This window comes from Nitrospirillum guaranorum (assembly GCF_034653275.1).
In the GTDB taxonomy this organism is placed as follows: Bacteria; Pseudomonadota; Alphaproteobacteria; order Azospirillales; family Azospirillaceae; genus Nitrospirillum.
On record NZ_JAYEES010000002.1, the window covers coordinates 576,222 to 690,557 of the forward strand.

General features: G+C 66.4%; 96 protein-coding genes, 4 pseudogenes and 2 riboswitches (1 of these 102 cut by a window edge). Of the genes and pseudogenes, 37 read left to right on the forward strand and 63 right to left on the reverse strand.

The genetic code is table 11. The features are described from left to right. Window positions 1-101: 101 nt before the first annotated feature. The 3 genes from UAJ10_RS08155 to UAJ10_RS08165 form a co-directional block, all read right to left on the reverse strand. Window positions 102-1,565: a catalase gene (locus UAJ10_RS08155; RefSeq protein WP_322914890.1), complete on the reverse strand. Its 1,464-nt coding sequence runs from the start codon at window positions 1,563-1,565 to the stop codon at window positions 102-104. Window positions 1,566-1,790: 225 nt separating this feature from the next. Beyond that, window positions 1,791-2,534 (reverse strand): 3-oxoacyl-ACP reductase family protein, encoded by a 744-nt coding sequence (locus UAJ10_RS08160; RefSeq protein WP_322914891.1) that lies wholly within the window; start codon window positions 2,532-2,534, stop codon window positions 1,791-1,793. A 93-nt stretch (window positions 2,535-2,627) separates the two neighbouring features. After that, the gene (locus UAJ10_RS08165) at window positions 2,628-3,206 is read right to left on the reverse strand and encodes a TetR/AcrR family transcriptional regulator (RefSeq protein ID WP_322914892.1); all 579 of its coding nucleotides are present in this window, start codon (window positions 3,204-3,206) and stop codon (window positions 2,628-2,630) included. Between the two features lie 324 nt (window positions 3,207-3,530). Here UAJ10_RS08165 and UAJ10_RS08170 point away from each other — a divergent pair, with 324 nt between their 5' ends. Next, on the forward strand, window positions 3,531-4,523 hold the full coding sequence (locus UAJ10_RS08170; protein WP_322914893.1) for a LysR family transcriptional regulator: 993 nt from the start codon (window positions 3,531-3,533) through the stop codon (window positions 4,521-4,523). An 81-nt stretch (window positions 4,524-4,604) separates the two neighbouring features. Here UAJ10_RS08170 and folB read toward each other — a convergent pair whose 3' ends face one another. Beyond that, window positions 4,605-4,970 (reverse strand): dihydroneopterin aldolase, encoded by a 366-nt coding sequence (gene folB, locus UAJ10_RS08175; RefSeq protein WP_322914894.1) that lies wholly within the window; start codon window positions 4,968-4,970, stop codon window positions 4,605-4,607. A gap of 233 nt (window positions 4,971-5,203) precedes the next feature. On the opposite strand from folB, the gene UAJ10_RS08180 reads away from it, so the two are divergent. After that, entirely contained in the window at window positions 5,204-6,310 is a 1,107-nt protein-coding gene (locus UAJ10_RS08180) for a threonine aldolase family protein (RefSeq protein WP_322914895.1), read from the forward strand. Here the strand turns inward: UAJ10_RS08180 and UAJ10_RS08185 are convergent. Next, window positions 6,307-6,915, reverse strand: a complete 609-nt coding sequence (locus UAJ10_RS08185; RefSeq protein WP_322914896.1) for a histidine phosphatase family protein — start codon at window positions 6,913-6,915, stop codon at window positions 6,307-6,309. The two genes, UAJ10_RS08180 and UAJ10_RS08185, sit on opposite strands and share 4 nt — an antisense overlap. 60 nt (window positions 6,916-6,975) lie before the next feature. Next, window positions 6,976-7,057: riboswitch (cobalamin riboswitch) on the forward strand. Between the two features lie 54 nt (window positions 7,058-7,111). On the opposite strand from UAJ10_RS08185, the gene UAJ10_RS08190 reads away from it, so the two are divergent. The 3 genes from UAJ10_RS08190 (at window position 7,112) to UAJ10_RS08200 (ending at window position 9,119) form a co-directional block, all read left to right on the forward strand. Continuing rightward, window positions 7,112-7,330 carry a CbtB domain-containing protein gene (locus UAJ10_RS08190; protein ID WP_322914897.1) on the forward strand — a complete coding sequence of 73 codons (219 nt, stop codon included), beginning with the start codon at window positions 7,112-7,114 and terminating at the stop codon, window positions 7,328-7,330. A 21-nt stretch (window positions 7,331-7,351) separates the two neighbouring features. Then, the gene (locus UAJ10_RS08195) at window positions 7,352-8,170 is read left to right on the forward strand and encodes a CbtA family protein (protein ID WP_322914898.1); all 819 of its coding nucleotides are present in this window, start codon (window positions 7,352-7,354) and stop codon (window positions 8,168-8,170) included. A 94-nt stretch (window positions 8,171-8,264) separates the two neighbouring features. Continuing rightward, the gene (locus tag UAJ10_RS08200) at window positions 8,265-9,119 is read left to right on the forward strand and encodes an EamA family transporter (RefSeq protein ID WP_322914899.1); all 855 of its coding nucleotides are present in this window, start codon (window positions 8,265-8,267) and stop codon (window positions 9,117-9,119) included. Between the two features lie 22 nt (window positions 9,120-9,141). Here the strand turns inward: UAJ10_RS08200 and UAJ10_RS08205 are convergent, their stop codons facing one another. Together UAJ10_RS08205 and UAJ10_RS08210 are read right to left on the reverse strand one after the other, a co-directional pair. After that, a complete protein-coding gene (locus tag UAJ10_RS08205) occupies window positions 9,142-11,520 on the reverse strand; it encodes a YbcC family protein (protein ID WP_322914900.1) in 2,379 nt (792 codons plus the stop codon). Window positions 11,521-11,556: 36 nt separating this feature from the next. Continuing rightward, entirely contained in the window at window positions 11,557-13,086 is a 1,530-nt protein-coding gene (locus UAJ10_RS08210; RefSeq protein WP_322914901.1) for a proton-conducting transporter transmembrane domain-containing protein, read from the reverse strand. Between the two features lie 119 nt (window positions 13,087-13,205). On the opposite strand from UAJ10_RS08210, the gene UAJ10_RS08215 reads away from it, so the two are divergent. Next, window positions 13,206-14,090: a LysR family transcriptional regulator gene (locus UAJ10_RS08215; RefSeq protein WP_322914902.1), complete on the forward strand. Its 885-nt coding sequence runs from the start codon at window positions 13,206-13,208 to the stop codon at window positions 14,088-14,090. Between the two features lie 281 nt (window positions 14,091-14,371). On the opposite strand, the gene UAJ10_RS08220 is transcribed toward UAJ10_RS08215, so the two are convergent. The 3 genes from UAJ10_RS08220 to cobA all read right to left on the reverse strand — a co-directional run bounded on the left by UAJ10_RS08220 (window position 14,372) and on the right by cobA (window position 18,204). Then, the gene (locus UAJ10_RS08220; protein ID WP_322914903.1) at window positions 14,372-15,856 is read right to left on the reverse strand and encodes a mannose-1-phosphate guanylyltransferase/mannose-6-phosphate isomerase; all 1,485 of its coding nucleotides are present in this window, start codon (window positions 15,854-15,856) and stop codon (window positions 14,372-14,374) included. Window positions 15,857-16,088: 232 nt separating this feature from the next. Continuing rightward, complete coding sequence (locus tag UAJ10_RS08225; protein ID WP_322914904.1) at window positions 16,089-17,423, reverse strand: cobyrinate a,c-diamide synthase; 1,335 nt, start codon at window positions 17,421-17,423, stop codon at window positions 16,089-16,091. Beyond that, window positions 17,416-18,204 (reverse strand): uroporphyrinogen-III C-methyltransferase, encoded by a 789-nt coding sequence (gene cobA / locus UAJ10_RS08230; protein ID WP_322914905.1) that lies wholly within the window; start codon window positions 18,202-18,204, stop codon window positions 17,416-17,418. Before cobA ends, UAJ10_RS08225 begins: the two co-directional genes overlap by 8 nt. Between cobA and UAJ10_RS08235 the strand changes: the two genes are divergently transcribed. Further along, window positions 18,203-19,345: a cobalt-precorrin-5B (C(1))-methyltransferase gene (locus UAJ10_RS08235; RefSeq protein WP_416235349.1), complete on the forward strand. Its 1,143-nt coding sequence runs from the start codon at window positions 18,203-18,205 to the stop codon at window positions 19,343-19,345. The genes cobA and UAJ10_RS08235 overlap by 2 nt on opposite strands. Here the strand turns inward: UAJ10_RS08235 and cobM are convergent. From cobM to cbiE, 3 genes are read right to left on the reverse strand one after another with little or no spacing between them, the layout of a single operon-like run. Then, on the reverse strand, window positions 19,324-20,085 hold the full coding sequence (gene cobM, locus UAJ10_RS08240; RefSeq protein ID WP_322914906.1) for a precorrin-4 C(11)-methyltransferase: 762 nt from the start codon (window positions 20,083-20,085) through the stop codon (window positions 19,324-19,326). The genes UAJ10_RS08235 and cobM overlap by 22 nt on opposite strands. Next, window positions 20,082-20,507 carry a cobalamin biosynthesis protein gene (locus UAJ10_RS08245; RefSeq protein ID WP_322914907.1) on the reverse strand — a complete coding sequence of 142 codons (426 nt, stop codon included), beginning with the start codon at window positions 20,505-20,507 and terminating at the stop codon, window positions 20,082-20,084. The genes cobM and UAJ10_RS08245 overlap by 4 nt, the downstream gene beginning before the upstream one ends. Beyond that, window positions 20,504-21,727, reverse strand: a complete 1,224-nt coding sequence (gene cbiE / locus UAJ10_RS08250; RefSeq protein ID WP_322914908.1) for a precorrin-6y C5,15-methyltransferase (decarboxylating) subunit CbiE — start codon at window positions 21,725-21,727, stop codon at window positions 20,504-20,506. The genes UAJ10_RS08245 and cbiE overlap by 4 nt, the downstream gene beginning before the upstream one ends. A 29-nt stretch (window positions 21,728-21,756) precedes the next feature. On the opposite strand from cbiE, the pseudogene UAJ10_RS08255 reads away from it, so the two are divergent. Next, window positions 21,757-22,496: pseudogene (locus UAJ10_RS08255) on the forward strand (cobalt-precorrin-6A reductase). On the opposite strand, the gene cobJ reads toward UAJ10_RS08255, so the two are convergent. The 9 genes from cobJ to UAJ10_RS08300 all read right to left on the reverse strand — a co-directional run bounded on the left by cobJ (window position 22,475) and on the right by UAJ10_RS08300 (window position 35,053). Beyond that, complete coding sequence (cobJ, locus tag UAJ10_RS08260) at window positions 22,475-23,269, reverse strand: precorrin-3B C(17)-methyltransferase (protein ID WP_322914909.1); 795 nt, start codon at window positions 23,267-23,269, stop codon at window positions 22,475-22,477. The pseudogene UAJ10_RS08255 and the gene cobJ overlap by 22 nt on opposite strands. Continuing rightward, a complete protein-coding gene (locus UAJ10_RS08265; RefSeq protein ID WP_322914910.1) occupies window positions 23,266-24,060 on the reverse strand; it encodes a precorrin-2 C(20)-methyltransferase in 795 nt (264 codons plus the stop codon). Before UAJ10_RS08265 ends, cobJ begins: the two co-directional genes overlap by 4 nt. Before the next feature lie 5 nt (window positions 24,061-24,065). After that, window positions 24,066-24,731, reverse strand: a complete 666-nt coding sequence (locus tag UAJ10_RS08270; protein ID WP_322914911.1) for a precorrin-8X methylmutase — start codon at window positions 24,729-24,731, stop codon at window positions 24,066-24,068. A gap of 14 nt (window positions 24,732-24,745) precedes the next feature. Beyond that, window positions 24,746-26,098, reverse strand: a complete 1,353-nt coding sequence (cobG, locus tag UAJ10_RS08275; protein WP_322914912.1) for a precorrin-3B synthase — start codon at window positions 26,096-26,098, stop codon at window positions 24,746-24,748. Continuing rightward, a complete protein-coding gene (locus UAJ10_RS08280) occupies window positions 26,095-27,429 on the reverse strand; it encodes a cobaltochelatase subunit CobN (protein WP_322914913.1) in 1,335 nt (444 codons plus the stop codon). Before UAJ10_RS08280 ends, cobG begins: the two co-directional genes overlap by 4 nt. Before the next feature lie 122 nt (window positions 27,430-27,551). Next, window positions 27,552-29,783, reverse strand: coding sequence for a cobaltochelatase subunit CobN (locus UAJ10_RS08285; RefSeq protein WP_322914914.1), 2,232 nt, complete (start codon window positions 29,781-29,783; stop codon window positions 27,552-27,554). Between the two features lie 157 nt (window positions 29,784-29,940). Further along, window positions 29,941-30,990 carry a cobalamin biosynthesis protein CobW gene (gene cobW, locus UAJ10_RS08290; protein WP_322914915.1) on the reverse strand — a complete coding sequence of 350 codons (1,050 nt, stop codon included), beginning with the start codon at window positions 30,988-30,990 and terminating at the stop codon, window positions 29,941-29,943. A 291-nt stretch (window positions 30,991-31,281) separates the two neighbouring features. Beyond that, window positions 31,282-31,513: riboswitch (cobalamin riboswitch) on the reverse strand. A 111-nt stretch (window positions 31,514-31,624) separates the two neighbouring features. Next, entirely contained in the window at window positions 31,625-33,214 is a 1,590-nt protein-coding gene (locus UAJ10_RS08295; RefSeq protein WP_322914916.1) for a glycosyl hydrolase family 28-related protein, read from the reverse strand. A gap of 99 nt (window positions 33,215-33,313) precedes the next feature. Further along, complete coding sequence (locus UAJ10_RS08300) at window positions 33,314-35,053, reverse strand: hypothetical protein (RefSeq protein WP_322914917.1); 1,740 nt, start codon at window positions 35,051-35,053, stop codon at window positions 33,314-33,316. Window positions 35,054-35,410: 357 nt separating this feature from the next. Between UAJ10_RS08300 and UAJ10_RS08305 the strand changes: the two genes are divergently transcribed. The 3 genes from UAJ10_RS08305 (at window position 35,411) to tnpB (UAJ10_RS08315) (ending at window position 37,927) form a co-directional block, all read left to right on the forward strand. Continuing rightward, entirely contained in the window at window positions 35,411-36,976 is a 1,566-nt protein-coding gene (locus UAJ10_RS08305) for a tetratricopeptide repeat protein (RefSeq protein ID WP_322914918.1), read from the forward strand. A gap of 397 nt (window positions 36,977-37,373) precedes the next feature. Next, complete coding sequence (gene tnpA / locus UAJ10_RS08310) at window positions 37,374-37,763, forward strand: IS66-like element accessory protein TnpA (protein ID WP_322914919.1); 390 nt, start codon at window positions 37,374-37,376, stop codon at window positions 37,761-37,763. Window positions 37,764-37,768: 5 nt separating this feature from the next. Further along, entirely contained in the window at window positions 37,769-37,927 is a 159-nt protein-coding gene (gene tnpB / locus UAJ10_RS08315) for an IS66 family insertion sequence element accessory protein TnpB (RefSeq protein ID WP_416235352.1), read from the forward strand. A 13-nt stretch (window positions 37,928-37,940) separates the two neighbouring features. Here tnpB (UAJ10_RS08315) and UAJ10_RS08320 read toward each other — a convergent pair whose 3' ends face one another. Further along, entirely contained in the window at window positions 37,941-40,034 is a 2,094-nt protein-coding gene (locus tag UAJ10_RS08320; protein ID WP_322914920.1) for a recombinase family protein, read from the reverse strand. Next, a complete protein-coding gene (locus UAJ10_RS08325; RefSeq protein WP_322914921.1) occupies window positions 40,012-40,200 on the reverse strand; it encodes a hypothetical protein in 189 nt (62 codons plus the stop codon). Before UAJ10_RS08325 ends, UAJ10_RS08320 begins: the two co-directional genes overlap by 23 nt. Window positions 40,201-40,500: 300 nt before the next feature. Here UAJ10_RS08325 and tnpB (UAJ10_RS08330) point away from each other — a divergent pair, with 300 nt between their 5' ends. From tnpB (UAJ10_RS08330) to UAJ10_RS08345, 4 genes and pseudogenes are all read left to right on the forward strand, one after another. Then, window positions 40,501-40,725, forward strand: a complete 225-nt coding sequence (gene tnpB / locus UAJ10_RS08330) for an IS66 family insertion sequence element accessory protein TnpB (protein WP_322914922.1) — start codon at window positions 40,501-40,503, stop codon at window positions 40,723-40,725. A gap of 56 nt (window positions 40,726-40,781) precedes the next feature. Beyond that, window positions 40,782-42,432 (forward strand): annotated as a pseudogene (gene tnpC / locus UAJ10_RS08335) (IS66 family transposase). Between the two features lie 104 nt (window positions 42,433-42,536). Further along, on the forward strand, window positions 42,537-42,620 hold the full coding sequence (locus tag UAJ10_RS08340; RefSeq protein ID WP_322915018.1) for an SEC-C metal-binding domain-containing protein: 84 nt from the start codon (window positions 42,537-42,539) through the stop codon (window positions 42,618-42,620). Between the two features lie 43 nt (window positions 42,621-42,663). Continuing rightward, window positions 42,664-43,338, forward strand: a pseudogene (locus UAJ10_RS08345) (transposase family protein); the annotation flags it as partial. Window positions 43,339-43,416: 78 nt separating this feature from the next. On the opposite strand, the gene UAJ10_RS08350 reads toward UAJ10_RS08345, so the two are convergent. The 13 genes and pseudogenes from UAJ10_RS08350 to UAJ10_RS08410 form a co-directional block, all read right to left on the reverse strand. After that, window positions 43,417-44,247: a WcbI family polysaccharide biosynthesis putative acetyltransferase gene (locus tag UAJ10_RS08350; protein ID WP_322914924.1), complete on the reverse strand. Its 831-nt coding sequence runs from the start codon at window positions 44,245-44,247 to the stop codon at window positions 43,417-43,419. Beyond that, entirely contained in the window at window positions 44,247-44,489 is a 243-nt protein-coding gene (locus UAJ10_RS08355; protein ID WP_322914925.1) for an acyl carrier protein, read from the reverse strand. Before UAJ10_RS08355 ends, UAJ10_RS08350 begins: the two co-directional genes overlap by 1 nt. Next, entirely contained in the window at window positions 44,486-46,153 is a 1,668-nt protein-coding gene (locus UAJ10_RS08360; protein ID WP_322914926.1) for an AMP-binding protein, read from the reverse strand. Before UAJ10_RS08360 ends, UAJ10_RS08355 begins: the two co-directional genes overlap by 4 nt. A 25-nt stretch (window positions 46,154-46,178) precedes the next feature. Further along, window positions 46,179-47,591, reverse strand: a complete 1,413-nt coding sequence (locus UAJ10_RS08365; RefSeq protein WP_322914927.1) for a sulfotransferase family protein — start codon at window positions 47,589-47,591, stop codon at window positions 46,179-46,181. A gap of 146 nt (window positions 47,592-47,737) precedes the next feature. Beyond that, a complete protein-coding gene (locus UAJ10_RS08370) occupies window positions 47,738-52,504 on the reverse strand; it encodes a glycosyltransferase (protein ID WP_322914928.1) in 4,767 nt (1,588 codons plus the stop codon). A 48-nt stretch (window positions 52,505-52,552) separates the two neighbouring features. Beyond that, entirely contained in the window at window positions 52,553-53,530 is a 978-nt protein-coding gene (locus UAJ10_RS08375; RefSeq protein WP_322914929.1) for an NAD-dependent epimerase/dehydratase family protein, read from the reverse strand. A gap of 579 nt (window positions 53,531-54,109) precedes the next feature. Beyond that, window positions 54,110-54,421 (reverse strand): annotated as a pseudogene (locus UAJ10_RS08380) (transposase); the annotation flags it as partial. Between the two features lie 46 nt (window positions 54,422-54,467). Next, on the reverse strand, window positions 54,468-55,520 hold the full coding sequence (locus tag UAJ10_RS08385; protein ID WP_322914931.1) for an IS481 family transposase: 1,053 nt from the start codon (window positions 55,518-55,520) through the stop codon (window positions 54,468-54,470). Between the two features lie 105 nt (window positions 55,521-55,625). After that, entirely contained in the window at window positions 55,626-56,195 is a 570-nt protein-coding gene (locus tag UAJ10_RS08390; RefSeq protein ID WP_322915019.1) for an IS3 family transposase, read from the reverse strand. Further along, window positions 56,144-56,494: a transposase gene (locus UAJ10_RS08395; RefSeq protein WP_322914932.1), complete on the reverse strand. Its 351-nt coding sequence runs from the start codon at window positions 56,492-56,494 to the stop codon at window positions 56,144-56,146. The genes UAJ10_RS08390 and UAJ10_RS08395 overlap by 52 nt, the downstream gene beginning before the upstream one ends. A 165-nt stretch (window positions 56,495-56,659) precedes the next feature. After that, window positions 56,660-57,811 carry a glycosyltransferase family 61 protein gene (locus UAJ10_RS08400; protein WP_322914933.1) on the reverse strand — a complete coding sequence of 384 codons (1,152 nt, stop codon included), beginning with the start codon at window positions 57,809-57,811 and terminating at the stop codon, window positions 56,660-56,662. 189 nt (window positions 57,812-58,000) lie between these two features. Next, window positions 58,001-59,311, reverse strand: a complete 1,311-nt coding sequence (locus UAJ10_RS08405) for an MFS transporter (protein WP_322914934.1) — start codon at window positions 59,309-59,311, stop codon at window positions 58,001-58,003. 143 nt (window positions 59,312-59,454) lie between these two features. Beyond that, the gene (locus UAJ10_RS08410) at window positions 59,455-59,925 is read right to left on the reverse strand and encodes a hypothetical protein (RefSeq protein ID WP_322914935.1); all 471 of its coding nucleotides are present in this window, start codon (window positions 59,923-59,925) and stop codon (window positions 59,455-59,457) included. 338 nt (window positions 59,926-60,263) lie between these two features. Between UAJ10_RS08410 and UAJ10_RS08415 the strand changes: the two genes are divergently transcribed. After that, the gene (locus tag UAJ10_RS08415) at window positions 60,264-61,235 is read left to right on the forward strand and encodes a 2-hydroxyacid dehydrogenase (protein WP_322914936.1); all 972 of its coding nucleotides are present in this window, start codon (window positions 60,264-60,266) and stop codon (window positions 61,233-61,235) included. 3 nt (window positions 61,236-61,238) lie between these two features. On the opposite strand, the gene UAJ10_RS08420 is transcribed toward UAJ10_RS08415, so the two are convergent. The 6 genes from UAJ10_RS08420 to UAJ10_RS08445 all read right to left on the reverse strand — a co-directional run bounded on the left by UAJ10_RS08420 (window position 61,239) and on the right by UAJ10_RS08445 (window position 68,928). Further along, entirely contained in the window at window positions 61,239-62,216 is a 978-nt protein-coding gene (locus UAJ10_RS08420; protein ID WP_322914937.1) for a magnesium transporter CorA family protein, read from the reverse strand. Window positions 62,217-62,252: 36 nt separating this feature from the next. After that, entirely contained in the window at window positions 62,253-63,257 is a 1,005-nt protein-coding gene (locus UAJ10_RS08425) for a hypothetical protein (RefSeq protein ID WP_322914938.1), read from the reverse strand. A 277-nt stretch (window positions 63,258-63,534) separates the two neighbouring features. Next, window positions 63,535-65,532 carry a response regulator gene (locus UAJ10_RS08430; RefSeq protein ID WP_322914939.1) on the reverse strand — a complete coding sequence of 666 codons (1,998 nt, stop codon included), beginning with the start codon at window positions 65,530-65,532 and terminating at the stop codon, window positions 63,535-63,537. Then, a complete protein-coding gene (locus tag UAJ10_RS08435) occupies window positions 65,532-65,975 on the reverse strand; it encodes a response regulator (RefSeq protein WP_145752952.1) in 444 nt (147 codons plus the stop codon). The genes UAJ10_RS08430 and UAJ10_RS08435 overlap by 1 nt, the downstream gene beginning before the upstream one ends. Continuing rightward, window positions 65,962-68,193: an ATP-binding protein gene (locus UAJ10_RS08440; protein WP_322914940.1), complete on the reverse strand. Its 2,232-nt coding sequence runs from the start codon at window positions 68,191-68,193 to the stop codon at window positions 65,962-65,964. The genes UAJ10_RS08435 and UAJ10_RS08440 overlap by 14 nt, the downstream gene beginning before the upstream one ends. Before the next feature lie 129 nt (window positions 68,194-68,322). Continuing rightward, window positions 68,323-68,928 (reverse strand): biliverdin-producing heme oxygenase, encoded by a 606-nt coding sequence (locus UAJ10_RS08445; protein ID WP_322914941.1) that lies wholly within the window; start codon window positions 68,926-68,928, stop codon window positions 68,323-68,325. Window positions 68,929-69,113: 185 nt separating this feature from the next. Here UAJ10_RS08445 and UAJ10_RS08450 point away from each other — a divergent pair, with 185 nt between their 5' ends. From UAJ10_RS08450 to UAJ10_RS08475, 6 genes are all read left to right on the forward strand, one after another. Continuing rightward, on the forward strand, window positions 69,114-69,263 hold the full coding sequence (locus UAJ10_RS08450) for a hypothetical protein (protein WP_322914942.1): 150 nt from the start codon (window positions 69,114-69,116) through the stop codon (window positions 69,261-69,263). 18 nt (window positions 69,264-69,281) lie between these two features. Further along, window positions 69,282-70,172 (forward strand): DUF72 domain-containing protein, encoded by an 891-nt coding sequence (locus UAJ10_RS08455; protein WP_322914943.1) that lies wholly within the window; start codon window positions 69,282-69,284, stop codon window positions 70,170-70,172. 12 nt (window positions 70,173-70,184) lie between these two features. Next, the gene (gene ligD / locus UAJ10_RS08460) at window positions 70,185-72,191 is read left to right on the forward strand and encodes a DNA ligase D (protein ID WP_322914944.1); all 2,007 of its coding nucleotides are present in this window, start codon (window positions 70,185-70,187) and stop codon (window positions 72,189-72,191) included. Continuing rightward, window positions 72,188-72,478, forward strand: coding sequence for a PQ-loop domain-containing transporter (locus UAJ10_RS08465; RefSeq protein ID WP_322914945.1), 291 nt, complete (start codon window positions 72,188-72,190; stop codon window positions 72,476-72,478). Before ligD ends, UAJ10_RS08465 begins: the two co-directional genes overlap by 4 nt. Beyond that, window positions 72,475-73,524, forward strand: coding sequence for a DNA topoisomerase IB (locus UAJ10_RS08470; protein ID WP_322914946.1), 1,050 nt, complete (start codon window positions 72,475-72,477; stop codon window positions 73,522-73,524). The genes UAJ10_RS08465 and UAJ10_RS08470 overlap by 4 nt, the downstream gene beginning before the upstream one ends. Before the next feature lie 80 nt (window positions 73,525-73,604). After that, a complete protein-coding gene (locus tag UAJ10_RS08475; protein ID WP_322914947.1) occupies window positions 73,605-75,806 on the forward strand; it encodes a catalase in 2,202 nt (733 codons plus the stop codon). A 67-nt stretch (window positions 75,807-75,873) separates the two neighbouring features. Here the strand turns inward: UAJ10_RS08475 and UAJ10_RS08480 are convergent, their stop codons facing one another. Together UAJ10_RS08480 and UAJ10_RS08485 are read right to left on the reverse strand one after the other, a co-directional pair. Then, on the reverse strand, window positions 75,874-76,068 hold the full coding sequence (locus tag UAJ10_RS08480; RefSeq protein WP_088875491.1) for a NepR family anti-sigma factor: 195 nt from the start codon (window positions 76,066-76,068) through the stop codon (window positions 75,874-75,876). A gap of 161 nt (window positions 76,069-76,229) precedes the next feature. Next, a complete protein-coding gene (locus UAJ10_RS08485) occupies window positions 76,230-76,769 on the reverse strand; it encodes a sigma factor-like helix-turn-helix DNA-binding protein (protein ID WP_322914948.1) in 540 nt (179 codons plus the stop codon). A 403-nt stretch (window positions 76,770-77,172) separates the two neighbouring features. Between UAJ10_RS08485 and UAJ10_RS08490 the strand changes: the two genes are divergently transcribed. The 6 genes from UAJ10_RS08490 to UAJ10_RS08515 all read left to right on the forward strand — a co-directional run bounded on the left by UAJ10_RS08490 (window position 77,173) and on the right by UAJ10_RS08515 (window position 82,991). Continuing rightward, complete coding sequence (locus UAJ10_RS08490) at window positions 77,173-77,736, forward strand: sigma-70 family RNA polymerase sigma factor (protein ID WP_322914949.1); 564 nt, start codon at window positions 77,173-77,175, stop codon at window positions 77,734-77,736. 293 nt (window positions 77,737-78,029) lie between these two features. Continuing rightward, entirely contained in the window at window positions 78,030-78,458 is a 429-nt protein-coding gene (locus UAJ10_RS08495; protein ID WP_416235350.1) for a (2Fe-2S)-binding protein, read from the forward strand. Window positions 78,459-78,462: 4 nt separating this feature from the next. Continuing rightward, complete coding sequence (locus UAJ10_RS08500) at window positions 78,463-79,491, forward strand: FAD binding domain-containing protein (RefSeq protein WP_322914950.1); 1,029 nt, start codon at window positions 78,463-78,465, stop codon at window positions 79,489-79,491. A gap of 55 nt (window positions 79,492-79,546) precedes the next feature. Further along, complete coding sequence (locus UAJ10_RS08505) at window positions 79,547-81,811, forward strand: xanthine dehydrogenase family protein molybdopterin-binding subunit (protein WP_322914951.1); 2,265 nt, start codon at window positions 79,547-79,549, stop codon at window positions 81,809-81,811. Between the two features lie 78 nt (window positions 81,812-81,889). Then, window positions 81,890-82,393, forward strand: coding sequence for a YciE/YciF ferroxidase family protein (locus UAJ10_RS08510; protein ID WP_322914952.1), 504 nt, complete (start codon window positions 81,890-81,892; stop codon window positions 82,391-82,393). A gap of 187 nt (window positions 82,394-82,580) precedes the next feature. Beyond that, window positions 82,581-82,991 carry a PRC-barrel domain-containing protein gene (locus UAJ10_RS08515; RefSeq protein ID WP_322914953.1) on the forward strand — a complete coding sequence of 137 codons (411 nt, stop codon included), beginning with the start codon at window positions 82,581-82,583 and terminating at the stop codon, window positions 82,989-82,991. A gap of 65 nt (window positions 82,992-83,056) precedes the next feature. On the opposite strand, the gene UAJ10_RS08520 is transcribed toward UAJ10_RS08515, so the two are convergent. After that, window positions 83,057-83,296, reverse strand: coding sequence for a hypothetical protein (locus tag UAJ10_RS08520; RefSeq protein ID WP_322914954.1), 240 nt, complete (start codon window positions 83,294-83,296; stop codon window positions 83,057-83,059). Between the two features lie 176 nt (window positions 83,297-83,472). Between UAJ10_RS08520 and UAJ10_RS08525 the strand changes: the two genes are divergently transcribed. The 3 genes from UAJ10_RS08525 to UAJ10_RS08535 are packed head-to-tail and all read left to right on the forward strand — an operon-like array spanning window position 83,473 to window position 87,477. Continuing rightward, window positions 83,473-84,297, forward strand: coding sequence for a gluconate 2-dehydrogenase subunit 3 family protein (locus UAJ10_RS08525; RefSeq protein ID WP_322914955.1), 825 nt, complete (start codon window positions 83,473-83,475; stop codon window positions 84,295-84,297). Then, on the forward strand, window positions 84,290-86,056 hold the full coding sequence (locus UAJ10_RS08530) for a GMC family oxidoreductase (RefSeq protein ID WP_322914956.1): 1,767 nt from the start codon (window positions 84,290-84,292) through the stop codon (window positions 86,054-86,056). Before UAJ10_RS08525 ends, UAJ10_RS08530 begins: the two co-directional genes overlap by 8 nt. A 23-nt stretch (window positions 86,057-86,079) precedes the next feature. Next, window positions 86,080-87,477, forward strand: coding sequence for a c-type cytochrome (locus UAJ10_RS08535; RefSeq protein WP_322914957.1), 1,398 nt, complete (start codon window positions 86,080-86,082; stop codon window positions 87,475-87,477). Between the two features lies 1 nt (window position 87,478). Here the strand turns inward: UAJ10_RS08535 and ubiV are convergent, their stop codons facing one another. From ubiV to ubiT, 3 genes are read right to left on the reverse strand one after another with little or no spacing between them, the layout of a single operon-like run. Next, window positions 87,479-88,426 (reverse strand): ubiquinone anaerobic biosynthesis protein UbiV, encoded by a 948-nt coding sequence (ubiV, locus tag UAJ10_RS08540; protein ID WP_322914958.1) that lies wholly within the window; start codon window positions 88,424-88,426, stop codon window positions 87,479-87,481. Between the two features lie 15 nt (window positions 88,427-88,441). After that, window positions 88,442-89,479 (reverse strand): ubiquinone anaerobic biosynthesis protein UbiU, encoded by a 1,038-nt coding sequence (gene ubiU, locus UAJ10_RS08545; RefSeq protein WP_322914959.1) that lies wholly within the window; start codon window positions 89,477-89,479, stop codon window positions 88,442-88,444. Beyond that, window positions 89,476-89,961, reverse strand: coding sequence for a ubiquinone anaerobic biosynthesis accessory factor UbiT (ubiT, locus tag UAJ10_RS08550; protein WP_416235351.1), 486 nt, complete (start codon window positions 89,959-89,961; stop codon window positions 89,476-89,478). The genes ubiU and ubiT overlap by 4 nt, the downstream gene beginning before the upstream one ends. Window positions 89,962-90,243: 282 nt before the next feature. On the opposite strand from ubiT, the gene UAJ10_RS08555 reads away from it, so the two are divergent. Next, window positions 90,244-91,278, forward strand: a complete 1,035-nt coding sequence (locus tag UAJ10_RS08555) for an MBL fold metallo-hydrolase (RefSeq protein WP_322914960.1) — start codon at window positions 90,244-90,246, stop codon at window positions 91,276-91,278. A 72-nt stretch (window positions 91,279-91,350) separates the two neighbouring features. Here UAJ10_RS08555 and UAJ10_RS08560 read toward each other — a convergent pair whose 3' ends face one another. Together UAJ10_RS08560 and UAJ10_RS08565 are read right to left on the reverse strand one after the other, a co-directional pair. Then, window positions 91,351-93,330 (reverse strand): serine hydrolase domain-containing protein, encoded by a 1,980-nt coding sequence (locus UAJ10_RS08560; RefSeq protein WP_322914961.1) that lies wholly within the window; start codon window positions 93,328-93,330, stop codon window positions 91,351-91,353. 17 nt (window positions 93,331-93,347) lie between these two features. Beyond that, window positions 93,348-95,558 (reverse strand): TonB-dependent receptor, encoded by a 2,211-nt coding sequence (locus UAJ10_RS08565; protein ID WP_322914962.1) that lies wholly within the window; start codon window positions 95,556-95,558, stop codon window positions 93,348-93,350. Window positions 95,559-95,772: 214 nt separating this feature from the next. Here UAJ10_RS08565 and UAJ10_RS08570 point away from each other — a divergent pair, with 214 nt between their 5' ends. The 4 genes from UAJ10_RS08570 to UAJ10_RS08585 all read left to right on the forward strand — a co-directional run bounded on the left by UAJ10_RS08570 (window position 95,773) and on the right by UAJ10_RS08585 (window position 101,051). After that, window positions 95,773-96,432 carry a helix-turn-helix domain-containing protein gene (locus UAJ10_RS08570; protein ID WP_322914963.1) on the forward strand — a complete coding sequence of 220 codons (660 nt, stop codon included), beginning with the start codon at window positions 95,773-95,775 and terminating at the stop codon, window positions 96,430-96,432. Between the two features lie 54 nt (window positions 96,433-96,486). After that, the gene (locus UAJ10_RS08575) at window positions 96,487-97,896 is read left to right on the forward strand and encodes an MFS transporter (RefSeq protein WP_322914964.1); all 1,410 of its coding nucleotides are present in this window, start codon (window positions 96,487-96,489) and stop codon (window positions 97,894-97,896) included. Then, window positions 97,850-98,842: a dipeptide epimerase gene (locus tag UAJ10_RS08580; protein ID WP_322914965.1), complete on the forward strand. Its 993-nt coding sequence runs from the start codon at window positions 97,850-97,852 to the stop codon at window positions 98,840-98,842. Before UAJ10_RS08575 ends, UAJ10_RS08580 begins: the two co-directional genes overlap by 47 nt. 139 nt (window positions 98,843-98,981) lie before the next feature. Beyond that, entirely contained in the window at window positions 98,982-101,051 is a 2,070-nt protein-coding gene (locus UAJ10_RS08585; RefSeq protein ID WP_322914966.1) for a hypothetical protein, read from the forward strand. Here the strand turns inward: UAJ10_RS08585 and UAJ10_RS08590 are convergent. Then, complete coding sequence (locus UAJ10_RS08590; protein ID WP_322914967.1) at window positions 101,048-101,467, reverse strand: group II truncated hemoglobin; 420 nt, start codon at window positions 101,465-101,467, stop codon at window positions 101,048-101,050. The two genes, UAJ10_RS08585 and UAJ10_RS08590, sit on opposite strands and share 4 nt — an antisense overlap. A 342-nt stretch (window positions 101,468-101,809) precedes the next feature. On the opposite strand from UAJ10_RS08590, the gene UAJ10_RS08595 reads away from it, so the two are divergent. Further along, the gene (locus UAJ10_RS08595) at window positions 101,810-104,047 is read left to right on the forward strand and encodes a glycoside hydrolase family 3 C-terminal domain-containing protein (RefSeq protein WP_322914968.1); all 2,238 of its coding nucleotides are present in this window, start codon (window positions 101,810-101,812) and stop codon (window positions 104,045-104,047) included. Between the two features lie 86 nt (window positions 104,048-104,133). On the opposite strand, the gene UAJ10_RS08600 is transcribed toward UAJ10_RS08595, so the two are convergent. The 11 genes from UAJ10_RS08600 to UAJ10_RS08650 all read right to left on the reverse strand — a co-directional run. Next, on the reverse strand, window positions 104,134-104,511 hold the full coding sequence (locus UAJ10_RS08600; RefSeq protein ID WP_322914969.1) for a hypothetical protein: 378 nt from the start codon (window positions 104,509-104,511) through the stop codon (window positions 104,134-104,136). A 119-nt stretch (window positions 104,512-104,630) separates the two neighbouring features. Then, window positions 104,631-104,951 carry a hypothetical protein gene (locus UAJ10_RS08605; RefSeq protein ID WP_322914970.1) on the reverse strand — a complete coding sequence of 107 codons (321 nt, stop codon included), beginning with the start codon at window positions 104,949-104,951 and terminating at the stop codon, window positions 104,631-104,633. 10 nt (window positions 104,952-104,961) lie between these two features. Next, complete coding sequence (locus UAJ10_RS08610; RefSeq protein WP_322914971.1) at window positions 104,962-105,216, reverse strand: Imm74 family immunity protein; 255 nt, start codon at window positions 105,214-105,216, stop codon at window positions 104,962-104,964. Window positions 105,217-105,252: 36 nt separating this feature from the next. Further along, window positions 105,253-105,612 (reverse strand): hypothetical protein, encoded by a 360-nt coding sequence (locus tag UAJ10_RS08615; protein ID WP_322914972.1) that lies wholly within the window; start codon window positions 105,610-105,612, stop codon window positions 105,253-105,255. A gap of 14 nt (window positions 105,613-105,626) precedes the next feature. Further along, window positions 105,627-105,890, reverse strand: a complete 264-nt coding sequence (locus UAJ10_RS08620; RefSeq protein ID WP_322914973.1) for a hypothetical protein — start codon at window positions 105,888-105,890, stop codon at window positions 105,627-105,629. Window positions 105,891-106,029: 139 nt separating this feature from the next. Next, the gene (locus tag UAJ10_RS08625) at window positions 106,030-106,440 is read right to left on the reverse strand and encodes a hypothetical protein (RefSeq protein WP_322914974.1); all 411 of its coding nucleotides are present in this window, start codon (window positions 106,438-106,440) and stop codon (window positions 106,030-106,032) included. 564 nt (window positions 106,441-107,004) lie between these two features. Then, window positions 107,005-107,217: a hypothetical protein gene (locus UAJ10_RS08630; protein WP_322914975.1), complete on the reverse strand. Its 213-nt coding sequence runs from the start codon at window positions 107,215-107,217 to the stop codon at window positions 107,005-107,007. Window positions 107,218-107,228: 11 nt separating this feature from the next. Further along, on the reverse strand, window positions 107,229-111,692 hold the full coding sequence (locus UAJ10_RS08635) for an RHS repeat-associated core domain-containing protein (RefSeq protein WP_322914976.1): 4,464 nt from the start codon (window positions 111,690-111,692) through the stop codon (window positions 107,229-107,231). 2 nt (window positions 111,693-111,694) lie between these two features. Further along, window positions 111,695-112,144: a DcrB-related protein gene (locus tag UAJ10_RS08640; RefSeq protein ID WP_322914977.1), complete on the reverse strand. Its 450-nt coding sequence runs from the start codon at window positions 112,142-112,144 to the stop codon at window positions 111,695-111,697. A 12-nt stretch (window positions 112,145-112,156) separates the two neighbouring features. Beyond that, window positions 112,157-113,014 carry a hypothetical protein gene (locus UAJ10_RS08645; RefSeq protein ID WP_322914978.1) on the reverse strand — a complete coding sequence of 286 codons (858 nt, stop codon included), beginning with the start codon at window positions 113,012-113,014 and terminating at the stop codon, window positions 112,157-112,159. A 55-nt stretch (window positions 113,015-113,069) separates the two neighbouring features. Next, window positions 113,070-114,336 carry the 3' portion of a type VI secretion system Vgr family protein gene (locus UAJ10_RS08650; protein ID WP_322914979.1) on the reverse strand. The gene runs 452 nt beyond the window's last position, so only the last 1,267 of its 1,719 coding nucleotides appear in the window; its start codon lies beyond the right edge, outside the window; its stop codon occupies window positions 113,070-113,072.

Here is a 114,336-nt window from a genome sequence, read left to right on the forward strand (position 1 = left end):
AAGGGGCGGCCCCGTTGTGAACGGAGCCGCCCCTTGCATTCAGGCCGGGCGTCGTATGGCGACTTGGGGATGGCGGCCCGCAGCCGGACCCTGGCAGCGGCTTAGCCGGCGCCCTGCACCGCCAGCGCCAGCAGGGCCTGGGCCACGCCCTCGCCATAGGCCGGGTCCGCCTTGGTGCAGTTGGCGATGTGCCGCTCCTGAATGGCCGCCTCCGCCCCACTCAGGGACCGGGCGGTGTTCTCGAACAGCAGCTTCTGCTGCGCCGGGTTCATCTTGCGGAACAGGATGCCCGGCTGCTCCCAATGGTCGTCGTCCACGCGATGGTCCCAATGGGTGGCCGTCCCCTCCAGCGGCAGGGGCGGCTCCGCGAAGTCGGGATGGTCCGTCCATTCGCCATAGCTGTTGGGGTAGTAGTGCAGCGTGCCGCCCTGGTTGCCGTCGGTACGCATGGCACCATCGCGGTGATAGCTGTGGAACGGGCACTTGGGCGCGTTCACCGGGATGTGGTTGAAGTTCACGCCCAGGCGATAGCGCTGCGCGTCCCCGTAGGAGAACAGCCGGGCCTGCAGCATCTTGTCGGGGGAGAAGCCGATGCCGGGCACGATGTTGGCCGGGGAGAAGGCCGCCTGCTCCACCTCGGCGAAGACGTTGTCCGGGTTGCGGTTCAGTTCCATCACCCCGACCTCGATCAGGGGGAAGTCCGCCTTGGGCCAGGTCTTGGTCAGGTCGAAGGGGTTGTGCTTGTGCGCGTTGGCCTGGGCTTCGGTCATGACCTGGATGGACAGGGTCCAGCGCGGGAAATCGCCGGCCTCGATGGCGCCGAACAGGTCGCGCTGGTGGCTTTCGCGGTCCTTGCCGATGACGGCCTCGGACTCCGCGTCCGTCAGGTTCTCGATGCCCTGCTGGCAGGTGAAGTGGAACTTCACCCAATGCCGCTCATTGGCCGCGTTGATCAGGCTGAAGGTGTGGCTGCCGAAGCCGTGCATATGGCGATAGCTGCGCGGAATGCCGCGCTCGCTCATGACGATGGTGACCTGGTGCAGCGCCTCGGGCAGCAGGGTCCAGAAGTCCCAGTTGTTGTTGGCGCTGCGCATGCCGGTCCGCGGGTCCCGCTTCACGGCGTGGTTCAGGTCGGGGAAGCGCAGCGGGTCGCGGAAGAAGAACACGGGCGTGTTGTTGCCCACGATGTCCCAGTTGCCTTCCTCGGTATAGAACTTCACGGCGAAGCCGCGGATGTCGCGCTCCGCGTCCGCGGCGCCGCGCTCGCCAGCCACGGTGGAGAAGCGGACGAACAGGGGCGTCTGCTTGCCCACCTCGGAAAAGATCTTGGCCTTGGTGTAACGGCTGACGTCCTGCGTGACGGTGAAGGTGCCGTGGGCGCCGCTGCCCTTGGCATGCATGCGCCGCTCGGGGATCACCTCGCGATCGAAGTGGGCCAGCTTTTCGATCAGCCAGATGTCCTGCAGCAGGGCGGGGCCGCGCGGTCCGGCGGTCTGGATGTTCACATTGTCCACCACCGGCGCGCCGGTGGCATGCGTCATGGGGGGCTTCGTCGTGTCGGACATGGGATGCGGGCTCCATGAAGGCGTGGGAAAGGCCCCGGGTTTGGCCCGGTGCGTTGACGCCGGATTTGGCAGCGAAGGGCGGGATGGTTTCATTCACAACCCGCCCCGCCCTTGTTGCGCCCGGTGCATCACCGGACGCCGGCCCATGGCTGCGGGGGCCAGCATCCGCCGGCCTGGCTCGTCCTCGGTTTCCCCCAGGGCGGCATGAACCTCACGCCGCTGGCATCACGCGGTGTACCCGCCGTCGATGGTCAGGCAGGCGCCGGTGATGAAGCCCGCCTCCGGCCCCGCCAGATAGGCCACCAGGCTGGCGATCTCGCTGTCCTGGCCCAGGCGGCCGATGGGCATCAGCGTCATCAGGCGGGTCAGCACGGCCGGGTCGGTGGGCACCATGTCGGTGGCGGTGGGGCCCGGCTGGATGGCGTTCACGGTAATGCCCCGGGGGGCCAGGTCGATGGCCATGCCCCGGGTCATGGACGCCACCGCCCCCTTGGTCATGCTGTAGACCGAGGCGCCGGGAAAGGCGGTGCGATCAGCCGCCACGCTGCCGGTGGTGATGACCCGTCCGCCCTTGCCCATGTGGGGCAGGGCCGCCTGCACCGCCGCGAAGGCCGCGCGGACGTTGACCGCCACCATGCGGTCGAAGGTTTCCAGCGGGTAGTCGTCCACCGGGCCATGGGTCAGCAGGCCGGCGTTGTTGATCAGGATGTCCAGCCGGCCATGCAGCTGCGCCACCTCATCCACCGCCTGGCGCAGGGCGATCACGTCGGCGCTGTCGGCGCGGATGGCCAGGGCGCGGCCGCCCGCCGCCTTGATCTCATCCACCAGGGCCGTGGCCGGCGCCTCGGACGAGGCGTAGGTGAAGGCCACGGTGGCGCCGTCATGGGCCAGGCGGCGGACGATGGCGGCGCCGATGCCGCGCGAGCCGCCGGTGACCAGGGCGATCTTTCCGCCGAAGGGAAGGGTCATGATGTCCATCTCCAATTCGTTACAGATGTAACAGTCTAAAATCAGGGTGAATGCGCTTCTTGGGGCCTCATGGCGCTCAAGGAGTATAAGGGGTCACTTCAGGCTCTTCAGCGCCAGGCGGGCCACCCCCCGCAGCGTGTCGGCGCCGGCGCCGGCCCGGGCCGACACCTTCAGCCCGGCCAGGGTGGCGCCCAGAAAGGCGGCGGCCGTGGGCACGTCCACGTCCGTCGCCATTTCGCCCGCCGCCTGGGCGGCGATCAGCTGGGTTTCCAGGGCGTGGGCCAGGGTATGGGCGGAGGCGTCGCCGATGGCCGCGACCTCCGCGTCCGCCCGGCCGAACTCGCACACGGCGCTGACGCCCAGGCAGCTGGGGTGACCGGATGCCACCGCCTTGGCGATGAAGGCCATGAAGGCGTACTCCACCCCCGTCAGCGGTGTGGGCGCCGCCGTCAGGGCGCGGACGATACCGGCCACGTTCTCCTCGTTGTAGCGGCGCAGGGCCGCGAGATAGAGCTGCCGCTTGTCGCCGAAGGTATCGTACAGGCTCTGCCGGCTGATCTTCATGGCGCGCAGCAGCGCCTCGGTCGAGGTGCCCTCGAAGCCGTGCTGGGAGAAAAGGGCGATGGCGGCGGCCAGCGCCACCTCGCCGTCGAATTCCTTGGGTCTTGCCATGACCCTCAGATAGCGATTCCGGACTGATCTGTCCAGAATTAATCGACAAAAAGCCGCACGATTCTTCTAAGCCCCTGGATGTGAAGCGATATTGGCCGCCGCAAAAAGTGCCGCCCTGCAACATTTAACAAGGCTTAACGCCAAATTGGTGCAGGTCCGGACAATAGTGGTGCGGTTGGCGCACATACACTGCAAGGCGAATGGGGGCTGAGCCGCCGCCTGGTTGGGGTCCGTCGTGGACCTCTGGCATCCCCCTTGTGATCACCAGACCTGGGCCCCGCGGTTTGCCGACTGCCGGCCCGGAACAGAGATGAGGGACGCGAGATGTCAGACGTTGCGATGAAGTACTTCTACGCCACCGCCATCCACGGGTCGATGCGGGCGGCCAGCCAGAAGATGAACGTGGCGGTGTCCTCCGTCAGTCGCCAGATCGCCCAGCTGGAGGCGGCCATGGGCATGCCCTTGCTGGAGACGGGCCGGCGGTCGGTCAAGCTGACCACCGCCGGGCAAATGGTGTTCGACTATTACCAGGCGCAGATGGCCGACCGTGAGGCCTTCACCGCCCGGCTGGAGGCGTTGCGCGGCATGCGCATGGGCACGGTGGAACTGGCGGTGGGCGAGGGCTGTACCGTCCAGGCCGTCCAGGGCGTGCTGGAGACCTTCCAGAGTCGCTATCCCGGCGTCGAACTGGCGCTGCACACCGTCTCCACCGCCGAACTGGTGCGCATGGTGGTGGATGACGAGGTGCACATCGCCATCGGCGCCCAGGTTCCCAGCGATCCCAAGGTGCGGATCCGCACCTCCGCCCGCCAGCCGCTGATGGTGGTCAGCCGTCCCGACCATGCCGTGGCCAAGCGCGGGGCGGTGACCCTGCAGGACCTGTCCGCCCACGATCTCTGCCTGTCGCCGCGCGACACCCGCATCCGGCAGCTGCTGTCGGCGGCGGAAATGCGCCACCAGGTCTGGCTGCGCGCCACCATCACCACCAATTCCGTCCACACCATGCGGGAAATGGCGCTCAGCGGCCGCGCCGCCACCATCCTGCCGCGTGCCGCCGTGCTGGCCGATCTTGAGGACGGCTGCCTGGTGGCGACCCCGCTCTGCGATGTCGAGGCCGACACCACCACCGTCGATTTGGTGACCCGCCTGGGGCGCCAGCTGCCCCATGCCGCCACGCTGGCCCTGTCGCTGCTGGAACAGCAGGTGCACCGCTGGGGCCAGTGCGGCGGCTATCAGACGGGCGCCCCCGTCACCGCGCCGATGGCGGCCGTCCACGGTCGGGCCGAGCGCCGCGTGGGGTTGGAGGCCGTCGCCTGAGCCTGTCACGCCGCCGGTGTCACGGAAGGGGCGGGGCCGTTGGGTCCCGCCTCATCCGCATCCGAGGGACGCTTGGGTGAGTTATCCTCGTCCCCGGCTGATGCGCACCGACACGCCGTCGATGATGGCGGGAACGGGGGCGGAGGGTTTGTCCACCTGCACCGTGATGGTGTCGATGCGGGGGAATTCATCCAGCAAGGTGCCGGCCACCGCCTCCGCCACCGCCTCGATGGTCATGAAGCGCCGGGCGGTGGCCACCCGTGTGGTGGCCGCCGTCAGCTTGGCGTAACACACGCTCAAATCCCAATCGTCGGCCTTGCCCGCCACCGACAGGTCCAGCGTGCAGTCTAGCGAGATAAAAAACCGCTGGCCCAGCTTGGCCTCCTCCGCCGTCAGACCGTGATGGGCGTAGATGGCGATGCGATGGACCAGGATGTGGTCGGTCATGGGGTGGCTTCCTCTCAAGGCCGGGGTCGACGCCGCTGGGCCCGGCACAGGCTGCCCTTTCCCCGGGGCGCTGTCACGCCGTTCCGTTACGTCTTGCCCCGCCGGCGCTGTGGCATAAATGTGGGCATGTGATTTGGCCGTTGCGCCGGGGAAGGCGCCGTCGCAGGGTGGCCTTCTCCATCCTTATGGCCATCCCCCCAGCGGGTTCTCCCGTGAAACCGGATCGTATGCCCATGCCTGCCGCCCCAGCCGGGACTCTCGCCGCCCACCGCCAGCGTTTGCGCCTGGATTGCCCCGTTGTCTTCCCCGGCTTCCGTACCCTGACCCCGGCGGAGGAGTTCCGGGCCGTGGCCGACTGGTGCGACGCGAACGGCGTCACCCATGACCAATACGGCCAGGGTGATCTGCTGACCGCGTTCGAGGGCACGGTGGCGGGCTTGCTGGGCAAGGAGGCGGCGGCCTTCATGCCCAGCGGCGTCATGGCCCAGTTGATCGCCATGCGGCTGTGGACGGAGGTCAGCGGCGTGCCCCGCTTCGGCATGCCCCACACCTCCCACCTGGCCTTGCATGAGGAGGAGGCCTACCAGGCCCTGTTCAATTTCCACGGCGTGCCGGTGGGGGATCGCCGCCGGCCCATCCTGGCCCGCGACCTGGCGGCCGTGTCCCAGCCGCTGGCCTGCCTGCTGGTGGAGCTGCCCCTGCGTGAGATCGGCGGGCAGCTGCCGGATTGGGATGAGTTGCAGGCCCTGAAGGAGTTGGCGCGATCGCGCCAGCTGCCGCTGCACATGGACGGCGCCCGTCTGTGGGAAAGTCGCGCCTATTACGGCCGCAGCTATGCCGAGATCGCCGCCGGCTTCGCCTCCGTCTACGTCTCGGTTTACAAGGGCATCGGCGGCATCGCCGGCGCGGTGCTGGCGGGCGACGTCGATTTCGTTGCCAACGCCCGGCTGTGGCAGCGGCGCCTGGGGGGCACATTGGTGCGGCAGAGCCCCATGGTGGCCACCGCCGCCATGCGGTTCGAGACGCGGCTGGCCCAGATGGACGCCTGCTACCGCCGCGCGCTGGACCTGGCGGCGGGTCTGGCCGGCATTCCCGGCATCCGTCTGAATCCCGCCGTGCCGCAGACCAACATGCTGCACATCTTCTTCGACCGCCCGGCGGAGGTGGTGGCGGAGACGCGGGATGCCATCGCCAGCGGCGACGGCCGCTGGGTGGCGGGGGAAATCCGCCCCACCGACGTGCCGGGCTGGAGCGTGACGGAGCTGTATGTCGGCGATACCCTGCTGGGCCTCGACAACGCCCAGGTGCTGTCCTACTTCGCCCGGCTGGCCGGCGCCTAACGGTATTCCCGCACATCAACCCCCATCGCGCGCACGGCCCAGCGCCGGTGCCAGCGCAGGTCGGTCAGCGACAGCGGCGTGATGTCCAGCCGCCAGAAGGCGGCCGGCGGCGCGTCCAGCACCAGGCCCACCGCCATGCGGATGACGGCCGGGTGGGTCACGGCCAAGGTATGTCCTTCCCGTGCCGCGTGCCCCAGCCACGCTACTACCCGGTCCCGCAGTTGCGCCAGCGACTCGCCCCCGTGGGGCTTGGCCTCCGGGTCGCTCAGCCAGGCGCCGACAGCGTCCGCCTCATGGGCCGATAGCTCGGCCAGGCTGCGGCCTTGCCAGGCGCCCACGTCCAGGTCGGATAGCGCCGTGTCCTCGTGCGCCTCCACGTCCAGGGCGTCGGCCAGTGTTGCGGCGGTCTGCCGGGTGCGGGTCTCCGGCGCCATCCATAGGCGGTCGACCTTGCGCAAGGCGCGCACCTCCGCCAGCAGGGCGGCCTGGGCCAGGCCCGCGTCTTCCGCCCCCTCATCCGGTCTGGGAAAGACGGCGTCGCGCTGCGCCCGGGTGGGGGCGTGGGCCAGCAGTGTCAGGCGGCCAATCACATCGGGGGCGGTCATCGAGATAGTCCTTGAACGCGGTGCCGCCCCTCCCTACCATCTCAGGATCGCCCGCGCACGGGGGAAGCCGGTGCAAATCCGGCACGGTCGCGCCACTGTAACCGCGAGTCCCAGCCTTTTGGGGCGTGCGGAAGCCAGACCCTCCGTCGCACAGATTGACCGCATACGGGACGCGTAATCCCAGGGAGCGTTTTTCATGGCCCACGCCGCCACCCATTCCGGCACCCCCGCCGTCGCCCTGCCCGTGATCTCCGCCGCCGAACTGCTGCCCTGGGCCGTGTTCGGTGGCCTGCTGCTGGTGCTGATGGTCTATTTCGTGGGGGCGGAGCAGGGCGCCACCTCCCTGATCCAGGGCCGTGAGGTGCATGAGTTCGTGCACGACGCCCGCCACCTGCTGGGCTTCCCCTGCCACTGAGGCGGGCGGACCCTCGCCATCATGGTTGGAATTTATCTCGCCCGCGGGATGCTCATCGGCATCCTGGCGGGTTTGCTCGCCTTCGGCGTGGCCACGCTGATCGGCGAGCCACCGGTCGAACGCGCCATCGCCTTTGAGGCGGCCCATGGTCATGAGCACCATGACCAGGCCGTCTCCCCTGACGCGGCCGCAAGCGGGCACGGCCATCATCACCATGGCGCGGAGGCGGCGGGTGATGAGGAAGAAGAGCTGTTCAGCCGCGGCACCCAAGGCGGCTGGGGCCTGCTGACCGGGTTGCTGGTCTACGGCGCCTCCGTGGGCGGGCTGTTCGCCCTGATCTACGCCTACGCCCAGGGCCGCATGGGCGCCCTGGGGCCGCGCGGCCTGGCTGCCGTGCTGGCCCTGCTGGGCTTCCTGGCCGTGGTGCTGGTGCCGGCCTTCAAGTATCCCGCCAATCCGCCGGCGGTGGGCGATCCCGACACCATCCAGCAGCGCACCGCCCTGTTCTTCGTCCTGCTGATCCTGTCCGTCGCCGCCATGGTGGCGGCCGTGGTCACCGCCCGCCGGCTGGCCGCCCGCTGGGGAGGCTGGAACGCCGCCCTCGCCGGCGGCGCCCTGTTCCTGGCGGTCATGGCCGTGGCGGGGTACGCGCTGCCCGAGGTGAACGAGGTGCCTGACGCCTTCCCCGCCCAGCTGCTGTGGCGCTTCCGCATCGCCTCCTGGGGCATCCACGCCACCCTCTGGGCCGCCTTGGGCCTGGGCTATGGCTGGTTGTGCGAACGGGCGCTGTCCCGCGACCTTCAGGCTCAGCGCCGGGGTGACCGGCCAGCGCTGTTCTGATGTCACGCCGGGCAGCCATTCATGACCGGTCGGTGACAGCGGTCCGCCGCCGACCGTAGAAAGGAACGGTCCCTGCGCAGGATCGCTCCGCCCCATGTCCATCGCCGTCTTCGCCATCGTCCTGTTCGCGGCCCTGCTGCACGCCACCTGGAACGCCTTGGTCAAGGGCGCCGGGGACAAGCTGATGGCCGCCGTCCTGGTGGCGGGGGGCGCGGCGCTCATCGCCATCGTGACGCTGCCCTTCCTGCCCCTGCCGGCGGTGGAAAGCTGGCCCTACCTGGCGACGTCCAGCATCCTGCAAATCCTTTACCTGACCCTGGTCGCGCGGGCCTATCACGTGGCGGATATGAGCCAGACCTATCCCCTGATGCGGGGGACGGCGCCCCTGCTGGTGGCGCTGGCCAGTGGGCTGTGGCTGCATGAGGCGCTGTCCCTTCCTGCCCTGCTGGGGGTGGGTGTGATCTGCGCCGGCATCCTCAGCATGGCCTGGATGGGCCGGCGCGGCGGGTCGAATCCTACGGGCGGGGGCGCCGGCGGCACCCGGTTGGCTCTGCTGACCGCCGTGGTCATCGCTGGTTACACCCTGGTCGACGGCCACGGCGTGCGCTTGTCGGGTGCGCCAGCGTCCTATGTGCTGTGGGGTGTCTTGCTCAACGGCCTGCCGCTGGTGGCTTGGGCGTTGCTGGCCCGGCGCCGGACATTCCTGCAGCACGTCATCCGCCAATGGCCGCGTGGCTTGGCGGGCGGCGCCGGCACCCTGATCTCGTACGGCTTGGCGCTCTGGGCCATGACCGTGGCGCCGGTGGCCGTCATCGCCGCCCTGCGTGAAAGCTCCATCCTGTTCGGTACCGCCATCGCCGGCCTGGTGCTGAAGGAACGGGTGGGCCCCCGCCGCTTGGCCGCCGCCTGCCTCATCGCCGTGGGCGCCATGGTGCTGCGCTTGGCCTGAGGCAGGCGTCCGAGGGGGCGCGTCAGGCCGCCCGGGCCAGCCCGGCCTCGTCCCAGCCGGTGTCGCGATGCCAGCGCGCGGCGATGCGCCCGTGTTCCAGGGCGAACAGGGTCAGCCAGCCGTTGTCGAACAGCGCCCGGACCTGGTCGTGGCGGGCCAGCACCTCGGCGATGGCGTGCCGCGGCGCCTCCACCAGCACCGACAGGCGCAGGGGCGCGTGGGCCAGCCTTTCCCCGTCATGGACCGCCTGCCAGGGTAGGCCGGTGCGCAGCATGCCGCCGTTGCCCTCCACCACGCCGATGCCGGCGGTGACATTGTGGATCAGCTTGTCCCCGCCACCGAACAGCGCGGGCGCCACAGCCGACCCGTAATATTGCAGGCTGATCCAGCTGGCCACCACCACCGGCGCCGTCAGGATCAATTCCAGGGTGGCGAAGTCGCGATCCGACCGCCAGTCGTAGGAATGCAGAAACGCCCGGCCCTTAAGGTCGCCCGAGGCGGTGACGGCGCGCGGGGCTGCGACGAACGCGGCACACCCGGCCAGCCCCCATTCCGGCCGAATTTCCGCCCAGTTGTAGGCCCGGGCCGGCAGCGACGCCGCGCTGGCGCCGGGAAGGCGTGTCGCCCGTTCCAGGCGCACCTGGCGCCCCGCCCGTTCCAGCCAGTCGCGCGCCCGGCGGATGTCGGCCTCATGGTCGCGGCCGGCGCCATCGGTATAAAGGGTGACGCGGTCGGTCACCGTGTCATGCAGGCCGGCCAGGAACAAGGTGTCGGCCGGCAGCTCGACACCATGGGCCGGCAAGCCCGCCCGCGTCTCCGGATCGTTCAGCAGGCCGGCCAGCAGGCGGGCGGAAACATCGCCCTGATGGCCGCCGCAGGCGCCGCAGTGATAGGCGCTGTGGTGCGGGTTGTTGTGCAGCGTCGCCCCATGGCCGATCAGCAGCACTAGGCGCGCATGTCCCTGGGTCAACGACATGGCTTTCAGCACCTGTGCCGCGGTCGCCGCCTTCACATCCGCCGGCAGGGCGGGCGTGAAGGCCGGCGCCGGGTCGGTTCCCCGTGCCCGACCCAGCCCCAGAGCGTCGCGCAGCAGCTTCACGGCGTACAGGGGGCCCGCCGACTCCACGAAGGCGAAGGAGGATACCGCCGCCTGGCGGAACCGCCCAAGGGCGCGGGCGGAGCGGGCGGCGATGCGCCGCTGCCGGTCCTGGACGGGCGCCAGGGGGACGCCCGAGCGCAGGAGGGGCGGTAACAGGACGGGCAGCCGCGCCTCCCTCAGGTCGGACGCCGCCGGCTGGTGGTCCACGGGCAGGCCGAAGAAGCCGGCGAACCCCAGCGTGCCGATGCCGGTGTCCAGGCTTTCCAGGGCCCGGCGGAACGGTTCGGAGCGCACGTCGATGCAGAACGCGGCCTGCATCACGGGCCGATCCTGGGGTGCCGCTGCGCCGGCTCCCCGCAGCACGGTGTCCAGCCCCCGCTGATAGGCCATTTCCGCCGCCTGCTGCAGGATGGTGTCGGCCACCAGGTCGGCGTCCGGCGCCACCGGCCGCGCGTGGGCGGCCAGAACCTCAGCCCACGCCGGGGCCACCGCGGGCACGTGGGCCAGCAGGGCCTCCTCCCACACCAGGCGGATCGCCAGCAGGTCGGCCAGCGTGCCGTCGCTCTCGCCCGCCAATTCGGCCCGCCATTGCAGCCAGCGCGCATGCTGGGCCCAGCCCCCAAGGTCGATCAGCAGCCGGTGGAAGGTTGTCACTGCCGCCTCGGCCGTCAGGTTCAGCGCGGCGGCGGCGCGCAGCAGGGCGCGGCCGGGGGTGTCGGGGCAGTTGGCGACATGGCGGCAGAAACCCGTCAGGCCGGCCAGTTCGGGCGTCAGGTCATGGGTCGCCCATTCCCGCCAGGCGGTGAAGGCCGACGATCCCGGGGCCGGCGTCCACAGGGCCTGACCCCGGTCAAAATGACCCGCCGCACACAGTCCCACGCAGCGATTGATGATCGCCGGCCAGTCGGTGCCGGTGGCGCGCGCCGCCAGATCCGCGATGGTGGGCAGCGCCTGCGGGGCGGGCTGGCCCTGGCGCGCCAGCGCCGTCAGGGCGGCCACGTCGGCCGGCTTGGCCGCATGGGGGCAGGCGGCCAGTGCCGCCGCCAGGTCACCGGCGGTGATCTCCCCCGCGGCGATCATGGCGGCATAGTCCTGGCGGTCGCGGGTCAGGCGGACCCCGGCGACGCGGGCCAGCCGGGCGGCGGCCTGCGCCAAATCTTCGCCCGTCTGGCCCAGGAAGGGGTTGACGGCCACGGTGGCGTCCAGGGGGAAGGCCGGCGGGATGGCGCGCATCGCCGCCTCGGCCGCCGCGAACAGGGCCTTGGCCGGTGCCGGCGCGATGTCGAGCTGATCATGGAACACGGGGGTGGTCTCCCAGAAGGATGGTTTGGGCGATCATCAGGACCGGACGGTGCGGAAGCCGCCGATCAGCCGATCGAAGGCGGCGTTGAGGTAGAACCCGTTGGCGATGTGGACCCGCAGGCCCGCCGCCGCCGGATGGTGCGCCCAGTGGGGGAACAGCGCCTGCGCCACCGCCACGGCGCAGAAGGAGGTGACGGTCAGCCCGATCAGCGCCCATTCCAGCGCGCCCGCCACCGGCGGGGCGGGCAGGGTGCCGCCGGCCGCGTGCACCGCCAGGGCCTGCAGCCCGAAGTAGGAGAGGGTGACCGCGGTGGAGGCGACCAGCGTGCGCTGGGTCAAGGCCCGGGGTGCGGCATCCGCCAGCCCTTGCGCCACCAGATAGGCGACGCCGGACACCAGGATCAGGCCCAGGGCCAGCGCCTGCGGCGACTTGGGCCCGGCCAGCAGGGTGAAGCCAACGGCGGCCAGGCCGTAGAGGGCCAGCGCCAGCAGGAAGGCGCGGATCACCGCGCCTAAGCCGGGGGTCGCCACGGGACCGGGGCGCCGGGTGGCCTGCACCGCGCCGATGGCCCCACCGGAGGACAGGAAGGCATGCGCCTTGTAGAGCGAGTGCGCCAGGATGTGCAGCATCGCCACCGGCCACAGGCCCAGCCCGCATTGCAGCAGCATGAAGCCCATCTGCGCGACCGTGGACCAGGCCAGCGCCGTCTTGACGGCACTTTGCGTCAGCATGACCAGGGCGCCGAACAGGGCCATGAAGCCACCCAGCATCACCAGCGCCGCCATGGCCCCTGGACTGGCCTGGACCAGCCACGCCAGGCGGATCAGCAGCAGACCGCCGCTGTTGATGATGCCGGCATGCAACAGGGCCGACACGGGCGTCGGCGCCTCCATCACCTCGGTCAGCCAGCCGTGCAGGGGGAAGGCCGCCGTCTTCAGAAGGGCGGCCAGGACCAGCAGGCCGGCGGCCCCTTGCGCCGCCGGGGAAAGCGGCGCCGTCCGGGCGGCCGCCTCGATCGTCGCGATGTCCATGGTGCCATAGGCCAGCCACAGCAAGCCGGTGGCCAGGATCAGCGCGGCGTCGCCGGCCCCCCAGACCAGGGTGAACTTCGCGGCCGCGCGCCGCGCCGGCGCCCGATCCGGGAAGAACAGCAGCAACTGGCGCAGCACCAGGCCGATGGCCGCCAGCGCCGGCACCAGCAGCGCCAGGCTGCCGGCCTGCACCTGCAGCAGCACCAGGCCCAGGGCCGTCAGCATCAGGGCATGGAACCGCCCTTCGCGCGCGGCGCCGTCCAGGTAGGTGCGGCTGTAGCGGGTCACCACCCAACCGATGAAGGCGACTGCCGGCGCCACCAGGGCGTTGACGACATCCAGGCGCAGCAGCGGCCCGTCATTCCCCGCCCCCTGGAACGCGAACCGTGTCGCGCCGGCCAGGCACAGCGCCAAGGCGGCCAACGCCGCGCCCTCGGCGATCGCGGGGATGGGCTTGGGGCGCCGGCCGGGGCGCAGCAGGGCGATGACTGCCGCAGCCAGCAGCACGGCCGGGGCAAGGCTCGACAACGGCATCGAACTCTCCAGGAAACGCGGCCCAGGATTGGACAGCAGCCAGGAGATAGCGCTTACGCGAGTTGCAGAAAATTACATCTTTTATGGATATTCATTCTATTTAATGGAATTATCCAGGCATGGCCTCGCTCAACCTGCATCACCTGCGCCTCTTTCGGGCCGTCGCCAGCGAGGGCACCGTGACCGGCGCCGCGCGGCAGCTGAACCTTTCCCCCTCCGCCCTGTCGACCCAACTGCGCACGCTGGAAGACAGCCTGGGCCACGACCTGTTCGAGCGCCGGGGACGCGGCCTGATCCTGACGGAGGCGGGGCGCATCGCGCTGGACCACGCGGGGGCGATCTTCCGTTTGGCGGAGGATCTGTCCGCCACCCTGCGCAACGCCGGGGGCGGACAGCGCGCGCTGCGCGTCGGGGCGCTCGCCACCCTGTCGCGCAATTTCCAGATCGGCTTCCTGCGGCCGCTGCTGGGCCGGCCGGATGTGGAGATCGTGCTGCGCTCCGGCTCGCAAGGAGAACTGCTGCGCGGCCTGGACAGCCTGGCCCTGGACGTGGTCCTGACGAACCTGGCCCCGCCGCGCGACGCCGCCAGCCCCTACCTGATCCATCGCCTGGATGAGCAGGCGGTCAGCCTCATCGGCACGCCGGCCCGGCTGCGCGCCACCCCAGGGAATGACCTTTCTCTGGCCATGCTGCTGACCCGCCACCCCCTGATCCTACCCACGCTGGAGACTGCGCTGCGGGCGACGTTCGATGCGCTGGTGGCGCAGCTGGGCATCTCGGTGCGCATCGCGGCCGAGGTGGACGACATGGCCATGATCCGCCTCATGGTGCGTGAGGATGCCGGCTTGGCCGTCATCCCCCCCATCGTGGTGCGGGATGAGCTGGGCAGCGGCCACCTGGTGGAGGCCGGGCGTCTGCCCACCGTGGTCGAAAGTTTCCTGGCCGTGACGCTGGAGCGCCGCTTCCCCAACCCGCTGCTGGCGGAGTTGTTGACCAGGGGCTGAGGAAAGTCCGGCGGTTCCTTGGCCGTCAGCCCCTAGCGACCAGGTGCAGGAAGGACCCCGCCGCGCGGCCCCGCCGGCTGCCCAGGGTCGGTGTCGTCGATCATAAGCCGCTGTGCTGGCACTTGTGGGCACTGCTCTGCAGCAGGGCTACCACCGCAGCCCTGCGCTAATGAAGCTCATTCTGTTCGGCACCGCTGAGCTGCCTGATACTGAAGGAAAAGAGGGGCTCGCCGCCTGCCCCATCGCCGCCGGGGTGATGGTGTTGAAACTGGCCAGATGGGTTACAATCGGCCGTAGCTATCGTCCAGGCGCACAATGTCGTCTTCGCCCAGATAGGCGCCAGACTGGACTTCTATCAGTTCCAACGGCAGCTTGCCCGGGTTTTCCAGCCGATGGACGCTGCCGCAGGGCAGATAGACAAACTCGTTCTCCCGTACCAGAAGCTCTTCACCGTCCCTGGTCACCAAGGCGGTACCGCTGACTACCACCCAATGCTCCGCCCGGTGGTGGTGCTTTTGCAGCGACAGTTTGCCCCCGGGCTTTACCGATAAGCGCTTCACCTCATATCGGTGACCCGATAGCAGGCCTTGGCTGGACCCCCAGGGGCGATGGACTTTGCGGTGCTCTAAGTATTCGGTACGCTTTTCGCGTTTCAGCGCGTCAACCACATGCTTCACGTCTTGCGCGCGGTCGCGGTGCACCAGAAGGACAGCGTCGTCAGTGGTGACCAGGATGACATCGTCCACCCCCACGACAGCCGCCACGCGGCCGTCGTCACAGCGTACATAGGTGTTCTTCGCATCGACATGCATGACGGTGCCGACGGTCGCGTTGCCGTTCTCATCCTTAGCGCTGATGTCCCAAATCGCCGACCAAGTGCCGACATCCGTCCAACCAATATCGGCGGCCACCATGGCCGCCTTGTCCGTCTTTTCCATAATGGCGTAATCAATGGACAGGTTAGGGGCCTTTGCGAAGGCGCCCGAGTCCAAGCGGAGGAAATCCGAGTCTCGTTTGGCCAGGTCCAGAGCCTCGCGCACTGCGGTCAGGGTCTCCGGGCTATGCCGACGCAGTTCCTTGACCAGGAGCCGCGCGGACATCATGAACATGCCGCTATTCCAGTAATAATCGCTATTGGCGATAAACGATTCCGCCCGTGCCAGATCCGGCTTTTCCGTGAAGGCGGCGACGGCGAAACCGTCGCTTGTGCCCTCAATGGGCGCACCCCGCTGGATATAGCCGTAGCCCGTTTCAGGGTATTGCGGCTTGATCCCGAAAGTCACGAGATGCCCCTGAGCGGCCAGGCGATGGGCGCTGGTCACCGCCGCCTGAAAGGCCGGCTGGTCAAGTATGGCATGGTCGGCGGGTAGCAGCAGCAGGATGGCATCCGGATTGGCGTCGCAGGCGACCAGGGCGGCTACGGCGGCGGCCGGCGTGGTGTTGCGACCTACGGGCTCCAGAATGATGGCCGCTGGTTGGATGGCGATGTCCCTGAACTGTTCCGCGATAATAAAACGATGGTCTTCGTTGCAGATGATCAGGGGCATGGCGAATCGCGACGTTTCAGACACACGCCGCGCAGTGTCTTGGATCAGCGACTTGTTGCCGTGGATCGCTTGCAATTGCTTGGGATAGCGCTCGCGCGACAAGGGCCACAGTCGCGAACCGACGCCCCCGGACAAAAGGACGGGTTGGATAAGACCCAATGGCGCAACAACATCGCCCTCTGAGCCAACGCCACTGTCACCAATTGTCACGTTGTCCATAATGAAATGCCTTTGAAGGATATATATCTCAATTTAGGACAATATAGCTGCAAGGTCGCTGTAAGGGGAATAGCTTACGAAGCCGCCGAATGAGAATTAATGTTAACGTGTTCATTCGTATAAGGCGGGCTGTGCCCTGAGAATCGAAATAAGCTCTATTAAAGTCCGAATCGCGTGGGCCGGGAATTGATGATTCCAGGCCTAGGGCAGGGTTTTCCAACGAAGGGCGCTGCTATCCCTCACGCGCGATCAGGTGCAGGAAGGACCCCGCCACGCGGCCCCGCCGGCTGCCCAGGGGGCCCAGGTCGGTGCCGTCGGCGGCCTCGGCGGTCAGCAGGGGCGCGTCGGCGCCGGGGGTCAGGACGCTGGCGTAGTGGAATTCATGGCCGCGGAAAAGGCTGCCGGCCGGGCCCAGGGCCATGTCGGCCAGGGCGGTGACCCGGCGATAGCCCAGGTGCAGCTTGCGCTTGGCGAAGCTGGTCTGGACGGACAGCAGGCCCAGCATCTCATGCGCCTGGCCCTCGGCATCCACCAGCACGTCGCCCAGGGTCATGTAGCCGCCACACTCCCCGAAGATGGCCGCCCCCTGGGTGGCCAGGCGCCGCATTCCGGTCTTGAAGGTGCCCGCCGCCGCCAAGCGGCCGGCATGCAGTTCGGGATAGCCGCCGGGCAACACCACCGCGTCGGCGCCAGCGTCGGGCGCCTGGTCGGCCAAGGGGGAGAAGGGCATCACCTCCGCCCCCGCCGCCCGCCAGCCGGCCAGCACATGCGGATAGACGAAGCTGAAGGCCGCGTCGCTGGCCAGGGCGATGCGCTGCCCCGGCGGCGGCAGGGCGACCGGCGTGCCGCCGGTGAGCGCTGGCGCGTAGGGCACGGCCAGCGCCGCCAGCCGATCCAGATCGACATGGCTTTCCACCCAGGTGCCTAGGGTCGCCAGCCGCTCGGCCAGCGCCTCGGTTTCCGATGCCTGCACCAGGCCCAGGTGGCGTTCCGGCAGGGCGTGGCCGGGGGTGCGGGGCAGGGCGCCCAGCACCGGAATGCCCAGGGCGTCGATGGCGCCCTCGATCAGGCCGCGGTGGCGGGGGCTGGCGATGTTGTTCAGCACCACGCCGGCCACGCGCACATCGTCGCGATAGGTGGCGAAGCCCTTCACCACGGCCGCCACCGATTGCGACGCCCCGCGCCCGTCCACCACCAGCACCACGGGCCAGCCGGCGCGGGCCGCGAGGTCGGCCGTGGCGCCGTTGCCCCAGGCGCCGACGCGGGCCACGCCGTCGAACAAGCCCATCAGGGCTTCGCAGATCAGCAATTGGCCGCCCGCCGATGCCTGGGCCGCCAGCCCGTCGACCAAAGCCGGTGCCATGGCCCAGCTGTCCAGATTCAGGCTCGGGTGGCCGCAGGCGGCGGCATGGAAGGCGGGATCGATGTAATCCGGCCCCGACTTGGCCGCGCGCACGTCCACGCCCCGGGCGCGGAAGGCCGCCAGCAAGCCCAGGGTCAGGGTGGTCTTGCCTGAGCCCGAGGCCGGCGAGGCGATGATGAGGCCCGGGGCGATGCACTCAGCCATGGGACGTCACCCCGAGCCAGTCCAAGGTGCCGCGCAATTCGGCGATGGCGCCGATGACGATGATGGCGGGGGGCGCCAGGCCGCTGTCCGCCAGGTCCTGGGCGCAATTGGCCAGCGTACTGGTCATCACCTTCTGGCGTGGGGTGGTGGCGTCGCAGATGACGGCCACGGCGGTGTCGGCCGCCAAGCCGCCTTCCATCAGGGCGGTGGCGATGCCACCCAGGCCACGCCATGCCATGTACAGGATCAGCGGCGCCCTGGTGGCGGCCAGGGCCGCCCAGTCCGGCCCGTCACCCGCCGACTGGCCGGTCACCAGGATGACGGCCTGGTTGGCGGTGCGGTGGGTGGCGGGAATGCCGGCATAGGCGGGGCCCGCCAGCCCGGCGGTGATGCCCGGCACCACGCGGAAGGGCAGGCCGGCGGCCACCAGGGCCAGCGCCTCCTCACCCCCCCGGCCGAAGACGAAGGGGTCGCCCGCCTTCAGCCGCAGCACGCGCAGGCCTTGCCGTCCCAGCTCCACCAGGCGCAGGCTGATGTCCTCCTGCGCTGGTGAGGGGCGGCCGCCGCGCTTGCCCGCGAATTCCCGCACGGCGGCGGGGTTGGCCATGTCCAGGATGCGCTCGTCCACCAGCGCGTCGTAGACGATATGATCCGCCTGGCGTAGAGCATGCAAGGCCAGCAGCGTCAGCAGGCCGGGATCGCCCGGCCCCGCCCCCACCAGCCAGACGCTGCCGGGCTGGAAATCGGGAAGGGCCAAGGTCGGTAGGGTCAGGTCAGTCATGGACGGGAACGGCGATATCGATGCGGAAGGGACGGAGGGGCGCAATCTGCGGCCCGGCTGGACCACCGGCGCCTGCGCCACGGCGGCGGCGGCGGCGGCGGCGACCGCCTTGTTCGGCGGTGATTTTCCGGACCCGGTGACGATCACCCTGCCCGGCGGACAGCAGCCGGCCTTCGCCCTGGCCATCACCAATCGCGGCGAGGGCTGGGCCCAAGCCGGTGTGATCAAGGACGCGGGCGACGATCCGGACGTGACCCATGGCGCCCTGGTGCGGGCTCGCGTCATGGCGGGGCCGGCCGGCAGCGGCGTCACTTTCCGCGCCGGGCCCGGCGTGGGCACCGTGACCCTGCCCGGTCTGCCGCTGCCGGTGGGTGAGCCCGCCATCAACCCCGTGCCCCGCGCCATGATCCGCGAGGCGGTCACCGCCGTGGCCCAGGCCGCCGGCCGGCCGCCGGACCTGGTGGTGGAGGTTGGCATCGACAATGGCGAAGTGCTGGCCCGGCGCACCATGAACGCGCGCCTGGGCATCATTGGCGGCCTGTCGGTGTTGGGCACCACCGGCATCGTCGTGCCTTATTCCTGCGGCGCCTGGATCGCCAGCATCCATCGGGGCGTGGACGTGGCCCGGGCGGCCTGCCTGCCCCATGTCGCCGCCTGCACCGGCCGCACGTCGGAGGCGGCGGTGACACGCCGCTACGGCCTGCCGGAACAGGCGTTGCTGGACATGGGCGACTTCGCCGGCGGCACGCTGAAATACCTGCGGCGTCATCCAGTGCAACACCTGACCATCGCCGGCGGCTTCGCCAAGCTGGGCAAGCTGGCCCAGGGCCTGATGGATCTGCATTCCAAGCGCCACGCCGTGGATCTGGACTGGCTGGCCGGCGTGCTGGCCGACCTGGGGGCCGCGCCCGACCTGGTGGCGCAGGCGCGTGGCGCCAACACGGCGCTGCAGGTCCTGCAGCTGGCGGATGCCGCCGGGTTGCCCGTGGCGGACCGGGTGGCGGAGATGGCGCGCGCCGTGGCGCTGCGGGTGCTGGAAGGTGCGCCCATCACCGTCGACGTGATCGTCATCGACCGCCAGGGCGGCATCATTGGGCAGGCTGGTGCCGTGGGCCAGGCTCACTCCCCCCTCCCGCGATAGCGGCGCTGGTAGCCGGCATCGTAAAGCGCGCTGGCGCGAAAGTCCTCCGTCCCCAGCGTCTTGCCCACCAGGATCAGGGCCGTGCGCTCGATGGGGTTGGCGGTCACCTGGGCGCCGATGTCCGCCAGGGTGCCGCGCAACACGCGCTCCTCGGGCCAGGAGGCGCGATAGACCACCGCCGCCGGGCAGTCCGCGCCGTACAGCGGCGTCAGGCGCGCCACCACGTCGTCGATGGCATGGATGGACAGATGGATGGCCAGCGTGGCTCCGGATTGGCCCAGCACCTCCAGCGTCTCATTGGCCGGCATGGCCGACGCCCGGCCGCTGGTGCGGGTGATGACCAGGGTCTGGCTGACCTCGGGCAGGGTCAGCTCGCGGCCCAAGGCGGCGGCGGCGGCGGCGAAGGCCGGCACGCCCGGTGTGATGGTGTAGGGGATGCCCAGGTCCTTCAGCGCCCGCAGCTGCTCGCCCAGGGCGCTGTAGACCGACAGGTCGCCGGAATGCAGGCGGGCGACGTCCTGGCCGGCCGCGTGCGCCGCCCGGAACTCGGCCACGATTTCCGCCAGCGACAGCGGGGCAGTATCAACGATACGGGCATCCGCCGGGGCATGGGCCAACACGGCGGCCGGAACCAGCGACCCGGCATAAAGGCAGACGGGGCAGCGGGCGATCAGGTCGCGGCCGCGCAGGGTCAGCAGGTCGGGCGCGCCGGGGCCGGCGCCGATGAAATGCACGGTCATGGGATGATGCCTTCGGAACAGGCCACGGCGCATGTGCTGGCCGGCCCCTGGATGCGGGGCAGGACCAGGCGGGCGTTCGGGTTGCCGGGGGCGCCGCAGGCGACCAGGGCCGCCGCCTCCGCCACCGGGGGCAGGCCGTGGCCGGGTGCCGCGCTGGGGGTGAGGATGGTCACGGTCTGCAAGTCGATGGGGTCCAGGCCCGCCAAGGGCACCTTCAGCCGGTCCGCCGCCTGGACCAGCGCCGGCTCCGTCCCCCTGCCGGCCAGGGTGCAGAGTACCAGGCCACCCGGCGGCATGGTCCAGTCCAGGTGCTTGAACGCCTGTGCCAGCAGATCCTGGATCTCGGCGGGGCTCACTTCCCGGCGGCAGCCGATGCCGATGGCCCAGGGCGCTGGAAGGCGGGGAACAGGAGGGACGGTCATGCCGGCTTTTCCACACGCCACAGGGTGACGGGCATTAGGGGCCGCCAGCCGCGGAAATTCCCCAGGGGTGCCGCCCGCTCCACCGACAGCCGGGTCAGCGACCCGCCCAGCGCGGCATGCCAGTGGGAAAGTGCTGCCTCCGTCTCCAGCGTTACCGCCGTGGCCACCAGCCGCCCGCCGGGGCGCAGGGCCTGCCAGCACGCCTCCACCACGCCGGTGCCGGTCAGGCCGCCACCGATGAAGACGGCATCCGGTTGCGGCAGGTCGGCCAGGGCGTCGGGTGCCGCCCCCTCGCGGAACGCCAGGTTGGGCACGCCGCAGGCCAGGGCGTTGGCGCGGATGGCGGCCATGCGGTCGGCCCTGTCCTCCACCGCCACGGCATGGTTGGCGGGGTCGGCCAGCAGCCATTCGATGGCGATGGATCCGGACCCGGCGCCCACGTCCCACAGCATCTCCCCCCGGCCCGGCGCCAGGTGCGACAGGACCACGGCGCGGACCTCGCGCTTGGTGATCTTGCCGTCGTGCTGGAACCAGTCATCGGGCAGCCCGGGGCTGCGCGGCAGAACCCGGGCGCCAGGGGTGATGGCGCAGGTCAGCGCGATGGTGTTCAGGTCCTGGATGTCGCCCTCATTCCAGCCGTCCGCCGTCGCGGCGTGCACGCACTGCCGCGGACCGCCCATGGCCTCCAGCACCGTCAGGGTGCTGGGGCCGAAGCCGCGCTCGCGCAGCAGGGCCGCCAGCTTGGCCGGCGTGGCGCCATCCCAGCTCAACAGCAGCAGCCTAGATCCGGGAAACAGGTGGGGGATGACGGCCTCCAGCGGGCGGCCGTGCAGCGACAGGCAGGCCACGTCCTGCAGCGCCCAGCCCAGGCGGGACGCCGCCAGGGTGAAGGCGCCCGCTGCCGGCAACACGCGGGTTTCCGCCGCCGGCACCAGGCGGGCCAGGGTGGCGCCGATGCCGAACCACTGGGGATCACCACTGGCCAGCACGGTCACCGCCTGGCCGCGCCGGGCCAGCAGTGCGGGAAAGGCGTCGCTGAGCGGGCTAGGCCAAGCCAGGCGCTCCTGTCCAGCCGTCTCCGGCACCAGGGCCAGATGGCGCATGCCTCCTACCACCAGCACGGCTTCGGTCACGGCGGCGCGGGCGGTTGGCGACAGGCCGTCCCAACCATCCTCACCAATGCCGACGATGGTCAGCCAGGGGGTGCCGGTGCTAGTCATGGCCGGCACACCGGAACGGGGATGGGGCGATGCGGGTACTGGTGCTGGGCGGCACGACGGAGGCGCGACAGCTGGCGGGTCTGCTGGCGGGTGACGATCGTTTCCAGGCCACGCTGTCGCTGGCTGGCCGCACGCGCGACCCGGCGCCGCAGCCCCTGCCCACGCGCATCGGTGGCTTTGGCGGGGCCGCGGGCTTGGCGGATTATCTGCGGGCGGAGGGCGTTCGGGCCGTCATCGACGCCACCCATCCCTTCGCCGACCAGATTAGCGCCAATGCCGAGGCGGCCTGCACCACCGCCCGTGTCCCCCTGGCGGTGCTGACCCGCCGCCCCTGGACGGCCGGCGCGGGCGACGACTGGCGCGTGGTGCCCACCATGACCGCCGCCGCCCAGGCGCTCACCGCCCTGTCCGACACCATCTTCCTTACCGTGGGCCGGCAGGAGCTGGAGCCCTTCCTGGCCCTGGATCGCCGATTCCTGGTGCGCGCCGTGGACCCGCCGGACGCCTTGCCGGCCGGCGCCGTCCTGGTGTTGGACCGGGGCCCCTACACGGCCGGGGGGAAATGGCCCTGATGCGCACCCATGCCGTCGGCACGCTGGTGACCAAGAACAGCGGCGGCGATGCCACGGCGGCCAAGTTGCAGGCGGCACGATCCCTGGGGCTGCCCGTGGTCATGGTCGACCGGCCACCGGCGGGGACTGCACCCCGCTTCTACGCCGCGTCCGACGCTATGGCCTGGCTGGCCGCTCACGGCACCTCCGCCGTATAGCTGCGCGGCGTGTAAACCCAGACGTCGCCCAAGCCATCGCCCCCTTTGCCGCCGCCCTTGCGCGGCAGTAGCCGGGTTTGGCTGGACCCGATCAGCACCAGGGTGCGCATGTCGGCCGTGGCCGGGTCGCAGTCGGCCAGGGTGGTGATGGTCACGTCCTCGTCATGCCGTCCCACGGCCCGGGCCAGCACCACCGGCGTCGCCGCATCCTTCATGGTGCGCAGGGTGTCCAGCGCGGCACCCAGCTGCCAAGGCCGTGCCTTGGAGATGGGGTTGTAGAGGGCGATGACGAAATCGGCCTCCGCCGCCAGGCGCAGGCGCTTCAGCACCACCTCCCACGGTTTCAGGTTGTCCGACAGGGACAAGACGCAGAAGTCGTGCCCCAGCGGCGCGCCCACCCGCGCGGCCGCCGCCAGCATGGCGGAGACGCCGGGGCACACCCGCACCGGCACCTCGGCCCAGGCGGGGTCGTCGCTGGACTCCAGCGCCTCGAACAGGGCGGACGCCATGGCGAAGACGCCGGGGTCGCCCCCCGACACCAGGGCCACCTTGCGGCCCGACACTGCCAGGTCGAGCGCCAGGCGCGCCCGTGACAGCTCCACCCGGTTGTCGGAGCCGTGGCGGCGGTGGAAGCTGTGGGGGATACGGTCGAGATAGGGGCCGTAGCCCACCAGGTCGGTGGATTGGGCCAGCACGTCCGCCACCTCCGGCGTCAGCCAGCGGTCGGGGCCGGGGCCCAAACCCACGACCGTCAGCGAACCGAGGGCGCTCATTCAGCTACCTCGGACTTGGTCGCCTGGCGTGCCGTCAGCACGTCGCCGCGCTTGCCCTGGCCGGGGATGAGGATCATGGCGAAGTAGGGGGCGACGTCCGGGGCCTCGGCCAGGGGATGCACCCGCTGCGTTTCGGTCGTGCCGCGCTCCACATACCAGGCACGGCTGGTCAGGCCCAGGCTTTCGATCACCCGGCGCACCTTGGGCAGGTTGCCGCCCAGTTTCATCACCGCCGCCGCGTCGGCGCGGCCCAGGGCGGCGGCCAGATCCGCCTCGCCCAGAGTGCCGGGGATGACCGACAGCACGTCGTCGCGGATGGTCAGGGGAATGGGGAGTTGCGCGGCGCAGCCCAGCAGCGAGGGCACGCCCGGCACCACCTCCACGCGGAAGCGGTGCGCCAGCCGCAGGTGCAGGTGCATGTAGGACCCGTAGAAGAAGGGGTCGCCCTCGTTCAGCACCGCCACCGACTTGCCGGCGGCCAGGAGGGCGGCCAGCCGCGCCGCCTGCTCATCGAAGAAGCCCTCGATGGCGGCGGCGTAGGCGGGGCTGTCCGGCGGCAGCTCGGTGGTGACGGGGTAGACCATGGGCACCTCTTCATGGGTGCCGTCCAGGTGGCTTGCGGCGATGCGCCGGGCCTGGCCTGGCCCGCCGCGCTTGGCGAAATAGGCTACCACGGGGCAGGACCGCAGCAGGCGGACCGCCTTCAGGGTCATCAGCTCGGGGTCACCAGGGCCGGTGCCGATGCCGTATAACGTGCCAGGGGGCAGGGTGCCGGGGGTAATGGTGTTCATGCCGCTCACTCCCGGTCCGACGCCAGGGCGTTGACCGCCGCCGCCGCCATGGCGCTGCCGCCCCGCCGGCCGGCCACGGCCAGATAGGGCAGGCCCCAGGGGTTGGCCGCCAGCGCGTCCTTGCTCTCCGCCGCCCCCACGAAGCCGACGGGGAAGCCCAGGATGGCGGCGGGACGCGGGGCGCCTGCCGCGATCATCTCCAGCAGGTGGAACAGGGCGGTGGGGGCGTTGCCGATGGCCACCACCGCCCCCGCCAGATGGGGCCGCCAAAGTTCCAGCGCCGCGGCGGAGCGGGTGGTGCCCAGCTCACCCGCCAAGGCGGGCACGGTGGGGTCGGTCAGGGTGCAGATGACGGCGTTATCGGCGGGCAGGCGGGCGCGGGTGACGCCGTGCGCCACCATCTGGGCGTCGCACAGGATGGGCGCGCCGGCGCGCAGGGCGGCGCGGGCGGCCGCCCCGACGTCGGTGGAGAACAGCAGATGCTCCGCGGTTTCCACCAGGCCCGCCGCATGGATGATGCGCACGGCCACGGCGCGCAGGTCCTCCGGCAGATGGTCCAGCCTGGCCTCTTCCCGGATGATGGCGAACGACCGTGCATAGATGGCGGCGCCATCGCGAATGTAATCGTACTGCGGGGGCGCGCCTCGGCTATGGGACTTGGGACTGGACACGGGGGCGGCTTCCTCTACGCGACGACAGTGGCCTCGACCAGGGCGGCCAGTTCGGCCGGCCCGCCCAGGCGGGTGATGAAGGCGGCCGGATCCTCATCCACCCGCATCCGGTGGGTATAGACAGCTTCCAGCGCCGCCACCAGCGATGTCGCGCGGGCCGGCGTCACGCCGCGCCATTGCGTCGCCCCGCCGGCGGCGGCCAACAGGCCGACATCATAGGCCTGATCTTCCCGCGCCGTCAGCGTGACCAGCGCCGGCGCGGGATGGGCGCAGCCCTTGGCGCAGGCGGAGACGTGGATATGCCCGCGCGCCAGCAGCCGGGGCGCCACCTGGGCCAGGGCCAACGCATCCCTCCGCGCGTCCGTCAGCCCCGAATCACAGGCGCCCCGCCCGCTGCAGGCGGACAAGGCCAGGCGGGGATCCTCCGGCGCCAGGATGAAGCCCAGCGGCTGGAAGACATCCACCGGGTCGTCACCGCCGTTCCCTTCCAGCAGCAGGGCGCGCCAGGGCGTCAGGCGCAAGGCCGGTGTCTTGTTGGCGATGAGCGCCAGCCATTCGACGCCCAGGCCGCCAAAGGGAAAGGCCAGGCCCGTCCAACGGGCGTGCGCGCCCAGTACCTGGTCTAGGTGCAGGCCGGGCAAACCGATGTCGATGGGCACTGGGGCCGGGGAAATGTGCGCAGCCAGGCCAGCCGCGCCCTCCGCCGCCACCAGCGAGGCCAGACGCCGGTGGCGGCCGGCGGAGTGGCTGAGGAAGGCGCGGGCCAGGGTGACTGCCGTGTCCACCACCGCGTCGGCGGCGCAGGCGCCCAAGGGCGTGGCGCCAGCCTGGTCACCGCCCACCGCCACCCGGAACAGTTCGGTGCCAGGCAGGGCGTCGAAGCGGATGTCGCCGACGGCGTCGGCCAGGGGCGCTTGGCCGCCGCCGTTCAGGACGAAGCTGAACTTGGCTGGCAGGGAGGCCCACAAGTCGGGGCTGTCCGCCAAGGCGGCGTCCAGTGCCAGTGCCAAGGGGCGCACGGGCGCGCAGGCCGGATCCAGCCCGCAGGTGGGGCTGCACAGCACGTTGCGGATTCGCTCCGCCGCCGGGTCGCCGTTGACCAGGCCCAGGTCGCGCAGGGCGTCGGTCAGGGCCGGCAAGCTCGCCTCGGTCACGCCGCGGATCTGCAGATTGGCGCGCTGACTCAAATCCACCAGGCCGTTGCCGTGGCGTTCGGCCAGACCACAGATTGATGCGGCGGTCGGTCCTGGCAGCCTGCCGCCAGGAATGCGCAGGCGCACCAGCAGGCCGTCGGCCACGGCCATGGGCACCAGGGCACCGGGGCAGGCGCCGCGCACGCGTGGCGGGTTGATGGCGGCGGCGGTCATGTCAGCTCCTCCCGCAGGCGGGCCAGGTCCTCGGGCGTGGAGTTGCGCCGGGGGTGCCAAAGGCCGCGCCGCAAGGCCTCATCGAACCGGTCCAGCATCTGGCGGGCGGCGTCGGGGTTGCTATTCGACATGAAGGCCCAGGTTTCGCCATCCGCCACATAGGCATCATAGAGGCTGTCCACCTGATGGGATCGCACGGCGCCCGTCAGCGCAGCCAGGGCCACGGCGCCATCCACCGCGCGGGCCAGATTGGCGGCCCCGCTGTGGCCATGGCGGCGCTGACCGTCTATCCAGCGGGGGTTGGCGGCGCGGCCGCGCACCACGCGCGTGGCCTCCTCCGCCAGGGTGCGGGGCACGATGCGCTCCGGTTCGGCGCTGTCGACATGATAAAGGATGGGGTCGCCGCCCAGCAGGCCAGCGGCGGCGGCGAACCCGCCCTCGAACTGGGTCATGCCGTCATTGTCCAGCACATCGGTCTCACGCTGGTCCTGGATGTGCACCAGGGCATCGGCCAGGCCCACGCGCCGGCGGAACAGGGCGGGCAAGGCCACGCCATCCAGGTCCAGGCCGTAGGCGTGGCAGCCGGTGTCGAGATAGGCGGCGCCCAATTGGTCGCGGGCCTGCCAGTCGCCGGTGGCCAACGGTTGCGCCAGGCCGGTGCCGTAGCCGCCGGGGGCGGCGCCGTAGACGCGGGCCGTGGCGTGGCGCTCGGCCGCGTCCGCCGCCAGGCCGCCGGCCATCAGCGCGTTCCGGTCGGCGCGCACGGCGGCGGCCAGGGGGTTCACGGCGTCCGGCTCCTCCAGCCCGGCGACCTTGCGCGCCGCCTGGTCGAACAGCGCCAGTTGCGCCGGGAACATGTCACGGAACAGGCCGGAGATGCGCAGGGTCACATCCACGCGCGGCCGGCCCAGCACCGTGGCCGGCAGTATCTCCACGCCCGTGACCCGGCCGCTGCCGGCTTCCCACAGGGGGCGCACGCCCATCAGGGCCAGGGCCTGGGCCAGTTCCTCGCCGCCGGTGCGCAGGGTGGGGCTGCCCCAGCAGTCGACCACCAACTGCCGGGGCCAGTCGCCCTGGTCCTGCAGATGACGGGTCAGCACGGCATCCGCCCCCTTCCAGCCCAGGGCCCAGGCGCTGGGCGTGGGCACGGCGCGGGGGTCGATGGCGTAGAGGTTGCGGCCGGTGGGCAGCACATCGGCCCGGCCGCGCGCAGGCGACCCGCCGGGGCCGGGTGGGACGAAGCGACCGTCCAGGCCGGCCAGCAGGGCCTTCATTTCCGCCGGACCGCTGGCGGCCAACAGGGGAGCCACCTCGACCCGCAGGGCAGCCAAGACGTCAGCAGCCCTTGACCATTCCGGATACGGAATGAGAGTGCCGGCCACCAAGTCCCGTACTAGGCCGTCCAGTGCCGCTCGAACCCGACCGACGCTGGGGGCTGCCCCGGTCCGCGCGGCTAACACAGCCGGCATGGGATGGGGCCAGGGGGGGCGGCGTCGCCGGTGAACAGGTCCTCCAGCGTGCCGCCCAGGCCCAGGTCGCGGGCCAGCGCCTCGGTCAGTGCCGGCCGGTCACGACGGGGGAAGCGGGCCATGGCGGCCAGGAAGGCGGCCTGGGCGCCGTCGTCCAGCGTCGCCCCGAAGACATGCAGGCCGTCGCGAATCTGCATCTCCTTGATGTCGCACAGGTGGGCATCCAGCCGGGCCAGGGCCTCGTCGGGCAGGTCGCCCGTGACCAGATCGGCGGGCAGGTTCAGGTCACGGGTGACGCCGGCCTCCCACGCCAGGTCGCGGATGCGGGCCCGCAGGGTGGGAAGGCGGCGCGGGTCCAGGCTTTGCGCCTGGGCATATTCATCCAGTGCCTGCTCCAGGGCTGCCAGATCGCCATGCAAGCCCGCCGGCACCGGCGGCGGCGGCAGGTGGCCCACCAGCACCGCGCCCAGGCGGCGGCGGGCCTGTACGCCCTCACCGGGATTGCTGACGATATAGGGGTAGAGGACGGGCAGGGGGCCGGCCAGTCGCTCAGGCCAGCAGTCGGCGGACAGCGCCACGGCCTTGCCGGGCAACCATTCCAGGGTGCCGTGGGCGCCCACCTGCACCAGGGCATGGATGTCCACCACATGGCGCAGCCACAGGTGAAAGGCGGCGTAGCCGTGGCTGGGGGGGGTATCGGGGTCATGGTGGGCGGCGCTGTCGAGGACGCCCTGGCCCCGGCTGGGCTGCACCGCCACCAGCAGGTTGCCGCAGGGTTGGACGCGAAAGCGCAGCGCGCCACCGCGCGCCAGCGGATCGGCCTCGGGCGGTCCCCACTGGTCGGTGATGGCGGCCAGCGCCGCCGGGTCCATAAGCCGGGCGTAATCGCCCAGGCTCAGGCCCGGCGCGTCGCCGTCAAGGGGCCGGCGCAAGGCGCTCATCAGGGCGGCGCCATCGGTCGGCATGCCGGCCACGCCATAGCCGGCGCCGGCCAGGGCCGCCAGCATGGCCAGGGTGCTGGCGGGCGTGTCCAGGCCCAGCGCCAGACCGGTGCCGCCGCGGGCGGGATAGTCGGACAGCACCAGGGCCACGCGTCGCTCCGCCGGCGGGGTGGCGGCCAGCCGGGCCCAGGCGGCCGCCTTGTCGGCCAGCGCGTCCACCCGGTCCGCACGGGGGCGGCTCAAGGTCGGGGCGTATTCCAGGGCGGGGTCCCAGTCGGCCGCCGCCTTGAAGGCAATGGCGGGGCCTTGCAGCCGACCGTCCATTTCCGGCAGCACCACGGTCATGGCGAGGTCCGCCGGGCCTAAGCCGGCGCGGGCCTTTTCCCACAGCGCCTCCGTGCCCGTGGACAACACGGCCTGCAGCACCGGCACGCCGGGGGCGTCCAGCGGCGATGAGTCCTCCGGACCCTGGCGCGCGGAAAATCCGGTGGCGTTCAGGACCACGGCTGGCCGCAGGGCCGCCAGTTCGGCCGCCAGCCATTGGGCGGCCGGGCCTTCCTTCAGGCTGGCCACATAATAGAGGCGGGGCGCCAGGCCGCGCCGGGCCAGGGCGTCGGCCAGGGCGTGCAGGGGCGCCAGGTTGCCGGCCTGCAGGTGCGATCGGTAGAAGACCAGCGCCGCAGGCGGGCCTTCGACAGGGATGGGCGCGCGCCACGTCTCGTGCCGCCCGTATCGGGGCAAGGGTGTGGGCTCGCCCGCCAAGAGGGTGGCGGGTGGCTGCCGGCCCAGCAGATGGGCGGTCTCGGCCAGGAACCGGGCGGTGTTCTCGGGCCCGCCTTCAACGAAGCAGCGCCACAGCCGGCGGGCGGCGGTCTGGTCCACGGTGCCGGCGGCGTCCAGGCCGGGATCGGCCTTGGCCTCGCCGGGCAGGACGGCCAAAGGGATACCTCGGGCCTTGCAGGTCTGTGCCACCTGCTCCAGCCCATAACGCCAATAGCCGGTCCCGCCGTTCAGGCGCAGCACGACCAGGCGGGCCCGCGAAATCACCGCCTCGACATACAGGTCGACGGACAGGGGATGGCCCAGGCGCATCAGGTTGGCCAGGCGCAAGGTCGGCCGCCAGGGAACATCACCCAGGGCGTGGTAGGCGGCGGCCACCGAGGACAGGTCGCTGTCGGAAAAGGACAACAGCACGCAGTCCGCCGGCGTTTGCCCCAAATCCTCGGCTTGGGGGGACGCCAGCAGATCCTCGGCCTGGGTGGGCAGCAGGTGCATGGGAGGGGCGGAACCCGTGTGACGACACTGAAAGACGAAAGCGAGCGTTATGCCGCTCTAGCCCCTATACGCCGTCAATTCAACAGGTGGATTGGTCAACAGGCAGGGGGATGGGGGATAGGGCCGCTTTGCGTCCACGCCCCGCACCCGCTGCCAGTCAGGCGGCCAGCGCCGCCTCGATGGCCGTCCTGTCCATGCCGGTCTCGCCGATCACCACCAGGCGGCTGCGTCGCGCCTCGTCCGGCGCCCACAGCCGGTCATAGCTGGTCTGGATACGGTTCCCCACGCCCTGGACCAGCAGGCGCATGGGCTTGCCCGGCACATCGATGAAGCCCTTCAGGCGCAGGATGCCGAAGCGCTGGGCCGCCTCGACCAGCCGGCGGACCAGGGCCTCGGGATCGGCTTGGGACGGCAGTTCGGCCACGAAGCTGGTGAAGTCGTCGTGGTCGTGCTCTTCCTCGTTGTCGTGATGGCTGACGCGGGCGTCCAGGTCGGCTTCCGCCGCGGCCGACAGGCCCAGCAGCACGTCGGGGTCGACATCGCCATGGGCCACGCGCACCAGTGGCGGGGCGGCGGGTCGCAGGGCCTTCACCGTCTCGGCCACAGCGGCCAGCCCGGCCTCGTCCACCAGGTCGGTCTTGCTGACCAGGATCAGGTCGGCGCACAGCACCTGGTCCTCGAACACCTCCTGCACGGGGGTCTCATGCTCCACCGTGGCGTCGCCGGCCTCCATGGCCGCCTTTTGCCGCGCCAGGGCCTCGGCATCCGGGGCGAAGCGGCCCTCCGCCACGGCGTCGGCCGCCACCACCGCTACCACGCCGTCCACCGTCACGCGGGACCGCACGGCCGGCCAGGTGAAGGCGCGCACCAGCGGCTTGGGCAGGGCCAGGCCGCTGGTCTCGATGATAATGTGGTCCGGCGGGTCGGCGCGGTTCAGCAGCGTTTCCAGCGCCGGCACGAAATCATCCGCCACCGTGCAGCACAGGCAGCCGTTGGCCAGTTCGATCACCCGGTCCTCCGGGCAGGTCTCGTCGCCGCAGCCCTTGAGCACGGCGCCATCGACGCCGACATCGCCGAACTCATTGATGATCAGCGCCAGGCGCCGGCCGCCGGGGTTCTGCAGCAGGCCACGAATCAGCGTGGTCTTGCCGGCGCCGAGGAAGCCGGTGATGACGGTGGCGGGGATTTTGGCGGTGGGGGTCGGCATGTGCGGGGCTCTCAAGCGAAAGGCGGATAACGGGACGCACTTCGGTCGGCAGTGGGGCGGGTGGGACGCGACGCGTGATGCGGCCAATAATCCCGATTTGAGCGGAACGCGATCAGGTAAAGCCACTTGATCGTTTAAATCCACTCTACCATGAACAGGTTATGAGCAAGCCGCAGTGACGAAAGATCATATCTTGCTCTAGCGGACAGCGAATGGAAGGTGCGCGAACGAAACCTCGGTGGGAGGAGGACCATGGCGATATTCCCTTTCTCCGTCATCCCGGCAGATTGGACGTGGGCCTTCGCGATAGCAAGTCTCCTGGCTTGCGGATTATAACGCCGACCCTGCCTTCTCGGTCGAGACCCAAGGTCCACACCAGTGGCATTAACCGTAGGTCCAACTGGGGACCGGCTGTGGGTCAACATTGACCGCATACAGTTGCGCGGGCAGCTCCGGCATCGAACCAGACTTCCTATTATCCCCCCGACCAGGGCGAAAGGATACTATCACTCCGGCGAAACTGCGCCGGGTCGGAGGCGGCGATCGATGGCTTTGTGGGCGAGCCTCGACTTTCCTCGAAAGTCCAGCTGGTGCTGGTGCGTGGGGGTATCTGAATTGTCGCCGATCATCAGCTTCACTCCAGCACTCGGACGTTGTAACGTGTTGTGACCGGCGTCGCAGACGAGATGGCGCACACTTTCACCGTCACCGCTCCCGGCGCCGATACGAAAGCCCGGATCTGGAATCCGTCCCCGGCATCCGTCCCGGCGGGACTGGCGATTGCCGCCATGGAAGGTTGGGCGCTCGCGACGACGGCGATCCCGGCGGCGCATGTTCCCGCCTCCAGCCGCCTACCTCCGATGGGGGGCGTCGTCCCGGCCAGGGCTAACCTGTCGGCGCCCAGGGTAGTGCTACGGCCTGAATAGACGGCGGAAAGGGCGATATATTGGCCGCTTCCGTGGCTATCGATATCCCCTTTGGTGGCGCCCGCGTGCTTGACGTCTTGGACGCTAATCTGGTCGGCGCGGTCAGCCAGAACCACGTCGTAATCCACGGGATTGCGCCCATCGCTTCGAACAAAGCTGCTGCCGTCCAGATTGACGTCGGTTACCGTGCCCGACAGCATGACATGGTCGCCGCCGTGGTTCTCGCGGTTGTTGGCGCTGAAGATGGACTGACCTAACTTGAAGCCCGAGCCGGCCGACAGATTTAAGCCGTGACGGCCGTTCAGAAAAAAGGCGGATCCGATGGCGATGACGTTGGTCAGACGAGGGTCGTCATTGTAGAAGCCATCTAGGTCGGACAGCTCGCAGAGCACGCCGTTGAAGCTCCACGCTCCACGATTGCCGGTGTCGCCAGGGGCTCGAGTGGAGTGGATACAATATTGAGCCTCATCGAAGCCGCCGTTGGAGAATGTTAATCCGACTGCGACATCGCCAGGATATTGAGATTTCACTTCTAACGCCGGACCTTTAGTGAAGCCCACATGATAGTTGGCCATGTTGAAGCCGTCGGTGTCCTGGATCAGGATGCCGTAAGTGTAGGTTCCCCGCTGCTGTGCACGGGAATTGGTGTTCACAACGAAGTTTTCTGATGGATTGTCCCCATCGGGACCGGACCGGTGCACCCACCAAAGCCGTGACCCCTCGCTCTTGTTGTTGCCGCCTGGATTGACATCATTGAAATACAGACTAAGGGAGGATTCAATTTCAATGCCAATATATTGACCGGCGACGGAAATGTGGTCAATATTGCCCCCTACAACATTTAGATAATGAATACCTGCGCCTGATTTCGGATCGTCTGTACGATAAATTTGAAAATCCCGAAAATTAACAGAATACAGGCGTGGGCTTTTTTCATTATTTTTCACAAAGAATACGTCGCCACTTGATGTCGGAAATAAAGTCGTCACGCCTTTTCCCGATCCTTCAATTGATAAATCATCGCAGCTTATGTTGATTGTGTGGGATATGCTATATGACCCAGGCGGAATATGTATGGTTCTTGGCGAAACCGCTTTGCTTTTGGCGCAGGCAGCGGAAATAGCTGCTTCAATTGGGGTGGCGCTATCCTGCTTGCCAGCAGGATCCGCCCCAAATTCGAGAACATTCAGGGTCTGTGGCAGGACAGCCTTTTCCTGTGCCGAGGTGGGATGCGCGCAAAAAAGGCAAGGGACTGAAAACAGGAACCAAATAAATGCCTCGGCCGGAGCGCTTCGCATATTTCCACCCACATCGGATGTCGATTACGGGGAACGCCGGCGCTTTGCAATTCCGGTAGTGAGGATATGCAAAGCGTCGACAAATTATTATCGCATGGATTACAATCGTCTGAGCTTGCCCATGTTAAAAACATAAGCACCGAGCGAGCGGTAATCCGCCGTTCCCGGTTGATCCAGGCCCGGAATGAAGGTGCTTCTGGGGACGATCTTCACGGTAAAGAATCCGCCCCGAGCCTCAGCCTGGAATTTAACCTCTAGGCGATCTTCAGTCATGGAGAATGTCGGGACGGTACGGCGATCATTTATATAAAAGGTTGGCGCATGATCCGGCGGCATCTTATTTATAAGCAAAGTCAATTCCCAGATTCCGGATTCAGCCCAGATGGTAAGGACGCCCTGCTCCCGGCACCACCTGCCGCCAAACGCGACTTCAAACTGGTAGAAGCCGTCGTCGAACCGTGCTGGAATCACTTCTCCCAAGTCGCCCGAAAGTGCACCGTCGGAAAGCATGCCGGGGAAGGAGCGGTAGCCGGCTGTCTCTGCTCGCTTGATCCGGTCTTTCAGTTCTTCGACGAAGTTTCGGATTTTTTGCGGAACCAGCGCGATGAAGCGTGCCTGATTGCGTTGCGCTATTGGGATAATCGCGTTGATATATGCGTTTGCATCCAAGTCTATCTTAGCTACTGTTTCTTCAATAGAATTCATTGCCGCAGCAAACCGATGCTGAGGACTACGTATAGTGTCATACCTCTCATCAATGACGGAATCGTAGGTCTCATAGCCGCTCATGCGCAGTGCTGCTAAGCTGTAAGGGCCAGATAGCACGATAAACGGGACGCCTAGCAATATCGCCTTGTAGGTCTTTTCCGTTAGCAGGAAATCATAATCAGAAGTACCAAAATCTGTTTCCGTTATGATCGCAAAATGGCTGTCTCGAAAATAATTCTTGATATCGTTTCCGGTGCTCAGCACTTTTTCATTAAATATGCCCCGATCAGAATACGCTGCCTGAAAATTAACATCCAATACGTAAGGTTCATTATTCAATATATGGCCGAGGGACTGGTCTATATCAGTCCTATTATGGAGCTGCATGGCAAGTGTAAGTGCCGCATTAATTTCATTTTGACGAATGTGGGCGTTGTCAATTTCCGCTGCGTCTTTTCCGCCAAATGAAAAGTGCCCTCTTTCGAGCAATCCGCGCGCTTGCAGGTAGCTGGCTAAAAGGACCCGATGGCGTCGGACGCGGCGATTTAAGCTGATGTACATCCGGCTGCGCTGGAGGGACGCCAGGGGAAAATCACCGATTTCGGTCATTTCCTTTTGGTGCATTATATGAGTATAAAACTCAAAGAACCAAGCGCCAACGGCAGTATACCCATAAACTTGCGCCTTATCAGACATAATGGTAGTGGCGGAGTTGTTCCCTAGAAATACAATCCGGTCGACGGGAAAATCTACAAGCTGCGCAAATTTCGGAATGTAGGATAGATACTGAATGTGTGTACATTCCCAGGAGAGATTTATCAGGACATACGCCCGAGGGTCACGGAGCATTTTATGCAGAAGGCCATATACTCGACGAAAGAATTCCTGATTTTTATATAATTCCGCCGCAGATACGGTATCAAAATTAACATACGCCCCTATTGGCAGCAAAATTATTTCAGATGTAGCTTCTTCTAGATTGTCAACATGAATGAATTCGAATAAATCGGAGTAATTCTCATTCTCTACTACATATTCGACGAAGGGAGATTTATAGAAGCCGCCGCCAACAATGCTATTTATATGTCCGCCGCCGGTTTTTTTTTCATAGGCAATTCCGATTGTGCTCATGTTAATTCCAGTCTGTTGCAACTACGTAAGAAACGTGCTTCTGCACCATATACCAAGATGTGGCGGCACGCCAGTTGATGGGCCTCCCCCGTTGCCGGAAGGCCGGTCATATGGTTACTTGAAGCGCCTGGGGTTTAATCTCCCGGGGGAGGGGCGGCGGCATGGTTGATTGGCGAGATAATAAAATGAGTGCGGTCGTGGCATTAAGGCTATATCCTTCGTCCAAACCGCATTTGGTGCCGCATGCCGAAGACTATAATTGCTGACCGCCGTGATCTTCTTGGGGGGCGCCTAATCCCTCTGGTAAATGCCATTCGGTTAGCCAATAAAACGGGCGCATCATATGGCTCCACATGGTTGACAGCCAATGATGCGTTTCAGAGATTGGTCGCGGATGCGGATGATCTCTTCTCTTCCGAGTTCTTGGCCCGCAGTGTGGTCGGGCTTGATGACAAACGCCTTGAGACTGGAAGTCGGCACGTCACCGTGCTTAATTGCGCGGAGCAGGCCGAGTACGGTATTCATGATCTATTTTGCATACCGGACTGGGAACAGGAAACCATAATTCTTGACCGGCGCTTCGCCCTTTATGTCGTGGATCAATCTGAGATATTTTCCAATGTTCGAGAAGAGTTTTCAGAAATATTTTGGTCCTTACCATTTTCGGAAAAGATGAACCAGGCATTGCGCCAATTGAATCAGGCGTTAGATGATGAAAATTCGGCATCAATACATATTAGGCGCCTTCATTTGACCTCAAATACGAGCATGCAGTTAAATAGATTTGATAGCTACCTGGAAATGGACACCTACTGCGACGTCGCTGCGCACCTCTTGGATAATGTGGCATCCAAGCTGCTGATTGCAGCCGACAATGACACGAGTGTCGACTACGTGCGGAGGCGTTTCCCGGGGCGGGCCATATCCGTACGCGACGTCATGGATATTTCCGAATTAACCGGCATCCAACGCGCCTTGCTTGACATGGTGTTTCTGTCGCACGGCAAGTCAGTCTGTGGGCCACTATCCGCGTACGGCATTATAGCATCTTATATTGGCAATATTTCATATCGCAACGTGGCTTGGTATGCCGCGCGGAATAAGTTAGATACGACTGATCGTAGCGGGGCGATAGGGCTATTGCGTGCGTCCTTTGAAGGGCGCGTCGGGGATTTCGCGTCGACCCGTGAGATTGGCCCAAACGACTTCGGGCTAGCTTACCGGATGGTCATGGGCACCGTTCATTCTGCTCCTACCGTAGCCTTGGACAAAGCCAGCATCGGCTTGGCTCAGCTGATCGCCGGCGCCCATCATCCAGTTGTGCGCACCGATTGGGGGCTGGCCACCCATGCGCTGGAAATGGCCGCACGGTCGAATGATCGCCCGGACGTTGTGGACGCGCTTGAGCAATTTAGGCAGATGGTCAATGGGCACCAAGCCGATGTCCTGCCTCGCAGCAACGACAAGATATTGACGCGTGTCCGCTCGGCCCAACTTGCGGCGCGGGCCGACCATGCAAATACCCCGGCTGATTATCAGATCGCCATTTCGGCCGCCCGCGATGCTGCGGCCAACCCGAGGGGAATCTTTCTGCGGTGGGCAAGAAGTCTGGCAAATGCGGGGGCTTTGGCCGAAGCGATTGATATTTGCCGCCAAGCCGTGGCGGAAGATCCCCATTTCGCCGAAAGCTGGGCCGAGCAAGCGGAAATCATGGCGCAGGCCCACCAGGAGGAGGCAAGAGATGTGGCGCTTCGAGCATGCGAGCTTGATAGGGAAGATGCGCGATACTGGTATATTCTCGGTACGATCACTGAAGATTGCGGCCTCTTGTCGGAGGCGCGAAATGCCTATCAGGAAGCGGTGCGCGCTGAACCAGAGAATTTTAACTATCGGAACTGCCTGATTCACGTTTCCAATACTTAAATTATGATAATCGTATTCTTCATGGTAAATCCGTATCCTGTGAAGAATGGCCCTACTTGGTTCAGTTGGATCTGATCAAGGTCATATTCCTTACGCAGCGACGACGGCGACCGCCTGTCAATTCCGCAGCTTGAAACTATCCACCCCAAGGGGCGCACTCCAACTTCTGGGGAAAATCACTTCGCCATTTACACAAACCTCCTTCCAGCTTCGGCGAACAACATCACCAATGGAAGGCGGCCCCCGGCGGAGGGGTACCCTCGTCCTGCACAAGATCGCCAAGATCAGGGCCGCACGCCCACCGTAAGCGTCCGGCCTTGACCGTGTTGCGCCGCTGACGAAGCTGCGGAAGCTTTGCCGTCGGGATTCCTTCTGTAGGGGTCCAGAAGGAGGGAACGTGGCAGAGGCGACAGTGCTGGCGCGGCGGCGGCGCTGGACGGCAGAAGAGAAGGTGGCGTTGCTGGCCGAGGTTGACGCGGCAGGCGGCAAGGTGCCGGTTGTAGCGGAGCGGTACGGCGTTCCCCGCAGCCTGATCTATAACTGGCGGGCGGCACAGAAGGCAGCGGCATCGTTTCGGTCCGAAGCGCCGTTGGAGTTCCTGACCTTGGGGACCGTCCCGGAGAGCGAGGGCCCGCCGCCGGGATCGGAGGCGGTGGTTCCTGGGGAACGGGATCGTGCTGGCCTGATCGAGGTCGAGCTTCCCAGCGGTGTGCGGCTGCGGGTGGATGCGCTCGTCAACGAGAAGGCGTTGTCGCGGGTGGTGCGGGTCCTGAAGGTTGCGTTTTGATCAGCGTGGCGCCCGGCACCAAGGTGTACCTGGCCTGCCGGCCGGTTGACCTGCGGAACGGCTTCGATGGGCTGGCGGCCAAGGTGCAGCAGGTGCTGAAGGCCGACCCGTTCAGCGGTCATCTGTTCCTGTTCCGGGGCAAGCGTGGCGGTCACGTGACATAGTGCATCCTTCTGCTCAAAAGCCTGGTAGCTTAATCGACTTATCTTCCTGGAATCGCTTATAGAACTTTGGCCTTCGGGCTGCGATTTCCCGCGCGCCTGCCTTAACGGCGTCGGTTTCAAGCGCGGCTGTTGGGATCTGCCACGGCGCCGAGAACATGAGCTGGGTTGCGGGCAGGATGCCCTCTCGGATCAGCTTATGAACCGAACCGACACAGATTCCGAGGCGGGCTGCGGCCTGTTCGGCGCTGATCGTCTCTTCGCCTCGTGCCTTCGGATCGAAGGGTGCGATCCCAAGCCGTTCGCGCATCTCCCGAACTCGTACCGCCGTCCATGCTTTTCCATCGGGCGGCTTGCAGTGCATCCGGTTCATCGTCACCGCAACTTCCCGATCCGACCATTGCCCGCCGAGCCGGCGCATGGCCTCCAAGGCATTGGGCTGGCGGTCGGCGGTATGGCGCCCGGTTTTGACGCGCGACACGCGCAGCTCGGTGTGACGGCCGCCTTGCCAATGAATGATGACCATGGCCTCGTTGCTCGTCTCATCGAGGTCGAGGATGACCTCGCGGATGAGGATGTGTGTGATCCGCTGCTTGGTCCGCATGTCCGTACCGGGAGCGTTCCAGGTCGCGGGCAAGTCACGAGCCAAAGATATGAGCGCCGTACGATCGACCTTTGGACGAAGCGCCGAGGTGACGTCATGCTTGGCAATGCGCTCTTCGAGATGGGCGACACGCTCGAGCGCCGTATTCCAGCGCGTCTCGAGTTCACGCGCGACCAATCGCTTGGCGGGATCGACCAGCTCATACCGTCGGGCGGCCATGGTGGCCTCGTAGCGCGCCTCTTCAAGTTCCCGGCAGACGGCCTGCCGGATTTCCGCATCCGCCTTCTCGGATTGATCGGCAGCCTGGATGGCCGCCTCGACCGCATGCACGGAGACCGCCGCGACGATCTCCGCAGCAACAGCACGATCGATGCGGACGCCGCCGATGCCGATGCACAGCCAGCCGCCGACGTGACTGTCGTCACCCCGGCAGTGATAGCGATGGGCGTGGCCGGATTGCGAACCATAGAACACGCGCATCGTGCGGCCGCATCGCCCGCAGCGCACCAGGCCGGTCAGCAGCGCCCGGCCACCACGGGCCGATTTGCGATCGGTCCGGCGCTGCATGTGGGCATTCTCGTGGATCAACTTCTGGTTCGCCTCGTACTGCTCCCAGTTGATGTATCCGGGATGATGGTCCCGGAGCAGGACGTTCCAGCTCGCCATCGGCTTCGAATGGCCGGTGGTCTTGCGAGCACGACCATCGACGACGCGAGTGCGCTGGGTCGTGCGACCGAACACGTAGGCTCCGGCATAGGCCGGATGCGTCAGGACCTGCCTTACCGTATGGTATGCGGCGGGTCGCCAATCGAGCTTGCAGGCGCTACGATTGTTGCGCCGGGCAACCGGCAGCTGCAGCGCCTGATCCTGCGCCCATAACAGCACCTGCCGCGCGCTACCAAGTTCCTGGAACTTGGCGAACAGCAGCTCGATGACGCCCCTGACACGCTCATCGGGATCCATCTCGATCTGGCCGATCTCGTTCCAGCAATAGCCCGGCGGCAAGCTGCACTGCAGTTCACCTCGCAACGCTTTGGCGTCGCGCGCTGCAATCCCACGCTGGCGCAGGAGGCTCAGCTCGTATTCCGACATGGTCCCCTTCAGGCCCAGCAAGAGGCGGTCATTGACCAAGCGAGGATCGTAGGTTCCATCGGGATCGATCACCAGTGTCCCGGCGAGTGCGCAAAGATCGATCAGATGATGCCAGTCACGCCCGTTCCGGGCCAGGCGTGACGCCTCGATACAGAAGACGGCGCCGACCGAACCGGCACAGATCTGCGCGACCAGCTTCTGGAAGCCCGGACGCTCGACCAGCCCCGAGCCGGAGCGGCCCAGGTCGTCGTCGATCAGTGCGACCGTGGCAAAGCCGAGAGACCGTGCAGACTCGGCGAGAGCATATTGCCGCCTTTGGCTCTCCGTATTCTCCATAACCTGGACCAATGTGGACTGTCGGACATAGACGACGGCGCCGCGGCCGAGGTGATTAGGCGTGATCTTCGGCTGCATCATCACTCTCCCGATTGACCTGTAGGGCGTTGTTTTGCTTGCCGAGTGCTTCGAGAAGCAGATCGGCCAATGCCTGAAGAAGCCCCTCCGGTGGGATCGGCGGCAGAGGCGTCCTTCCGCCGTGACCGAGATCGAGGACGAGTTGATTGCTGGTGTGGCGTCTCATCTGACCCCTCCTTGTTCGTCGAGGGAGTCGATGATCCGCCCGGCGCCAGCTTCGCCGAATGACTGTCGAGCACAGCTCGCAACTCGTTCAGGTAAGCAAGGCCGACTTCAGGCGAGCCCGGCGACATAGCCGCGCAAGTAGCGGCATCGGCCATCCAGGCGGGCAACTCGCGCGAGAGGCCCGGTTCAACCTCGATATACAGGATCTGCCGACCCCGCTTGCCGCAACGTCCGTAGACGCACAGGTGCGCGCCATGGAGCGGATGCCACGGATATTCGACGACGATAAATTGCAATCGGTATGCTGAATGACGTGGGGTGTGGCGACTACCTGAAGGCGCTGTACTGGGATGGCTCGGGCCTGTGCCTGTTTGCAAAGCGTTTGGAGAAGGGCCGCTTCGTCTGGCCGCCGATCGTGGACGGCGGGCTGACGTTGAGCCCGGCGCAACTGGCCCTGCTGGTCGAGGGCATCGACTGGCGCCGCACCGTGGCGCCGGAGGCAACGGGGGCACCCAGCCTGTTGTGAGCCTCTGATTCTGTTTGGATTCTGGCCGATTTCCTAGGGTTTTGATAAGATGGGCCATGTCGCTCGACACCGCCGATCTTCCGTCCGATCCGGACGCACTGCGCGCCTTCGCCCTGGCCTGCCAGGCGGAGTTGCGGGCGGCCAAGGCCACCGTCCGGCTGACGCGGCTGGAGATTGAGAAGCTGAAGATGCACTTGGCGCGGCTGCGGCGGATGCAGTTCGGCCAGTCCTCGGAACGGTTGGCTCGGCAGATCGAGCAGTTCGAGCTGCAACTGGAAGACCTGGAGGGCGATGACGCCCAGGCCGAGGCCGTCGCGGCGTTGCCCGATGACGCTTCCGCCCCTGCGGTTCAAGAGCGGACGGTGCCGAAGCGACGGCCCTTGCCCGATCATTTGCCCCGCCAGGAGGTCGTGCATGAGCCGGATGCCCGCACGGCGGTGGGCTGCACCTGCCCCGCTTGCGGCGCCGGAATGTCCCGGCTGGGCGAAGACGTGACCGAGGTGTTGGACTATGTGCCGGGCCGCTTCCAGGTGCTGCGCCATGTCCGGCCCAAGTACGCCTGCCAGCGGTGCGACCACATCAGCCAGGCGGCGGCGGCGAACCTGCCCATTCCCCGCGGACGACCCAGCCCGGCCCTGCTGGCCCACGTGCTGGTGGCCAAGTACGGTGACCACCTGCCGCTCTACCGGCAGAGCGCCATCTATGCCCGTGACGGCGTGGACCTGGACCGCTCCACCCTGGCCGACTGGGTGGGCCAGGCGGCCTGGTTGCTGGCGCCCATCATCGACGGTATCCGCGCCCATGTCTTCGCCGCCGACAAGATCCACGGCGACGATACGCCCGTTCCGGTGCTGGCGCCGGGCAACGGCAAGACCAGGACCGGGCGGCTCTGGGTCTATGTCCGGGACGATCGGCCCTTCCGGGGCACGGCCCCACCGGCCGCCGCCTACTTCTACAGCCCCGACCGCAAGGGCGAGCGGCCGCGCGACCATCTGAAGGGCTACACCGGCTTCCTGCAGGCCGACGGCTATGCCGGGTTCGAGGAGTTGTACGAACCCGGCCGGACCAAGCCCGGCCCGATCATCGAGGTCGCCTGCTGGGCCCATAGCCGCCGCAAGATCTTCGACGTGTGGCAGGCCACAGCCTCGCCGGTGGCCAAGGAGGCGCTGGAACGCATCGCCGCCGTCTATGCCATCGAGGCCGAGGCCAGGGGGCACCCCGCCGACGAGCGGCTTGCCCTGCGTGCCCGCGCCAAGCCGCTGCTGGAGGCGTTCTTCACCTGGGCACAGGACGCCACCACCCGCCTGTCCGGCAAGTCGGCCCTGGCCGAGGCCTTCCGCTACATCCTCAAGCGCCGTGCCGCCCTGACCCGCTTCCTCGACGATGGCCGTCTGGAAGCCGACAACAATCGCGCCGAGAACAGCCTGCGCGCCATCGTGACGCCTTGTTCATTATACCCCTCTTTGTTAAGCCTCTGGGAACATTGGAAGTTGGTTTTCAGATTCACCGCGACACGGACGACTTGTTCGCCTGATCGCGGTGATCACCCGCTCGTCCTGGAGATCGGAGGCACGGATTTGGTACGGGGCACCGGGCACGACCTGCTCGGCCGGCAAGATACCATCCTTGATCAGCCGGCGGCTCGACGAACTGCTGCCCTGGCGCTGGACACCCACGGCCTCGGCGGCGCCCGCCGCGGCGGCCTGATCGCCGCCAACCTGCGGCCTACACCGCATGCTTACATTGCCTCAGCGCTGCCATCATAACGGCCCAGGCCGGACGCTTACCACCCATCCGCAAAGCCAGCGTCCATCCGTCAGGCCAAGGTCGGACGCAACGACCCGTGCCCCTGCGGGTCAGGCAAGAAATACAAGCGCTGCTGCGGCGCAAACTGAGCCGTCAACCGCCAAACCAATGGGGGACGCCCACCGCTTACACATCAACCGCAAGATCGCCGCCAAGGGAGGCGCCGAGGCCCCAGACCTCCTGGCCCGCTACGGCCCCTTACGTGACCTGGCCATCAAGGTCAGCATGCAGACCCAGCGCCAGCGCGGGCAGAAAGTCTACTCCCTCCACGCCCCCGAGGTCGAATGCATCGGCAAGGGCAAGGCCCGCGCCCCCTACGAGTTCGGCTGCAAGGTCAGCGTCGCCGTCCCCATCACCAAGCCCAAGGGCGGCCTCTTCGTCCTCCACGCCCAGGCCCTGCACACCAACCCCTTCGACGGGCACACCCTGGCCAACGCCGTCGCCGACATCAAAGCCAACACCGGACGCGAGCCGGACCGCGTCCACGTCGACAGGGGCTATCGCGGCCATGACCATCCCAACAAGTTCACGGTCTGGATCACCGGCCAGGTCCGCAGGACCACTGCCGCCATCAAGCGCGAGATGAAGCGCCGCGCCGCCATCGAGCCCATCATCGGCCACCTCAAGGCCGAGCACCGCATGGGACGCAACTACCTCAAGGGACGCCACGGCGACCGTATCAATGCCGTCCTCGCAGCCGCTGGCTTCAACTTCCACCTCCTCGTCAGGTGGCTCAAAGCCCTTTGGCGTGCCCTGCTCTGCGCTCTCCAAATCCAAAACGAAATGACCCTGATCAGCTCAAATTGAACCGGTCAGGGCCATTCTTCACGGGCGACTTAGTGACTATCCGCAGGTGACCAAGTAGAGCCAATCGATCTCGAATGGTCAAATGAAATTAATATAGCGCATCATGTATTCCTCAAATGTCAATTCCCTGCCGGAGAAAGACACTTTCTCCTGAGCGTCATACCAATTAAGCCCCAGGCGCCGGGCGACCTCGGGATGGATGGGCAATGTCTCATTGGACCAGGGTTGCCAGCGCTCAAAGTGGTTCAAGCAAGCCTCGCGGCGATCGACACCATCTCCAAGGATGGCCTCGATCAGAAGGCCGTATAGATTGCCGAGAAGGAACCAAGCCGGATGATTGGGGGTCAGGAATAAACGGCGCGTCCGGAAATGCTCTTCGATGACGGGACGCATGGTGATGTCGCAGCGGGCGTCCCGCTCATCCAGACGCGTGGTTTCGAGGTCTATCAACCGTTCCAGATTGGGCATGCGCTCAACGCTACGCGTCTGGTAGGCGTCCCACAACGCATCACCGCTCAGGCCTTCCCGTAATAATTCAACCACGATGCGGTCGCCGTAAGGATAGCGGCCAAAGGGGAATTCTGGAGGTTCAGGCTTGTTGCGGGTATCGACGAAGTTAAATGGCCATAGGAGATTGGTGTCAAGCGGCGGGAAGCGGATGGTGCGGCAGTCCGCAGGGAGTCGGTCTCGGTAGGGAAAGGCGCTGTCTCCTTTGGGGGAGCCCTGTTCCAGCAGAAGGGAGCAGCGGGTGACTTCGTCGTCCGGCAACTTGTCATGGCCTTCCACCGGATGGACGAAATTTCGCATTGTCACCAAGTCCCACTGCCCGGCGACTTCGGGAAAAGCCTTCAGCGCGTAAAAGAAAACGCCAGCTTGGCAGTTGCCATAAACGATCAGCGTGGGCTTCATTATTCCCGCATTCGACGTTCGACCAGGGCGGCGAGATCCGCAACCGTTTCCAAGCTACCAACATCTTCTGATGGAAGCAAGATTCCCAACCTTTCTTCAATTTCCAATATAAGCATCGTATGCGAAACGGAATCCCAGCCATCAACGTCGATGGCGGATGTCACCGGCGTGATGCTTTCGGGATCAGCTAGGAATTGGTTCGCTATGATGGCACGAATTTTAAGAAATATTTCCTCATTCATCTTCTGGAATCCATTTCTCTCAGGTACTTATCTCTATTGGCGGCGCGAGCAATCTTGCCGCTGGTCGTCTTTACGAGCCAGCCCGCAGATACAAACTTCAAACGGTGGAGGTTGAGGCCGAGCAGCAACAGCACGCGCTCCTTAATCTGTCGCCGCAGGTCGCCTTCATCCACGCCGGAATTGACCTCGGCAATCAGGACTGCCTCCCGCGTGCCAGATGCCACGCTGTCGACGGTAATCGTCACGCAGCGGCCGGGGACGACGCCCGCGAACTGGTGGGCAATCTCTTCTACATGATGAGCATAAAAGTTGCGCCCATAGACAATCAAAAGGTCGTCCGAGCGGCCGGTAATATAGAGGTACCCCTCTTTCATGAATCCCAGGTCGCCCGTCTGGTACCAACCATTGGCCAGTTTTTCCCGCGTCAGGTCAGGCAAGTCGAAGTAACCGGAAAACATCCATGGTGCACGGAGATGGATCTGTCCCTGCTCTCCATCTTCCAGGACTTTTCCAGTTTCGGCATCCCAAACACGGACATCCGTTTCAGCTAGCGGGGCGCCACAGGACAAGAACTCGAGCTGCGGCTGCCCCGCGCGAGGTGGTTCCACCCGACCACTGGCGTGGAAGCTTTCCGCATCGGTGAGGGCGATCAGGGGCGGCGAACCAAGTGCACTCTGGCTGACGGCAAAGACAGTTTCCGCCATAGCGTAGCACACCTGCAAGCTATTGGCCGGCAGGCCATAAGGGCGGAAACGGTTCTCGAAGAGACGGAAACTGTCGGCGCGGCATGGCTCTGAACAATTTATGAAGGCGACGATGTTGGAAAGATCCAGATGTTGCGGAATGCGCGCCGCTCGCGCCAAATGGTTGAAGGCGAAATTTGGTAGCCAGCAATAATGCGTCCGATGCTGTTGTATCGCTTCTAGCAGGGTTTCCGGTTTGGCGACCCACTGGAAGGGATCCAACATCACCACGCTGGCGCCCACGATGAGCGGCATTATGAATGCCGCAATCAATCCCATGTCGTGATAAAGCGGCAGCCAGGAAGCTATACGATGGCCGCTATTGAAGCCCAGGACCTTGGCGTATGTATTGACTTGGCCTAGCACCGCTGCATGCGACAGCATTACGCCCTTTTTCAGGGCTGTTGTGCCGGAACTGTGCTGCAGGAAGGCGATGTCGTCAGGCTGTCGGTGGCATAGCGTGGCATCTGAAACCGCGACGCCCTCTACCTCGCCGATCTCCGTGACAATATGGAACCATTCAGGAAGGTGGGCGAGCAAGGCAGCGGCAACAGACGGAGAGGCGACAATGCAGCGGGGTTGGATGCGGTCAAACAGTGTTTTGTGGGCTGCCCAGTATAATGCGGGGTCCTGCTTCGAGGTCGCATGGGGCATGATGGACGGGATGAGGCCCGCCATCATTGCGCCAACAAATGCATAATAAAGATGGGGGGAGTGCTGGACAATGATAAGGATTATATCACCGGGCTCCTTTCCACTGGAAATATATTTCCTAGCATAGCTCAAACTCCTTCGCCAAAGTTGGCCATAGGAAATAAATTCCTCTTGGCCATTCAGTACATGGACGCAGAAAAGGCTATCGGGAGACGACTCCGCCGTGATGCGCAGGCGACTGATAATCGTATCGCCGGGATTGCTCATCGTGTTTATCTTCCAATCTGACTGATCATGCCTGCCGCGCTATGGAAATAGACTTTATGAAGATGCCCATTGCGCGAGAATCACTTGTCGGGGGATCTTCCGGGGCCTTAGGTCTGTCGATTTCAAGCGTTATGACAGTCCCTTCCACTGTTGCCACGGGATGCATGAAGTCGATGTCGATCCGACGTTCTTCCCAAGGAGATTCATCAATCTCAATTGTGGAAATGAGGACACCATTCACCAGTACTCGAATCTGTCGGCAATAAGAAATGGCACGAAAAGTTACTGTAAGTCGGCAAGCTTCTTCATTGAAGCCCAGGTTAGCAGCGATTTCGGCTCGCTCACCGTCGGTCCACGTACCTGTCGGCTCAGTATCGTAAAATCCATATTGGATAAATTGCTGGCTTTTCCCTTGTTGCGTGAAATCAATCTCGTTGCCAGGCTCAAGGATGGTTGGCAGGCGCCGAGCCACTCCAAGTTGCACACTAAGTGGTCTTTTCTCCCAACTCCTTGAGAGAGGGCCAAACCAGGAAATGGCCTTAGCTTTTTCTCTATCAGTTAAGGCATACAGGCGCAGGCTATCCGGAATGGCTTCAAAGCTCGGAGAAAGTGGCGAAGACAGTTCTAGGAATTTACAGATCTTTTTCAACGCGGCTTCAGTATTTGTAGCGACATCCTCGTACTTGAGAATAAGTATGGCATCTCCCATTTCACGACGGACCATCTGCAGCCAATTCCATTCCGAAATCCATTCGGAGGCGGCTTCTTCTATTGTCTGGACATGCCAATTATCTTCTCCTCGCCGCATTTTGTTCCGACGGCTTAGTGATGAATTGATGACGTCCAACGGATTCCGCACGATGTGTAGTAGACGGAAATGGGGAAGACGCTTTCGCAGCCACACGACATCGTTCTTGACGCCGAATAGCGGCATCTTATCGCCGACGACGCGTAGCTTGCGGCCAGGAAAAACCATGCGATAACCAGCCACAAGCATCTGGTCTTCATGCTGGTGCCGAGATGGGCGGAATGGCCCGGCATTAGACACGGTTCGCCGCGACTGATAGAACGTTTCTGCTCTGTCTTCCGCGTTTCCAGTCGGCGGAGATTCAATTTCCGAAGCATCTATTGCGTCTTGCGGACTAGCGACTGCGTCTTGCGGACTAGCGACTGCGTCTTGCGGACTAGCGACTGCGTCTTGCGGACTAGTGACCGGCTTTGGTTTGGCCCTTTTCGAGGCTGTAACGGATTGATCATAACTGTCCAACTCATCCGCCCGATCGAAAATGGAGCCCACAGCCCGGATGTAACGTTCCAGTCCATATTCAACGAAAAGGCCAATTTCAGGATGCTGATTAAGAATATATGCAAGAATAGTCGTTCCGCTACGAGGTGCGCCCGAAACGCCTAGCCAAATTAAATGGCGCTGTTTTTCCATGCCTAAACTGCCTCAATCTACACCAGTGGATATAGCTCCGGTGGTATGTTGACCTATCCTACCGCATAGGGGCCAAAGTAAAATCAGACGAAAGGTCTATCTGAATACCCACGAGAGCTAGACAGCCCTTGTGGCCCTCGTTGCTTTCACGCAACCGGGGTTGCCGGCTCGGCGCGGTGCTCCCGCGGCGCAGCTGGGCCGTTTACCATGTCCAACCACTCTCGATCATAAGCTTCATTCGTTAGGTAACGATCCGCGAATGCCTGGGCAAGAGCTCGGCGGCCGGCGCGGGCCTCTTCCGACCCCAAAAGATGGAGGATATCGCTGGCGAAGTCATCTGCTGTGTCGCACAGCGGGAAGCCGTTACCGCTGAGGTCCAGCGCATCATCGATGAAGCTGGAGATGGTGGCGCATAGCCCATGAGCCAGTGCATCCAAGACCTTGATGGGCGTGCCGGTACCGACCATGACAGGGGCAGCGATCACGCGGGCTACCTTGTATAGCGGATCCAAGCTTTCAACCTCATGTAGAGCCAGGACCTCGCGGGCTATTGTCGGGTCTTCGTCCAGCACGCGGCAAACGCGGCCCGCAATGACGAGACCAACACCGGCTGGCGCCAGGAGGGGCTGATAAACCTCCCGCAGAAACCATTTGATGCTGCGTACGTTAGAAGGATGGTCACTGCCTACGATCAACACATCCATGGCTCCGTGGCTTTGTAGCCAAGTGGATGCCTTATCCAGGAAGCCCGGCGTCGCCAGCCGATCGGGCCTGGCCAAAGCGATCGCTTCGACCAGATCGACCGGCTCGGCTGCGGGTTCTATGTTCACAACGGGAATCGGGATGATGCCGTCGAGAGTAACCTTATGTTCCCGGGCGCCAGTATTTCGGAACCAAGCAACTAGACGGCCGCGGTCGGGATGCTCGGGATCCTGTGCTTCCGGGAAAGCGGCCGCGACATCGGCACGCCACTGCCAGACGCACCCGAGATAGGTAGAGACCTGTTGAGCATTGGCGTCAGCTGGGAATTCTGGATGTAGCGGCGGTGCCTGACCCAAAATGCGCCTGGCCAGAGCCGAAAAAGCGCTATCTTCAGTATGCCCGTACAGAATAGCCCACCGAGCAAAAGCAACAAGTGACTTCGGCGTGCGCAGGTCGAAAGCGGCTTGGAGATCCGGGCGCCGGAGCCAGCTGGCGAATTCTGCGCTCTGCAATTGGCTGCCCCCAGGTTGCCATCCTGAGAGTGCATCGGATTTGACGACAGTGGGCAAAATGAAGCGGGCATTGTAATGGGGATTGAAGTCCCGGATTTCCGCTAGCTCGCGACGGCTAATCGCAACAACACAATCAGCTTTGACCAATAAAGCCAATTCCCGCTCGACTTCCTCTGCATCCGGTTTTCGGCTGGCGCGGATTGCGTGTTGATAGCCCTGGATATCGTGCGTTTCCAGGATCAGCCGGACCTCTGGACGATTCACCAAACCTAGTTTTTCCGCGACGGGCAGAAGGTGGACGTAGTTAAGGCAAACCACCCTTACCTTTCGATGAGCCAGCAGGCGTTCCACAGCGCGTGGCACTCGGTTATAGCTGTTAAGGGCGGTCAGCTTATCCGTGCTGCCGCCGCTTCTGGCGATGCTCTGTAGTATCTCGATACGAGCATCGCTACGCTCTTGGTTTGCAATCCAGGCGAAGCAGTTGAAGTCAAAACCGCCGTGGCGCCAACCCAATGAGTTGCCAACGAGGTATTTCTCGAGCGCTTCATCGCTGTGGAGATAGCCACCACCGTCGGGATAAGGAACATAGAGGTTATATATTTCATAACCCTGCCGCCGGAAAAAGCTACGCTGGGCCTTGTAGACCGCGCTGACGCCCTGCGACAGTACGTCATTGCCAATCCATAAAACGACTGGAGACTCGGTGGTGTCAGTTGTCTCGGGCGCGGCGAGGGCAGCCATAAACTGCGCGTCCGTCTTGAAAAACGGAGTTTGAGCAACGTAACGTGCCGTTCGGTTAAGCAGCTCATCCCGGTGCTTTAGCAATTCGGTGCAGCCGTCGGCGAAAGCGCGAGCGTTGTGCGCGACGGTTAGACAGGCCTCGCCGGCGAAGGTCGCGGCCATATCTGTACCGCTGGTGACCACGACGGGGCATTGCAATCGCATGGCCTCTAACACCACGCCCGATCCGCGGACTGCATAGGCCTCAGGATCGTAGGGCAAGAGCATGACGTCGCAGGCGGCCATGGCCTGGTAATAGCTGGCCATGCTGCCAAACTCGCCGTGCAGAGTCAGGGTGCCTTCTTCCTGCGTTTGCTGCTGTAAAAGGAACAATCGCTGCCTAGCAGCTGCGATCCGCTCGTTTTCGTTGACCGGAGCTGTAGAGACCTGAATGTGGAAACGCAGCGCCTTGGGACCGTGCCGGCGAATCAGCGTCTCAATCATGTCCGGCAACAGCAAGAAGCCCTTTTCTTCCCGCGCTTCGCCGAAGTATCCAAAAGCCAGCGGAGCCTCCGCAGATGCCGCGCGGCGGCGTTCGTTGGCTGCCAGTCGCGCGGTCGCTAGATCCGTACTTGTCGGATTCAGCAAAATGGGCAACGTTAGATTGGTTTCTTGCTCGAAGTGCCTTTGCAGCACTGCCGATTCGACGAAGAAGCGAATTCGCTGGCGCCGGACGGCTCCCAGTTCCTGGACCGCGTTGATGACGCTGGTTTGTCGGATCGCATGGCCCTTAAACGCGTCGTCATCCGTGCAGATGCGGATACAGATAGTGGGAAGCTCCGCTAGCGGCATTGTCGCTACCACCTGCAATATGCCAACCATCAAGGTGGGATAGGGCATATGGAGATAGATTAAGTCGGCGCTATTTAAGTTGGCGCCGGAAATGAAACTGATCAACTCCTCAGCGAAAACGCTGGGCACCACGTGCGGTTGGGAGGCGTCGATGAAGCTGGAGAATAGGGGTAGGACTGGGATAGTGCCGTCAATGCCATCCAGTTCCGACCGCCACTCCCGATTAGCGCCGACCACGCAATCGAAATTGGCCGTGGTCGCCACATGACAGATGGTACGGGTCAGGCCGTAATGATGGCCAACATACCGCATTAGTTCAGGCTCGATATAGGCGAAGCGGCGGCGAGGTTGCGCCACACGTCCACTGACGATCAAGGAGGCGAGGGTCGCAGGCACAAAAGGGTCGCCCCCCATGCGGCGGTAGGCCGCTGTGGATATGGCGAAAAGCTGGCTGCTCAACTCTGGTGCCGTCAGCAACAAAGCTTCTAGTCCTTCAGGATCGGCGTGCAGCATATCGAATACGGTGGCCCGTACCACTGGCCACTTGCCCGTCCCCAGATAGTACGCGTCGTTAACGCCGCTACGTAGCTGGCGTCCATCCCACGCGGCGATGGCGGTCTCAGGTTTTCGGGCTAAGCTGACCAGAGCGTCGCCCGACACGAAGATATGGAATTCGGACCGATCATAAGTCGTAACCTGGAATCGGGTCGTCAAGCCCCGATGCTGCGGCAGACTCGGGTCATAAAAAGATACGGTCCCCAGTCCTTCTAAAGGGGCAGCTATGGCGCGCCGGCGCGCCTCGTCCATGCCCGAATCCTCCGCAACCAAGAAATGGAATTCTGGGGGGGCACCTCGGCCGGCGCTGATCAGGCTGCGGGCTGCTGCCACCGCGTCCGAGACGGCATTGGCAACCAAGTCAACGTGGAGCTTGACCCCTTTCGGCGTGCGCGCCCAGGTCTTGTCGATAGATAGGTCACTGGGGGGCGGGCGGCGGGTGACCAGAGGTGCGTCCGCCACGGACTTAAGGAAGGCCAACGTATCATTGGCCATGCGAACGGATGTGAATTCCAGGCTGCGCTGATTGCCGCGACCGGCGTAATCCGCTAGCCGCGACGGATCGGCCAGGGCATTGCTCAGATCCTCCGCCATACGCCAGGGCGAGAACGGATCGGTCAACGGAATGAAGCAATCTCCCAGCCATTCGCGGAACACACTCAGGTCTGACGCAATCACTGGCGTACCGAGCCGCATGGCTTCCAGCACGGGAATACCGAATCCTTCATAGAGGCTCGGGAAGACCAGGGCTACGGCGCCGCGGATCAACTGATGCAACTGACGGGAGGAAACGAAGCCCAAGTCAACAACTCGACCGCGCAGCTGTGGGAATTCAAGGACCTGGCGATAGACGTGGTCGCGTTGCTCTACGCAGGTAGCACCCGTCAGCACAAGTTTGATGTCCGCCAACCCCGGACGCTCGCACAATTGTCGAAAAGCTTCCAGCAATCGGAAATGGTTCTTATGCGGCCAGTTGACGGCTGGGTAGATTATGTAACGGCCGTATTTTTCGGCCGCTGCACTGCTGGCCGAAAGGCCATCCGGCAACTGCAGCGCTTCAGCGAGAAAGGGAGCGTGGGGCACCACCCCGATGCGGGCGTCTGGCCCATATATCCGTAGTATATTGTCACGCTCCACATTCGCAAAGGTCAAGATGCCATCGGCGTTGCGCGCTGCGGTCGCGTAGGCGGCATCCCGATCAAGCCGCTCGCTGGGGCCGAAGAAGCCCGGGAGTATGCGGTGCTGTAGGTCATGGATGGCGCTGACCGTCGGCAGCTTGGCATAGGTCTCGCGCTCGGGCAGGGACGTGAAAGGAGCGTACAGAACGTCCGCTCGTCCCTGCATCGCGCGCAGGGCGGCCCCATGCTGGTTGGCTTCACCAACAAAGAGGCTTAATTTGGGAAGCTTACGCTCAAGCTCGGAGAATAAGTGCGCGTTGCTGGGGGAGGCAATTACTTCCACTGGCGTCAAGCGGGCCATATGCTCCAAGAGCGACATGAGATAGCTGCCGGTTCCGCCGGAGCCGCCCTTGAGTCCGACAAAGTGGAAACAGTCAATTGCTACGCGGAACATATGGCCATCCATAAGAAATATATAGTATAGTGTGGAATATAGATTGAATTAGATGTCCTTGCGGCCCTTTTCGACCTGTGCGTTAATCCAAGTATAGGTCTTTATCAGGCCATCATTTAGGGTCGTGCTGGGGGCCCAGCCCAGCTTTTCCTTAATTAGCCGGTTATCCGAATTGCGGCCGCGCACACCTGTGGGGCCGGGGATGTGGTTCTTGTTGATGTGCTTACCAGCAATGGCTGCAACACGATCAATTAGGTTGTCGATCGTCACCATTTCTTCTGAACCGATGTTGACAGGTCCAGTGAAGTCAGACCGCATCAGGCGGATGGTTCCCTCCAAGCATTCACTGACATGCAGGAAGGACCTAGTCTGCCGACCATCGCCCCAGACGTCGATGGTGTCGCCATCGGTGCTCTGAGCGACTTTGCGGCACATGGCTGCTGGCGCCTTTTCGCGGCCATCGTTCCATGAGCCCAGTTCGCCGAAAATGTTATGGTAGCGTGCAATACGCACCTGGAAACCATGATTGCGGCCGTAAGTGAGGTATAGGCGCTCCGAAAACAGTTTTTCCCAGCCATATTCGCTGTCGGGATGCGCTGGATATGCGCTTGATTCTGCGCAATTCGGATTATCGGGATCTTCTTGATTTTCTTGCGGATAAATGCAAGCTGATGAAGAATAGAACACGCGGCTGCAGTTACGCTTGCGCAATGCCTCTAGCACATTCAAGTTGATTGTTGCCGAGTTGTGCATAATGTCCGCATCATTGGCGCCTGTGAATATAAATCCGGCGCCTCCCATGTCAGCGGCCAGTTGATATACTTCGTCGAACCGCTGATCGACTACAGAGCGAACAAAATCGGGCTGACGTAGGTCGCCGACGGCAAAATCATCGGCTTCAGTCGATTCGTATCTCGGCAGTTTTAAGTCAACGCCCCGAACCCAGGCGCCCTCAGCCTTCAGCCTTTTGACTAGGTGGCTACCAATAAAGCCGCCCGCTCCGCAAACCAGGATTCGCTTGGTCACTACAAAATTCCTTGTACGAGGCGGGTGTGGCCCGCGATCTTCCCCGGGGGGCCTCCCGGCCCCAGCAGGAGATTTGATGCCACTTTACGCTTGCCCTACGCAATCTAATAAAGGGGAATTTAAGGAAGTTTCCGGTAAATGTCACCTTAACGATACGTGCGGCCTTGCGGACTGAAGCTTTCTTCGAAGGTAAGTGAAATGAGTTATCATTGAAGTAATATCGTATGTATTAATTTTTATATTTGATTATAACATAATAATTTCCCCATGTATCGAAATAAAATGTATAATATATTTTGATGTAATTTCAGAAAATTACTAGCATTATGCGTTATATATTTTGTCACTATTTCCATAGGCAAAGCGATAAAATCGGAAGCGGGGCGGGGGTAAATACCCCTCAAATTTAGGTGTGAAGCCTCTAATACCAACGAGCGTTAATTACGACCGATTGGCCCACAGTCGCAGTCCAATGGACATGATGCGATAAGGCTGTTCGACGAGTTTTTTCCAGGCGTGTCAGTGGCGGGTGAATACTCCCCAGAAAAGTTGGAGTGCGCCCCTTGGGGTGGACAGTTTTCAAGCCGCGGAATTGACAGGCGGTCGGGCGTGTTGATCCTCAAAAGCGACGGGACTGAGATAGCCCAGCGCTGAATGAAGGCGCCGGGCATTGTACACTTGGTCGATGACGTGCGGCAGATCCGCCACGACATCGTCGAAGGTCTCATATGCCATGGGATAGACGGCCTCGACCTTCAGCGTCTTCATGAAGCTTTCGGCCTTGGCGTTGTCATACGGATTGCCACGCCGGCTCATGGAGCCGACCAAGCCGTTGTCTGCCAGGATCTTGCGGTAGGCGGCACTGGCGTATTGACTGCCACGGTCGGTGTGTACAGAGATGGTTATCCCCTGACAGTCGCCCCCTCTGGTGAGGTTATCAGGCGGCGGGTTTGAGGTCGGCTTCGGGCGCCTCCTTCTGTGGCTTGGGGATACCGTCGCGGAAGGCCTGGAGGGGTGTTCTGCCCTTCATGCCGCGCCCCTGATGGGGCCGCTTGGTATTGTAGACGACCAGGTATTGGTCGAGCACGACCTGCATCTCTTCGATGGTGTCGAACCAGGTGCGGCGGCCTTCGACGCGGAAGTGCTCATCCAGCAGCGTGCGGTGCAGGCGCTCGACGATGCCATTGGATTGCGGGCGTTTGACCTTGGTCCGCTTGTGCTCGATGCCTTCCAGTTGAAGGAACAGTTCGTAGGGGTGCTGGTCCTCGCGGCCACAGAACTCGCGGCCGTTGTCGCTAAGCACGGCCTCGACGGTGGCGTCCTCGGCCTCGAAGGTGGGCAGCACGTCGTTATTCAGGGTCTGGACAGCGGTCAACGGCAACTTGTTGGCGTAGAGCCTGGCCCAGGCATGACGGCTGTGGCAGTCGATGGCGGTCTGCAGGTAGACCTTGCCCACACCCTTGAGGACGCCGACGAAGAAGGTGTCCACGGCCACCAGGGCGCCGGTGTGGGGCGCTTCGATGTGCCGTTCCCGGAACTCTGGGCTGAAGCGTTCCAGCAGGCGGATTTGCTCGTCCGAGAGGGTCAGCCTGCGCTCCGCCGTGCTCTTCTCCAGGCGCAGCAGTCGGTCGTGCTTGGTCAGCAGGTTGTGGCGCTGCCACACGCCACGCACGCCGCCGGATGATACCTGGATGTTCCGCATGGCCAGTTCCTGGGCCACCCGCAGAGGGCCGTGGCAGGGATGGGCCAGGGCATGGTCCAGCACCGCCGTTTCCACCTCCGCCGGCACGCGGTTGGGATGGGGGCCGCGCGGGCCGGGCAGACGGTCGATCAGGCCATCGGCGCCAAAGGTCTGGTAGTTCCGGCGGATCTCATAAAATTGCTGTCGGCTGTAGCCCATTACCTTGCAGGCTTTGCTGACGTTGCCGAGGTCGGACGCAAGTTCAAGCAGGCTCAGCTTACGGCGTGCTACCTTCTGTGCCGTGGTCATGTCGTTCTCCGGTCTTTGGGTTGATGTTGCTCGCAACTCCATCAAACCCTACCAGAGGTGGCATGGCCACACCGGCTCCCGCGGGGGCCGGTGTGGCCGGGACTGTCAGGTCATTACTCTCTCAGCACAGTCGGTGTGTTGGACGCACCCGGCGGGAGGGTTTCGCGCGGTGATGGCAGCCTTCAGGGCCGAGATCGTAAGCCGGGCGTCAATGGAGCGACTGATCGCATACCCCACAACGCGGCGTGACCAGGCGTCCAGGATTACGGCCACATAGACGAAGCCGGCCGTCACGGCGACATAGGTGATGTCGCCAACCCAGAGCTGATAAGGGCCGGTGAGCATCATGTCCGGCACCCGGTTCGGGAAAATCGGCTCGTCATGGTCGCTGTCGGTCGTGGCGACGAAACGCCGCCGGCGCCGGGGTTGCAGGTCATGCTCGCGCATGAGCCGACGTACCTTCTTGCTGTTGACCACCAACCCCTGGTGCCGCAGTTCCGCGCCAACCCGCCGATAGCCGTAGTTTTCGAACTCGGCGCAGATTGCCTTCATCCGGTCCAGGATCATGGCGTCGCCATCCGTCTCGACGGGAACGTCATAGTAGGTGGAGCGCGCGACCCCCATCAGCCGGCAGCCTTCGGCGACGCTGAGACCGACGGGCCGGCAATCACGGATGTAGTCCCGCTTTTGCCGGAGCGTCCGTGCTTCAGCGCCCCCTTTAGAAACTCAATCTCCAGCGCCTGCCGACCGACCAGCCTCTCCAGGGCGGCGATCCGCCCCTCATATTCCGCCAGAAGGTTCGACGCTTCGACCTCCTCGTCGAATTCGCCGGCCTCCGCCTTGGCCACCCATACCCGGATCAGGTTGCGGCAAATGCCATGCCGCCTCGCCAGGCCGTACAGGGCTTCCCCGGCCGCGTACTCGGCAACCACCTGGCGTTTGAACGCGATGCTGTGAACTCGGTGCTTCGCCATGACCCCACTCCTGCAAGGCCCGACGTTACTGTCAATCTTCTACACCCGCGGTGTCCACCCCAAGGGGCGCACTCCAGGCCGGGGTTAACTCCGGCTGATGAAGCCGCCAAACTTTCATGCTACATCGCGGAGAAACTAGGTCAAGGTCAGAAGCCGCCCGCCGCGCTATCCCAACAACGCTCTCAGTGCCCCCTCCAGGCGCTCTGGTTCGATCACGAAGTCATTGCGGCCCACGGGATGGCTTGTGACAACTCGACCAAAGATTTCGGCGTAGGTCATTCCCAACTGCCCAGCCACGTCCCAGAAAAACGGGTCGATGAAGTCGCCGGGGGACAGGCATATCGCGGTCGCCTCGGGCTGGCAGAATACCAGATTGGCCAGCGCCGCGCCCTTGACACCCATGACTACCTCGGCGGAACCGAGCAACTGCGCTTGTTCAGTCAGCGACATTCCGCTGGTGAAGACTGTTCTGAAGCCGAAGTGGTCAAGCAACTTCTTGAGTGCGTCTTCATTCGCCAAAGTGCGCGTCTTCACATCTGCCCGTGACAGATACAGGCGCGCACCGGGGTTGATTCTGCCCCCGCTGTCGACGAAAGCCGCCTTGAGTTTGGCCATGGCCGGCGGCCACTTGATCATCGGAGGGCGATGTAAGGGGGTGATATAAAGCAGGTCGGAGAATCGCCACGTGACATTGTCGGGCATCTCGATAATGCCGGCGCCCGGGCAAATTTTGTTTATGGTCTCCTGAACGATATTTTTTTGTATTTGGCTTTCGTTGGAGCCAACCACGATGGTTAACCGGTCGGCGTTGATCTGTTGCGCAAAATACGCAAGAATTGTCGCGCTATCCACCAGCCAGTGGCCGTAATTACGATACCAAGGCCGTTTTACTAAAATGCACGGGGTCTCTACCACGGAACTCGGAGGATGGGCGAATGCAAAGGTTCGGTCCATCTCACCCTGACGGAAGCCTTCTGGGATCTGCCGGTGGGCCAGATACTCTATTGCGCTTTCTTCGACAAGAATTCCATTGCGCGTGACCACCGTCCCTTGCCCAGCAACATGCGCATCTGCCAACGTTGTCGCGTTTATCTGCGGATAGAATTGTTCAGAGACATTTCTATAATGATCAAAAGCCCCACGAACTTCGGGTTTAATGTGAAAAGCGTCTACCAGGGCCATCGGGCGTCGTGAATAGCTGCCCCTGGGGGACAACTGGTTGACGCGCGTGATGCCAGCCGCTTCAAGGGACGATTGATCAATTCCATTTACAATGGATTCGAGGCTTCTGACGATCAGTGAAACTGAATCATTCAAAGCCATATCCTCGGCGTTAGCAAATACACAAACATTGTGCTCATCTAGTACGTAGGAGTCAAATTGGCGCTATCTTTAGCGTAGAATCATTTGTTTCGGAGTGTTGCATTAGATTGTCTCCGCCGCAACATCGGCATGCTGGTTCAGCCGCCTGACGGTTGGCGGCGTTTTTGCATGAGCACCCACCTTTCAATCAAGTACCGCCAATTCGGATCGAACCGACTGTTGGCGAGCGGCGGTCAGTGGGTGCCGGCTGACCAGGAAGGCTGATGTCATGTGCGAAGCCATGGGTACCCAGATGGCGGCGACGGCCAGCACGGTGAGGGCTTGGGGTGTTTGCAGCGCGCTTGCGGCCCGGGTGTCGAAGCCCGCGGTGCTTAAGGCGGTCAATGCCAGCGCCGGCCCCACGGCCGCGGCCAGCTTATCGGAAACGGAGAGCAAGGAGGCTAGGATGCCCATTTGATCGGTGCCGGTGGCCAGGCGGTGTTCGTCGGCCAGGTCCGCCATCATGGATCGAACGAGCACCGGATCCGCGGAGAGGAAGACACCGAAGGCGCCCAGGATGATGAGGCCTATGGGCAGAGTGGTCCATGGAATCAGATGCAGGATCAGGTACATGGTGGCCAAGCCGCCGAAGGCGAGCGTCATGGCGCGGTGTTTTTCCAGGCGGGTGCCCAGCCTTCTCCAGGCATAAGCGCCCACCATGGCGCCCGCCTTGACCGCGAACAGCAACGTCGCCGTCTGCAGCCTGTCCAGGCCGTGGAAGGTTCCATAATAGAAAAAGAACATGGCGCCACCGGCATAGATGGCGGCGCTGGACAGGAAGTCTGCGGCGAGCAGGCGGGTGATAGAGGGCTGGCCCAACAGCTTGAGATAGTCACGTCGGGCGGGTGCCCGCCGGCGGCTCCCCCTATGCTCCGGCACCAGACTCAGGGCCGCGGCCACCCCCAGCGGCAGGCTCAGCAGCACGAACCAGCCCATGGCGGGCAGCATCTGCTGCGGTGTCGCGCGCAAGGCGGGCGTCAGGGGCAGGGCGGTGACGACCAGCCCCCCGACCAGGAACAGCGCTTGCCACCAGGCGAAGACGCTGTTGCGCTCGTCATAGTCTTCCGACAGCGTGCCGCCCCACCCCAGATGGGAGACGAAACACAGCGACCACGCGGTATAGGTCCCGGCCAAGCCCAGCGCCAAATGGAGAAATCCCGCGTTGGGCGGCGGCATGAACAGATAGTGGACCGCCAGCATCAACAGGGGCGTGCCGACCGCCAGCCACAGTCGGAAGCGGCCGAAGCGGGAGCGTGTCCTGTCCGTCAGGATGCCCACGACAGGGTCGACGGCGATGTCGGCCAAGCGCGCCACCAGGAAGGCCGTACCCACGAGACCCAGGGGCAGCCCGACCACCGTTCCGTAATAGTCCGGGAGATAAATCAGCAACGGCAAGCCTAAGGCCGCCAACCCCACGCTGGGGGCCGCGTAAGCCGCCTTGGTCAGTATCCGCATGCCCCCGTCCCCGCCATCCCGGCGCCCAAGATTCCCGATATGTCGCAAGACCCGGCGTCGCGACAGCGCAGCACTTTGCCATCGGCGTTAGGCCGATGCCACTGATCCGAAGGACGGCGCGGCCGGTTAAGGGAAAGGCGGGCTCAGGCGCTCAAGGCTTCCCGTTCGCAGGTCGTCGGCAATTGCGAGGCCGGCGGCGTCAGGGTCAGGTGGTTGTTACCCAGGGCGAAGGCCAGGGCCCGCGCCGTCATCGCCAGGGCGGGGCGGTCTTCATCCGTGGCCAGCCAGCGCAGTTGGGCATCGAATTGCGCCTCCTTGCCGTTCTGGGCGGCGGCGACCAGCTGCAGCACCTGCCGTTCATCCGCCGTCAGGCTGGGGCAGCCGGGATGGCCGATGCACAGTTCCCGACGACAGGTGTGGATCAGGGCCAGCAGGAAAGTGTGCAGGGTGGCCAGCACCTCGCGCCCATCCTCGCCGCAGGTGTCGGCGAACTCCCGGCCCACCAGGGGGCCGTAGTCCTTGCCCTTGACCATGCGCCGCAAGGCCCACACCAGCAAATGCTCGCCGGGGCCGAATTCCGGCGTATGGTCCATCGTTCCGGCAATGGCATCCATCAACGACATCATCAGTCCCCCGGCCGCTTCCACCCCAACTCCAGGGCAGGCCAAGCGCCGTAGATGCAAATCATTCTCAAATCATAGCCCATGTCGGCACCAATGGCAAAGACCGCCGTCACAGGACTGCCGGGGGAACCGTCACCGGCTCCGCCCGTATCACTCTACACCCCTCCGCCCCCGGCCCGCCATCACGCGAACACGCCTGCCGCGGGCGCCCTGTTGGCGCCCGGTGGCAGGCAAGGGCAGACAAGCGCCCAAGGGGCGGCCTATGCTGGCGGCAACCCACCCCAGCAAAATGGGGGTCCGTCCTGGAACGGCAAGAGGACCTTGGCAGTATGGCACCTCGCTTTGATATCGACCTGCTCATGCCCGCGCCCATGATGCCCTTTGTCACGGAGCGGCTGGACCAGGCCTTCCGTGTGCACAAGCTCTGGCTGGCGGCGGATGCCGAGGCCCTGTTGGCGGAGGTGGCTCCCCGCATCCGCGCCATCGCCGCCGCCGGCGGGGCGGCCATCACCGCCGACCTGATGAGGCGCTTGCCCCGGTTGGGCTGTGTATCCAGCTTCGGCGTGGGCTACGACAGCATCGACGCCCAATGGGCCGGAACCCACGGCATCACGGTCACCAACACGCCCGACGTGCTGACGGAGGAGGTGGCGGATACGGCCTTGGCCCTGACGTTGATGGCCGTTCGCCGCCTGCCCCAAGCTGAACGCTACCTGCGTGCCGGTCGCTGGTTGGAAAGGTCCTTCCCCCTGACACCCACACTGCGAGGCCGCACGGCCGGCATCCTGGGCCTGGGCCGCATCGGCAAGGCCATAGCCCGGCGGTTGGCCGCCTGCGATGTGCCGGTGCACTATCACGGCCGTCACCGGCAGGCGGATGTGGACCTGCCCTACCACGCGACGCCTGTCGAGCTGGCCCGGGCGGTGGATGTGCTGGTGGTGGTGACGCCGGGCGGACCGGAGACACGCCACCTGGTGGACGCAGCCGTGCTGAAAGCCTTGGGCCCCGAAGGCATCCTCATCAACATCGCCCGCGGCACGGTGGTGGACGAGCAGGCGCTGGTCGCCGCCCTGCGGGATGGCACCATCCTGGGCGCCGGCCTGGACGTGTTCGCGCACGAGCCCCGGGTGCCCCAGGCGTTGCTGGACCTCGACAACGCGGTCCTGCTGCCCCACGTCGGTTCCGCCACCACCCACACCCGTCAGGCCATGGGCCAGCTGGTGGTGGACAATCTGGTGGCCTGGGCCCAGGGCCGGCCGGTGCTGACCCCTGTGCCGGAAACGCCCGTCAACGCCGGCTGACGCTTACAGCCAGCCCCGGCGGCGGAAATACCAGTAGGGCAGGATGGCGGAGATGACCATCAGGCACAGCGCGCCCGGGTAGCCGAACACCAGGTCCAGTTCCGGCATGTGCTTGAAGTTCATGCCGTAGATGGAGGCGATCAGCGTCGGCGGCAGGAAGATGACGGCGGCCACGCTGAAGATCTTGATGATGGCGTTCTGCTGGATGTTGATCAGGCCCAGGGTCGAATCCAGCAGGAACTGCGTTGTCTGCGCCAGATATAGGTTGTAGTCCAGCAGCGACTGGATATCCCCGTTCAGCGTGTTCAGGGTCAGCTTGATTTCCGGGGCGATGGGCGTGGCCTTCTCCGCCGCCTTGAGGAAGGACACCGTGCGGGCCAGGCTGTGCAGGCTTTCCCGTACCCGGGACGCCAGGTCTCCGCTGCGGCCGATGCGCTTCAGTGCGTTCTGCAGATCGGCGTCGATGATGCTGGGCGATTGTTCCCCGCCCTGGCTGAAGACGGAGCGGGAGAGGGTGTCCAACCCATCCTTAACCTCTTCCAGCACGTCGGCGACCCGGCCGACGATGGCGGTCAGGATGCCCAGCAGGATGGCCTCGGGGTCGGTGGGCACGTCGTTGCCCTGGTCCACCCGGGTGGAGAAGGTGCGGAAGGGCGTGCTGTCCAGGTAACGCACCGTCACCAGGTGCTGGGGCGTCAGGATGAAGGTGGCGTCGGCCAGGGCCGGGCCCAGCGGCGCCTGGCGGGTCAGCACCCTCACGGTCATGACCAGGGCGTCCCCGGACTTGTACACCTGGGCGCTGGTCTCGATCTCCCGCATCTCTTCCCGCGTGGGAATCTCAACCCCCAGCGCCGCCTCGACGGCCGCCTCCTCTTCCTTGGTGGGGGCGATCATGTCGATCCAGATGTCGTCGGCCAGGCAGTCGGCATCCGGATCCCGCCGCTTCAGGGCGCCGTCCTCTAGCCGGTACATGGTGAGCATGCACATGTCTTTCCGGTTATTTTCAGGACAGTTCGATCACGGGCCGCCGCTTTCGGCCTTGGGGCTGGCGATCAGCCGTGCCGATGTCCATTCGCTCTCCAGGGTAATGTCACCCCAAATATGCTGGCCATTGTAATAGTGTCCGATGCGCCAATTTTCCGGCCGCTTATCCATGCCGGCGGGCGCCTCCGCGATGAGTTTCAGGAGCCGGGGCAGGATGTCGACCCGCACGTCACGGCGCTCGCCCGATTTCAGGAACGGCTGCCCAAGAAGGGGCAAGGAATCGTCCACGCCGAATGGGTCCTTGGTGAAGAAATAATTGGTCCTGGGCTTGGTCACCATGTCGCTGCAGAAGCGCTGTCGATCCTCGGGCTGCGGCCCGCAAACCATGCCGAGCGCCAGTTGATAGAAAAGCGTCTGATGCGACGTGGGATTGTTCAGCACCACGGAAATCAAAGGCCCGCCCTGGCTGACCCCGCACCCCTTGGTGGACTTCACGTTTCCGTATTTGATGCGGACATCGGTATCGCTGAACAAATGGTCCAAGTCGGTAAGGGCGTACTGTCCGTCAGCCAGAAGCCCAACTGATTCATGCGGCGGCTTCGCCTTGCCGCTGGGGCTGGCGAATAGGTCGGATTCACGCGGCTGTCCATCCGGGCCTTTGCATGGCAAGACCGTTCCGTCCTGGGTTAGCTTGTACGTCGCATGGGTGGCACCTTTCGCCTGGGTGATTGTCACTGACGCTTCCTTGGCGGTTGAGGAAAACACCGTGGCGTTCCCCGAGGTCCGGCGCGTGAAGGGAGAAAGGTCGCCACCCGGAATATTCCACGCGACCAAGTTCCAGGTGGCTCCGGGAGCGGTGGAGGCGTAGGCGGAGGGACCATCCGCAGCCGGTGGATCCGGCGATTCACGCAGGCTGAAGTCCCAATGGGGTGCCAGCAGGTCCACATCCTTGGCTTGGGCCGCAGGGGCGTTCGCCAGGGTCAGTCCTGCTAACAGGAACCCAGCCAACAGGGTGGGTGCGGTGGGGGGTCGGGTCATCAAGTTGCTCCTCCTGCCATTCGGGTCGACAGGGGCGATGCCCTAAGTCGAGACCGTACTCAAGAAAGAAGGTCGACCCGCCCATGCGGCAAGCGCGACGCCTTGTCCCATAGAATTGCAGGGACGGCAGTATGTCGTCGCGATGCGGCAAGCCATCCGGATCGGGTGTCGCGTCAATCTCCTGAGTTGCCCTAATTCCCGCCAAGGGACGGCCATGGGACAAGGGGGCGGAGCAGTTGCGGAATTCCCGCATGGTATTGTTGAACGGCCGAGATCGTTACGTTTCCGTCAGCGCCCGGATCTTCCGCCCCAGCTCATCCAGGTCGAAGGGCTTGGCGATGTAGTCCATGCCCTCGCCGACGAAGGCGGAGCGCTGGCTGGCGCCCTCGGCGTAGCCAGTGGCGAAGAGGATTTTCAGCCCGGGTCGCAGCCGCCTGGCCTCTTGCGCCAGGGCGCGCCCATTCATTCCAGGCAGGCCGACGTCGGTCAGCAGCAGGTCGATGGCCCCGGTCCCTTCCAGGTGGGGCAGGGCGTCGGCCGCCGTTTCGGCCTCGATGACGCCGTAGCCATGCTCCTCCAGGATGTCGATCACCACCATGCGCACCACCAGTTCGTCCTCCACCACCAGCACGGTGCCCCGCCCCTTGGGCGCGGCTTCCGGCAGGTTGGGTCTGGACGCCTCCGTCGTGGCCGGGGCGTTACGGTCGCGTGGCATGTACAGGCAGATGGTGGTTCCCTTGCCGGGGGTGGACGCCAGCGTGACATGACCCCCGACTTGGCGGGCGAAACCATAGATCATGGAGAGGCCCAGGCCCGTGCCATGGCCGATGGGCTTGGTGGTGAAGAAGGGGTCGAACGCCTTCTCCAGCACCTCCGGCGGCATGCCGGTGCCGGTGTCGGTGACGCAGGTCAGGACATAGTCACCGGGCTGCAGGTCGGCGGACGCCCGCTCGTCCCCTTCGCCGATGGTGACGTTGCTGGTCTGGATGGTCAGGCGGCCGCCCGCCGTCATGGCGTCGCGGGCGTTGATGGCCAGGTTCAGGATGGCGCTCTCGAACTGGTTGGCGTCCGTGATGGCCGGCCACACCTCAGGCGCCAGGGAGATCTGCAGGTCGATGCCCTGGCCCAGGGTCCGGCGCAGCAGGTCGTCCAGCGAGCTCACCAGCTGGTTGATGTCGGCGGGCTTCAGATCCAGGGTCTGGCGCCGGGCGAAGGCCAGCAGGCGGTGGGTCAGGCCCGCCGCCCGGTGGGCGGAGGACAGGATGTTGTCGACATAGCGGCCGATGCTGTCGAAACGGGCGTCGCGCACCCGCTTCTGGATCAGGTCGGCGGCGCCGACGATGCCGGCCAGCATGTTGTTGAAATCATGGGCGATGCCGCCGGTCAGTTGGCCGATGGCCTCCATCTTGTGCGACTGGCGCAGCGCCTCTTCCTTGACGCGCAGCTCCTCCGTGCGCGCCGCCACCTCCGCCTCCAGCGCGTCGCGGGCCAGCTTGGTCTCGGTGATGTCGATGGCGCAGCCCAGGAATCCCAGGAAGGTGCCGGCGTCGTCGAAACGCGGGCTGCTTTCACAGCGCAGCCAGCGCACCTCGCCCGTGGCCTTGCGCACGCGCATGTCATCCAGGAAGGGGGTGCGCCCAATGAACAACGCCCGGCGCACGGCGCTCAGCGTCGGCCAGTCGTCCTCATGGATCAGGGCGGCCCAACCCTCCGCCTCCATGCGTGCCGGCGGAATGCCGAATTCCGTTTCGAAGCGGCGGTTGGCGAAGATGATGCGGCCCTCTGCGTCGGACGACCAGATCAGGGCGGGCGTGTTGTCCGCCATGGACCGGAAGCGCTGCTCGCTTTCACGCAGGGCCTGGGCCGATCGCCGCGCCTGGCGGCGATCTTCCGCTTCGCGCAGGGCGCGGGCCACCACCATGGGGATGCGGGCCAGGTTGCGCTTGGTCACATAGTCCGTGGCGCCGGCGCGCAGGGCCTCGGTCGCGAACTCCTCGCCAATGACGCCGGAGATGAAGATGAAGGGCGCCGCGGGGTCGCGCGCCCGGGCCAGTTCCAGCGCCGCCAGGCCGTTGAATCCGGGCAGGGAGTAGTCCGACAGGATGATGTCGAAGCCGCCCCCGGCCAGGGCGGCCTCATATTCCGCCCGCACGGCCACGCGCGTCAGCGTCAGGGGCTGATCGATCTTGCGGACCTGGTGGGCGATCAGTTCCGCATCGATGTCGCTGTCTTCCACCAACAGCAGGGCGACAGGCTTTTCCGCGGATGGCGACACTAAAAATCTCCAGGCACGGGCTCGTTCAGCACCGCCCAAAAGATACCTAGGTCACGGATGGCTTCGAAAAAGGCCTTGAAGTCCACAGGCTTCACCACGAAGGAATTGACCCCGTAGTGATAGCTGCGCACCACGTCGCTCTCCTCGCGGGAGGAGGTCAGCATCACGATGGGGGTGGCGCGGTGCCGGGGGTGGGATTTCACCTTTTCCAGCACCTCCAGGCCATCCACCTTGGGCAGCTTCAAGTCCAGCAGCACGACGGCCGGAGCGCCCGGCTCGCGGTCCGCGAATTGGCCCTCGCTGAAGATGTATTCCAGCGCTTCCACGCCGTCGCGGACGACCACGATTTCGTTGGCCAGCTGGGTTTTCCTCAGCGCGGCCAGGGTCAGTTCCACGTCGGCGGGATTGTCCTCGACGAGAAGGATGGGTCTAAGCGTGGCCACGGTTTCCTCCTGTCTGGCGCTTAGGTAGGGTGAAACTGAAGGCGGCGCCCCGACCGACGGCACCCTTGGCTTCCAGCGTGCCGCCGTGCCGGTCGATGATGCGTTTCGTCAATGCCAGGCCGATGCCGGTGCCCTCGAAGTCCTCTTGCCGGTGCAGGCGCTGGAACACCTGGAACAGCTTGCCGGCATAGTTCATGTCGAAGCCGACGCCGTTGTCCTCCACGCAGTACAGCACCTCGTCAGGCCGGTCCTGGCCCCAGACCTTGATGCGGGGCGGGGTGGCGTCCCGGCTGTATTTCAAGGCGTTGTCGACCAGGTTGAACAGCGCTTGGCGCACCAGGGTGGTGTCGCCCCAGGCGGGGGGCAGGACGCCGATGTCCCATTCCACCGGCCGTTGCCCCTCGGTGATGGCCAGGCTGCGCCGGATTTCCGCCATCACCTTGGCCATGTCGATGCGGGTCATCCTCAGGCTGGTGCGGCCCAGCTGCGAGAAGTGCAGCAGGTCATCCACCAGTTCGCCAGCCGATAGGGCCGCGGCGATGATGCCGTCCAGGTAGTGGCGCGACAGGGCTTTGAGGTTCGGCTCCTCCTCGCCCAGCAGTTCGGCGTAGCCCGCGATATGGCGGAAAGGGGCCCGCAGGTCGTGGGAGATGGAGTAGGAGAAGGCCTCCAGCTCCTTGTTCGAGCGTTGCAGCTCCTCCGTCAACTGCGCGCGCTCCTCCGCCCGTTGCAGGACGAAGTTGATGATGGCGCCGCGGAAGTCGGCGGCGCTCAGCAGTTCGGCCGGCCGCCAGGGCTGGGCGCGCTCGCGCACCTCCTGCTTCCAGGCCTCGAACGACAGGCGGGGGTGCAGGCGGCCAGCGGTGTCCGTGGCCTTGGCCGCGCGGGGATCGCCACCCCAGCGCACGGTCTGCACCACCTCCGGCCGGAACCATAGGATGAAACTGGCATGCAGGCGTGAGATGGGAACGGCGATGACGCCGCTGGCGATGCCTGCGATGTCCTTGCCCGGCGGCCATTCCGCGCTCAGGGCGCTGGTGGCGTAGATTTGGTCGACGTTCCGGGTCCGCAGCCATTCGACCAGGGCCAGGATGCTGTCGATGGGCGGCGCCTTGCCGGCGGCCAGGACGATGCCGTCGGTGACGACGGCCGCCCCGGCGCTGTTGGTGAGGGCCAGCCACTGGCTGGCGCAATCAACCAGGCCGGCCTGGAAACCGGGCGCCCGCGCCAGATGGGCCACCAGTTCCGTCTCGATGTTTTTCAGCTGCAGCCGTTCATCGATCTCGGCCGCCCGCTCACGGGCCGCGATCTGTTGCGCCACGATGCGGCCCAGGAAGTCGCAGGCGGCGCGGATTTGGGGGCCGACGTAGCGCGGCTGGGCATGATGGCAGGAGATCAGGCCCCACAACTGTCCGTCGATGACGATGGAGATGGACAGCGAGGCCGCCGTGCCCATGTTGCGCATGTATTCCAGATGCACGGGCGAGACGCTGCGCAACGCCACGAAGCTCATATCCAGCGGCGCCCCATCGGTGGGGCATAGGGCGGGTATCAGCGGCTCGGGCGTGTACGTGGCGGTCGGGATCAGGCGCAGGCGGTTCGTGCGATAGAGTTCCCGCGCCTGCGCCGGGATGTCGGACGCCGGGAAGCGAAGGTCGAGGTAGGAGGGCAGGGTGCCGTCCCCCTTTTCCGCGATGACGGTGCCGTTCCAGTCCTCATCGAAGCGATAGATCAGGACGCGGTTGAAGCCGGTCAGGCTCTGCACTTCCGCCGCCACGCCGGCGCAGAGGTCCGCCACGGTCTTCAGCCCATCGGAATTGTCCAGGAAGTCGCGCAGCAGCTGATAGAGGCTGGCGCTACGCCCGCGTTCGGCCTCCTCGAACGATTCGAACTCCAGGATCAGGCCTTGGGAAGCGCGCTGGCCGCTGACATGGAAGGTGCGGCCGTCGATCTGGTACTGCTCCAGGAAGGCGGTATCCGTGCCGTCGGCCCAAAGGCGGACGTCGTTTTCCAGCGGTGTGCGCGGGCCCACCAAATCACCCAGCGTCTGGCTGGCGTCGAAGGCGACCGGGCGGTCCAGGTTGGCGCCCAGGTTGGCGCTGGCCTGGATCACGACCAGGTCGTCAGGCCGCAGCACCGCCAGCGCGCCGTGGGGCTGGATGCCGCCGGGAATGCGGATGGGCTCGCGCGCGCACTGATCCAGCAGGTCCTGGGGCACGGGCGGGACGTCCGGGGCGGTATCGGTGTTTCCTGGGCTATGTGACGTGACCACGGGGCAGACCCATTTGTCCAAGGAACCGTGAACCAGCCATTTGCCGGAAATTTAAGGCGAATATGGGGCCGCGGCTCATTTTTCTGACACCTGCCTGCGGTCGTGGCTAGCCTGATAATGGCCCAGCACTTGCTCTGCCGCCTTTTGGAATAGGCCGAAGGAGGCGACCGCCGCCGTCACCGCTTCGGCCTGGAAAGCGCTGTCTGCGGCTTCCTGGTTGAGCAGGGCCACGAAGTCGCGCCAGAAAGGGCGGCCCCGGCCATGGGCGAGGAAGCGGGTGGCCTGGGAAATGAGGGGATCGCCAGCACCCAGCGCCCGGCGTAACAGCACCTCGGCACCCAGTCGGGACCCTTCCAGCACATAGAGATGACCCAGGGCCTGCGCCCGGCTGCGGATAAGCGGTGTTTCCACCAGCACGGCTGACAGGCGGTTGTTGGCGTCCAGCGCCGCCAGGTCCGCCTCTAGCGCGTGGCGGCGGCGGCGCTCCGGCCAGTCGGGCAGGATCAGGTCCACCCCAGCCGCCTCCAAGCTCAACTCAACGGCGCGCAACGCCGGGTGCTGGGCTTTCAAGAAATGGATGTAGTCCGGCAGGTGGCTGATATCCAGCATGGCGAAGTGCCGGTCCAGGGTGGCATGGCAGGCTGCCGTACCCATGCGCAGCACTGATCTCAGTAGTGTCACGCCTGCTCTCTCTTCCTGGTCGGACCTCACCCAGGGACATATCGCGGCCCGCGCGAAAATCAATGGTGGCCATGTCGGCGGCCCCGCTGGCACCGCCGCCACATGCGCCTGTTGCCGCGACGGAACCGCGCGCGGCGCCCGGCGGTTGCTTTGGCTGTGACCTGGCAGCGAGCGAGGGCCCGAAGATGGAACGCAAGAAAGACCATGTCGTCCTGACCGCGCGGGAGGCGCGGGGGGCCACCCTGGGCCGACCGGTGCTGGCCGTCCTGTTGGTCAGCCTGGCCTTGGTGATCGTGGCCTTCGTGCTGGCCTGGTGGTTGGGCAAGTGGTGGTAGGGAAGGACCGGTGGCATCATGGCGCCCCAGGCGGACGTCCGCATCGGCATCTCCGGCTGGACCTACGCTCCCTGGCGTGGGGCCTTTTATCCAGAAGGCCTGCCCCAGCGCCGCGCGCTGGAATATGCCAGCGGCGTTTTCCGCAGCATCGAGATCAACGGCACCTTCTATGGGCTGCAGACGCCGGACGTGTTCGCCCGGTGGAATGATGAGACGCCGGACGGCTTCGTCTTCGCGGTGAAGGCGCCGCGCTACATCACCCATATTCGCCGGTTGAAGGATCCCGTGGCGCCGCTGGCCAACTTCCTGGCCTCCGGCCTTCTGCGGCTGGGCAGCAAGCTGGGACCCCTGCTGTGGCAATTCCCGCCCAGCTTCAAATTCGACGCCCAGTTGCTGGGCGACTTCTTGGCGCTGCTGCCCCACGACACGGAACATGCGGCCGACCTGGCCCACCGTCACGACGATAATCTCAAGGCCCGCGCCTGGATGCGGCCGGGGCCCCACCGCCGTCTGCGCCATGCCGTGGAAATCCGTCATGAGAGCTTTCGCGATCCAGCCTTCGCCGACCTGCTGCGCCGGCACGGCGTGGCCCTGGTCTGCGCCGACACGGTTGAATGGCCGCGCCTGATGGATTTGACGTCGGACTTCGTCTACTGCCGCCTGCACGGTTCCAGCGAGCTTTACCGCAGCGGTTATGGCACCGACGAGCTGGACCGCTGGGCGCGGCGCGTGGCCGCCTGGGCCGGGGGGCGGCCGCTGGACGCTGGTGACTATGGGCGCGACGACTATATCGAACCGCCCCGCGACCCACACCCGGCGCCGCGCGACGTCTTCCTCTACTTCGACAACACCGACAAGCTGCGGGCGCCCGACGATGCCCGCGCCCTGGTCGGTCGGTTGACCCATTGATGGATGGATGCCATGGGCCGCGACATCCCCGATGACGAGGTGCTGGACCATCTGTCCAAGGAACCGGCCAAGGAACCGGCCACGGTGCCGCCATCGCGCCTGCAGGTCGCACCGCCGGCCTTCATCGAGCCGGCCCTGGCCACCCTGGTCGATACCCCGCCAGAGGGGCCGGACTGGCTGTTCGAGGCCAAGTTCGACGGCTATCGCGCCGTGGTGGCGGTGTCAGGCCGGGAGGTGCGCATCCATACCCGCTCCGGCCTGGATTGGACCGACCGCTTCCCCACCATCGTGCGGGCGCTGGCGGCCCTTGATCTGCCGCCGGTGTTGCTGGATGGCGAGATCGTGGCCCTGGATTCCCGGGGCCTCAGCAGCTTCACCACCCTGCAACGCGCCATGAAGGACGACCACGCGGCCCTCAGCTACTACGTCTTCGACCTGCTGGCGGAGGCCGGGCGCGACTGGGCCCCCCGGCCGCTGGTGGCGCGCAAGGCGCGGCTGGCCGCCCTTTTGGGGGAGGCGGGCAAAACCGGCCCTGTCTTCTACACCGACCATGTGATGGGCGGCGGCGCCGGCCTGTTGGCCACCCTGTGCGAACAGGGGTTCGAGGGCATCATCGCGAAGCGGGTCAACGCCCCCTACCAGCCGGGGCGGTGCCATGACTGGCTGAAGGTGAAGTGCGGCAACCGACAGGAATTCGTCATCGTCGGCTGGTCACCCTCCACCCATGGGCGGGCCTTCGCCTCCCTCCTGCTTGGCCTGCGCGAGGATGGCGCCTTGCGCTACGCCGGCCGGGTGGGCAGCGGTTTCGACGCCGACACCCAGGCGGGGCTGGAGGCTAGGCTGCACGCGCTGGCGCGCAAGACGCCGACGGTGGCGGCGGACAGCGTGCCCCCCGCCATCGCCCGGGAGGCGCGCTGGGTGAAGCCTGAGCTGGTGGCGGAAATCGCCTTCGCGGGTTTCACCGGCGACCGGCTGGTGCGGCAGGGCCGCTTCATGGGCCTGCGCCCCGACAAGCCGGCCAGGGCCGTGGTCCTTGAAAAGGCGGAACCCGTGGGCCAGGCGGTGAAGGAAGGGGGATCATCCATGGGCGACATCGCTCTGACCCATCCGGAACGGGTGCTGGACCCCGTCTCCGGCCTGACCAAGCGAGGCCTGGCCGCATATCTGGAAACGGTGGCGCCGCGCATGCTGCCCTATGCCGCCGGCCGGTTGCTGAGCCTGCTGCGCTGTCCGGAAGGGACGGAACAGGCCTGCTTTTTCCAGCGGCACGCGGGGGCCGGCACGCCCGCGCCATGGCGGCGCAAGGCGGTGAAGGAGAAGGACGGCAGGCAGATCGATTATTTCTATCTGACGGACGCCGCCGGGCTGCGGGCGGCGGCCCAGATGGGGGTGCTGGAACTGCATCTGTGGGGCAGTCCGGTGCGCAAGCTTGAATCGCCCGACCGGCTGGTGTTCGACCTGGACCCTGACGCCGGCCTGCCCTTCGCCAAGGTCAAGGCGGCGGCGGTGGCCATGCGCGATGTGCTGGCGGCGCTGGACCTTGCCAGCTTCCCCCTGCTGACGGGTGGCAAAGGCGTGCATGTCGTGGCCCCGCTGGGTCCCGGTGCCGCCGGTGGCCGTCGCCAATGGCCGGTGGCGGCCGCCTTCGCCAAGGCCGTGGCGGAGCAGCTGGTGGAGGCCAACCCGGATGCCTACGTCGCCACCATGAGCAAGGCCCGGCGCCAGGGTCGCATTTTCATCGACCATTTCCGCAACACGCGGGGGTCCTCGGCTGTCGCCCCCTATTCGACCCGGGCCAAGCCCGCGCGCGCCGGCGGCGGCATCCCCATCGCCTGCCCGGTGAGCTGGGAGGAACTGGCCAGGGCGGAACGGGCGGACATCCACACCACCGCCGATGCCCCGGCCCTGATGCGCCGCGCCGATCCCTGGGCCCGTTATTTCGAGCTGGAGCAGGACTTGGGCGCCGCCGCCTGCCGTGTGCTGGGGGTGAAGGTCGGCGCGGGGGCCTACAACGGATGATCGCGCCTGGCTTCGCGGACCTTATCGGCTGGCTGGCGGCACTGCTGCTGTTCCTGACCCTCGCATGCCAAATCTGGACGCAATGGCGCGAGCGCTCGACCAAAGGGGTGTCGCCCTGGCTGTTCACGGGGCAGATCGCCACCTCCATCGGCTTCGTCACCTATTCCTGGCTGCTGTGCAATTGGGTGTTCGTCACCACCAACGCCCTGATCCTGGCCACGGCCGTGGTGGGGCAGTGGCTTTATCTCAGTCAGCGCCGCGCGAAGGCGCCTGAGGCCGCCGAATGAGCGATGAGGCGGGCCTGGTCTATGTCAGCGACAGCGACCCCGGCATCCGGCGGCGGAAGTCCGGATCGGGCTTCCGCTACTGCCTGCCGGACGGCGCCACGGTGCGGGACCCCGTGTTGCGGACCCGCATCAAGGCCCTGGTCATCCCGCCCGCCTGGACGGACGTGTGGATCTGCGCCGATGCCAACGGTCACCTGCAGGTTACCGGCCGCGACGCCAAAGGACGCAAGCAGTACATGTACCACCCCGCCTTCCGCCAGGCGCGGGACGGGGCCAAGTTTCACCACCTGATCGATTTCGCCCGCCGCTTGCCGCAAATCCGCGACCGGGTGGCCAGGGATCTGGCCTTGCCCGGCTTGCCGCGCGACAAGGTGCTGGCCACCATCGTCCACCTGCTGGGCACGACGCTGATCCGCGTGGGCAACGCCGATTACGCCCGTGATAACCAGAGCTACGGCCTGACCACCCTGCGCGCTGCCCATGTCAGTGTGGAGAAATCGTCCCTGCGCTTCGACTTCAAGGGCAAGAGCGGCAAGCTCTGGCGCTTGAAGGTAACCGACCGGCGGGTGGCCCGGATCGTCAAGGCCTGCCAGGAGCTGCCCGGCCAGCCCCTGTTCCAATATCTGGACGGTGACGGTCACCGGCGGGAGGTCAGCTCCGCCGATGTGAACGCCTACCTGCGGGAGGCGGCGGAGGAGAAGGGGCCCAGGCGCGAGGGCGGGATCACGGCCAAGGATTTCCGCACCTGGGCCGGCACGGTCATGATGGCCCTGGCGCTGAATGACAGCCCGCCGCCCACCAGCCCCACCCACGGCCGGCGCATGGTCACCGCCGCGTTGAAACAGGTGGCGGCCCGCCTGGGCAACACCGTCACCGTCTGCCGCCAATGCTATGTCCACCCGGTGATCATGGACGATTACCTGGCGGGCCGCTTCCGCCTGCGCCTGCGCCAGGACGGGCCGGCGGGGTTGTCCCCGGCGGAGGCCGCGGTGCTGACCGTGCTGCGCCGGGCGGAAAAGCGTCAGGACGCGGGGAACTTGAGCTGAGCCGGGCGGTTGGTGCGTGGACCGCCTCCCGCCCCAAAAGCCATCCCGCCCCAGAGCCGCCCCGCCAAAGAGGAAGCCCGATGTCCGACACCCGCTACGACGATACGCCCGTGCGCCCGGTGCCGCCCACGCCCAGCCCCACCCCGGACGCGGTGGCCCAGCCGGCGGCCAAGCCCGCCATGCCCAGCGTGCCCTTCGTCGGCGGTGACACGGCCAAGCAGCGGGACCTGGCGCCGGACAGCCAGGAGGCGGGGTCGGCCCTGACCACCAACCAGGGTCTGAAGGTCAGCGATGATCAGAATTCCCTGCGCGCCGGACCCCGGGGGCCGACGCTGATGGAAGACTTCCATCTGCGGGAGAAGATCACCCATTTCGACCACGAACGCATCCCGGAGCGGGTGGTGCATGCCCGGGGGGCCGCCGCCCACGGCATCTTCCAGGTGTATGAGCCGCTGACCGATCTCACCACCGCAGCACCCTTCCAGGACCCGGCCAAGGAAACGCCGGTGTTCGTGCGCTTCTCCACCGTGGCGGGATCGCGCGGGTCGGCCGACACGGTGCGCGACGTGCGGGGCTTCGCCGTCAAGTTCTATACGGAGGAGGGCGTCTGGGACCTGGTGGGCAACAACATGCCCGTCTTTTTCATCCAGGACGCCATCAAGTTCCCCGACCTGATCCATGCGGTGAAGCCGGAACCGCATAACGAGATCCCGCAGGCCCAATCGGCGCACGACACCTTCTGGGACTTCGTGTCGCTGACCCCGGAGTCCGCCCACATGCTGATGTGGGTGATGAGCGACCGGGCCATCCCCCGCAGCTACGCCATGATGGAGGGGTTCGGCGTCCACACCTTCCGCCTGGTGAATGCCGAGGGGAAGGCGCGCTTCGTCAAGTTCCACTGGAAACCGCTGAAGGGCGTCTTCAGCCAGGTGTGGGACGAGGCGCAGAAGACCGCCGGCAAGGATCCCGACTTCCATCGCCGCGACCTGTTCGACGCCATCGAGCGGGGCGATTTCCCACAATGGGAACTGGGCCTGCAGGTCATCGAGGAAGAGGATGAGTTCACGTACGGCGTCGACATCCTGGACCCCACCAAGATCATCCCGGAAGAGGTGGTGCCGGTGCGCCGCGTGGGCCTGATGACCCTGACGGCCAACCCGGGCAACTTCTTCGCCGAAACCGAACAGGTGGCCTTTCACGTCGGCCACGTGGTGCCGGGCATCGACTTCACCAACGATCCGCTGCTGCAGGGGCGCCTGTTCTCCTACCTCGATACCCAGCTGCGCCGCGTGGGGCCGAACTTCGCCGAACTGCCCATCAACCGCCCGCTGCAGCGGGTGGACAACAACCAGCGCGACGGCATGGGCCGCCGCCAGATCAACCGGGGCCGCGTGGCCTATTTCCCCAACGGTTTGGCCCACGGCTGCCCGATGCACTCGCCCGAGGCCGCCGATGCCTTCCGCAGCTATGCCGAGAAGGTGGATGGCGCCAAGATCCGCGTGCGCAGCGACAGCTTCGGCGACCATTTCAGCCAAGCCACCCTGTTCTGGAACAGCATGGCGGGGTGGGAGAAGGACCACATCGTCGCCGCCTTCTCCTTCGAGCTGAACCAGTGCACCGACATGGTGGTGCGCCAGCGGGTGATGGACGTGATCCTGAGCAACATCGCGCTGGAGCTGGCGCAGGGCGTGGCCGCCCGCACGGGCATTCCGTTGCCGGAGGCCCGGGCGCGTCCGGCGGCCGCGGGCCTGCCCAACGCCGATCTTAAGGTCGGCCGCTCCCCCGCGCTCAGCATGGACCGGGTGGCGGAAGACATCCGGGGACGCAAGGTGGCGGTGCTGGTGGACAAGGGCGTCAGCGCCGAACAGCTGACCATCATCCAGGAGACGCTGATGGATGAGGAGGCGATCGTGGAGGTGGTAGCCCCCACCGCCGGCACGGTACAGGGCGGCGATGGCGGCCTGGTGCCCGTCACGCGCGCGGCGCCCAACGCCCCGTCGGTGGTTTACGACGCGGTGATCGTGCCGGGCGGGGCGGATACCGGCACCCTGCGGGCCAGCGGCCTGGTCCGACATTTCCTCAACGAGGCCTTCCTGCATGGCAAGCCTATCGCCGCCATCGGCACGGGTGAACAGGTGCTGGCGGCCGCCAACCTGCCCCCCGTGCTGAAGGAGGAAGGCGTCATCACCGGCGAGACGCTGGAGGACACGCTGACCCTATTCGTCGAAGCCATGCGCCGCCACCGTTTCCCCCAGCGCAACGTCGCATCGGTCGCCGCTTGAGGCGCCCAGCCTCAGGCACTGCGCATCGGCGCGGGCCGGCCTTGCCGCCGGCTCCCTTGCCACCGGCTTAGTGTTTGCGGTTTTTCTGATGCAGCTTGTCCACCAGATCCAACAGGTGCTGGGGCACGGGCTCCGCCGCCTCATCCTCGAACATCTCGCGCAGGCCCCGGTCCAGCACGGTCTGCGGGCCGGGCGGCATAGGACGGGTGCTGGCCGTCAGCAGCGATCGCTTGCCATTCGGGGCCTTCGGCTGCTTGGTCATGACGGATCCCCTGGATGCGGCCCTGGTGTTCGGGCCTTGTTTGGGCCGGCGCGCCCTGGCGCCCGCATGTCCCCCGACGGCTGTACCAAATTTCATGATCGAAGGGTGCGCTGGCCAGCTTAACTGAGCTGCCGGCGGTCAACCACCCCCTGGGGCTTATTTTACTGCAAGCCGGCGCCCCACCCGCCGCCGGAAGCGGGGACATGCGATAGCACCCCGCCCGCTTGAGGAAGGCGGATGGTCATGTCGTCCTCCAGCATCAGCGTGCCCGACCGCAGGCCGTCACGGAAGGCCTGGCGGGCCAGGTTGGTCTGGTGCTCCACCATGTCCAGCGGCAGGCCCAGGATCCAGGCGGCCTCGTCGGGGGTGAAGCCCTCCACCGCCGTCAGCAGCAAGGCCTCGCGCCGTTCGCAGGGCAAGGTGCGCAGCAGGGCGCCGGGGCCCATGGTGTCGGGCACCGGGCTTTCGTCCCCCAGTTCCAGATGCCCGCCGGCATAGATGCGGTGGAACAGGCGGAACAACGTGCCACGGTCCGCGTCCTCCCCCAGGACATCCATGCCGTCCTGCACCAGCGTTTCCAAGACCATTCGGACGTAGGCGTCGCCGCTGATGGCGCTGCCGGTTAAGGCCCGGGCATAGCGGCGCAGGCAGGGTAGCTGTTCGGTGATGAGGTCGGCGGGGGCGCTGCGGTGTGCCGGCATGATCTGCGTCGCTCCTCTTTATCTGGCAATCTGTTTTCCGAACCTGCCGACTGGCGTGAAAGTTTCCTGGGTCCCGGAAACTTTCGACGCATGTTTCCGCGCTAGGGCGCATGCCATAATGAATTCGTTTGGTATAGGCGGTTCCGCCTACGACAGATACGTGTTCTTGGCACAATAGAGACGAGCACCCCCTCCCAGAAAACCCGAACACGAATCAGTTTTTGGGGTCTATGCTTTCATCGCGTGCCGCAGAATGCGCCGCGATAATCTGAAATCAACCTCAAGACCTCATCCATCCGATTCTCGAGGATCCAGTTTTCCTTGAGAGAATCTTGATACGGGGCACATTATGCCATCTGATTTATTATCGGCCGACCTATCAGCGGGTGCGCTGAACACGGACGTGCGGGAACCGGAATTCCGTGACGAGGTGTTGCGCCTGTTGCCCGCGCTGCGCGCCTTCGCCCGGTCGTTGACCAGCAACGCCGCCGACACCGACGACCTCGTCCAGGATTGCGTGGTGCGCGCCTGGTCGCATGCCGACCAGTTCACGCCCGGCACGAACCTGCGCGCCTGGCTGTTCACCATCCTGCGTAACCGCCACTATTCCATCGCCAAGCGCCGCCAACGCGAGGTGGCCGATCCGGACGGCTTTCACACCGGCCGCATGATGATGGAGCCGGCGCAGGAATGGGGCATCACCGGGCGTGAACTGAAGGTGGCCCTGGCCGCCCTGCCGGAAGACCAGCGTGAGGCGCTGATCCTGGTGGGTGGCGCCGGCGTCAGCTATGAAGAGGCGGCGGAGATCTGCGGCTGCGCCCTGGGCACCATCAAAAGCCGCGTGAACCGGGCGCGCACCAAGCTGGCCGGCCTGATGGGGCTGCCCAATCGCGTCGTCGCCCTCGGCGCCACCACCCTGCCGGCCGGCGCCGACGCGACATCCACCACGCAATGGACCCGGCACTAGGGGACCCGGCACCAGGGGAAACGCGGCATCGACGCCACGGAACCAGGTCGCGCACCTAGCGGTTCCCCCGCATCTCCCCCAGCCGACCAGCCAAGCCGACCAGGACGCCGCGCCATGCCTGACCGTTCCCAATCCGCCGCTGTGAACCGCCGCCATTTCCTGGCCGCCGTCGGGGGGGCGCGGCGGGTGGTGCGACCACCCTGCCGGGCGCCGCCGAGGCTGAGGCCGCCGAAGTCAACGATGCCGGCGCCCCGCACACCGTCACCCTCACCGTCAACGGCCGGGATCACCGGTTGAGCCTGGACGCCCGGGCCAGCCTGCTGGACACGCTGCGCGACCGGCTGGGCCTGACGGGAACCAAGAAGGGCTGTGATCACGGCCAGTGTGGCGCCTGCACCGTGCTGGTCGATGGCCGGCGGGAACTGTCCTGCCTGCGGCTGGCGGTCATGGCCCAGGGGCGCCAGGTGACCACCATCGAGGGGCTGGCGCCGAATCCCCATACCTTGCATCCCATGCAACAGGCCTTCATCGACCACGACGCCTTCCAGTGCGGTTACTGCACGCCGGGACAGATCCTGTCGGCGGTCGCCTGTGTCAAGGAAGGGCATGCGGGCGATGACGACCAGATACGGGAATACATGAGCGGCAACATCTGCCGCTGCGCCGCCTATCCCAACATCGTCGCCGCCATCCGCCAAGCGAAGACCGAGATGGAGGCCTAGCGCCATGCAGCCTTTCCTGTTCGACCGCGCCGGCAGCGTGGCCGAGGCCCTGCGCGCCGTCCCCGACGCCACCGTCATCGCCGGCGGGACCAACCTGGTCGACTATATGCGCCTGGGTGTGGTGTCGCCCAAGCGCGTGGTGGACATCAGCGGCCTGAGCCAGGACACGGCGGCGCTGGGCCGTATCACCCTGGATCATCAGGGCCTGCGGCTCGGGGCCCTGGTCCGCATGGCGGAGGCGGAGGATCACCCCGGGATCCGCGCCCATTATCCGGTGCTGGCCGACAGCTTGGCCTTGGCCGCCAGCCGACAAATCCGCACCATGGCCAGCCTGGGCGGCAACCTGCTGCAACGCACCCGCTGCGAGTATTTCCGGGAGGCGTCCTGGCCCTGCAACAAGCGCCGGCCAGGGTCCGGCTGCGCCGCGTTGGACGGCCTGAACCGCCAGCACGCCGTCCTGGGCACCAGCGACGCCTGCATCGCGACGTACCCGGGCGACATGGCCCAGGCCCTGCTGGTTCTGGATGCGCAGGTGGAGCTGACGGGCCCGCGCGGCGTCCGCTTGATGCCGGTGGCCAAGGTCCACCGCCAGCCGGGCACCACGCCCTACCTTGAAACGACGCTGGCCCCGGATGAACTGATCACCGCTCTGGTGGTGCCCGCCAGCCCCTGGTCCTGGCGGTCGCGCTACGTCAAGGTCCGCGACCGGCGCTCCTACGCCTTCGCCCTCGCCTCGGCGGCCGTGGCGCTGGATCTGGAGGGCAACCGGGTGAAACAGGCGCGCATCGCGCTGGGCGGCGTCGCCACCGTGCCCTGGCGGGCAGAGGCGGCGGAGGCCGTCCTGGTGGGAAAGCCCCTGGACCTGGCCAGTGTCCGCGCCGCCGCCGATGCCGCCTTCACCGGGGCCCGCACCCGTCCCCACAATGCCTTCAAGGTGCCCCTGGGCCAGGAGGTGGTGGTGCGGGCGCTGTTGCAGGCCGGCGCGCTTCAACCGCCACCGTCGACCACGCGAAATGGGGTGACCCATGCCTGACGCCGCGCCGCCGCCCCCTGAGAAGCCATCCCCCGGGAAGGGTTCCCATGAGAACATGGGCGCGCCCGTCGCCCGCATCGATGGCCGGCTGAAGGTGACGGGCCAGGCCCGCTATCCGGCCGACATCCCCCTGCACAACCTGGCCCACGCCGTGATGGTCACCAGCACCATCGCCCGGGGCCGCATCCGCAGGCTGGACACCACAGCCGCGGCCTCCGTTCCCGGCGTGCTGCTGGTGCTGACGCGGGACCAGGCCCAAGGCCAGCTGACCGCCCCCAAGTTTGGCACCGGCGGCAGCACGTCCATCCAACCGCTGAACGAAAAGCGGATTTGGCACGACGGGCAGATGGTGGCCATCGTCGTGGCCGAGACGCTGGAGGCCGCGCAACAGGCCGCCGATCTGGTGGCCGTCACCTACGATCACGACACCCCCAGCGCCGGTTTCGACACCAGCGGCGTGGAGATCGTGGCCGGTGCCGGCGCCAGCCCCATGTATCCGGAAGACCCCAAGGCCGGCGATTTCGACACGGCGTTCAAGGCGGCTCCGGTGGTGCTGGACGCGACCTACAACACCGCCGCCCAGCATCACAACCCCATGGAATTGTTCTCGACCACGGCGGAATGGAACAACGGGCAGCTGACGGTGTACGAGCCCAGCCAGTTCGTGGCGGGATGGCGGGCGCAGTTGGCCAAGCAACTGGACATGGACGCGGCCGACATCCGCGTGGTCAGCGAATACATCGGTGGCGCCTTCGGCTCCAAGGGACCCATGACGCCGCGCACCGCCGCCGTCGCCCTGGCGGCCAAGCTGGTGAAGCGACCGGTGCGGTGCGTCTGCACCCGTGCCCAAGGTTACACCACCGCCACCTTCCGGGCGGAGACGCGCCAGCGCGTCCGCATGGGCGCCGGCCGCGACGGCAGGATCCGCGCCTTCAGTCATGAGGGCTGGGAGCTGACGTCCCGGCCCGACGACTATGTCGTGGGCGGCACCGAAACCACGGCGCGCCTGTACGCTTATGGCGCCGTGCGCACCAAGGTGCAACTGGTGAAGGCTGACCGCAACACGCCAGGCTACATGCGATCCCCGCCGGAAACGCCCTACGTCTTCGGGCTTGAGTGCGCCATGGACGAGATGGCGGAGAAGGTGGACCTGGACCCTGTGGAATTCCGCCGCATCAACGACACCCAGGCCGACCCGGTCAGTGGCAAGCGCTACACCAGCCGGTCGCTGATGCGCTGCTATGACGAGGCGGCCACCGCCTTCGGATGGCGCCGCCGCCTGGATGCCGGCGTATGGAAAACGGGCGCCATGCGGGATGGCGATTGGTTGGTGGGCCTGGGGTGCGCCAGCGCCGTCTACCCCACGCAGGTGGCACCTTGCGCCGCCCGGGTGCGCCTGACGACCGACGGCAAGGCCCTGGTGCAAACGGCGGCGCACGAAATCGGCACAGGCGTGCGCACCGTCGCCGCCCAGACCGCCGCGGAGGCGCTGGGCCTGCGGGTCGAGGATGTGACGGTGGAGATGGGCGACAGCGCCCTGCCGGCGGGCCCCGTCGCCGGCGGATCGGTCAGCACGGCCAGCGTCTGTTCCGCCGTGTTGAAGGCCTGTGGCGCCATTCGCGACAAGCTCTACCGGGCCGCGACCGTCAACAGTGGCCTCCCCGCCACGCCGGAAAGCTTCACCCTGCGCGATGGGGTGGCCGTGCTGGACAGCGGCCGCTCAGCACCGCTGGGCGTCTTGCTCCAGAAGCTGGGCACGACGCAGCTGGAGGAGTACGCCGAGTTCGCGCCCGAGGGCTCGGCCCTCGGGGCGGTGGAACAGCTGCGGCAGGGCAATCCCGGCATCATCGGCGGGGCCAAGGGCCCGGTGCTGATGTACGCCTTCGGGGCGGAGTTCGTGGAGGTGCGGGTGCACGCCCGTACGGGCGAAATCCGGGTGCCCCGCATGGTCGGCGCCTTCGCCGCCGGCCGCATCGTGAACCCGCGCACCGCCCGCAGCCAGTTGATGGGCGGCATGATCTGGGGCCTGGGCGCCGGCCTGCATGAGGCGACGGAAATCGATCCGCGCCATGCCCGCGCCGTGAACCGGGACCTGCAAGACTACCTGGTGCCGGTGAACGCGGATGTGGAAGGGGTGGAGGTCATCCTGGTGCCGGAAACCGATACCGAGGTGAACCCGGCCGGTGTGAAGGGCCTGGGTGAACTGGGCAATGTCGGTACCTCCGCCGCCATCGCCAGCGCCATCTACCACGCCACGGGCCGGCGGCTCCGCGACATTCCCATGCGTTTGGACAAACTGCTTCAGTTGCAGCAGGCATGAGCTTTCGGAACAAAAACGTGCAGATCCGTGTTCAAGGCGGTGGATGGGGATTCCCGTCCGCACGCGGAGGATACGGCCATGGGCATGTTCACGAAGGACATCGAAACGTTGCACGATTTGTTCGTGTACCAGCTGAAGGACATTTACTACGCCGAGCGCCGCATCGCGCAGGCGCTGCCCAAGATGGCGGCGCGCGCGGCGGACCTTGAGCTGAGGCACGGTTTCGAGACGCACGCGCGTGAAACCCAGGAACAGGTCGCCCGGCTGGAACGGGTGTTCCAGATGCACGGCGCGGTGCCGGAAGCCGCGAAGTGCCCCTCCATCGACGGCATCATCGATGAGACCGACGAGGTGGTGGGTGAGGTCGCGGACAAGGGCGTCCTGGATGCCGCCTTGGTCGCCGCCGCCCAATCGGTTGAGCATTACGAGATCGCGCGCTATGGCACCCTGGTCGCCTGGGCCCAAATGCTGGGCCGGGCGGACAGCGCCCAGCTGCTGCGCCTCAGCCTGGATGAGGAAAAGGCCACGGATGAGTGGCTGAGCATGTTGGCCAGGACGCGGTTGAACCGGGCCGCCGCCTGACGCCGCTCGCCCCCTGGCCGTTAACGCCTGGGGCATTTGTGGGGCGGACGGCCCCTGCCGGGAACCGCCAGCGCCTTTCGGTTGTTGTTCAAGCGGTTAGCAAAACCGCCTTGCAACAACCGGGTGGCCCGCCCAGGCGCCTTGCGGCGTACGGGAAAAGCGGCCCGCCCCAACCGGAGGAGTTACCATGAAACGCGCCAACCTGTTCCTGGCCGCCGCCCTGGGCGTGTCCGCCCTGGGCACCGCCGTCATCCTGCCCGCCGCCCCGACCCTGGCGCAGGGCACCACCCAGCGCATCGCCTCCACCAAGGTGGACGTGGCGACCGTGGCCACCGGCCACCGCTCGTCCAAGATCGTGGGCGCCAAGGTGGTGAACGACCAGAACGACACCGTCGGCACGGTCGACGACCTGATCATCTCGCCCAAGGACAGCGTGCCCTACGCCATCCTGTCGGTGGGTGGTTTCCTGGGGGTCGGCGATCGTCTGGTGGCCGTGCCCTACAGCGCCCTGCAGATCACCGATGACAAGATCGAGCTGCCCGGCGGCAACAAGGACGCGCTGAAGAACCAGCCGGCGTTCCACTACGCCAAGAGCTAAGGACGCTGGCGTCCGAAGCCGATAGGGCCCGCGGGAGGCGCACCCTCCCGCGGGCCTTGTCGTGTTCAGCGCCGGCTGCTGCCGAAGATGAAGCCCAGCACCACGCCAAAGGCCGTGTAGGCCACGGGCGCGCTGGTCAGCAGGTCGGTCAGTTTCATGCCCGGCGTGCGGGGCGCCTGCTTGGGCGGGGGCGGGGCTTCACCCGTGCCGTGATAGGCGCCCTCCGCCAGCTGCTCCAGCTTGGTGCGGGGCCGTGGGCGGGGCGGTTCGGGGGAAGGGTGGGGCGGTGGCGTGAAAGAAGCCATGGGGTTCCTCCTTGGTCACTGATCGAGGGGCGTTTTCCGCCCGTCTTGAACTGAGGGAACCACCGCCCCGTCCGCCCTGTTCCGTCCCGCCCGCATTTCGACGGGAACCAATGCCGGGCTGGGGCATTGGCTTGCGGACCACGGGCTTGTGGGTTGGGCCTTGGAGGAGGGAGCGCATGGAGACGAAACTCAGCCGGCGTGGCCTGTTGGGCGCCGGGCTCGCCGCCGGTGCGGCCGGCGCCCTGCCGTTGGCGGCACCCGGCGCGCCGGAGCAATCCGCCCGGGGCGGTGGCGCCGGTCCCGACATCCGAGGCGACATGCCATGGCAGGAAGGGGCGGCGGATGCGCCGTTTCCAGCCGACCGCCGGGCCGGCTACATCTATTTCACCGCGGCGGAGGCCGCCTTCATCGAGGCGGCGGTGGGCCGCCTGATCCCCGCCGACGAACTGGGCGGCGGCGCCATCGAGGCGGCCGTGCCGCTGTTCATCGACCGACAGCTGGACGGGCAATATGGCCACGCCACCCGCTGGTACATGCAGGGCCCCTGGGCGCCCCCGCTGAAGACCCAGGGGTATCAGAGCCGCATGACGCCGGCTGAGGTCTACCGGTCCGCCATCCGCGCCATCGACGATATGGTGGCCCAGCGGCACGGGGGCGTCCCCTTCGCCAAGCTGCCGCCCGACCAGCAGGACGCGGTGCTGAAGGGCCTGGAGACGGACGAGCTGGCCATCGAGGGCGTCGACACCAAGGTGTTCTTCACCCTGCGGCTGCAGAACACCATCGAGGGTTTCTTCGGCGACCCCGTCTATGGCGGGAACAAGGACATGATCGGCTGGCGCCTGATCGGTTTCCCCGGCGCCCGCTATGACCATGGGCCATTCGTCGACCGCCACAACCAGCCCTATCCGCTGCCGCCGGTCGGCATCACCGGCCGCCCCGGCTGGATGCCGCGCGACGAGGACGGCCAGCCCAAGGAAGTGGGGACCAAGACCCATGTCTGAGAAACTGCCCTCTGTCGACGTGCTGGTGGTGGGGTTCGGCTGGACCGGCGCCATCGTGGCCCAGGAACTGACCGACGCCGGCCTGAACGTCCTGGCCTTGGAACGGGGAAGATGGCGGGACACGCCCACCGATTTCGCCCCCACCTTCGCCCAGGATGAGTTGCGCTACATGTGGCGCCACGCGCTGTTCGAGAACCTGGCGCACAACACCCTGACCATCCGCAACAACACCAGCCAGACGGCGCTGCCCATGCGGGTCATGGGCTCGTTCCTGCCGGGCACGGGGGTGGGGGGCTCCGGCGTGCACTGGAATGGTCAGACCTGGCGTTTCCTGCCCAGCGACCTTGAGGTGCGCAGCCATGTCACCCGGCGCTATGGCGCCAAGGCCATCCCCGCCGACATGACCATCCAGGACTTCGGCGTCACCTACGACGACTTGGAACCACATTACGACCGCTTCGAGTACCTCTGCGGCACCTCGGGCACGGCGGGCAACCTGAACGGCCAGATCCAACCGGGCGGCAACCCGTTCGAGGGCGCGCGCAAGCGGGCCTATCCCACCCCCGCCATGCGCCAGGCCTATGCGCCCACGCTGTTCGCCGAGGCCGCCGCCAAGCTGGGCTACCACCCTTTCCCGCAGCCGTCCTCCAACCTGTCGCAGGCCTACACCAACCCGCTGGGCGTGCAGCTGGCCCCCTGCACCTACTGCGGCTTCTGCGAGAAGTTCGGCTGCGGCAACTATTCCAAGGCCTCGGCGCAGACCACCATCCTGCCCGTGCTGATGCGCAAGCCCAACTTCACCCTGCGCACGGAGGCGGAGGCGCTGACGATCAACCGGGACAGCACGGGCAAGCGGGCGGTCAGCGTCACCTACGTCGACGCCCAGGGGCGCGAGTTCGAGCAGCCGGCCGACCTGATCTTCCTGGGCACGTACGCCCTCAACAACGTCCGCCTGCTGCTGCTGTCGGGCATCGGCACGCCCTACGACCCACGGACGGGCCAGGGCGTGGTGGGGCGCAACTACGCCTACCAGCGCACCTCCTTCGTGAACGCCTTCTTCGACGACAAAATCCTGAACCCCTTCATCGGGGCGGGCGCGCACGGCATGCACATCGACGACTTCAACGGCGACAACTTCGACCATGGCGGCCTGGGCTTCCTGGGTGGCGGCTATTTCGGGGTGCTGCAGACCGGCGCACGGCCCATCGAGACGCACCCGGTGCCGGAGGGCACGCCCACCTGGGGCGGGGCGTGGAAAAAGGCGGTGGCGGCCAACTACCTCAAGACCACCACCATCTCCACCCACGGCGGGGTGATGAGCCATCGCGGCAATTACCTGGACCTGGACCCCACCTACCGGGACGTCTACGGACGGCCGCTGCTGCGCATGACCTTCGACTACACCGACAATGAACAGAAAATGGCCCGCTACATCACCGACCGCGCGGCCGACGTGGCCCGCGCCATGAGCCCGCGCGAGATCAAGGTGGTGTACCGCGACGGCTCCTGGGACGTGGTGCCCTACCAGACCACGCACAACACCGGCGGCGCCATAATGGGCGCCGACCCCAAGACCAGCGTGGTGAACCGCTATCTGCAAAGCTGGGACGTCAGCAACCTGTTCGTGATGGGCGCCAGCGCCTTCCCCCAGAACCCCGGCTACAACCCCACCGGCACGGTGGCGGCGCTGGCCTACTGGTCGCTGGAGGCCGTGCGCGAACAGTACCTGAAGTCCCCCGGCCCGCTGGTGCGCACGTGAAGCCGCCCCTGCGGCGCGCGCTTGTGACCGGGCTGTTGAGCCTGGGCATCCTGGTGGCCACCCTGTCGCTGGTGGCCATCGGCCTCAGCGGCATCGCCAACGGCCAGCCGCCCTCGGGCACGTCGGGTCCCTACCCGCCGGTGATGGATCCGGATGTGGCGAAGGGGTACTACGTGGCGGTTCTAGGTGATTGCGTCGGCTGCCATACCGTGCCCGGCGGCCTGCCCTTCGCCGGCGGGCGCCCCCTGGTCACCCCCTTCGGCACCATCTATTCCGCCAACATCACCCCCGACAAGGACGCCGGCATCGGGCGCTGGACGGCTGACGACTTCTACCGCGCGCTGCATGAGGGCAAGGCGCCGGACGGCCATCTTTACCCCGCCTTCCCCTACAACTATTACACCCGCATCGGCCGGGCGGATTCCGACGCGCTGTTCGCCTATCTGCGCGGCCTGCCGCCCTCGCCCAAGCGCTCGCCGCGCAGCGATCTGCCTTTTCCCTTCAACATCCGCGCCCTGATGATGGGTTGGAACCTGCTGTTCCTGGACAAGGGGGATTACAAGCCGGACCCGGCGAAGTCTGCCGCCTGGAACCGAGGCGCCTATCTGGTGGAGGGGCCGGGCCACTGCGCCGCCTGCCACACGCCCAAGAACTTCCTCGGCGCCCCCCGCACCAGCCGCGATTATCACGGCGGCGACATCGGCAACGGCTGGTACGCGCCGGACATCACCCCCAACAAGCGCACCGGCATCGGGGGATGGAGCGATGAGGAATTGTTCCAGTACCTGAAGACCGGCCGCAACGCGCACGCCAACGCCGCCGCCGACATGGGCGAGGTGGTGGCCTATTCCACCTCGCGCATGACCGATGACGACCTGCGCGCCATCATCGCCTATCTGCGCGACCGCCCGGCGCGGGCCGACGACACGCCGGCCAAGCCCGACCCCGCCGTCATGAAGGCGGGCGAGGCCGTCTATGTCGACAGCTGCGCCGCCTGTCACCGCATGGATGGCGCCGGCTCCATGGCCATGTTCCCCCGCCTGCCCGGCAGCCCCAACCTGCAGCAGCCCAACCCCAGCACGCTGATCCGCGTTTTGCTGGTGGGCAGCCGCAGCCTGCCGACCGACGCCCGGCCGACGCCGACCTCCATGCCGGCCTTCAATTGGAAGCTGAGGGACGAGCAGATCGCCGCCGTGGCCACCTACGTCCGCAACAGCTGGGGCAACGCGGCGGCGCCGGTGGGCGTCGACACGGTGACCAGGATGCGCAAGGCCCTGGGCGCCGATCGCCGCACCCTGCCGGATGGCTACCCCACCGACATGCGCCACCCCAACCCGGAAACCATCTCCAGCCCCCACACCGACAGCCGGCAGAACGGGACGGGGCAGGCGGGAACGGCGGCGGACGGGGGCGGCCCTTAGCTCACACCGCCGCCCGATAGGCCATGCCCTCCACCCCGTGCAGGAAGCCGTTGCTGAAGCGCCGGCCGGGGCACAGTTCACGCAGGCGGTCGCGCGCCGGGGGCACCGCAAGGGTGCCGTCCAGCACGGCGCGGAAGGTTTCCGCAACCGCCACCATGTCGCAATCCTGGGGCGATAGGCGGAAGCGGCTGACGCCCAGGGCGCGCAGCCGGCCCAGGTCGCCCAGCAGGTCCAGGTAGCTGCCTGACAGGGTCTGCACCCCGTTCACCGTCAGGAAGGGCCCGCTGGCCGGCTTGCCCCCGGCTTGGGTGTCCCCATCCAGTGTGTCCAGGTCCATGCCGTCCGGATGTTTTTCGCAGACGTAGCGGCAGCCGTCCTTGTGCAGGCCATGGGCGCGGGCGTGGTAGCAGCGGGCCGAGATGGCCAGCGGCAGGCGGCCGAAGGCCTGCACCTCCAGGCCGGTGCCGCAGACCAAGGCGGCCCGTGACAAGGCCGCGATGGCGTCGGCCGTCAGTTCGCCGGGCAGGCAGACGCGGACCGCGCCCTGCCGGGCCATCAATTCCAAGGTGCCGGGGTTGTAGACGGCCACCAGGGGGCCCACGGCGTGTGGCCGGCCGGCGCAGGCGGCCACGGCCGTCAGGTCGTTGGCCTCCACCAGGACGTCGCCGTCGGCGGCCGCCAGGTCCATCACGGCCTGACGCTCGCGCGCCTGCATGACCAGCGCCAGGCTGCCCAGCACCACCTCCTTGCCGGCGCCCCGCAGGCGGTCCGCCACCTCGGGGATGTGGCTGTCGAAGAAGGGCGCGCGCTTGGAGCAGACCACCTCGCCCAGGACGACGGTGTCGACCGGCGCCTCATCGGCGATACGGGCATAGAAGTCGCGCCGCCGGGCGGCCGGCCAGTGGAAGTGCAAGGGGCCCAGGGTCAGCTTGGGACGCTCAAGGGGCATGATCATCTTCCCCGTTCAGCGCCAGCGCCGGTCGTAGGCGCCGGCGGTGGCGCGGCCGCCTTCCATCTCGCTGGCCAAATCCGGCAGGGTGAAGCCGCCGGCCGCGGCCGCGTCGATGGCGCGGCGGAATTCGCCCACCACGCGGGCGACATAGGCGCGGCCCCGCTGCCGTCCCTCGATCTTCAACGCCCGCACCCCCGCCTTGATCAGGCCGGGAAGGTGGTCGGCGGCGTTCAGCGACGTCGGCTCCTCGAACAGGTATCCGGTGGTGGCGTTGGCGCGGAACCGGCCCTTGCACAGGGTGGGATAGCCGGCCGGCGATCCGGCGGGGTGGCGGTCGATGGTGACGCCGCCCAGGCGGGCGGTGACGTCGCCGCCGGGCTCCCGCCGGAACTGCACCGCGCCGGCGGGCGAACATACGCCATGGGTGTTGGGCGACTGGCCGGTGACGTAGCTGGACAGCTGGCAGCGCCCCTCCGCCATCACGCACATGCCGCCGAAGGCGAACACCTCCGTCTCCACCGGCGCCACCGCCGCCGTCAGCTCCGTCACCTCCGCCAGGGTCAGCACGCGCGGCAACACCACGCGCTGCACGCTGAAGGTTTGGGCCAGGTAGCGGATGGCCTCGGGCGTGGAGGCCGCGGCCTGGACCGACAGGTGCAGGCGCAGGGTGGGGTGCGTGGCCTGGGCATAGGCCAGCAGGCCCAGGTCGGCCAGGATGACCGCGTCGGCCCCGGCCTCGGCCGCGTTGTCCACCGCACGGTGCCAGGTGGCCTCCTCCCCCGCTCGGGGGAAGGTGTTGATGGCGATGTAGAGTGACCGGCCAGCCTGGTGGGTGCGGGTGGCGGCGGCGCGCATCTCCGCCGGGTTGAAGTTCAGGCCGGGGAAGTTGCGGGCGTTGGTGGCGTCGGCGTAACCGCAATAGACGGCGTCGGCCCCGGCTTCCACCGCCGCGTCCAGCGCCGCCGGCGTGCCGGCGGGGCAGACCAGGGACAAAGGCGCCGATGACGGGGGCGCCGATGATAGGGGCGCACGCGACAGGGGCGCGGTCATGGCCGCACCTCCGCCGCCGGCGGGGCGGGCTGCAGTGTCGCGCGGGCCACCAGGTGCAGCAGGCCGTCAATCTCGCCATACCACCGCCGGCCCAGGGTGAAAAGGCGTCGGGGTAGGCGGGCCGCCAGGTCGCGCTCCAGCGCGATGCCGGCGCCGTCCACGGCGTTGCGCAGGATCAGCACCGCCTCCATGTCGCCCTCGATCATCAGCTGCCGGCTGAAGAACAGGGAATCGCCGTCGACGCGGCCCTCCAGCAAGGCCAGCAGCGCCGCCAGGGGCGCCCGCAGCGTGGCGGCCGCCAGGGGCAGGGTGCCGCCATCGGCGATGGGCCACAGGCCGGGCCGCGCACCCGCCGGACGCAGCAGGAAGCGCACCGGCAGGTCGCTAGGATCGACCAGGAAAGCCCGCTCCCCCAGCACCGCCAGGCGCTGGAAGACATCGGCATGGCGCTGCCGCAGGCGGGCGAAGGCCATCTGTGCCAAGCGTGTGGCGGCCGGTCCGGTCAGCGGGCGGCCCAGCAGCGGCAGGGGGGTAGGGCACGCGCCGCCAGCCCGGCCAGCAGCACGGGCGACAAAGGGGGCGGGTCGGTCGGGTCGAGACTCACGGGGGGCATCCCAATAGGGCGGCAGGTGGCGCGACTGTGGGCGTCGCGGCCCGGGGATGTCGTTGACATGGCACAATAATGAATGGGCGCCGCCTTGAAACGGGGCCTGCCCGTGCCGATACAAGGGAAGCTTCTTGCCACCCAACGATGCGGACACCGAATGCCTGGGAATCCCTATTACGACGGTCCTGTGACGGACCATTTCGACGGTGTCCGCTTTTTCAATCCCGGCCAAGCCCCGACCGATCGCAGCCTGGGGGAGATCCTGCGCTGGCGCTGGGGCGGCAAGCGGCCGGTATGGCCCACGGCGGTGGCGGGGCGGCAGGTACGTCCGGCGGCGCGGGTGGCGGGGCTCGCCGTCACCATGGTCGGTCACGCCAGCGTGCTGATCCAGGTGGCGGGGCTGAACCTGCTGGTGGATCCCGTCTGGTCGGAACGGGTCAGCCCCTTTCAATGGCTGGGGCCGCGCCGGGTGAACCGTCCGGGTGTCGCCTTCGAGGACCTGCCGCCCATCGACGTGGTGCTGCTGACCCACAACCATTACGACCATCTGGACGTGGGCACCCTGCGCCGGCTGTGGGCCGCCCACCGCCCCCGCATCGTGGCCCCCCTGGGCAATGACCGCGTGGTGGCGCGCGAGGTGGGGCCCCTGCCGGTGGAAACCGGCGACTGGGGCGACACGGTGGCGCTGGGCCCCGCCGTCACCGCCTGTTTCCATCCCGCCTACCACTGGTCGGCGCGGCGGCTGGGCGATCGGCGCATGGCGCTGTGGTGCGGCTTCGTGCTGCGCACTCCCCATGGCCCTGTCTACGTCGCGGGCGATACCGGCTATGGCGATGGCGCCATCTTCCGGCAGGTAAGACAGCACCATGGCGCGCCCACCGTCGCCATCCTCCCCATCGGCGCCTACGACCCCCGCTGGTTCATGAAGCAGCAGCACTGCGATCCGGCGGAGGCCGTGCGCATCCTGGCCGACTGTGGCGCCCGCCAGGGGCTGGCCGTGCATTGGGGCACCTTTCCCCTGTCGGATGAGGAACGCCTGGCCCCGCCGCAGGAACTGGCCCAGGCGCTGGCGCTGGCGGGCATCGCGGCCGACCGCTTTCGCGCGCTGGAACCGGGGGACGTCTGGACCGGCCCAGGCCAGGGAGCGCCAAACCAGGACGATCCATCGTCCATTCCTGTACCGGCGCCCTGAAAATCCGCAATGAACAAAAAAAGAAGCCGGCCGGGACCATGATCCCGGCCGGCCTTCAGTGCCCTGACAAACTCAGAAGTTTAGCGTGGCTGTCAGCAGCTTGACGTTGATGGCGGCCCAGACGAAGAAGATCAGCGACAGGGCCACCAGCACCGCCCAGGCGGTACCCCAGGGCCGGCGGCCGCCCCGGGTGGCGATGTCGTAGGCGTTCCAAAGGGCGGCCACGGTGCCGGCGATGGTGGCCAGCAACACCAGCTGCATCAGGCGCATCCAGATGTCCAGCCGACCGTCCAGGGCGTCCACGCCGTGGTTGATGACCGACAGCATGATCCCCCAGCCCAGGACGAAGACCAGGACCAGCCAGGCAGCGGCCCGCGTGGCGCGGTGCAGGACCAGCGCCCGGCCGGTGATGCCGGGGTTGTAGCGGTAGCGGCGGCGCACCAAGGCCACGACGGGCCAGGACAGGGCGGTCAGGGCCAGCACGCCCAGCGCCACCGCCATCACCGGCGTGATCCAGCCGGCGTTCAGCGAGCTCGGCGCCGGCACGAACTCGATGATGGGGGCATAGGCGCCGATGGAGAACATGACCACCTTGCCGTCCTTCACCACCGCCGCCAGACGCTCCTTGCCTTCCGCGTCCTGCCACAGCCAGGGGCCGATCTCGCGCCAGCGCTTCGGCACCCGGGCGGCGTCCAGCAGGGCGGAGACGGTGATGGTGTCGTCGTCGTTCGCCACGATCTGGGCCTCGCCCAGCAGGCTGAACAGGCGCATGAAATTGGTCTCGGAGCCGCGGCTGCTGACATAGTGCCCGGCCATGACCTGGGCATGCTCCTTGGCGGTGGGGGCCGTGGGCAGCTCGGGCTTGGGCTGCGGGAAGTAGCGGTCCGTGAAGTCGACGAAGACGTGCTCCCGCAGCACATGGGCGGCGGCCTCGCGCCCGGCGCTGTTGAAGGACATGTAGAGCCCGACGCCGTCGTCGATGAACAGGTGCAGGTCGGAATGGAAGACGTCGGTGTCGCCGCCATGGCCCACGATGCGATGGCCGTTGCGGTCCTCATGGTAGAAGCCCAACCCCATGGACGGCAGGCCGGGGTAGGGGGTGTTGGCGTTGGCGTACATCTGCTCCGCCGTCGCCTTGTCCAGGATCGGCCCGCCGTGGGCCAGGTGCGCGATCATGAACTGCGCCATGTCGGCGCCGGTGGCGGACAGGGCGCCGGCCGGCGACATGTCGATGATCTCGAACGGCTGCGGGTCCTTGGACGCCTGCTCGTACCCCTTGGACATGCCCCCGGCCAGGTTGGCCGGCAAGGGCTGGACGAAGGTGGAATGCTGCATGCCGAGGGGCGTGAAGATATGGTTCTGGATGTATTGGGCGAAGGGCTCGCCCGACACCCGCTCCACGATATAACCCGCCATCGAGGCGCCGTAGTTGGAATAGGCCGGGATTTGTCCCGGGGCGTAGATGCGCGTGGGCACCCAGCGCTTCATGGCCTCACCCAGCGGCTTGGCCAGCTTGGGGTCGTTCAGCAGCAGGTACTTGGCCGTCTCCTCGAACCCCGGGGTGTGCGTCATGATGTGGCGCAGCGTGATGGGTTTGCCGAAGGCCGGCGGGATCTTGTAGTCCAGGTAATCGTTGACGTCCCGGTCCAGGTCCAGCTTGCCGGCCTGCACCTGCTGCATCACCGCCGTCCAGGTGAACAGCTTGGAGATGGAGCCGGGGCGGAACAGAGTGCCGGCGGGATCCACCGGCTTCTTCTCCTTCACGTCGGCATAGCCAAAGCCGCGCTGGGTCAGCACCTGGCCGTCCTTCACCACCACCACCACCGCGCCGGCGATGTCGCCCGTCTGCAGGGCGTAGGGCATGTAGCCGTCCAGCCAGGTGTCCACGTCCGCCTTGGTCAACGTGGACGCGGGCGCCGGGGCGGAGGCCGGCGCCTCGCTGGCCGCCGGCACCTGGGCGGGTGGGGTCGGCTTGAGGTCGGCGGGCGACTGCGCCGCGGCCGGCAGGGCCAGGGCGGTCATGAGAAGCGCTAAGAGGCGAACCTTCCACATCGTGTTCTGTCCTTGCCTTAGAAACGATAGCCGAGCGTGGCCCCGAAGGAACGGGGGCGCACGATGGCCGCGGTGACATTGCCATCCAGGGCCGACCCGGCCGCGCCCACATCCAGGATGCCACGGCTGTCGGTCAGGTTGCGCACGAAGGCCTCGACCCGGTATGCGCCGAAGGTGACGCCGGCATGGGCGTCCACCTGGCTGTAGGCGCTGAGGTGCCGCTGGCCATAGCTGGTGTCGAACGCCGATAGCCGGTCGCCGGTGTAGCGCCAGCTGAAGCCGGCGATGCCGTCCACCGTTTCGCTCAGCGGCCGCTGGTATTCCACCGCCAGGGTGGAGGAGAAGCGGGCGGTGTAGGGCAGGCGGTCGCCCTTCAGCCCGCCCACCAGGGGCGGCGCATCGCTGGTGAGGGTGGCGTCGACGAAGGCGCCGTTCAGCGACACGGTCAGGCCGGTCAGGGGTCTGACCGTGACCGACGCCTCGATGCCTTGGCTGCGGGCGGTGCCGCCGTTGATGTTGACGCCGTAGTCGTCGACCGAGCTGAACAGCTGGATGTTGTCCCAGTCGATGTAGAAGCCCGTCAACTCCAGCGACAGCCGGCGCTGCAACAGCTCGGTCTTCACACCGATCTCATAATTGGTGGTGGTGTCGGCGCCGAACTGGTGGGGGACGGCGTCCGGCGCCCCGGGCGGCAGCACGTTGGGGCCGCCGGGGCGATAGCCCTTGGCCACCCGCACGTAGATCGTGGTGTCCTCAGTGGGCTTGAACGACGGCGCCACGGAATAGGTGAACACCCCGTCCGAGGAATGGGCGGTGTAGTCTGAGTCGCCGGCCAGCGGGCCGCTGCTGACCTGCACCGCGTCCTGTTCGTTGTGGCTGTAGCGGCCGCCGAAGGTCAGGTCGAACTGGTCGTTGAGGTGGACGGTGCCGCTGGCGAAGCCGGCGTATTCCTCGTACCGCGAGGCCAGGTTGGCCAGCGCCAGGCCGGAGAAGTCGGCGATGTGGGCGCCGCTGGCGCCGTCCACGCCGTCGATGATCTGGTTGATGGCGTTGCGCTCACGCGTGTAGAAGCCACCCACCGTCCATTCCAGCCAGCCGGTGTCGGTGGAGGCCAGGCGCACCTCCTCCGTCAGGCGGCGCTGCTGCACCTGCTGCACCTGGGATGCGCCCAGCGGCACGCCGAAGGCCCCCGTCAGCAGCCCGCCGTACAGGCCGCTCGCGTCCTCCAGCGCGTTTTGATAGAGCGAGCTGTAGCTGGTGGAGGACAATAGCTGCACCGGGCCGAAATCATAACTGCCGGTCAGGTTGTAGACGCGGTACTGCATGTCGCTGGGCTGGGCGACCACGCGGGCCTGCGTGTAATCGCCCAACGCCGGTTTCAGGGTGATGGGGTCGACATCGATCTGGTTGGTGCCGTTGCTGTCCAAATTCTGCAGCACCACCGAGGCCCGCAGGCTCAGCGCGTCGGTGGGCTTGAACAGGGCGGAGACGCGACCGCCGTAGGTGCGGCCGTCATTGATGTCCTTCTCATGCTGGTCGTCGATGAAGCCCGGGTCGCGACGGTAGAAGCCGCTGGCCCGCACGGCCAGGGTATCGGCCAGCGGCACGTTGACCGAGGCGCGGCCGGACCAGCCGGTGTCGCCGTGGGCCACGTCCTCCGTGCTCAGCTCCGCGGCGGCGTGCACGGCATCCATGCTGGGCGCCACCGTCACGTATTTGATCAGGCCGCCCAGCGAATTGGCGCCGTAAAGAGTGCCCTGGGGACCGCGCAGCACTTCCACCCGTTCCAGGTCCGACGGATCCAGGTCGGGGGTCAGGATGGCGCCGTTGGCCAGGGAGGTGGCGGAGCCGTAGGGCGTCTCATCCACGTATGTCGCCACCGTGGCGCCCACGCCGCCGGTGTTGATGCCGCGCAGGATCAGCCGCGCCTGGCCCGCCTGGGTTTCCACCAGGGACGCGCTGGGCACGCGGGTGAAAAAGTCGTCCAGCCGTTCGGCATGGGCCTGTTGCAGCGCCTCCGCCGACACGGCGGAGACGGACTGCGGCACGTCGATCAGGCGCTCCGTCCGTTTCTGCGCCGTGACGACGATCTCCGCCAGCATGTCGGCCGTCTCCGCCGGTGCCGCCGTTGGCGACCCCGCGTCCGGTGCCTGTTGCGCCCGCGCCCCGGCGCTGACGGCCAAGGCCGCCACGCCCGCGCAGAGGAATGCCCTGGTTCCCCGCTTCATTTCCCGATCTCCCTGATCGTTATGTTGGGCCCATGATGGCATGTGTTTCAGATTTGGCAACAGCGTTTCTGCAACACGAATGCTTCTGTGCCGCGACGCTGGTTTTCTCCAGGCGGCTGGTGCACCTTGGACGATGAAACGCCCGGAAACGCCGATGGGAAACGTGAACGTGGGGTTGGGGCTGACGGGCTTGGACAATGAGGGAGGGGAAGGCATGGCCAAATCCGCACCGGACCGGGCGCATCCGGCGCTGGCCCTGCGGGCGGCGCGGATCAAGCAGGGGCTGACGCTGCGCGCCCTGGCGGCCCGCATCGGCATGCCTTTCTCCACCCTGTCCAAGCTCGAGAACGGCAAGATGGAGATGACCTACGACAAGCTGTTGCGTTTGGCGCAGGGGCTGGGCGTGGACATCGGCACCCTGGTCAGCAGCCCGGGGCCGGAGGCCGAGCCGCCGCCGGCCGGCGGCCGCCGCAGCGTTTCCCGCGCCGGCCGGTCGCCGGGCGCCACCTCGGACGTGCACGCCCACCAGTACCCGGCGGCGGATCTGCTGGGCAAGCTGATGGTCCCCATCATCATCGAGGTGCGCGCCCGCAGCGTGGCGGAAATGGGCGGCATGGTGCGCCATTCGGGGGAGGAATACCTGTACGTCCTGTCCGGCGCCATGGAACTGCACACCGATCTCTACGCGCCGTTGCGGCTGGAGGCGGGCAATTCGGTCTATTTCGACAGCGGCATGAGCCACGTCTACGTGCGGGTGAGCGAGGAGACGTGCCGCGTGCTGTCGGTCTGCGCCGGGCCTGGAATCCAGCGTCTGGCCCAATCCGCGGCCAAGGCGTGGAAGCTGTCGCCGGCCACGGACGAGGAAACGGTTTGACACGCTGTTTCCGATATTGAAACACCCGCCGGGCTGTGTGATGCTGATCCCATCATGCAGATCGCACCCCCCGACAACGACAGTCCCGCTGGGGTCATCCCCGGTGTGGAAATAACGAACAGGGACCTTCAACCGTGGCCGCGCCCTGTCGCGGCGTGGACGGCGGTGGCCCTGTTCTGCGTGGCGGCCGTCCTGTCCTACACGGACCGGCAGATCCTCAGCCTGCTGGTGGACCCCATACGGGCCGACCTGGGCATCAGCGACACCCAGGTGGGGGTGCTGCAGGGGGTGGCCTTCGCCCTGATCTATTCCGTCGCCGGATTGCCGCTGGGCCGCCTGGCCGACATGCTGCCGCGCCGCGCCGTCATCTGCGCCGGCGTGGGGCTGTGGAGCATCGGCACGCTGCTGTGCGGCTACGCCCCGTCCTTCTGGGTGCTGTTCGCCGGTCGCCTGATCGTGGGGGTGGGGGAGGCGGCGCTGGCCCCCGCCGCCATGTCCATGATCGCCGACATGTTCCCGGCCGAGCGCCGGGGTCTGGCCACCGGCGTCTTCGTCATGGGCATGACCATCGGCGGCGGTGTCGCCATCGCCATCGGCGGCGCCGTGCTGGGCCTGGCGGCCGCCGGCGGCTTCCAGGGCATACCCCTGCTGGACGGCCTGGCCGCCTGGCGCGCCGTCCTGGTCCTGCTGGGCCTGGCGGGCCTGCCGCTGCTGCTGGCCCTGCTGCCCATCCGCGAGCCCGCGCGGCGCAGCGAGGCGTTGGCGGGTGAGAAAGAGGCGACATCGCTGCGGGAGATCTTCGCCCAGCTGGCGACGGTCCGCACCGTGCTGATCCCTGTCATCGTCTGCTGCGCCTTCATGTCGGTGGGCGACTTCGCCCTGATCGCTTGGGCCCCCGCCTTGCTCAGCCGCCGCTACGCCATGACGCCGGACGCGGTGGGCCTGGCGCTTGGTTCCCTGGTCGTCGTCGCCGGCGTGGTGGCGACGGTGGCGGGCGGCGTCATCAGCGACGTGGCGGTCAAGCGCTATGGCCCCTCGGGCCGCATCTGGGTCGCCACCCTGTGCGCCGTCCTGGCCTTCCCCTTCGCCCTGGTGGCGCTGGCGTCCTCCCCGAACCAGGTGCTGGCCGCCGTCACCTTGTGGACCCTGTTCTCCAGCGCCGCCGGCACCATCGGCATCACGGCGGTGCAGGAGATCGTGCCCAACCGGGCCCGGGGCCTCAGCGTTTCCTTCGTCGCGTTTGGCAACATCATGCTGGGCCTGGGGGGCGGCGCCACCCTGACCGGCTATGTCACCGACCATGTCTTTGCCGACCCCCTGGCCATCGGGCAGTCGCTGACGCTGGTCATCGCCCCCCTGGGGGGGCCGCCATCCTGCTTTTCCTCCATGCCGCCCGAACCGCTCGGAGTGTCAGTCGGTGAGCCTGTCCGTCACCTATCGCCGGGACGCCATGCGCATGCGTGAGCCGTTCCGCATCTCTGGTTATCTGCTGCATGCCATGCCCGCCACCGTCGTCACCGTGGGTGACGGCGCCCACTTCGGCCGGGGCGAAGCGGCGGGCGTGTATTACCTGAACGACGACCCGCCGCATATGGAGCGGGAGATTGAGCGGGTGCGCGACGCCCTTGAGGCCGGCGTGGACCGCCAGGGCCTGCGATCCCTGCTGCCGCCCGGCGGCGCCCGCAACGCGCTGGACTGCGCCTTGTGGGAGCTGGAGTCCCTTCAAAAGGCCACGCCCGTGTGGCGGCTGGCCGGGGTGCCGGAGCCCAAGCCCCAGGTCACCACGTTCACCCTGCCGGCCGACGACCCGGCGGAGATCCTGCGCCGCCTGGAGGCCTTCACCAGCGCCACCTCCATCAAGCTGAAGCTGGAGGGCGACCTGGCGGCGGACACGGAACGGGTGCGCGCCGTGCGCCGTGCCCGGCCGGATGTCTGGCTGTCGGTCGACGCCAACCAGGGCTTCGGGCCCGGGGACCTGGAACCGCTGGCCGCCATGCTGGTGGACCAGGACGTGGCGCTGCTGGAACAGCCGGTGCGCCGGGGTAGTGAACACCTGCTGGACGGATGGGACGCGCCCCTGCCGGTGGCGGCGGATGAGAGCATCCTGGATCTGAAGGAACTGCGGGAGCAGTACCGCCGCTTCGACATCGTCAACATCAAGCTGGACAAGTGCGGCGGCCTGACCGAGGCGCTGGCCATGGCGGCGGAGGCCCGGCGCCTGGGCCTGGGCGTCATGGTGGGCAACATGGCGGGATCGGTCCTGGCGGCCGCGCCCGGCTTCGTCCTGGCGCAACTGTGCGACGTGGTCGATCTGGACGGCCCCTATTTCCTGGCCGAGCCGGGGGCCGACCGGGGCATCTTCAACGCCGGGAAGGTGATGATTCCGGCCGATTTCTGGGGCTGGGGGTAACCCTTCCTCCGCCTCGGCGGGCCTGCAGGGGGTATGTCGCCCGAGGCCCTTCCCCCCGGCGCGCACATCCTCGACGGAAGCGGTTCGCGGACTATCTACCTTCCGCCGCCGTTCCCGACGCCCGAAGGTGCCGCCCGTCATGCCGCGTTTCGCCCGCCTGTTCGCCCCTGTCGCCTTGGCCCTGTCCCTGGTGGGAGCGCCCGCCGCGTTCGCCGATACCGGCGTCCTGTCCTATGGCCACATCGAAGGGCGCAACATCAACCATTTCGTGCGCGACGGCGACGTGGCGGCCCACCTGCTGCTGCGGTCCGGCGCCGATCCGCGCATTATCGTGGCCTTCCCCGCCGGCAACAGCGGCGCCGGCCTGTGGCTGGACATCCCGCAGGGGCAGGGGTCCGGTGATTGGACCCTGACCACGCCACCCATACCGGTGACGGAGAGCGACGGCCAGGGCCGCCCCCTGCACGGCATCACCTTCCAGGCCAGCCTGGCGGCGGGCACGGTGGGCATCCGTCAGGCGGTGCTGTCCAGCGTCCGCGTCCTGCGCGATTACGACGCCCTGCGCACCGTGCCCGACAGCATCAGCCCGGACCTCGTACGCGATGGCGGCCGCTTTGTCTGGGCGCGTGACCGGCTGGATGGCAAGCCCGGCTATCGCCTGACGGTGGAGGTGGTGCACGGCCAGGCGACGGACACCGGGCTGAAGGCCGATCCGGATGGCACCATCGGCCTGCGCGTCACGGCGCTGACGGGGGAGGTGCCGCTGACCCCCCTGCCGGCCGACGCCCTGCTGAATGCCCAGGCCGCCCATGACACGGCGACCCATGACACGGCGGCCCAAGACACGGCGACCCGCGACACCCTGACCTTCCTGAGCTACCGCGAGAAGTTCCTGGCCGGGTCCTGGCGCTTCGACACCTATTTCGGCCGTGACACCATGATGTCGCTCATGCTGCTGATGCCGGCCCTGCAGGGCGACGCGGTGGAGGCGGGCTTGCGCTCCGTCTTCGCGCGCCTGTCCCTGATCGGCGAGGTGGCGCATGAGGAGGATGTGGGCGAATTCGCCATCCTCGATCACCTGAAGCGGGAGGCCACCGCGTCCGATGACCCTGTCTACGATTACAAGATGGTGGACGGCGACTTCATGCTGCCGGCGGTGACGCGGGCCTGGCTGCTGGACGACGCGCAGGGCCGGGCGCGGGCCGCGGCCTTCCTGGCCAGCGGCGATGGCCGCACCAACCAGGTGGGCCCGGTGGGGCGCGACCTGGTGCAGAACCTACGCTATGTCATCCTGCACGCCGCCGCCTTCGCGCGTGAACCGCGCTATTCCAACATGATCCGGTTGAAGCACGGCCTGCCCGTGGGGCAGTGGCGTGACAGCAATGATGGCTTGGGTGGTGGCCTCTATGCCTATGACGTCAACGCCATCCTGGTGCCCGCCGCGCTGGAGGCCTGCGCCGCGTTACTGAAAAGCGGCTTGCTCGACCCCTATATGGACCCGGGCGATCGCCCCTTGCTGTCGCGTGCCGCCGGCATGGCGGCGGTGTGGCGCGCCAAGGCGCCGCCGCTGTTCACCGTCACCATCCCCGAGCGCCGCGCGAAGGCGCAGGTGGCGGCCTACGCCCACGACCTGGGCGTGCCGGACACCGCCGCCGCGCTGGGCCGGAGGCCGGTTGGCTTCCACGCCCTGTCGCTGAAGCGTGACGGCACGCCGGTACGGGTGATGCATTCCGACGAGGGCTTCGGCCTGCTGTTCGGCCGGCCCGACGCCCGCGCCCTGGACCAGGTGGCGCAAGCCCTGCTGCGCCCCTTCCCGGCGGGCCTGATGACCGACGCCGGCATGGTGGTGGCCAACCCCGTCTTCGCGCCGCCCGAGGTCCAGGCCCGATTCACCCGCAACGCCTATCACGGCAGCGTGGTCTGGTCCTGGCAGCAGGCGATGATGGCGACCGGCTTGGAGCGGCAGGCGCGCCGTCCGGAGCTGCCCCGCGCCACCAAGGCGCGGCTGCGCCAGGCCCAGGCGGCGCTGTGGCGGGCCATCGAGGCCACGCGCGGCCTTCAGAATTCGGAACTCTGGTCGTGGGCCTTCCAGGACGGCCGTTACCAGCCGGTGGCCTTCGGCGCCAGTGGCGCCGACGCCGACGAGGCCAACGCCGCCCAGCTGTGGAGCACCGTCTACCTGGCCGTGCGGCCGCCGCCGGGGCTTTAAGCCGGCTGCTGGCCCGCCGGCTGCTGGTTGCGCATCCAGTCGGCCAGCGGGGCCAGGGCCCCCAGGATGGCCTGGCGGCCACGCGGGTCGGGGATGGTCTCATCCAGCGCCCGCTTCATGCACAACAGCCAGGCGTCCCGTTCCGCCTCGCCCACCGAAAAACCCATATGGCGCGCGCGCAGGCGGGGGTGGCCGCGTTCGGCCGAATAGTCGCCGGGCCCGCCCATCCACTGGGCCAGGTACAGCGTCAGCACGCGCTTGGTCTCGGTCAGATCCGGCGGGTGGATGGCGCGCAGGTCGCGCGCCTCCGGCAGGGTGTCCATGGCGTGATAGAAGGCCTCCACCAAGCGGCCGACGGGTTCCATCCCGCCGATCCATTGGTAAAGGGTGGTCTTCTGCTCGCTGTCGCCGGTCATGTTTCGGGCCCTGGTGGGAACGCGGGTCCCCTCTGTGGGGTGCCTCTATGCGGAATGTGGGGCCTTCTACCGCAAAGCCGGCATCATCGGAAGCGCCGGGCGGGCAAGGGCAGGGGTGCTGATGCAGGATGCAATCATCATGGGATATCCAATATCCCGGAATTATCGCCTTCGCCCATCCGATCCAGGCTGGTATGAAGGGGGGCGCGCACCCGCCCGGGTACGCCAGGGAGGTCCCCGTGCCAGCGGGCTGCCACGGGCAGTGCCGCGTTAACGACTAAACGAAAATTGGAAACGTCCATGTCGGTTAAACATCACCTGCTGCTCTCCACTGCGTTGCTTATGACAACGCTTACCCATGCCGGTTTCAGGCCCGCGCTGGCCGCCGATGCGCCGGCCGCCACGGTCTCGGCCGCGCCGGTCACGGGCCCCTGGCAGGATGCCGCCCAGTCGCCCGAGGCGCGCACCAGCGCCCTGCTGAAGGTGATGACGCGGGAAGAGAAGCTGCAGCTGGTGTTCGGTTACTTCTCCACCGACTTCAAGCCCAAGGCCTACACCCGCATCGAGGGCGGCATGGCCGATTCCGCCGGTTACATCCCCGGCATCGCACGGCTAGGCATCCCCGCCCAGTCGCAGACCGACGCCGGCGTCGGCGTGGCCACCCAGGCCAGCCCGACCCCGCGCCTGCGCACCGCGCTGCCGTCCGGCCTGGCCACCGCCGCCACCTGGAACCCGGAGATGGCTTTCGCCGGCGGCGCCATGATCGGCGACGAGGCCCGCCGTTCCGGCTTCAACGTGCAGCTGGCGGGCGGCACCAACCTGATGCGTGAGCCGCGCAACGGCCGCAACTTCGAATACGGCGGCGAGGACCCCTTGCTGGCCGGCACCATCGTCGGCCATGCCATCAAGGGCATCCAGTCCAACAACATCATCTCCACGCTGAAGCACTATGCCTTCAATGATCAGGAGACCAGCCGCAACTTCATCGATGTGAAGGTGGATGAGGCGGCCGGCCGCCAGTCCGACCTGCTGGCCTTCGAGATCGCGCTGGAGACGGGCAAGCCCGGTTCCGTCATGTGCTCCTACAACCGCGTCAACGGCGCCTACGCCTGCGAGAGCGACTGGCTGCTGAACCAGGTCCTGAAGAAGGACTGGGGGTTCCAGGGCTTCGTCATGTCCGACTGGGGCGCCACCCACTCCACCGCCCCGGCGGCCAACGCCGGCCTGGACCAGCAGTCGGGATATCCCTTCGACAAGTCACCCTATTTCAAGGACGCGCTGGATGAGGCGGTGAACAACGGTCATGTCAGCGCCGCCCGCCTGGACGACATGGCCGGCCGCGTGCTGCACGCCATGTTCGCCAATGGCCTGTTCGAGCATCCGCTGAACGGCGACCAGGCGGCCACCATCGACTACGCCGCCCACGCCAAGGTCACCCAGGCCGACGCGGAGGAAGGCATCGTCCTGCTGAAGAACCGGGGCGACGTGCTGCCCCTGGCCAAGACCGTCAAGACCATCGCCATCATCGGCGGCCATGCCGACGTGGGCGTGCTGTCCGGCGGCGGTTCGGCCCAGGTCTACCCCTACGGCGCCCCGGCCAACGGCCTGATCATTCCCAACGAGGGCCCCGCCGTCTTCCCAGGCCCCATGGTCTATGACCCGTCCTCGCCCCTGAAGGCGCTGGAAGGTTTGACCCAGGCCAAGATCACCTACATCGACGGCAAGGACGCCAAGGCCGCCGCCAAGCTGGCCGCCGGCAGCGACGTCGCCATCGTCTTCGCCACCCAGTGGACGGGTGAGGGCCAGGACGCCATCGACCTCAACCTGCCCAACGACCAGGACGCCCTGATCAAGGCGGTGGCCGGCGCCAACAAGAAAACGGTGGTGGTGCTGGAGAACGGCGGCCCCGTGGTCATGCCCTGGCTGGACCAGGTGGCCGGCGTGGTCGACGCCTGGTACCCGGGCACCAGCGGGGGCGAGGCCATCGCCCGCGTGCTGGCCGGCGAGGTCAACCCCTCCGGCCACCTGCCGGTCAGCTTCCCGGCCTCGGTCGACCAGCTGCCGCGCAAAGTGGTGGATGGCGACCGCAAGGACAAGGCGGAGCATCCGCACGTCGATTACACCATCGACGGCGCCGCCATCGGCTACAAATGGTATGAGAAGAAGGGCCTGAAGCCGCTGTTCCCCTTCGGCTACGGCCTCAGCTACACCACCTTCGCCACGTCCGACCTGGCGGCCGCCCCTGAGGGCAAGGGCCTGAAGGTCAGCCTGGCCCTGCGCAACACCGGCGCGCGGGACGGCAAGGCCGTGGCCCAGGTCTACGTGGCCCCCGCCGCCGGCGGTTGGGAAGCGCCGAAGCGCCTGGGCGCCTTCCACAAGGTGGCGCTGAAGGCCGGCGAAAGCCAGAGCGTGAGCCTGACCGTGGACCCGCGCCTGCTGGCCACCTACGACACCGCGGCGCACGCCTGGAAGATCAAGGGCGGCGATTACAAGGTGATGACCGGCACGTCCTACCAGGACATCACGTCCACCGTGACCGTGCACCTGCCCGACGCCACCCTGCCGGCGGCCGTGCGGTAAGCGATCCCTAAGGTAAGCGTCTCGTCTGATGATGAGGGGGGCGTCCTGGGGGGCGCCCCCTTTCTTTGACCGCTGATGGCTTGGCCTCAACCGGCCAGGCCGGCCTCGGTGCGGCAGGTGGCGGCGATGGGCTTGGCCTTGTCCATCAGCAGGGCCGGCGGGGCGGTCACGCCCCTGCGTTCCTGCTCCGCCAGCGCCTGGACGTCGGCGTCGGTCAGGGCCGTGTTCACCCGGGTGGCGGTGCAGTCGCAAAAGCTGTGCAGCTTGGCGTCCGTCACCTCGGCCGGCGACGACGACCGCGCCGCCTGGAAGCATTGGGCGGCGAAGTTGGCCGACATGGTGGCGCGGAAATCGGCCACCTCCGATGAGGGCGACGGCTGCGACGACGACCGCATGAAGGCGACCCCGAACCCGGCCGCGCCGCAGACGGCGACGATGGCGGCGGTCATCCAGGTCTTGTTCATGGGCATCGGCGGCTCCCCGTACTGTGTATCCCAAGTGTACAGGGATTTTAGACGGATGGGGCGGGTTTGTCGGGTGGGCTTGAGCTAAATGTTTTGAATCAAATACGGTTCCGCTGCAGTCACGCTTCGCGGATCCGAAAGTTACTTGGGCTATTCCAGGAAATTACCCGGAACGGTTGGTGGATGTGTCCGGCCTCCCGATAGTGGGCGACCAGTTCCGCCGGGCACCAGTCTTGCCCGTCGCTGAACAGCGCGCCGATGTCGATCAGTGCGCGGATGAGGGCGATCCTGCTTTCTTCCGTGGGCACGGCGCGCGACAGTTGGCCATCCTGCGACAGGAAGCCCAACCGGGCCAGGGCCTCCCGGTCAGCCGGCGTCACCGCGCGGGCGACCGCGCGTTTCCCGGCCAGTTCGGTGATGATGATCCCCTCGTCCGGCATGGCCGCCGCCTTATTCAAAGTCAACGAGCGTCCCCCGGATGTCGAAATGGCTCTGGATGGCCCTCACGATGTTTTCCTTCTCGACCCCGGTGGCCGGCCGCCGGGCGCCGGCCGCGTCCAGCATGAAGATGGCGTTCAGGTAGACGACATAGCCTGGCCGGAACTGGTCGCCGGGCATGAGGCCCTCGCCGTCGGCCACCGCCTTGCCGGCGCGGCTTTCCAGATACACGCCTCCCCGGGCGACGGTGGTCACGGTGTAGTCCATCTTCGGCCTCTCGCAGGACGATGAAGCGCCTGTCCTTCAATAGGCCCGGCCCAGCTGGACCAAGGCGCCTTCCTCAGGATCATAACCGAAATGCCAGTCCGGCCACGGTTCCGCTGGATTGCCCGCCGCGCAGACGATGGACACCCCTGCCTCGGTGTGGCGGGAGAGGTATTGGAAAACAAAACCCGGTGGCGAGGGCAGTTCCGCCAGCCGCATCCCATCTGGGCCGAAGACACTCAACCTATGTGGCAAGTCAGTTGGGTTGGCGGTCAGGACGAACAACAGGTCGCCCTGCGCGTAGGCTGAATCGGCGCCGGGAACCAAGAGGGTGCGGGGACCATCTTCGCGCACCCAGGAAACGCTTTCGCCCTTCCGCACCGTCATCAGTCCATCCATGGCGCCCTCCGCTCCTACGTCGCTACGCCGCGGTCTTCGCCCGGTGGCGTTATCAGCCGGTCGTCGGCTTGGCGGCGTCGGCACAGGGTCACCAAGGGCAACGCTACCGAAAGGTCCTGCCGATAGAGCTCGAATTCCGTCGGGCTGATCTCGTAGTGCTCTTCGTAATCGACCAGGCGGTTACTGACCGGGATGGACAGATAGAACCGGCCGCCATCCCGCTCCACCCCGATGCTGAAGCGATGGTCGCGGCTGATGGCGATGTCTGCGCCCTTCATCGTCCGGCTCCTTCTGATGGGCCCTTATGTCCAAGTCATGATGATGGAGTTGCTGCCGCCCTTGATGTCGTAACAAGAAGCTAGGGTGCACTTAAGAGAAAGGTAGCATCTAAGTGCAACTTCAATGCAGTTTCTTGAATTAAATCCAAGAAACAGAGATCGCGCAGTCGCCCCCTCTGGGGTCATAATAAGATATAATTTCGCCCCAAGAATATTTGTATATTATATGATATTTATCAATTTCTGCCGGTGCCCCAAGAATATTTTCCAGGAAATTATCGTGCTCTGGCTTCATTTGTTGCGAATCGGTCGCATTTATATCGCTAATATATATATTGAAGCCCATTAATTTTTTTGCAAAGAACTTCATTGAAGTGATTATTCTTCTCCCATAAAAAGTGTGAGGGCCTGAGTTTCTGTGAACCCAGCCATTGCCAATATCGAATTCCCTGAAGAACGATATTCCGCTAACCGTGATACTGGCTAAATCTTGGCTCTTATGAAGGGAAATTCCCTCAACTGTGACTTCTCCGGTTTTGATGTCGAACATCTTTTCCTCATTCTGGCGGCGTCAGACATCCTCGTAAATTGCGGTAAAAACCTAAATTGCGCCACCATATCCTAAATGATGTGTGGAGATTGTTTTTCGATTGATCAATTTAGTTTGCCAAATATACAATATTACGCTATTCAATATGGATATATCTTATCGCGCTTTTTATTTTACCTCGAATATTTTCATTTTACTTGGATCTATAATTATTGTCCTACCGCCGGTTCTGTCAATCTCAATATTGCTGCATGTGCATTCTGAGAAATGAAGTGGCATGGATTCTGCTACACTATCGCAAATAAGACATTCGTAGAATATCTTCTTTCCGGCTGGATAACCTTGCGACGGGTTAAACTCTATATATTTCCGCTCTTTAGTCATAGCCCTCTATCTGTGACTGGTCGAATTTTTGCTGCGCCCAGCAGGCAGTCAACACTACCTGCCGATTTTGGTAACAAGTACTGGGCGGCCTGCCTCGCTATTCGAACCATAAACATTAGTCCAACCGGCATAGCGGTGGATTTATTTTGGTCATATATTAATAGAAACTAATACATTATTCTATGACATTGCTTTCTTGAGTGGCCTATTCTCATTTTGAGTGTTAATGATAACAGAATATGCGTCTTTTTCGCTTTTCAATATTCTATCGGCCTCTATCTGGCTGATCTCTACATCCACAAATTCAGGAACGATTTCCCCTCGATCATATCGAGCATATAGCGTGTCGTTTTCTTTGATGATTTTCACGCCGTGGGCGCTTGCGACGATCATTTGGCTTCCTCTTAGAATATCGGATTCGCGGTATAGGTCCCAGGAACCGCGGGATCAATAGTGGCCTCTGGAATGCCGCCGGCAGTATATCCTCCAGGGACCCATTGTGAATTCGCCCCAAGTTCATTCCCGTCTGGCATGCGGAGCCCCTTGGGATTCGGGATGTCAACCCGTATGGGGTTATCACCAAGTGTGCCTGGTTCAAGGCTCAAGCTCTGCTCCAGCTTGGAGACGCTGCCTCCTGCGTTGCTGATCATTTCGTCGGCGACGGACTTTGGCATCACGAAAGTTCCACCGGGGGGACCAACATTTTCAGTGGGCGTATAGGAAGTTATTTTTGTCACGCCCGATTGGAAGGGCTCCAGATGGCGGTCAATCGCATCTCGGGAGAAATATGTGTTCGGGTTAGGGCGCGATCCTTTTGGTGTGGCAAGGATATCGGCCTTCTGAGCATCGGTTAGCTCCAACCCGCAAGCCAGCCCCATCGGATCCACCCACTGCACCGGGTTGGGGGCGTAGGCGGCGATGTTGCTGCCGCCCCTCAGCCGGATGGGGTCCTGGGTGATGAAGCAGCCTTCGGCCGGGGCGTAATAGCGGTGGCGGTTATAGTGCAGGCCGGTTTCTGGGTCGTGGTACTGGCCCTGGAAGCGCAGGGGGTTGGGGACGGTGGCGACCATCTGGCGGGCGAGCGCGCCCCAGGCCTTGTAGTCGGCGGCCCACACGACCTCGCCGTTGTCGTTGGTCAGTTCCTGGGGCGTGCCCAGGTGGTCCAGGTGGTAGTGGTAGGCCTGGGCGCGCTGCCCCGGTTCCGCCCGGCGCAACTGGGCCAGGGGGCGGAAGGTGCCGGGTTCGTAGACATACACGGTGGCCAGAGGGTCGGCGGGTTTTGGTGCCGCGTCCGCCGCCTTGACCTCCACCGGGGCGCTTTCGGCCAGCAGGGTGTCGCCGTCCCAGAGGAAGGTGGTGCGCTGGGCGGCGGCGGTCGGGGCGGCGCCCGTGTCGTTGGCCGGGATGGGGACCGTATGCGCGCTTTCCTTCCACACGCGGCGGCCGAAGGCGTCGTAGCCGAAGCGGGTGAGGGTGGTGCCCCGGCGGCTGGTCTCCTCCACCGCCGTCAGGCGGTTGCCGGCATCAAAGCGGTAGTCCACGGTCACGGCGCCGCCGGCCGCGCGCCATTCTTTCACCCGGTTGCCCCAGGCATCATACTCGAACTTGGCGTCGCCATGGACCAGCAGCCGGTCGCCCCGCGCCTCGCCGCCCCAGAAGGTGGCGTCGGGGCCCGAGGCCAGGATGTTGCCGGCCGGATTTATGACGAAGCTCTCGGGGGTCGTGCCCTCCACCGACAGCAGGCGGTCGCAAGCGTCGTAGTGATAGCGTTTCACCCCCCGCCGCGCGTCCTCGATCGCGGTCAGGGTGTCCGCGCCGTCATAGCCATAGGCGCGGGTGTAGACGGCCTCACCGCTGCCCCCACCGCCGCCCCCACCGCCGGCTCCAACACTGCTTGCACCTTGGGGCCGTCGCCGCCCCTCCTGGCGGACCAGGCGGCCCTGGGGGTCGAAGGCCTGGATTTGGTGGACGTTGCCGGCCAGGCGCTCCACCTCCCGCCCCGCGGCGTCGCGGGCGAAGCGGGCCAGGGCCTTGCCGTCCAGCCCCACGGCCGCCGGCATATTGTCCGGGCCCCAGGCCACCTCCAGCCGCCGCCCATCGGGCAGTACCGTGGCGACACGCCGGCCCCGGGCGTCCCGGTGGAAGCGGATTTCCTGGTCGCCCTGCCGCTCCGCCGTCGGCCGTCCGGCGGCGTCATAGGTGAAGGCCACCCGGGTGTCGGGCGTCTCGGCGGACAGCAGCCGGCCCAGCGGATCATAGCCGAAGCGATGGCTGTTTCCGTCGGCGTACAGCGTCTCCAGCAGGCGCCCGGCGGGGTCGCGGTTGAATCGTGTCACGCGGCCCTGGTCCACGGCGGCGGTGACCAGGCCGGCCATGTCGCGGTGATAATCCAGCCGCCGGCCGTCGAAGCCGGTCTCCCCCACCAGCCGGCCCGCCAGGTCATAGTCCAGCCGGTACTGTTCCCCCTTCTGGTTATGCAGGGCCACCAGGTTCAGTTCGCTATCGTAATGATAGCGGAAGACGGAGCCATCGGCGGCGGTGCGCTCCACCGGATAAGGCAGGCCGTCATAGCGCCAGCGGGTCACGCGGCCCAGCGGGTCGCGATGCTGGGTGACGTGGTCCTCGGCGTCGTATTCCAGGGTCACCGTGCCGCCATCGGGGCGGTGGACGGTGGTGATGTTGCCGTTGGCGTCGCGCTCCAGCCGCACGGGCGCGTCCTCGCCCCGGCGCATTTCCACCACCCGGCCCAGCGCGTCATGGGCATAGCGGCGGCGGTCGGCGCGCGCCGTGCCCTGCGCCAGCAGATCGCCGGTGGGGGACCAGGTGAAGCGCGCCAGCAGGCCCAGCGCATCCTGGATGGCCAGCGGCAGGCCGCGGGTGTCGCGGGTATAGCGGGTGGTGTGACCCAGCGCGTCGGTGTGGGTCACCAGGTTGCCGCGTCGGTCGTAGGTGAAGCTGTCTTCGCTGCCGTCGGTCCGGGTCACCCGCGTGGGCAGCCCCAGGCCCGGCCGCGCCAGGTCGGGCGGGACGTCGCCGCCCTCGTACGCCAGGTGGGTGACGGCGCCGTCGACCCCGGTCCGTTGCACCAGGCGGCCCAGGGCGTCGTAGGTCAGTTGCAGGGTGCCGCCGTCCGGCCCCGTCAAGGCCAACAGGTTGCCGGCGGGGTCGTAGCGATGGCGGGTGACGCCGCCCAGGGGATTCACCTCCTCCTCCACCAGGCCCAGGCTGTTCCAGCGATAGCGGGTGACGGCGCCCAGGCCATTGGTCACCACCGTGGTGTGGGCCTGGACATCGTAGAGCATCCGGGCGCGGTACAGGCCCGCCTCGCCGGACAGGTGCACGCCCCAGGTGTCGACGCAGCGGGCACGGCGGCCCAGCGCGACGTCGTCCCAGACGAACTGGAACCGCAGGCCGCCGCGCCGCGTCTCCTCCACCAGCAGGTGGTTGTCGTAGCGGTAGTGCCAGGCGTTGCCCCGCGCGTCGCGCGCCTCCACCAGGTCGCCGGCCGCGTCATAGGCGTAGCTGACCAGGCGCAGGGGCTGGTCGCCGCCGGCGGGGTCGGGGCCATCGACGGCGGTGATGCGGCCCGCCTCGTCCGTGGTGACGGCGAAGGCGCGGCCGGCGCTGTCCTGGAGGCCGGTCAGGCGGCCGCCCGGTTCGCGCCGTAGGAGGATGGCGTTGTCGTTGGGGTCGACGACGTGCGCCAGGTGGCGCAGGCCGCTCCGCTCGTCACGGTCACCGAACACGTAGGCCAGGCCGCCATAGGTGGCCAGCCAATACCGCTGGCCGTCCGTGTGCAGCACCAGCCGTTCCACCACGTTCAGGCTGGGGCGGCCGGGTGCCGGGTCGGTGAAGAAGGCCAGGCGCCCGTCGGCCAGGCGCGCGGCCCAGCCGCCGCCGTTGATCCAGCGGTACAGCACCATGTCGTGGGGATGGTGCCAGCCGGACCCCAGCTCCCCCACCAGGGTGGAGCTGGACATCCAGGTGCGCGACCACACCAGGGGCAGGGGGCCCGCCACCTCGAAATCCGTGGCCTGGGTGAACAGCTCGCCCGTGGCCACGTCCACCGGGTGGCCGGCGGTGTAGCGGGTGGCCAGCTTGCCGCCGGCGAAGCCGCCGGCGGCGCCGCCCAGGGCTTCGCCGATGATGCGTCCCCGTTCTCCGCCCACCGCCTGGCCAATGGCGCCACCTACCTTGGAGCCGGCGTAGCCCCCTGCCATACTGATGACCGTGGTTTCACCGAAAGTCATCAGGCCGCACAGCCCTTCCGCCATGAAGGCGCCGGCGGCACCGGCGCCCAGCGCCAGAAGCGAACCGCCGATCATCAGGTATTCGGCCGCCGTGTTGGCCCAGTCAGGCACCTCGCCATGGATGGACATGTAGGTGCCGGGCTCGCGCCCGATGAAGACATCGTGCGAGCCGTCCATGATGGAGCCGTCGCACTCCAGCTTGTCGGCGATGCGGGCGGCGGGCTTGCCGTTGATGAAGACCGTCTTGCTGCCCTGGGCGATGTGCTGGTCCGGCGGCCCGTCGCGGGAGCAGGCGGCCGCGTCCTGGATGGCGCGGGCCGCCGGCTTGTCATTGATCAGCACATTGTCGGAGCAGTCGGGCGAGATCACGCCGGTCTGGTCGGTGAAGGTGCTGCCCAGCGCCTCGCCCAGCAAGGCGCCGCCGCCGGTGGCCGCCATGGCGCCGCCCACCGCAGCGATGACGCCCAGCGCCGCCCCGCCCGTGCCCACCACGGCGATGACCGCCAGGGCGGCGCCCAGGCCGATGGCCGCCCCGGCGATGAAGCCGGACAGCGCGCTGGTGTGCTGGATGGGATCCCCCAGCCGGGCGGCCCCGTACTGCGGCGCGCCGCCGTCCATCGTCAGGCCCCGGCGCCGGCCGGGCTCGGCCAGGCGAAGCTGTTCAGGATCTGCATGAACTGCGCGTCGGCGTCCGCGAACTCCGTCAGGCGGGCGGTGTTGACGATGGTGATGCAGCGGCCATCGGGCAGCAGGCTGTAGATCTGGCGCTGCTTGATGGGGCCGGCGCCACCGTCCCATTGGAACAGCAGTTCCACCGCCGGGCGGCCGGCCAGCATGACGTCCTGCCGGGTGATCAGCTGGAAGCTGCGCGCCCGTGCGATCAGATCCTTCAGCTGCCGGTTGACGTAGGCGCCCAGGCCTTCCTCCGCCTGCGGCCGATCATAGGCGATCATGATGTTGGGCACCACGGGGCCTCCGCTGGGCGGGGCGGACCAGGCCACCATGGAGCGGTCGATCCAGCTGTCCGGCAGCTGGATGCTGAAGTCGAGCGTGCGGCAGGTCTGCGGCATGGCGGATTTCCTTTAGATCTGGCCCAGGATGCGGGCGACCGCGACGGCGCTGTCGGCGTCCGCGTTGCCGGTGCTGGGCAGGGCCGAGGCGGTCTGGCCCAGGGTCGGTGTTTGACCCGGCAAGGGGGCCTGCCCCGCGCCCGGCGTCTGGAAGGCGGGTGCCTGGTAGCTTGGTGCTTGAAGGCTGGGCGCCTGATAAGTGGCCGCCTGGTAGCTGGATGCCTGGACACCCGGCAGGGCGCCACCTTGGCCCCACGATCCAGCCTGCTGCCCGGCGGATGCGATCGCCGAAGGTGGGGCGTAGGACGGCTGCGTCAGGCCCGTGGAGGGTAAGGTCGGGGACGTGAACCCGGGTGTTGTCATCGAAGGCGCGCTTACGGCCGGTGCCGCCATGGTGGGTGCCGAGAGGGACGGGGCGGCAACCGCGGGCGCCTGGGGTATGGACGGCAGTCCGGTGTTGACGCCGGCGGCCGACGCCAGGTTGGACAGGCCCGACGCCGTCGACGCACCGGGAATGCTGGAGGCGCCGGGGATGGCTGGGCTGGCTAGGGAAGGGGCGCCCAGAGCGGGCGCGCCCAAGGAGGGGGTGGCCAAGCCGGAACCGCCGCCCAGCAGGCCGGGCGCCGCCTGGCCCAGGCCGCCCGCCGACGTGCCGCCGCCACCCAGCAACTGGGCCGCCTGCGCGGCACTGCCCAGGGGGGCGCCGACGGAGGAGGGCAGGGCCGGCGCGGCGGCGTTGGCCAGCGCCCCGAGGTCGCCGGCGGAACCGAAGCCGGCCGGCGCCGCCGACATGGACAGGGGCGTGTAGGGCTGGATGCCGAGGCTGGCGCCGATGGCGCCGGGCTGGATCAGGGCGGGAAGGTCGAACATCCGGAAATCTCCCGGGAGAATGAAGGTGTCTGGCTTGGGATCGCGCGCGTCGGTGTCAGCCGCTGCAGTTGAGCCAGATTTTCTGGCCGTCCTGGCTGATGCCGTCCTTGTCCAGAACCACGGTGCTGCCGTTGCTGGTCAGGATGATGTGGTCGGTGGTCATCTGCAGGGAGCTTTTGCCCACCTGCAGCACCACCATCTCGCCTGCCACGTTCACCATGGACTTGCCGACGGTTTCGAACATGTTGTTCTGGACGACCATGGAGAGGTCTTTTTGTGAGTGGAAGGCGATTTCCTCGGCGCCGGCCTTGTCCTCGAGTGTGAAGAGGTTGAATCCGCCGCCGCCTGGGCTGCTGGCGGTTCGGAAGGTTGTCTGGGTCTTCTGGGCGGGCAGGCCCAGGGGGGCGGTGGTTTCGGAATTGGGGACGGAGCCCAGGATGACGGGTCGGTCGGGGTTGCCCTCCAGGAAGGCGACGACGACCTCCATGCCCATGCGGGGGATGGTCTGGGCGCCGAAGCCGCGGCCGGCCCAGCCTTGCGCCACGCGGACCCAGCAGGAGCTGGCCTCGTTGGACTGGCCGCGCCGGTCCCAGAAGAACTGCACCTTCACGCGGCCGTGCTTGTCGGTGTGGATCTCCTGGCCCTTGGGGCCGACCACGACGGCGGTCTGCAGGCCGGAGATGGTGGGGCGGGGCGTGACGCGCCGGGGGACGAAGGGGGTGGCGGCCGGCAGGCAGGTGAAGTGGTTGGCGTAGCCGGAGTGGCTGGCGCCGCCGCCCTCGTAGCTGAGGTCGCTGGCCCGGTGGCTGGCGGAGAGCACGACATAGGCGCCGTTCTCGGCGGCGACGGGATGGTCGGTCAGCTGGAAGCGGCCGCAGGGGGTCATGGAACGGCAGTCGCTGGCGCCCTGCACGGTCTCGCGCTCCACCTCCTCCGCCTGCATGGCCAGCTTGGCGCGGCGCTCGCCATCGCCGGCGCTGTCGTGCAGGCCGGGATAGTCGAAGTGCTCGTGCTGGGGGTCCTGGCTGTAGGTGGAGACGGTGGGGACGGTCCGCTTCAGGTCCAGCTTGCTGGTCTGGAAGTTGTAGTCGGTCATGGCCCAGGCGCTGGCCTGGTAGGCGTGGCTGCGGTGCCACTCGGTGATGTGGTTGGAGCGGGAGGAGGTGGCGCTGAAGGGGATCAGCGGCTCATCGCCCGTCTGGTAGGCGGAGGTCTGGGAGCCCAGGACCAGGGTGTGCTTCCCCGCCTCATGCCGGAAGAAGTAGTAGAGGCCGTCCTCCTCCATCAGGCGGGAGACGAAGGCGAAGTCGGTCTCGCGGTAC

Excerpts from the sequence above, each read along its gene's own strand:
- UAJ10_RS08525 (WP_322914955.1), top strand. The coding sequence starts at position 83,473 with ATGGAGACGAAACTCAGCCGGCGTGGCCTGTTGGGCGCCGGGCTCGCC.
- UAJ10_RS08170 (WP_322914893.1), top strand. The coding sequence starts at position 3,531 with ATGTCAGACGTTGCGATGAAGTACTTCTACGCCACCGCCATCCACGGG.
- UAJ10_RS08465 (WP_322914945.1), top strand. The coding sequence starts at position 72,188 with ATGATCGCGCCTGGCTTCGCGGACCTTATCGGCTGGCTGGCGGCACTG.
- UAJ10_RS08320 (WP_322914920.1), bottom strand. The coding sequence starts at position 40,034 with ATGCAGCCGAAGATCACGCCTAATCACCTCGGCCGCGGCGCCGTCGTC.
- UAJ10_RS08200 (WP_322914899.1), top strand. The coding sequence starts at position 8,265 with ATGTCCATCGCCGTCTTCGCCATCGTCCTGTTCGCGGCCCTGCTGCAC.
- UAJ10_RS08615 (WP_322914972.1), bottom strand. The coding sequence starts at position 105,612 with ATGGATGGACTGATGACGGTGCGGAAGGGCGAAAGCGTTTCCTGGGTG.
- UAJ10_RS08640 (WP_322914977.1), bottom strand. The coding sequence starts at position 112,144 with ATGCCGCAGACCTGCCGCACGCTCGACTTCAGCATCCAGCTGCCGGAC.
- cobG (WP_322914912.1), bottom strand. The coding sequence starts at position 26,098 with ATGACCGCCGCCGCCATCAACCCGCCACGCGTGCGCGGCGCCTGCCCC.
- UAJ10_RS08295 (WP_322914916.1), bottom strand. The coding sequence starts at position 33,214 with ATGCGAAGCGCTCCGGCCGAGGCATTTATTTGGTTCCTGTTTTCAGTC.
- UAJ10_RS08415 (WP_322914936.1), top strand. The coding sequence starts at position 60,264 with ATGGCACCTCGCTTTGATATCGACCTGCTCATGCCCGCGCCCATGATG.
- cbiE (WP_322914908.1), bottom strand. The coding sequence starts at position 21,727 with ATGACTAGCACCGGCACCCCCTGGCTGACCATCGTCGGCATTGGTGAG.
- UAJ10_RS08185 (WP_322914896.1), bottom strand. The coding sequence starts at position 6,915 with ATGACCGCCCCCGATGTGATTGGCCGCCTGACACTGCTGGCCCACGCC.
- UAJ10_RS08455 (WP_322914943.1), top strand. The coding sequence starts at position 69,282 with ATGGCGCCCCAGGCGGACGTCCGCATCGGCATCTCCGGCTGGACCTAC.
- UAJ10_RS08475 (WP_322914947.1), top strand. The coding sequence starts at position 73,605 with ATGTCCGACACCCGCTACGACGATACGCCCGTGCGCCCGGTGCCGCCC.
- UAJ10_RS08470 (WP_322914946.1), top strand. The coding sequence starts at position 72,475 with ATGAGCGATGAGGCGGGCCTGGTCTATGTCAGCGACAGCGACCCCGGC.
- UAJ10_RS08210 (WP_322914901.1), bottom strand. The coding sequence starts at position 13,086 with ATGCCGTTGTCGAGCCTTGCCCCGGCCGTGCTGCTGGCTGCGGCAGTC.
- UAJ10_RS08165 (WP_322914892.1), bottom strand. The coding sequence starts at position 3,206 with ATGGCAAGACCCAAGGAATTCGACGGCGAGGTGGCGCTGGCCGCCGCC.
- UAJ10_RS08215 (WP_322914902.1), top strand. The coding sequence starts at position 13,206 with ATGGCCTCGCTCAACCTGCATCACCTGCGCCTCTTTCGGGCCGTCGCC.
- UAJ10_RS08410 (WP_322914935.1), bottom strand. The coding sequence starts at position 59,925 with ATGGATGCCATTGCCGGAACGATGGACCATACGCCGGAATTCGGCCCC.
- UAJ10_RS08190 (WP_322914897.1), top strand. The coding sequence starts at position 7,112 with ATGGCCCACGCCGCCACCCATTCCGGCACCCCCGCCGTCGCCCTGCCC.
- UAJ10_RS08300 (WP_322914917.1), bottom strand. The coding sequence starts at position 35,053 with ATGAGCACAATCGGAATTGCCTATGAAAAAAAAACCGGCGGCGGACAT.
- UAJ10_RS08575 (WP_322914964.1), top strand. The coding sequence starts at position 96,487 with ATGCAGATCGCACCCCCCGACAACGACAGTCCCGCTGGGGTCATCCCC.
- UAJ10_RS08630 (WP_322914975.1), bottom strand. The coding sequence starts at position 107,217 with ATGATCGTCGCAAGCGCCCACGGCGTGAAAATCATCAAAGAAAACGAC.
- cobA (WP_322914905.1), bottom strand. The coding sequence starts at position 18,204 with ATGACTGACCTGACCCTACCGACCTTGGCCCTTCCCGATTTCCAGCCC.
- UAJ10_RS08510 (WP_322914952.1), top strand. The coding sequence starts at position 81,890 with ATGGGCATGTTCACGAAGGACATCGAAACGTTGCACGATTTGTTCGTG.
- UAJ10_RS08220 (WP_322914903.1), bottom strand. The coding sequence starts at position 15,856 with ATGGACAACGTGACAATTGGTGACAGTGGCGTTGGCTCAGAGGGCGAT.
- UAJ10_RS08180 (WP_322914895.1), top strand. The coding sequence starts at position 5,204 with ATGCCTGCCGCCCCAGCCGGGACTCTCGCCGCCCACCGCCAGCGTTTG.
- UAJ10_RS08590 (WP_322914967.1), bottom strand. The coding sequence starts at position 101,467 with ATGACCGGCGACAGCGAGCAGAAGACCACCCTTTACCAATGGATCGGC.
- UAJ10_RS08355 (WP_322914925.1), bottom strand. The coding sequence starts at position 44,489 with ATGAATGAGGAAATATTTCTTAAAATTCGTGCCATCATAGCGAACCAA.
- UAJ10_RS08325 (WP_322914921.1), bottom strand. The coding sequence starts at position 40,200 with ATGAGACGCCACACCAGCAATCAACTCGTCCTCGATCTCGGTCACGGC.
- UAJ10_RS08285 (WP_322914914.1), bottom strand. The coding sequence starts at position 29,783 with ATGCACCTGCTGCCCACCCAGGCCGAGGATCTGCTGGCGTCCCCCCAA.
- UAJ10_RS08365 (WP_322914927.1), bottom strand. The coding sequence starts at position 47,591 with ATGGAAAAACAGCGCCATTTAATTTGGCTAGGCGTTTCGGGCGCACCT.
- folB (WP_322914894.1), bottom strand. The coding sequence starts at position 4,970 with ATGACCGACCACATCCTGGTCCATCGCATCGCCATCTACGCCCATCAC.
- cobJ (WP_322914909.1), bottom strand. The coding sequence starts at position 23,269 with ATGAGCGCCCTCGGTTCGCTGACGGTCGTGGGTTTGGGCCCCGGCCCC.
- UAJ10_RS08570 (WP_322914963.1), top strand. The coding sequence starts at position 95,773 with ATGGCCAAATCCGCACCGGACCGGGCGCATCCGGCGCTGGCCCTGCGG.
- UAJ10_RS08515 (WP_322914953.1), top strand. The coding sequence starts at position 82,581 with ATGAAACGCGCCAACCTGTTCCTGGCCGCCGCCCTGGGCGTGTCCGCC.
- ligD (WP_322914944.1), top strand. The coding sequence starts at position 70,185 with ATGGGCCGCGACATCCCCGATGACGAGGTGCTGGACCATCTGTCCAAG.
- UAJ10_RS08405 (WP_322914934.1), bottom strand. The coding sequence starts at position 59,311 with ATGCGGATACTGACCAAGGCGGCTTACGCGGCCCCCAGCGTGGGGTTG.
- UAJ10_RS08585 (WP_322914966.1), top strand. The coding sequence starts at position 98,982 with ATGCCGCGTTTCGCCCGCCTGTTCGCCCCTGTCGCCTTGGCCCTGTCC.
- cobW (WP_322914915.1), bottom strand. The coding sequence starts at position 30,990 with ATGCCGACCCCCACCGCCAAAATCCCCGCCACCGTCATCACCGGCTTC.
- UAJ10_RS08595 (WP_322914968.1), top strand. The coding sequence starts at position 101,810 with ATGACAACGCTTACCCATGCCGGTTTCAGGCCCGCGCTGGCCGCCGAT.
- UAJ10_RS08385 (WP_322914931.1), bottom strand. The coding sequence starts at position 55,520 with ATGACCACGGCACAGAAGGTAGCACGCCGTAAGCTGAGCCTGCTTGAA.
- UAJ10_RS08160 (WP_322914891.1), bottom strand. The coding sequence starts at position 2,534 with ATGACCCTTCCCTTCGGCGGAAAGATCGCCCTGGTCACCGGCGGCTCG.
- UAJ10_RS08235 (WP_416235349.1), top strand. The coding sequence starts at position 18,203 with ATGGACGGGAACGGCGATATCGATGCGGAAGGGACGGAGGGGCGCAAT.
- tnpB (WP_322914922.1), top strand. The coding sequence starts at position 40,501 with ATGCTGAATGACGTGGGGTGTGGCGACTACCTGAAGGCGCTGTACTGG.
- UAJ10_RS08360 (WP_322914926.1), bottom strand. The coding sequence starts at position 46,153 with ATGAGCAATCCCGGCGATACGATTATCAGTCGCCTGCGCATCACGGCG.
- UAJ10_RS08605 (WP_322914970.1), bottom strand. The coding sequence starts at position 104,951 with ATGCCGGACGAGGGGATCATCATCACCGAACTGGCCGGGAAACGCGCG.
- UAJ10_RS08560 (WP_322914961.1), bottom strand. The coding sequence starts at position 93,330 with ATGTGGAAGGTTCGCCTCTTAGCGCTTCTCATGACCGCCCTGGCCCTG.
- UAJ10_RS08555 (WP_322914960.1), top strand. The coding sequence starts at position 90,244 with ATGCCTGGGAATCCCTATTACGACGGTCCTGTGACGGACCATTTCGAC.
- UAJ10_RS08600 (WP_322914969.1), bottom strand. The coding sequence starts at position 104,511 with ATGAACAAGACCTGGATGACCGCCGCCATCGTCGCCGTCTGCGGCGCG.
- UAJ10_RS08370 (WP_322914928.1), bottom strand. The coding sequence starts at position 52,504 with ATGTTCCGCGTAGCAATTGACTGTTTCCACTTTGTCGGACTCAAGGGC.
- UAJ10_RS08610 (WP_322914971.1), bottom strand. The coding sequence starts at position 105,216 with ATGGACTACACCGTGACCACCGTCGCCCGGGGAGGCGTGTATCTGGAA.
- UAJ10_RS08480 (WP_088875491.1), bottom strand. The coding sequence starts at position 76,068 with ATGACCAAGCAGCCGAAGGCCCCGAATGGCAAGCGATCGCTGCTGACG.
- UAJ10_RS08645 (WP_322914978.1), bottom strand. The coding sequence starts at position 113,014 with ATGTTCGACCTTCCCGCCCTGATCCAGCCCGGCGCCATCGGCGCCAGC.
- UAJ10_RS08635 (WP_322914976.1), bottom strand. The coding sequence starts at position 111,692 with ATGGACGGCGGCGCGCCGCAGTACGGGGCCGCCCGGCTGGGGGATCCC.
- UAJ10_RS08350 (WP_322914924.1), bottom strand. The coding sequence starts at position 44,247 with ATGAAGCCCACGCTGATCGTTTATGGCAACTGCCAAGCTGGCGTTTTC.
- UAJ10_RS08500 (WP_322914950.1), top strand. The coding sequence starts at position 78,463 with ATGCAGCCTTTCCTGTTCGACCGCGCCGGCAGCGTGGCCGAGGCCCTG.
- UAJ10_RS08450 (WP_322914942.1), top strand. The coding sequence starts at position 69,114 with ATGGAACGCAAGAAAGACCATGTCGTCCTGACCGCGCGGGAGGCGCGG.
- UAJ10_RS08625 (WP_322914974.1), bottom strand. The coding sequence starts at position 106,440 with ATGTTCGACATCAAAACCGGAGAAGTCACAGTTGAGGGAATTTCCCTT.
- UAJ10_RS08565 (WP_322914962.1), bottom strand. The coding sequence starts at position 95,558 with ATGAAGCGGGGAACCAGGGCATTCCTCTGCGCGGGCGTGGCGGCCTTG.
- UAJ10_RS08420 (WP_322914937.1), bottom strand. The coding sequence starts at position 62,216 with ATGCTCACCATGTACCGGCTAGAGGACGGCGCCCTGAAGCGGCGGGAT.
- UAJ10_RS08265 (WP_322914910.1), bottom strand. The coding sequence starts at position 24,060 with ATGAACACCATTACCCCCGGCACCCTGCCCCCTGGCACGTTATACGGC.
- UAJ10_RS08530 (WP_322914956.1), top strand. The coding sequence starts at position 84,290 with ATGTCTGAGAAACTGCCCTCTGTCGACGTGCTGGTGGTGGGGTTCGGC.
- ubiV (WP_322914958.1), bottom strand. The coding sequence starts at position 88,426 with ATGCCCCTTGAGCGTCCCAAGCTGACCCTGGGCCCCTTGCACTTCCAC.
- ubiU (WP_322914959.1), bottom strand. The coding sequence starts at position 89,479 with ATGACCGCGCCCCTGTCGCGTGCGCCCCTATCATCGGCGCCCCCGTCA.
- UAJ10_RS08395 (WP_322914932.1), bottom strand. The coding sequence starts at position 56,494 with ATGGCGAAGCACCGAGTTCACAGCATCGCGTTCAAACGCCAGGTGGTT.
- cobM (WP_322914906.1), bottom strand. The coding sequence starts at position 20,085 with ATGACCGTGCATTTCATCGGCGCCGGCCCCGGCGCGCCCGACCTGCTG.
- UAJ10_RS08520 (WP_322914954.1), bottom strand. The coding sequence starts at position 83,296 with ATGGCTTCTTTCACGCCACCGCCCCACCCTTCCCCCGAACCGCCCCGC.
- UAJ10_RS08505 (WP_322914951.1), top strand. The coding sequence starts at position 79,547 with ATGGGCGCGCCCGTCGCCCGCATCGATGGCCGGCTGAAGGTGACGGGC.
- UAJ10_RS08245 (WP_322914907.1), bottom strand. The coding sequence starts at position 20,507 with ATGACCGTCCCTCCTGTTCCCCGCCTTCCAGCGCCCTGGGCCATCGGC.
- UAJ10_RS08425 (WP_322914938.1), bottom strand. The coding sequence starts at position 63,257 with ATGACCCGACCCCCCACCGCACCCACCCTGTTGGCTGGGTTCCTGTTA.
- UAJ10_RS08195 (WP_322914898.1), top strand. The coding sequence starts at position 7,352 with ATGGTTGGAATTTATCTCGCCCGCGGGATGCTCATCGGCATCCTGGCG.
- UAJ10_RS08225 (WP_322914904.1), bottom strand. The coding sequence starts at position 17,423 with ATGGCTGAGTGCATCGCCCCGGGCCTCATCATCGCCTCGCCGGCCTCG.
- UAJ10_RS08485 (WP_322914948.1), bottom strand. The coding sequence starts at position 76,769 with ATGCCGGCACACCGCAGCGCCCCCGCCGACCTCATCACCGAACAGCTA.
- UAJ10_RS08620 (WP_322914973.1), bottom strand. The coding sequence starts at position 105,890 with ATGAAGGGCGCAGACATCGCCATCAGCCGCGACCATCGCTTCAGCATC.
- UAJ10_RS08155 (WP_322914890.1), bottom strand. The coding sequence starts at position 1,565 with ATGTCCGACACGACGAAGCCCCCCATGACGCATGCCACCGGCGCGCCG.